Here is a 115,343-nt window from a genome sequence, read left to right as displayed (position 1 = left end):
CGGGGTGTGACAGCCTGAATCCATGCCCCCTTCTCCGGCCACCGTCACGCGCCTGCGCCCGTTCTCCGCCACGATCTTCGCCGAGATGTCGGCACTGGCACTGCGTCACGACGCGGTGAACCTGGGTCAGGGTTTCCCGGACACCGACGGACCCGAGGCGATGCTCGAGGCGGCCCGGGTCGCCATCTCGACCGGCCAGAACCAGTACCCGCCGGGGATCGGGGTGCCGAGCCTGCGCCACGCCGTGGCCGGCCACCAGCGCGATCATTACGGCCTCGACTACGACCCCGACACCGAGGTCCTGATCACCGTCGGCGCCACCGAGGCCATCGCGGGCGCGGTCGTCGGTCTCACCGAACCCGGCCGCGAGGTGATCATGATCGAGCCGTACTACGACTCGTATGCCGCGACCGTCGCGATGGCCGGCGGTGTGCGCCGCACCGTGCCGTTGATCCCCGACGGCGACGGGTTCCGCCTCGACCGCGACGGGCTGGCCGCCGCGTTCGGACCCGACACCGCCCTGATCCTGGTGAACTCGCCGCACAATCCCACCGGGACCGTGCTCTCCGACGGCGACCTCGCCGAGATCGCGCGCCTATGCGTCGAGCACGACGTGATCGCGGTGACCGACGAGGTGTACGAACATCTGCTGTTCGACGGACGCACCCACACGCCACTGGCCACACTGCCCGGGATGCGCGAGCGCACCCTCCGAATATCGAGTGCGGCAAAGACATTCAACTGCACCGGCTGGAAGGTCGGCTGGATCAGCGGTCCGAGCGAACTGGTCGCCGCCGCGCGTGCGGCCAAACAGTTCATGACCTACGTGGGTTCGGGACCATTCCAGCCGGCCGTCGCGGTGGCACTCGAGCAGGAGATGGCATGGGTCGCCCGCAGCGCCGCCGAACTCCAGAACAAACGGGACCTGTTGTCCCGGGCGCTCTCCGATGCCGGGTTCGGCGTGCACCGCAGCGAGGCAACCTATTTCGTGTGCGCCGATCCGCGCCCGCTCGGATACGCCGACGGCGAGGACTTCTGCCGGTCGCTGCCCGAACGGATCGGGGTGGCCGCCGTGCCGGTCAGCGTGTTCGCCGACCACAAGGACCCGTGGAATCACATGGTGCGCTTCGCCTTCGCCAAACGCGACGACGTGATCGCCGAGGCCGCCGACCGGTTACGGCGTCTCTGAACACATCTCAGACACGCACGACCATCTTGCCGATGTTCTCCCCGCGCATCATGCCGAGGAAGGCGTCGACGGCGTGGTCCACCCCGTCCACCACGGTCTCGTCGAAGACGATGTCGCCGCCCGCATACCACTGCGACATCTTCTCGTTGAACTCCGCGGCGAAGCCGAGGTAATGCCCGAGGGTGAAACCTCGCAGGGTGAGTCCGCGGGTGATGATGTTGCTCATGTTGCGGGGGCCGGGCTGCGCCTCGGTGGCGTTGTAGGCCGAGATCGCGCCGCACAGGGCCGCGCGCCCACCGTCGTTGAAGACGTCGAGCGCGGCCTCGAGGTGCTCGCCGCCCACATTGTCGAAGTACACGTCGATACCGTCGGTGGCCAGCTCCCGCAACTGCTTTCGCACCGGACCGGCCTTGTAGTCCAGCGCCGAATCGTATCCGTAGCGGGAGGTCAGCAGATCCACCTTGGCCGGCCCGCCCGCGGAACCGATCACGGCCTTCGCGCCGAGGAGTCGGGCGATCTGTCCGGCGGCGGTACCTACCGCGCCCGCGGCGCCCGAGATGAACACCACGTCACCGTCTTTCAGCTTCGCGATCTCGGCGAGCCCGACGTATGCGGTGAGTCCGGTCAACCCGAAGATGCCAAGATACGCCGAGGAGGCCACACCATCGGGCGGCTCCGGCAACCGGGTGAAAGCCGTTGCGGGGCCTTGTGCCACGTCGCGCCACCCCAGTTGGTGGCTGACCAATGTGCCGACCGGGAGGTCGTCGGCGCGCGACTGCATCACCCGGCCGACCGCACCGCCGGTCATCGTCTCCCCCAGCGCGAAGGGCGGGATGTAGCTTCGGGTGTCGATCATCCGGCCGCGCATGTACGGATCGACGCTGACGAACTCGTTGGCGACGCGCACCTCACCCGCGGCGAGGTCGTCGAGTTCGATTGTCGCCACACGGAAGTCGTCGGCGGTGGGCCAGCCGACGGGTCGCGACACGAGTTGAACCTGCGTGCTGGTGACGGTCATGAAATCCTCCTTGATTCAGCGGAAATGATGTCAGTTCACCGGTGAGAGAAGCGCGATACTCAGGGCGACCACCGCGATCAGCGGAAGCGCCGACTGGGTGATGGCTGCCCGCGCCTTGTCCGGCGAGGAGATCAGCAGCACGAGACCCGCGGCGAGCATCGATCCGGCCCCGGCGTAGATCAACGCGGCGCCGACGGCCTCGTCGACGAACCAGGTCACCGCACCGATCCCGGCGATCAACGCCAGGAAGAGGTTGTAGAAGCCCTGATTGAAGGCCATCTCGCGGGTCGCGACCGCCTCGTCGGCGGTGGTGCCGAATGTGGCGCGGGTCGACGGGTGAGTCCAGCGCCACGACTCCAGCACCCAGATGTAGACGTGCAGGGCGGCCGCCAGAGCGGCGAACACGATGGCGACGATACCCACGGCAACTCCTTTGTGAACCGAACGTTCCAGTACTATACTAGAATGATCGTTGCACAAATTGTCAACAGGGAATCGAGGAGGCCATGGGCCGCGCAGTGACCCACGATCGCGGCAGGCTTGTCAGCGACGCGCGTGACCTATTCTGGCGCAAAGGTTTCGACGCCGTATCCGTGGCCGACGTGGAGGCGGCCACCGGGGTCGGACGATCCAGCATCTACCACGCGTTCGGCAACATGCGCGGCCTGTTCGACGCCGCGGTGACCGACTATCTCGACACCATCGTGCGCCCCCGGCTGCGACCGATGACCGTCGAGAAGGTCGACGGTGACGCCGTGATCGACTACCTGCGCGGCCTGGGCGATGCGATCGCCGTCATCGACCGCGACGGCGCGGCACCGGCCGGTTGCCTCCTGCTCACCACCGCGGCCGGCAACATCGGCGGCGATGACGCCGTCGCGCAGGTCGTCGCCGCCTATCACCGGGAATTGTCGACGGCGATCGCACGTGGCGTGCAGGCTCATCTGCCCGACGCCGACGCCACCACGTGGGATCGCCTGACCCGGGTGACGGTGGCGGCGAGCATCGCCGCGCTCTCACTGGCCCGCGTCGACGCCGATGCGGCTTGCGCCACCATCGACGCGGCGATCGCGACACTGAGCGCGGCACCGACCGAGGTGCGTCGCCGATGAATCCGCGGCAGGATCAGAAGTGTTGCGCCCCACCATCGACGGAGATCGATTCGGCGGTGATGAACTTCGATTCATCGGAGGCCAGGAACGCCACCGCGTTCGAGATCTCCTCCGCCTCGGCCACGAACTGATTGACAAAGGTCATGCCCATGCCCGCCAGCCGCGGGTTGGCCGCATTGGTCTGCTCGATGCGCGCGACCATCTGACCCGAACCCATCGGGGTGGCGACCGCCCCCGGGTGCACCGTGTTGACCCGGATGTCGTGGGCGCCTTCACTCGCCAGCCGAACCGCATGCGCACGTCCCTGACCGCGCGCCACACCGGTGATGAAGGCGACCTTGCCGCTCAAACGTCCCACGATGCACATCCTTTCCCCGCGGCGTCGTCGCCACGGACCAACACTATCGGCCGCGATCGAGCGGCAGTCCTTGTTCCAGTAGATCGATGGCGTCGAGCAGGGTGCCCAGCACGTCGCCGTCGCGCGGATCGACGACGGACTCGGCGATGTGGAACATCACCCCACTGGTGGCGGCGATGAACACCCGCAGGCACGGATCGTCCACCGGCACATCCAGATACGCGGCGAAGTACTCGGCGCCCTGGGAGATCGACGCATCCGCCTCGATCCGATAAGCCGTCCGCAGCGCCGGTTCGGACCGGATGAGCTGCAACCGTTGTGGATTCGATGCCCACGGATCCTCGAGGGCGATCCGACCCTGCGTGGTGACCAGCGCACGAAGCAGATCGAAGTGCCCGAGCCCCTTCGGAATGGCCGCCGCGGCGGCGTGCCGTTCGTCGTCGAGCCCGTCGGAGATCACCACCTGCTCCTTGGAGGCGAAGTACCGGAAGAAGGTGGTGTGGGACACCTGCGCCTCGCGCGCGATCTGCTCGACGGTCGTCTGCGCGTACCCCTGCGTGGCGAACAGCCGCATGGCCGCATCCCGGATCGCCTGCCGGGTGCGCTGTTTGTTCTTCTCGCGCAGCCCGGCAGGACGAACCGTGGGCGTCACCGTATCCGGCAGGTCGGTCATGACGCCGGCGTCAGGGCCTTGTCGTCCTCGGCGGAGGGCACGCCCCGATCGCGGACGGCCCCGCCCTCGATGTCGAAGTCGAACACCAGCTTGTCCAACCACTTCGGCAGACTCCAGGCACGATCGCCGAGCATCGCGATCACCGCGGGCACCACGGTCATCCGGATGATGAAGGCGTCGAAGAACACCGCGATGGCCAGCGCGAATCCGAGCATCTTGGAGGTGGTGTCCGGGGCGAGCATGAAGGAGGCGAAGACGCTGATCATGATGATCGCGGCGGACGTCACCACGCGCGCACCGTGCCGGTAGCCGGCGATGATCGCGTCCTTGGCACTCATGCCGTGGACGTACTCCTCGCGCATCCGGGTCACCAGGAACACCTGGTAATCCATCGCGAGACCGAAGACCACGCCGATCAGGAAGATCGGCAGGAACGACAGTGTCGGGCGGGTGTCGGAGATGATCCCGAGGTAACCCTCCTGGAAGATCGCGACGGTGACACCGAAGGTCGCCAGCACCGAGAAGATGAACCCGACGGTGCCCACCAGCGGCACCCAGATCGACCGGAAGACACCGATCATGATCAGGAATGCCAGCCCCACCACCACGATGAGATACGGGATGAGCGCCTTGTCGAGCTTGGCCGAGAGGTCCGACATGATCGCGGTCTGCCCGCCGACGTGCATCTCGACGCCGGCCTTGTCGACCTGCGGCCCATAGTCACGGATCGTCTCCATCAGGTCGTGCGTCGCCTGATCCGACGGCGCACTGGTGGGCGTGACCATGATCAACGCCGTGTTGGCACCGACGTTCGGGTTGGCACCGGCGCCGTTGCCCGTCCAGGCCAGCGACGCCGCGTTGGCCACGCCGGGCAGCGTCTTGATGTGTGCGACGGCCTCGTCGGCGGCGGTGGCGACCTGCCCGTCGTCGTCGTGCAGGATCACCAGCAACGGCCCGTTGATGCCCTCGCCGAAGCCCTTCTGCAGCAACGCCGATGCGCGCGCCTCGTCGGCGTTGGACAGGTCCATGCCGAGCTCGAGCTTGCCCACCGGGATCGCCGCGAGGACCAGGACGGCGAGTCCGGCGATGATGAACGGCAGCGGCCGCTTGACCACCTGTTTGCCGAAGCGCACACCGTTGGTCTCGGCGGTCATCGATTCCTCGGCATGCTTGATCCACGGGATCTTCGGGGTGAAGGCGAACCGTCCGGTGGCTCCGAGCAGGGCCGGGATCAGGGTGAGCGCCGCGATGACCGCGATGATCACCGCGACCGCCGCACCGGCACCCATCTGGGTGATCAGGGGGATGCCGACGACGGTCAGTGCCACCACCGCGATCACCACGGTCAGACCGGCGAAGACCACCGCGGTGCCGGCCGTGCCCACCGCACGTCCGGCGGCATCGGCCGGGTCACCACCGCGGTGCCGTTCGGTCCGGTACCGCGACACGATGAACAGCGCGTAGTCGATGGAGACCGCGATACCCAGCATCGTGACGATGCCGGTGGCGGTCTGGTTGACGGTCATGAACTCCGCCGACAGCGTCACCAGCATCATCGTCAACGCGACGCCGACGATGCCGGTGACCAGTGGGATGAAGGCCGCCACCAGGGCCCCGAAGGCCACGATCATCACCACGAAGGCCACGGCGAAGCCGATGAGTTCGGCGGTGCCGCCCTGTTCCATCACCTGCATGAGCGACCCGGTGGCCTCGACCTGCAGTCCGCCGCCCCGGTTCTGTTCGAGTACGTCGATCAGCTGTTGTTTCTGGTCGACCGTCAGGTCCTGGATGTTGGTGGTCACCTGTACCGAGATGAGGCCGACGTGACCGTTGTCGCCGATCACCGACGCGGCCATCTCCGGTTTCGCCTGGGCCACCGCGAGCGGGCTGACCACGGCCTGCGGGTCGGCGATGTCGGAGAGCCCACGCAGGTCGGTGGCAAGCTTCTGCAGCTGTTCGGCATGCGCGTCGAGACCGTCGGCGGCGTACACCACGACCGTCGCCGATCCCTGCGACTGCTGCTCCATGACCTTCGGGAAGTACTCCTGCAGCTGGCTGGTCGCCGTCCCGGAGTCGGTTCCCGGCAGATCGAAATCCTGCGCGAACTTCGGCTTGAGCAGGCCGACCGACCCGATGACCACGACGAGCAGGATCAGCCAGGTGGCGATCACCCACCACTTGTGCCGGAAGGAGAACCGGCCGAGCCGGAAGAGTATGGATGCCATCAGGGAGTCCTCGAAAGACGGGCGAACGGGCGGTGTGTGCGGACGAATCTGGGCCGCCGGGGAGTTCTCCGCGGCATCCCGCCACCCACAAAAGTGTGAGTGACTAACACTTGACAATGTTTACTCCACTTTCGTCGCGACAGCCAGATCGGATCGCGATTGTGGGCGAACCCACTCACGCCGGCGTCGGCCCGCCGGCATCACACCGCGGCCTATCTAGAACATTCTTTCGATCGACGCTAGGCTGGGCGGATGACCGTCGGCATGCAGGGTTCGATCTTCGACCTCACCGAGACCACGCCGGAGATCGGGGCCGTGGCCACCGGAGTGACCCGCCGCGAACTCACCGACGGCGCGTGGGTGGACGTGCGCCCCGGCTGGATCACCGGTTCGGAACTCCTGTTCGACGCACTGCGGGAGAAGGCCGCCTGGCGCGCCGAGCGACGTCGGATGTATGACCGGGTGGTCGACGTCCCACGCCTGCTGGCCACCTACCAGGCCGACGAACCGCTCCCCGATCCTCTTCTCGCCCAATGTCGTTCGATGTTGACCGGCCACTACCGCGACGAACTCCCGGAGGGCTTCGCCACCGCCGGACTGTGCCTGTACCGCGACGGTTCGGATTCGGTTGCCTGGCACGGTGATCGGATCGGACGCGGCGCCACCCACGACACGATGGTGGCGATCCTCTCGCTGGGCTCACCGCGCGCACTGACCCTGCGTCCGCGCGGCGGCGGCGCATCGTTGCGTTTCGTGATGGGTTCCGGTGACCTGCTCGTCATGGGCGGCAGTTGCCAACGGACGTGGGAACACGCGGTCCCCAAGAGCCCGGGCGCCGGAGCACGCATCAGTGTGCAGTTCCGGCCGCCCGGGGTCTGGTGACGGCGTGGTCACGTTCTTCGGCGCGGCGCCCTCAGATCCCGAAGGTGACCCCGGTGAGCTTCTCCGACGCGGCCCAGAGCCCGTCCCGGATGGCCCGATCGTTCGCGCGCCCGGAGTATGACGACACCCCCGGCGCCCCACGCATCCCGAAGAGCGCCGTCGGACCGTAGAAGGTGCCGTTCACCACGTCGGGCGAGGTGGCGGCGTACAGGGTCGGCAGGGCTCCCGACGCCGCCGACTGCGCGAACAGATTGCCCACCTTCATCACCTGATCCATCAGCGATTCGGTGTGCCCCTGCAGTTCGGTCGCGGCGTATCCGGGGTGGGCGATCAGCGACAGTCGGCCGTCGTCGGCGGCGTCGAAACGGTCGGCGAGGTCCATCCCGAACATCAGATTGGCCATCTTCGAATCGCCGTACGCCTGCCACCGCTTGTACCGGCGCGACCGCCAGTCCAGATCGCCGAGGTCGATGCGCCCGAGTTGATGCAGGCCCGACGACAACGTCACCACCCGCTCGGAGATCTTCGGCAACAGCAGCCCGGTCAGCGCGAAGTGCCCGAGATGGTTGGTGCCCATCTGCATCTCGAAACCGTCGGCGGTGCGCCGTAACGGCAGCGCCATCACACCGGCGTTGTTGATCAGCACGTCGGCGGCGGGCGCCGAGTCGGCGAAGGCCCGCACCGACGCGAGGTCGGCGAGGTCCAGGGACGCGACGCGCACGCGGTCCCCGAGTCCGGCGGCGATCGCATCGGCCTTGTCGGTGTTGCGGCACGCCATGACGACGCTCGCGCCGGCGGCCACGAGGGCCTTGGTGGTCTCGGCGCCGAGTCCACTGTTGGCGCCGGTGACGATGTAGGTCTTGCCGGACTGATCCGGGATGTCTGCGGTTGACCATCCGCTCATGTGCGAGTCCCTTCGTGGACGAACGTGACGTTCGTCGCCCAGCGTAGGCGTCGGACGGGCCGGGGCGGGTCAGCGCAGGCGCAATAGTCCGGCCGATCCCAGCCATTTGGTCGGACGCAAGAAACCCGACAGCATCTCACCCATCGACGGCGCGTTCCGGGCGACCAGGTCGGCGGGCGCGAAGATCTCGGTGGGTTCGTTGCGGCCGCGCATCACGCGCCGGTCCAGCAGCGTCCACTTCTGCGTTTCGTCGCCCGCGGCGGTGACCGCGGGCCCGCTGGCCAGCACCGGTACCCGACTGGTCTTGGCCATCTCGGACAGTCGGGCGCATTCGTTGACCGGGTCGCCGATGACGGTGTACTCGTAACGGCGTTCGGCGCCGATGTTGCCGGCGAACACCATCCCGAACGACACCCCGATCCCCCACCGAACATCGAGTGCTTCGGTCAGCCCCGCTGCGAGGTCGCAGGCGGCGGCCAGCGCCGCGCCCGCCGGATTGTCGATGGCGACGGGAGCGCCGAACACGGCCAGGGCCGCGTCACCCTCGAACTTGTTGACGAAGCCGGCGTGATGGTCGACGACCTGCGCGACGATCTCGAAGAACTCGTTGAGCAGCGCCGCGGTGTCCTGCGGACAGCGTTCCTGGGCGATCGTGGTGGAGCCGATGATGTCGACGAGCAGCACCCCGACCTCGGTGTTGGTGCCGTGCAGACCCATCCCGTTCTCGATGGCCAGTTCGGCCACCGTGTCACCCACGTGCCGGGCGAACAGCTCCCGCATGCGCTCACGTTCATCGAGCCCGGCCACCATCTCGTTGAATCCGTGCTGCAGCACCCCGAGCTCCGAGGAGTCGTAGACGTCGACGTGGACATCGAAATCGCCCTGATCGACCTTCTCGACCGCGTCGCGCAACTCGGTGAGCGGATCGATCAACGACTGCCCGACGAGCGCGATGATCCGGGCTCCGGCGGCCAGGCCCACGATCGCCAGCACCACCGACGCCCAGTCGACATCCCCGACCACGGCGGGCAGCAGATGTATCCGCCGGCCGATGTTGAGAATGATCAGGCCGATCATCGGGACCGCCGAGCTGATCGCCCACACCGCGAACATCCGCTCCCGGACACCGTGCACCACACGCGAGGTGGGGTCAGAGGCCAGCGCGACCATCATCAGCGGGCGGGCCGCCCGTTCGGCGAACAGGTACGTCAGACATGCACTCGACATGCCGGCGAGGAAGAAGGCGACGGTGACCCCGACGAGCGTCGACACGGTGAGCGTACGCGCCGCCAGGAGCACGTAACACAGCAGCGAGGCTGCCCACGCGACGCTCGTCCCGATCACCTGCATCATCGGGATACGTTGCACGGCAAGGCGTCTGGCGTGGTCGGCGACCTCTCCGCCGACAAACCAGACGATCTGCGGGCGGAGCAGTACGACACCCAGAACCACATTCACCACGATCGACACCGCGATCGCGGCCACGATCGCCGGGAAGTTGGGCGCACCGATCGTGGCGTCCACGGTCAGCAGTCCACCGTTGTAGGCGAGTTGGACGAGAAGGAAGGTCTCCAGACCGATCAGTGCGTTGCTGCCGACGATCGCGGCCACCGAGACGGCCACCGCCCGGCGGGCCAGGCGCCGGCGTCCGTCGATCCCCAATTGCTCCCACTCGGCCGCGGTCGGCTCGCCGGCCACACCCCAGACCCGGGCGGCGTATCGGCGTCGCGCATTCGACCACCGCAAGCCGTCGAGAGGGGGCCGCATATGCGGTTGCCCGTCGGCGGAACTCGGTGATGGGGTCATGCGCCTTCCCTGCCGATCGATGTCACACGTGAGATTACCGAATGACACCGCTCACAAAAGGGCCCGATGGTCCCGCGGGGGCCGGGATCGCCGTCATTCGGTGGGCGTCGTGCGGCCCGGCCCACCGCGCCGGGCGCGTTATCGTCGCACCGTCACTCACCCCGACACGCCGACACCCGCGGAGGTTTCATGAGCCAGAGCACCCCGCCGAGCAGACGAGAGGCGGTATTCGAACGGTGGCTCGGCCAATTGGATCGCTACCCCGTCACCGACCGCGTCGTGACGATGAGCGAGGTCCATCTGCAGCGGTTCGACGGCGTCGTTCCGGAGTTCCTCATCAGGATCTGGCGTCGCTTCGGGTTCGCCGGGCTCTTCGACGGGGCGATCTGGTTCACCGACCCCCTCGAGTGGGCCGACGTCGCCGCCGAGATGTTGCGCGGTGTGACCGTGCCGGGTTGGCCCGCCGGTTCGCTGGTACTCCCGTTGGCGCGCAGCGCATTCGGAGAGTTCTGGTTCTACAGTCCGGGGAACTCGGGCTGGCTGGGTGTGCATCCGGGCACCGGCCACATGAACGCGGACGGCACCGCGAAGTACGACGGTGAACCCGACGCGGACATCATGTCGTGGTTCAACCGGATCAACGACTACCCCAGCCTGATCGAACCGGAGTTCACGCTGCTCGACGAGGTGTGCGGGACCCTCGCCTACGACGAGTGCTACGCCTACACGCCGGCGCTCACCGCGGGCGGAAAGGCCCGCGACACCCATGCCTCGCTGGTCTTGATGCGCGACCACCTGCACCTGCTGGACAACCTTCGACGGCGGCCGAGCGCGACACTGAGTGCCGACTACGGGATGTTTGACCCCGACGGTGAGCTGATCTACCGACTCGAGTCGTACGGACCAAACGAGCGACCCGCCAATCCCTACGCGTCGGGCCGCCCCGATGAGGAGATCATTGCCGATATCGTGACCGCTCTGCGCGTCGTCGCCGACGAGACACTGCCCGACTGGCGATGCGTCGTGCTGGGGCTGGCACGGGTCGGCCGAAAGTCATATCAGTCCGCGGTGATCGCCTACAGCGCCGACGAGGGCAGGCTGTCGCGGTCCGGTCATTGGTCACGTGAGATGCGGCGCAATGTCACCGCACTGCTGACTCCCATGCCCTGGGAGCAGAAGGGACTGAAGCTGATCGTGTATCGGGCCGGCCGGACCCGGATCGAACGGACCGAGGACGCCGCACAGGCCGTATCGTGGACAGCCCGCGGACTCGGATCTCCGCCCGTCGACGTCCTCGTCGAGGCGATGCGACCCAGGATGCTGTGACTCTCGTCGGCACCTGCGGTGCCCCCAGTAGGGCTCGAACCTACGACCTGCGGATTAAAAGTCCGTAGCTCTACCAACTGAGCTATAGGGGCAGTCCTTCGTCGAACGAAGGCGGATGCGAGTTTACCCGGTCGCATCCGACGCCGGTGCGGACGGTGTGCGCTGTGCGTGTCATCGTTGAGAAACCCGTCCTGACATGGCGATTTGTGTTTTCTCCGCGCGGTGTCCTAATCTAAGTCGGCTCCCAACGGAGCGCCTCCGAACGGAGAACCGGCCCCCTTCGTCTAGCGGCCTAGGACGCCGCCCTTTCAAGGCGGTAGCGCGGGTTCGAATCCCGTAGGGGGTACGCTGCGGGTTTCGACCGGCAGATAACTGAACATGGCCCTGTGGCGCAGTTGGTTAGCGCGCCGCCCTGTCACGGCGGAGGTCGCGGGTTCGAGTCCCGTCAGGGTCGCCAAAGGTTTCGGTATGTACCGGACCTTCCGGCCAGGTAGCTCAGTTGGTACGAGCGTCCGCCTGAAAAGCGGAAGGTCGCCGGTTCGATCCCGGCCCTGGCCACAGACATTGCCCCGACTTCGGTCGGGGCTTTTTCTGTTGGTGCTTCTTCCGCAACAAGTCAGTTGATGTGGCGTTTTCTTGACATCTGACATATACGAATCCGATGTGACGTTTTCTTGACATCAGCATCCATGGCCCATAATGTGGCGATATGTCAACATCCGAGGGTATCGACGATGTGCGGGTCCGATCCGCTTCCGCACTGGGCCGAGTCCTCCGGGCCGCACGTCAGTCACGCGGCATGACCCAATCCGATCTCGCCGAGATCTCGCGCACCAACCGTTACACCTTGGCCCAGATGGAGGACGGCGACGCCACCAAGGCCGTCGACCGGCTCTTCGATGTGCTCGCCGCACTGGAACTCGAACTCGCGGTCCGTCCTCGCCGACGACGCCCGGCCGGCGAATGACCGAGCTGGACATCTGGCTCGACGGCGCGATCGTTGCGACGGCCGCGATGACATCTCGAGGCCGCAAGGTCGCGGTGACCTACACGGATGCCGCGACCGAAGCCAACGAGCAAGGCGACCCGATCCTGTCGTGCTCGCTGCCCGCGCTACCGGGAGCAAACCCGCCCGCCGCCTCACGCGCCTTTCTCGAGGGCCTGCTGCCAGAAGGACGGGCGTTGCAGATCGCGGCCGCACATCTGCACGGCGTGGGCCTGGATTCGTCGGGCGCACCCGAAACCGCCGCCGACTCGATCCGACTGTTGGCAGAGTACGGAAGGGACTGCGCGGGAGCCGTGTCCGTCCTCCCGGCCGGCGAGCCGCCTTCGGCGAATGCCCGACCATCCGCACCGTTGACCGACGAAGAACTCGGTTCGCTCATCGTCGATCTTCCGGTCCGGCCCCTGGGCGCGGACCCGGGCAAGGGGATTCGCATGTCCCTCGGCGGAGCGCAAGACAAGCTACTGCTCACCCGGGTGGGCGACGACTGGTGCACACCACTGGACGGCTATCCGTCCACCCACATCCTCAAACCCGCGACCGTCTGGAGTCACAGCGCCGAGAACGAGGCGTTGGTGATGACACTTGCGAGGACATGCACATTGTCCGACACCGACGTCTGGGTCGAATCAATCGGCGGCAGAAGCACATTCGTGACCACACGATACGACCGGATGGTCGGCGAGGACGGGACGATCACCCGCATCCACCAGGAGGACATGTGCCAGGCACTCGGGATACGACCGAAGGACAAGTACCACGTGGGTCGCCCCGCGGAGCGCATGGCGCGGATCCTGCGTGAGTTCGCCGATTCACCAGGGCACGAGGTGCTCAGACTCTTTCGCCAAGTGGCATTCCGGGCCTTGGTGGGCGATGAGGATGGCCACGGAAAGAACTACTCCCTGCTGCTGCGCGGCGGCTCCGCCACCGTCGCCCCCATCTATGACTCGCTGTGCACCCTCTACTACCCCGAACTGTCCGCACGGATGGCACTGCCCATCGGCACCCAGACTTCGTTGGCAAAGGTCGACCGCGCCGCACTGATCGCCGAGGCGAGGGCAATGCTCTTGCGGGAGGCCGATGCTCAAGCGGCCATCGATGACCTGATCGCCGGAGTCCGCGCTGGGCTGGAATCGCTGCCCGACGAGGTGACCTCCGGTTGGCCGTCGCATCGTCTGATCACCACCATCACCGACCGGGCCCGACGCCTGGAATCGGGTCAACCTCTGGGCGGCAACGGTTCCCGTTCACGGAGGCCCACTCTCGACGAGGCCACTGCGCGTCGGCACACACCGTGACCGACCGGCGACCGCAGGCCCGTGACCGGCCCAGGTCACCGATCGGGCGACGCGGCGCCGAACGCCGAGATACCCTCGCGGGCAGCATCACCGGCAATCACCCGGAGCTGATTGTCGGTCTCGGCGCGCAGCGCGCCGGCCAGATCGTGCTCCCAGGTCTGGTTGAGCAACGCCTTGGTGCCGGCGAGGGCCTGACCCGAATACCCGGCCAGGCGACCGGCGATCCCGGACCCCACGGTGATCAGATCGCCGGCAGCGACCACCCGGTTGATCATTCCCATCGCCAATGCCTCCGCCGCCGGGATCTTCTCGCCGAGCAGGCACAGTTCCCGCGTCCGTCGCTCCCCCACCAGTCTCGGCAGTAGCCAACTCGCACCGCTGTCCAGCGACAGGCCACGATGGATGAACAGTTGCGCGAACTGCGCGCGATCGGAGGCGTAGACGAGGTCGCAGGCGAGCGCGAGGTTCACTCCCGAGCCGGCGGCGATGCCGTCGACGAGCGCGATGGTGGGCATCGCCAACTGCCGCATCGCCAGTACACACCGATTGGACACGTCGATCCGGTCCGGCAGGGACTCCGGATCATCGAGCAGCCCAGCGACATCCGATCCGCCACAGAAGGCGCCACCGGCGCCGGTGATCACCAGCACCCTGTCCGTGCCGCCGACGTCGAGGGAACCGATGTGCGCGGCGAACATCGCCCACATCTCGTCGGTCATCGCGTTGCGTTTCTGCGGTCGATCGAGCGTGATGGTCACAACTCCGTCAACCCGTTCCAGCCGTACGGTCATCGTGGAATCACCGTGGAATCACCGTGCGGTCCAGCCACCGTCGACGGCCAGGGTCTGCCCGGTCAGGAAGGTGCTCGTCGGTGATGCGAGCAGCAGAAGCGCGCCGTCGAGTTCGTCGAGGCGGCCGGGCCGGCCCATCGGGGTGTTGCGCCGAATCCAGGCCATGGCCCGCTCGTCGGCGAACATGTCGTCGGTCTGCTCGCTCGGAAACCAGCCCGGCGCAATCGCATTCACCCGGATACCGTCCTTGGCCCACTCCGCGCCGAGTTGACGGGTCAGGTTGACCACGCCGCCCTTGGCCGCGCAGTAGGCGGCCTGGTTGATGGGCCAGGCACCGACCAGCCCGAGGATGGAGGCGATGTTGATGATCGCCCCACCGCCCGGCATGGCGTTTCCGGCCGCCTGTGCCACCGCGAAGGTGGCGGTGAGGTCGACGTCGATGGTCCGCCGGAACTCGTCCATCGGGACGTCCTTGGCCGGGTGATCATCACCGAATCCCGCGGCGTTGACCACGATGTCGGGGCCGCCCAGTGCGACGGCGGCGTCGATCAGCGCGGCCACGTCGGGAGCGGCACCGACGTCGCACCCCACCGCGACGGCCGCGTCACCGGCCGCGACGAGGGCGTCGAGACGGTCCTTGCGGCGTGCCGCGGCGACAACGGTGGCGCCGTTGCGGGTCAGCACCGAGCAGAAGTGCGCACCGATGCCACTCGACGCCCCGGTGACCACCGCGACCAGTCCGCTCAGATCGGCGCTGAGGGTCATGAGCGCGCTTCCGAGAGCAACAGGTCCAGGCATCCGGCCCGCACCGCCGCGTCGCGCAGGCGGGCGGGAATACCGCCGAGCGCACCGGTCGCGCGGGCTCGCCGGAAGTAGAGATGCGCGTCGTGTTCCCAGGTGAATCCGATCCCGCCGGACACCTGGATCAGGGCGTCGGAGGCCGCGGCCTGCGCGTCGGCGCTCTCGGCTCGCGCCAACAGGGTGAACTGGGTTGCCGCGGTGTCGTTTCCGCGGTCGATCTCCTCCGCGGCCGCGGCCACCAACGCCCGGGCCGCCGCGATCGACACCGCGGTGCGGGCACAGCGGTGCGAGATCGCCTGATACGTGCCGATGCGTACGCCGAATTGTTCACGGACGGAGGCATATTCGACCATCTGTTTCAGACATCCCTGGGCGAGGCCGACCTGCTCGGCGGCGAGCAGGAGCATCTGCGCGTTCCGGAAACGTTGCAGGCCCACCATATTCCCGGGTGCGACGAGCACGATCGCGGGGACGTCGACGACCGTGACGTCCGCCAATGGCGTCGCCAGATCGATGGTCGGTACCGCACTGCGTTCGACGGACCCGCCGGCGCTCACCGCGACGGCGGCGATCGCCGGACCGTCCGCGGTCTGCACGGGGGTCACGATCACCTCGGCCACGTCACCATGGGTGCACGCGCCGATCCGTCCGGTCACCCCGCCGACCCGGAACTCGGGAACCGCCGACCCATCACCCGGGTCACTCGCCCCGACGATCGCGGTGCCCGCCAGCGCATCCTCGAGGCCTGCACGTACCGGCGGCGCCACGTCGTCGGGTTCGATGCCGCCGAGCATCCGGGCCAACAGCGTCGCCGCGCGTACCGGCCCGGGATACAGTGCGGCACCGCACTCCTCGACGGCGGCGACCGCGTACGGGACGCCGAGACCGAGCCCACCCCAGGAGACCGGGGCGGTCATCGACGTCAGGCCGACCTGCTGCGCCAGTCGTCGCCAGCCGGCACGGTCGACACCACCGGTCACGGCGTGGGGGTGATCCCGGTTGCGGCGCACCTCGTCGAGACCACTCCCATCGGCGAAGTAATCACGCAGCGCCGCGCGGACCTCGTCGGCGGAGATCTCCTCCGACGAATCACTCTCCGCCGTCACTGCACCCACGACCGCTCCCCCAGCCAGGTGGTGATGGTGTCGACGGCCTCCTTCAGATACGGCAGCTGCGCCCGACCCGAATAGTAGTGGGTGGCACCGGAAATGGTGTGCAGGGTCTTGTCCGGATGTCCGACGGCGTCGAAGAGCCGTTGGGTGTGGCTCGGCGTGCAGGCGTTGTCCGCCGAGTTGCCGATCACCAGGGTGGGTATCTCCAGATCGGCGGCACATCGCGGCCCGTCGCCGTTGGCATCGTCATAGCTCCACTGCGACAGCCAACTTCGCAGTGTGGTGAACCGCGCGAGGCCGACCGGCCCCATGTTGACGATGCGCGGATCCCCGAGGTAGCAGCCGAGCGCACGATCATTGGGATCGAGGGTGAGGTCGAGCCACCGCGGGTCGGCCATCGTGCCGTGCACCACGAACCCTTTCTCCATCAACGGTTCTTCCCGCCCACGCAGGTCGTCGAGTTGCTCCTTGACCCACGCGGTGATGCGGCGATTGCGGTCGATCTGGGCGCCGCGATACCGCTGGACGAACTCCTCGGAGTAGGGTGCCTGATTCGGATTGTTCGGGTTGTACAGGTCGAGTTCCGGATCCCGTTTCTCCGGATCGGTCTCGTCGAGGATGGACGCGTCCATCCATTCGGTCAGGGTCCCATGGCGACTGACGTGCGCGGCCAGCAACATCATCCCGTCGGCCGCGGGCAGATCGAGCTCGGTGAGGTCGGGGCCCTCCCCGGCGGGGGTGGCGGTGACCGTCGCGTGTTGGGCCTGCTGTTGGTAGTAGAGCGAGAGCGCACCGCCGCCGCTCCACCCGGCCAGGATGACCGTCGTATAGCCGAGGCGTTCGCGCGCATCCTTGACGCAGGCGCCGAGGTCCTGGACCACCTTCTCCATGATGAGGGCGCTGTCCACGCCGCGGTACCGACTGTTGCAGTAGATGACGTGATGTCCGGCGCGGGGCAGGGCGTTGGTCATCGGCAGGTAGGCGCCGCCGCCGATCGGGTGCATGAAGATGATGACGGTGTCGGAGGGCTTTCCGGTGGGCCGCAACAGGTAGCTCTCCAACACCACCGACTCGGTGACCCCGCCGTAGGTGTCCCGATAGGCCGAGGTGTCGTCGAAGACCACCAGGTACGGGATGCGTTCGTAGTCGAATCGTTCGTCGCTCATACCTGAACCTCCTGCGCGACCTCGACCGGAGCCGAGGCGAACATCGCCGGTGTCGGGGTGAGCCGACGATGGGTGTCGATGGCGATGACCTGCCATTCGACGCGTTGATCCTTCTCGAAGCGACGACGCGCACGTTCCCGCGCACGTTCCGGGATGCCGTGGTGAATCCCCTGTGGCGCATGGGAGATCAGCCCCGCCGGCATGTCGACGCCGAAGACGCTGCCGCCGTGGTAGAAGGCGATCTCGTCGAAATCGGTGTTGCGGTGATACCAGGGCAGACGTTCGGTGCCCGGGCGGCCCTCGACCGGCCGCGGCAGGAAGTTCATCACGTACACACCGGTGGCCTGCATGAACAGATGCACCGTCGGCGGCAGATGCACTGTCTCCGAGGTGATCACGTCGTAGTCCTCGATGTTGAAGGTGAAGGCGAAGTTGTCGCCCTTCCAGCCTTCCACGTCGAGCGGGTTGAACGGGTAGAAGATCGAGGTCTTGCCCTCCCGCTGCCGGAAGCGGACCTCGTACTCCTCGCGGCCGTCGTCGGGGAACACCTCGGCCACCGGGACGGTGACCAGTGACGAGTCGAACGGGAAGAACCGTCCCAGCACCCCGGCCTCCGGTACCCGGAACTCCTCGACCGCCTCGATGATGAGGAACACGCAGCGGTCGTCGGGAACCTGCCGATACGTCGTGCCCTTCGGGATGTAGACGTAATCGCCGGGGCGGTAGGCCAATCGGCCGAACTCGGTTTCGAACTCCCCGGTGCCGGCGTGGACGAAGATGAGTTCGTCACCGTCGACGTTGCGCGTGTAGAAGGGAGCCACCTCGCCGCGGCGACTCAGGGAGATCCGCACGTCGTCGTTGTAGAACATGACCAGTGGCTCACCGGCGGCGTCGATCTGGTCGGTCGGGGTGAGTTCGAATGTCTGCCGATCCAGTCCGGCGTGATCGCCGACGGCCCGGAACGCGGTGGGATCGTTGCGGCGATAGAGGTGGGCGGTGCGACCGGTGAAGCCGTAACGCCCGAGTTCGTCGTCCTTGAGGTCCTCGACGTCTCGGTGCACCTGCCGCGGGGTGCGTCCGCTGCGGTGATGGATGAACGATTCCATGTCTCACATCTCCTGTAGGGGGTGAATCGGATTGCCGGTCAACGGATATGAGTGGCACCGGCTTGGCGTGGTCACTTGCGTGGCAGGCCCAGCCCGCGCTGGGCGATGATGTTGTACTGGATCTCGTCGGTGCCACCGGCGATGTGCAGTGCCGGAACACCGAGGATGAATTCCGACCACGCGAAGGAGTCCTTCGCACCGAGGTCGATGAACGCCGCGTCGCCGAGGACCGCGGCCGCCAGGGTGGCGATCTCGTCGGCCGCGGCGGCCATCAGCATCTTGCTCACCGACCCGGACACCGGTGCCATGGTGTGCGACCAGGATCCGGGGGTGAGATCGGCGGCGGCTCGCATCGCGGTCACCGCGGCGACGGTTCGCGCGATCTGCGGTCGGTGGATCGGGTCGGCCTCGGCGCCGAGCCGACGGACCAGTGCCACAACGCGTTCCATCACATACGGGGTGAGCGGTCCGGCGGCGCCGCTCATGGTGGCGCGTTCGTTGCCGAGACTGGTTGCGGCGACCCGCCAGCCCTGCCCGACATCACCGATCCGATGGGTGTCGGGTACCCGAACCCCGTCGAGGAAGACCTCGTTGAAGGCGGCGCCACCGGTCATCTGGCGGATCGGGCGCACCGTGACACCCGGGGCGTGCATGTCGACACAGAACATGGTGAGGCCGGCGTGTTTGGGGGCCTGCGGATCGGTGCGGACGAGTGCCTCACCGACATCGGCGAGGTGACCCATCGACGTCCACACCTTCTGCCCGGAGAGAATCCAGTCGTCGCCGTCGCGGACCGCCCGGGTGTTCACGCCGGCCAGATCCGATCCCGCGTCCGGTTCGGAGAACAGTTGGCACCCGATGAGCTCGCCGCGGAACAATCCGGTCACCACCCGCTCCCGCAACTCCGGCGGGGCGTGGTGCACCAGCGCCGGAGCGACGATGTTGAGTCCGACGAACAACGCCTCCCGGGATGGGAATCCCAACTCGTCGAGCACCGTGTCGAGCACCTGGTCGTGTGCGGCGGTCAAGCCGAGCCCCCCGAGGTCCACCGGCCCACTGGGCCAGGCGATTCCGGCGGTGAACAACGCACCCTGCAGGGCCCGGACCCGTGCGACGATCTCCTCGTGACCCTCGCGCAGTTCTTCGACGGCCGCGATGCGGTCACCGGAACCGTCGTCGTGGCCGTCGCCGCTCTGCGTGAACTCGCCGACCAGCGAGGCCAACCGCTCGCGCAGGAAAACCGCGAACTCCGAGATACCCTGTGGCGCTATGCCTGTCGTCGTCACCGACGTCACCGTCAGGCCAGTCCCGCGAGTTCGAGCGCGAGCCGTTTGGCCTTGTCCATGTCGTAATGCTTGCGGGCGACGAGCCGCTGGGCGTAAAGCCCACCGCCGGACTGGATCATGGTGACCAACTGCCAACCACCGTAGGCGTCGGCGGTGAAGTCGCGGATCGCATGGAAGAGCCGCGTCCGGTACTCCCCCGAGATACCGTCCTTGGTGGCCATGTACTTCTCGATGAACGGGCCCACCTCGTCGTTACGCAGGTCGGCGACCGACGGTGCGGTGAGGATCGAGCCACCCCCGATGTCGTGCAGGTGGCGCACCATCAGGCTGTATTGCTCGGCGGCGTAATGCTTTGCGGCGTTGGTGTAGAGCTCGCTCGGGAAGTACCAGCCCTCCGGGCTGGGTTCGGCGTTGGCGATCGCCGCCTCCAGCCCGGAGCGCGTCATCGTCGCGTAAATGACCATCTCGGCGATCTTCTCGCGGATGTGATTGATCCGTTCGGTGCCGTTGGCCTCGGCGATGAGCTGGGCCAGACCCACCAGCTGGTCCGCGAATTCGGCCATGTGGGCGGTTCCGCCGAGCCGTTCCCACAACCCGAGGGCGTGGGCGAAGGTGGCCGAATGGCCGGTCTCGCCGGCCAGGAAGACGCGTTCGTTGGGCACGAACACGTCGTCGAAGATGATGAATCCCTCCGGCATGTTGTGCTTTGAGCTGACCGGGAAGTCCTCTTCCCGTTCGCGCGGTGCGTAATTGGTGTTGACGATGCGGACGCCGGGTGCGTTCACGGGCACCGCGCAGGCGACGGCGTAGTCCTCCTCACCGGGCTTCATGTTCTTCGTCGGCATGACCACCAGCTCGTGGCAGACCGCCGCTGAGGAGATGTGCAGCTTGGCGCCCCGGATCACGATGCCGTCGGGACGGCGCGCCACGATGCGTGTGTATACATCCGGGTCGGTCTGCGCACCCGGTGCCAGCCGCCGATCACCCTTGGCGTCGGTGATGGCCTGCACACACCGCAGATCGTTGCGTTTGCAGTACTCGAAGTAGTCCTCGATCCGCGTGGCCAGCTCCGGGTGATCGGCGCGCATCCGGGCCGCCGCGGTGAGCAACGCGAGCAGTCCCTGGCTGGTGGTCACCGTGACCATGTCCCAGCCGAGCAGCTGCTCCAGGATGACCTTGAGATCGTCTTTGCTCTCCGGCACCGCGAAGTACGGTCCACTGGCGTCATCACCGGGGACGTGGTGCTGTTGGTATCCGTCGCCGATCAGTGCGATGGCCGTGGCGAACTGCGGGTGTTCGGCAAGTTGTTTGACCTCTTCACCCTCGGCGAAGATCCGCCTGCCGTCATCGAGCGACGCGATGTAGTCGTCCCTGGTCATCATCGCCATGCGCATTCTCCTTCGGTGGTCACCCGCATTGTTTTCTGATGCTAGATTCAGTTTCAGGAAATCACAAGGAGTCGGCGTCGGACGCGACGAACTCGCCGACACATTCGGCGAACATGCATACTCACAACCACAGGTCGGGGCGCCGACCACGACGAGACGAGGAAGCGGGGTCACGTGCCACCCACCACGAAGGGCCGTCGAACCGAGGCCGCCTTCCTCGACGCGGCGCGTCAGGTGTTCTCCGAGAAGGGATATCTGAACGCGAAGATCTCCGACATCGCCGCCGCGGCCGGCCGATCCACCGGATCGTTCTACAACTACTACGAGAACAAGGAACAACTCCTCGAGGCATTGCTCGAGGAGTTCGGCAGCGAGGTGGTGGCGGGTTCACTGTCGAGCAAACACGCCGATCCGGAGGCCGGGATTCGTGCCGCGGTGACCGCCTACTGGACCACCTACAAGAAGTACCTCCCCGAGATCATCGGCCTGTTCCAGATGTCGATGCTCGACGAGACCTTCCGGCAGCGCTGGCGCAGCAACCGGGCCTCGGGCATCGAACAGATCCTCAGCGGCCTGCAGGGCGCCGAGCGGGCCGGCTACCGCATCGGCCTGCCGCTCGACGCACTCGCCTCCGCCCTGGTCACCACCCTTGAGTCCTATTGCTACACATGGCTTGCCACCGATGGAGACATCGGCGTGGCACGCCCCGACGACGACACCGCCATCGAGATCCTGACCGCGATCTGGTACCGCACGGTGTACGGGCCCGGCACCGGGTAACCCCGGCGGACGCTCAGCGCCACCGCTGCTGCAATTGCGGATCGGCCTGCCACCACAGGCCGGGTGACGCGCTCGGCACGTCCTCGCCGTCATCGGCGGCATCGAGGACGGCGTCCACCGCGTCGGCGCTCTCACGCTCGTCGAGTCGGAATCGGTGAAACAGGACCAGCAGGAACGGCAGGCCGACGAGATCACCGAATATCCAGAAGACTCCCGCGCCGATCGTCTGGTCGGTGCGCAGCGACGGCCCCCACGTCCGGTGCACGGATGCGTAATAAGCTGCAGCAATCAACGGCCCCTGCCACATCACCACGCCGAGTACGCCGTCACCCAACGTCTCGACGATGGTGATCAGCAGCGACAGACTCGGCGAGTACCGTCGCGGCACCGGGTCGAGTTGCAGGCGCGCATAGAAGTAGCCGAAACCGCAGAGCACCAGCAGGATTCGGGTGAGCACATCCATGGCGTCGGAGCGCAGCACGAGCGGATACCAGCCGGTCAGGTAGATCAGCCAGGGCGTGAGCACCACGCCCGCCGATGTCACCACCGGCGATGCGAGGACGCGAACGACCCTCGAGGCGAGCGCATCGTCGACGAGTGATGCGCGATCGGGTCCGAGGGCCCGACACAGGACCGATACCGGCCGGCCGAGGGCCAGACAGAATGGCACGGCGAGCAACACCACGACGAACTGCAACGACCGCACCCAGAACAGGGTGTCGGCGTACACGCCGATGAAGCTGCACGCTCCGATGACCCACAGCACGACACCCGCCGCGAACGCACCGGCCGGCCGCCACCCGATCCCGGCGCGGCGCGCACCCCACGAGTAGGTGAGCGCTATCGCCACGACGAGGAGCAGCGTCGGCAGGTCGGCCCGCCACGAGGCGAACGCCGTGGTGAGTGTCAGTGGGGCAAGCGTCGATGACACGCGACCAGTATGCGCACACCGGGGACCAGGTAATCGACTCGTAAAGTGCAGGACTGCAACCGGATTCGGTTGGCTCAGACATTGCGGGGAAGATGGGGGATCGATTGCCACAGATGACGCCGCAGGCGATCACCGGTGAAATAGGGTGGACCCCACGGATCGTCGACGCGGAGGTCGGAACATGGGCAAGAAGAAGCACAAGCACGACAAGCGCCACGAACCGGCGGCGATTCCGCCGGCTCCGCCATCATCCGACCGTGAACCCATGTCCAACAAGGAGTTTCGCAAGCTCATCAAACCCCTGCACGCCGAGCTCGTGGCCCTGCAGGAATGGGTGAAGTCCACCGGGGCCAAGATCTGCATCGTCTTCGAGGGCCGGGACACCGCCGGTAAGGGCGGGGTGATCAAGGCGCTCACCGAGCGGGTCAGCCCACGCGTCTTCCGCGTCGTGGCGCTGCCCGCCCCCACCGAACGCGAGAAGTCGCAGATGTACATCCAGCGGTACGTGCCGCATCTGCCGGCGGCCGGCGAGGTGGTGATCTTCGACCGCAGTTGGTACAACCGTGCCGGCGTCGAACGCGTGATGGGATTCTGCACCGAGGAGCAGAGCACGCAGTTCCTGGCCGACACTCCCGGCTTCGAGAAGGCCGTGGTCGCCTCCGGGATCATCCTGCTCAAGTACTGGCTCGAGGTTAGTGAGGAACAGCAGACACTGCGGCTGCAGGGGCGGATCGATGACCCGCGCAAGTACTGGAAGCTCTCCCCGATGGACCTGAAGTCCTACACACATTGGGATGACTACAGCCGGGCGCGTGACGAGATGTTCCGCACCACCGACACCGGGTGGGCGCCGTGGTACGTCGCCAACACCGACGACAAGAAACGCGGACGCCTCAACGTCATCCACCATCTGCTCGAGCAGATTCCCTACACGCCGCTCGAAACCCTCGACATCACACTGCCGGAACGGACGGTCGGCGAGTATCGCGCCGCCGACCTTCCACTGCGCCGGATCGCGACGCCGTACTGACGGACCGGCATGGTCACCGAGGGGCGTGGTCAACTGAACGGGTGACCCATCCCGATCGAGACACCCTGACCGCACGCCTGGACGCCTTCGACCGCCGCGGTACCGAGCTCCCCGGTACCGCCGCCGCGGTGGCGGTGGTCATCACCGAGCGCGAGGGCACCCTCGGCATCTGGCTGATGAAACGTCCGGCGACGATGCGTCGGCACGCGGCGCAGTTCGCCCTTCCGGGTGGCCGGTGCGACGCCGGCGAGGACGCCCCGACGGCCGCGTTGCGCGAACTGCACGAGGAGATCGGCATCGCACTCGACGACGACGCCGTCGTCGGCCTCCTCGACGACTACCCCACCCGCTCGGGATTCGTGATCACCCCGGTCGTCTGCTGGGCGGGGGCAACCGAGGACCCCACGCCCAACCCGGCCGAGGTGGCACAACTGTTCTTCGTGCCTCTCGACGACGTCCTGGTCACTCCGCGGTTCCTGTCGATCCCCGAGTCCCCGCGCCCGGTCATCCAGTTGCCGATCGTCGGCGCCCTGGTCCACGCGCCGACGGCCGCGGTCATCCATCAGTTCGCCGAGGTGTGCCTGCGCGGTCGCCACACGCGCGTCGACGGATACGAGCAACCGGTTTTCGCCTGGTCATAGGCCCACGGAAAAAAGATTCGCGAATCCGGGAATGAAATCGGACCGCGGTCCGCTTATACTCGGCGATGGGTCACGACGGCCCAGAGACCACCAAGCATCACCAACCGAGCGTAGGAGCCACCATGAGCACCCCCACCGTCACCGCACCGATCGCCGCCGGCACCTGGACCATCGACCCGACCCACTCGACCGTCGGCTTCTCCGTGAAGCACCTGATGGTCAGCAAGGTCCGCGGCAAGTTCGACACCTTCAGCGGCACCATCACCGTCGCCGAAGACGGCACCCCGTCGGTGCAGGCCGAGATCGACGTCACCTCCATCACCACCGGAAACGCCCAGCGTGACGGCCACATCAAGTCGGCCGACTTCTTCGACGCCGAGAAGTTCCCGACCGCCACCTTCGTCTCCACCGACGTCCGACCCTCCGGCGACGACTACAAGCTCGTCGGCGACTTCACCCTCAAGGGCGTGACCAAGCAGGTCGAGCTCGATCTCGAGTTCAACGGCCAGAACCCGGGCATGGGACACGGCGCCGTCGCCGGCTTCGAGGCCAACACCGTCATCAACCGCAAGGACTTCGGCATCGACATCGAGATGCCGCTCGAGGGCGGCGGCGTGGTCGTGGGCGACAAGATCACCATCACCCTCGAAATCGAGGCCGTTCAGCCTTCCTGAAATCGCAGGCCACTTGATATTCTGAAACTCCCTTCTCACAGGGAGCGGTGACGAACCGATCGGCGTCATCGCACACGAGACCGATACCGCGACCCCCGACTGCGGTATCGGTCTCGTCGTATGTGGGGGATCGTGGCGATGCCTGGCCATAGCTCTTGGCGCCGGACCGATGAGCGTGTGTCGCCGAATGACGACGACGGATGTGTGCCGCCGGCCGATGGTGCTGTTGCGGTGTCGGTCAGATGATGAGGGACAGCCCAACGCGGTAGGCGAAGGTTTCGACGGCGGGGCGCAGGGCCAGGTGGTTGAGGGGTTCGTTGAGGTCTGGCCGGTCGGGCAGTGCGTCGGCACCGCGTTCCCAGAGTGCGATGGAGCGGTTGGCCGGTTTGTTCGAGGTGGTGTAGATCAGACCGTCGACCGCACCGGCGCCGGTGTAGTGGTCGTAGATCGCGGAGGCCCACCGGCGGGCCGTGTCGCGGCGGCCACCGGAGATGGCGGCATTGGCACCGGCGATGGTCACCCAGTCACTGTCGGCGAGATCCAGCAGCCGCAGCGGCCGCGTCGGCGTGAAGAGGACGAGGTGTGGGAGATCTGTGGATGCGTCGACGGTGCCGGTGTCGCGGAAGCATTCCACGAGCGCGGTTTCCAGGACGGACATCGTGTACCGGCTGTCGGTGAGGGCGGGTGCGAGGTACATGATGGCGCGGCCGGTGTGTACGCGTGCCGGCGGTTGGTGATGGTCGAAACGCGACCCTGTCGGGCCGAACCACCGGAAGTCGTCCCACACTGCCGGGAACGGGCCGCCGGCGAAGTAGATGCGGCCGACCGGCACGCCGGGCCTGATGAGCTGCACGTGCTCGTCGGCGAGAACGGGGAACCGGGTCGGGTCCGGCGGCGGGAGGTATTCGGTCACGAAGCGTGCACAGCGAACGCGGTCGTGATGAGGTCGACGACGCGGTCGATGTCTCCGCCGCCGGCCAGCCACTGGCTGGGCGACAGGGATTCACCGGCGGCGGTGAGATCAGGATGTGGGGTCTGCATGAACCAGGCGACGGCGGTCGGGTGCGCGGTGGAGGGAAAGGCCGGCGCGACCCGATCCCATCCGGGGAGTTCACCGTCATCGGTGAACTGGAAGGCCGGAAGCCGATGTGCGGCACCGACCTTCACCGCAAGGAGGGTGCGATTCGACAGTCGTTGACGTACTCGTCCCGCAGTGACCCCCAGTCTGACGGCGGCCTCGTCGGTGCTCAGCGCGGTCGCGAGTAGGTCACCGGTGCGGTGCAGGGCGGTCGTCGACGCCCGTTCCTCCAGGGGTGGCATCTCGTCGACGAACGATCCCGCGGCCCGCAACGCCGCTTCCTGATCGGCGGTCATCATCCGCGACACCGACGTTGACGGAGCGGCTGCGAGGTTGTCTGCGAGGACCCGGAGAACGTCGACCATCGGTACGCCGAGGGACTGTTCGATCTCGTGCAGACTCGTCACGATCGCGCCGAGCTCGCCGGGTTGCGAAGGCCCGGTCATCGCCGGGCGCACGATCGAGTCGAGATCCCGCATCCCCCGACTGACCAGGGCGTCGCGGTGGGCGCGTGCCGGAGTACCCATCACACCCCTTTCCTATCGCGAATGCGTCAATGATCGCGCGCGATAGAACGGGGAAGGCCCTGGTGAAGAGACGAGTAATTGCACATCGGCGCCGGCCGCGCGGGAAGTCCGACCGCCGACTCAGGGCAGGATGAGCCGCGGCGGTGTGCTCACATTGGCCGCGCTCACAACCGCGTCGACCGCATTGAGGAACTGCGGGACGAATTTGTCGGCGCCGAGAACACAGCAGGCGTGCCCGCCGTCGACGTCGAAACGTTGCGCGCCGGGGATGCCATCGACGAGGAGCTGCTGACGTTCGGGCGATACGGTCTTGTCGCGGGTCGAGACGACCACGGCGGTGGGAACGTCGATCGTCTGCAGCCACTCACGAGAATCGAAGCGGCCCAAGCCTTCCCCGAAGTCGCCGGTGTGCGACAGCGGCGTGGACAAGAACTGGCGCATCCCCCACACCATGGTGTTGGAGGTCGGCTTGTCCAGGGTCTGCCCCGTCGGCCGCGGGATCACCTTGTAGACGGGCTTGAGCATGCGGCCGGTGCGATTGGCCTGTTCACGCAGCCGTGGATCGTTCGTACTGAAGAACGGACCGGTCGAGCACAGCACCAGGCCGGCGACGCGATCGGCATGCCGGCGCCACGCCAGCTGCGAGATGCCACCACCCATCGAGAACCCGGCTGCGACAAAGCGTTCGACGCCCAGGACATCGGCCAGTGCCGCCACGTCGTCGGCGCAGTCGAGCAGGTTGAACTCGGTGGACCGGATACCCCGGCCGTGCCAGCGGTGGTCGAGCGTGATCACCCGGTACCGCTGATTCAATTCGGGGATGGTCGGGTACCAGCACAACAGGCCGGTCGTCATCACCGAGTGCTGCAGGATGATCACCGGGGCGTCGGCCGGACCGGAATCGGTGACGAAGGTGGCACCCCGACCCGGGAGTTCGACCATGCGGCCGGCCGGCAGATCACGGACCCGCGGGTAGGGCGACTGCCCCAACGGCAAGGCTCGTGCCACCCGATCCACCACTGACGTACTCACCGGTACGACGGTACGCGAGGATCCTTCCCGGGACCTGTGGACAGGCGCGTCCTAACCCACCGGCACGCAGAACAGATGTTCCTGACGGGACCGCCCGTCCTCGGTGAGGGCGAGCGCGTCGGCCACCCGCTGATGGTCGTACTCGGTCCAGCGGTCGATGCGCTGACGCTGGTACTCCGACCACGAGCCGACGACGAACTGCTCGACGAATGCGTCGGCATCGGCTCCGTCGCGGAACAGATGCCAGTTGCGCGCGCCGGTCCGCCGCCGCGCCTTGGCCACGGCCGCCATCCGGTTCATGAACTCGTCGTGATGGTCGGCCGCGACTCGATAGAACGCGCTCACCTGCACCGGGCCGTCGTCGGGAGCGGGTTCGAAGATCAGCGTCGGTTCCGGCCATGCCGCCGAAACGGTGCGGTCGAGCGTCCCGGTCTCGGCGTGGATCGGCAGCGCCACCACGCTCACCGCGGTCACCACGAGGCCCACCGCGGCGATGATCAGAGCCCACCGCACGCTCAGTGCGCCGCCGACCGCGCCCCAGACGAGCGAGCCGACACCCTGCGATCCCATGAACACCAGCAGGTAGGCGGCCATACCGCGGGCGCGCACCCAGGTTGGCAGGGTCAACTGCATCTCGGCGTTGAGAGTGGACAGCGTCGCAATCCAGGCGATGCCGGTGGGGATGAACACGATGACCGCCACGATCGCCGGGGCGACGGCGGCGGCCAGGGTGCCACCGGCGAACACCACCGCCGAGGACGCGAGGATCACGTTGGGCGGCAGGTGATCGCGCATCCAGGGCAGCGCGAAAACACCGATGATGGCGCCGGCACCCAGAACGCCCAACACGATCCCGTAGCCGGTCGATCCCCACCCGAACGAGTCGGAGACCACCACCGGCAGCAACGCCCACAACGCCGACGCCGGAAACGCGAAAAGCCCGGAACGCACCAGGATGCGCCGAACGATCGGTGCGGCGATCACGTACCGCACGCCGACCACCAGCGATGTCCCGAGGTGCTCGGGTTCCAGTTGCGCAGTGGCCGCCGGACGCCGCCACGTCAGCAGCGCCGCCACCACCGCCACGTAGGAGAGCGCATTGATCGCGAACACGACCCCGGCACCGCCGACGGAGAACAACACACCGGCCAACGCCGGTCCGACGGCGCGGGCCACGTTGATCGACATGCTTCCCAGGGATGCCGCGTCGGCGATCTGCTCGCGGGGCACGAGATCGGGATTGACCGCCTGAAAGGCCGGCGCCGCCAGCGCCGACCCCGCTCCCAGCAAGAACGTCAGGATGAGCAGGGTCACCGGATCGAGCAGATCGGCCCAGGCCAACACCGCCATGACCGCGGCGACCACCGTTGCATACGCACTCATCACGACCAGCAGCCACTTGCGATCCAGGATGTCGGCCAGCACCCCGGCGAGCAGGGATAACAGCACCGTGGGGATCAGGCTCGCCGTTTGGACCAGTGAGATCACCGTCGGGCCGGCGTGCGCGTCGACGAGGAACCACTGTGCGCCGACGGTCTGCATCCAGAGGCCGATGTTGGACACCATCTGGGCGATGAAGAGGTTGCGGAACACCCTGTTGCGCAGTGGCGCCATTCCCCATGACATACAAACCCCATTTCGTTCGCCGGGCGAATTGTTCTCCACAGTGCCCTATTCGCGTTCATCGGGACACCGACCGTCGACCCGCCTTCCCCGACGCGACCCCACAGTGCGATCCTGATCACATGATGGAAATCGACCGCCCGAAGATCGAGGGTTCGGTGGCCGTCGACGCCGGACGACGCCGTATCGGGTTTGCCGAGTTCGGCTCGGCCACCGGCCGCGCCGTGATCTGGCTGCACGGTACGCCGGGTGCACGCAGGCAGATCCCGACCGAGGCGCGCGCCTACGCCGCCGAGAACCACATCCGCCTGATCGGCCTCGACCGGCCCGGTGTCGGCAGTTCCACCGCCCACCGCTACCAGCGGGTCGCCGACTTCCCCGCCGACCTCGACCCGGTCCTCGAGGCACTGGGCATCGAGAAGTTCGTGGTGATCGGCATGTCCGGCGGCGGCCCATACGCCCTGGCCTCCGCCTACGCCTTCCCCGACCGGGTGGTGGCCGCCGGGATCGTCGGCGGCGTCGCACCGACCGTCGGCCCCGAGGCCATCGGCGGCGGGGCGATGCGACTGGGGACACTCGCCGCACCGATCGTCGGTGTGGCAGGTGCGCCGGTGGGCAAGATCATCAGCTCGTTCCTGGGAGTGGCCCGGCCGATCGCCGATCCCGCGATCCGTCTCTACGGGCAACTATCTCCGCGAGCCGACCGCGAACTCCTCGCCCGCCCGGAGTTCCGGGCGATGTTCCTCGACGACCTGCTCCACGGCGGGAGCCGCCGGATGGACGCGCCGTTCGCCGATATCCTGGCGTTCTCCCGCGACTGGGGTTTCCGCGTCGCAGACATCTCCACCCCGGTACGGTGGTGGCACGGCGACCACGACCACATCATCCCGTATGCTCATGGGACACATATGGTTTCGCTGTTGAGTGATGCCAAGCTGTACGAGCTTCCCGGTGAGAGTCACCTCAGTGCGCTGGGTGCCTCCACCCAGATCCTCGCCGAACTGATGGCCCTATGGGATTCCGCTGACGCCGCCGAGGAACCCGCCGGACTTCTCATCGAACCCTGACCGAGGGGTCGGCCCGCCATGACCGCAGACTCCATGTTCCCCAACGACTTTCCGGGCGTCCGGATACGCGAACTGAGTTCCACCGACGACCTCGATGCGCTCACCCGGGTGTTCGACGATGTGTGGCACCCGGATCCGACGAATCGTCCGGTGAGCGTCGACATGCTCAAGGCGTTGTCGCATGCCGGCAACTACGTCGTCGGAGCATATGTCGACGGCGAACTGGCCGGCGGGACCGTCGCCTTCTTCGGCGCCCCGGTCGGTGAAGTTCTGCACAGTCACATGACCGGGGTGTCGCGCCGCGGCATCGGACGTCGGGTCGGATTCGCGCTCAAACTGCATCAGCGCGACTGGGCGCGCGCGCAGGAACTGGCGCGCATCACCTGGACCTTCGATCCGCTGGTGGCACGCAACGCCTACTTCAACATCGCCAAACTCGGTGCCGTACCGGTGGCCTATCATCGTGACTTCTATGGCGCGATCGGCGACGAACTCGGCGGCGCCGACGAATCCGACCGGATGGTGATGAGCTGGGCGATCGATGGACCGGACACGGTGGGCCGCAACGGCATCGCCACGGTGGACAGCCTGCGTGCCGCCGGTGCGGTCGTCGCGATCGACACCACCGACCCCGCACATCCCGTACAGTCCCTCGAGGAGCCACGACCGGACGACACCGTGCTGGTGGAGATCCCGCGGGACATCGAGGCGATGCGTCGAGCACATCCCAGAGAGGCGTCGCGCTGGCGGCAGGTGACGCGAGACGCGTTGTCGCCGTTGCTATCCGATGGGCCGTTTCGTCCGGTGAGCTTCCTGAGATCGGGGTGTTATGTCTTCGGTCCGGCAACCGAGCGCGAACTCGACCCGATGAACGGAGCGTCGTGAAGATCACCGGAGTCGAGTTGCGGCGGGTGGAACTCCCGCTGGTGTCACCATTTCGGACATCCTTCGCCGTCGAGCACAGCCGCAACGCCCTTCTCGTGCGGGTGGTCACCCCGGGCGCGGAGGGGTGGGGTGAATGCGTCAGCATCGACGAGCCGGTGTATTCGTCGGAATACACCGACGGAGCGATCGACGTCCTGCGGCGCTTCCTGATTCCGGCAGTGACCAACGGCGACGACGTCACCGCGGTTGCGGTGGCGCCACGCCTGGCCCACATCAAGGGACACCGCATGGCCAAGGCGGCGTTGGAGGCAGCGGTACTCGACGCCGAATTACGTTCGGCGGGGATGTCATTGGCGTCCCGACTGGGCGGCACCGCGACGTCGGTGCCGGTCGGGGTGAGCGTCGGCATCAAGGACGACATCGGCGCCCTGCTCGATGAGGTCTCCGGATACCTCGAATCCGGTTACGGCCGAATCAAACTGAAGATCCAGCCCGGATGGGATGTGGAGCCGGTCGCGGCCGTGCGGGACCGCTGGGGTCCACGCCTCCCATTGCAGGTCGACGCCAACACCGCCTACACCCCGGCCGATCTGCGTCATCTGACCCGCCTCGACGAGTACGACCTCCTGCTCATCGAGCAGCCGTTCGACGAGGAGGACATCGCCAGTCACGCACGGCTGCGCCAGATCTCGACGACACCGGTGTGCCTGGACGAATCCATCCTGTCGGCCGCGGGCGCGGCCGACGCGATCACCCGCGGGGCCGTCGACATCGTCAACATCAAACCGGGCCGCGTGGGCGGATACCTCGAGGCTGCCCGCATCCACGATGTCTGCGCCGCGCACGTAATCCCGGTGTGGTGCGGCGGCATGCTCGAGACCGGGATCGGTCGCGCCGCCAACCTCGCACTGGCCTCACTGCCCGGCTTCACCCTGCCCGGCGACATCTCGTCGTCGGCACGCTACTTCCACACCGACATCACCGAACCCTTTGTGGCACAGGACGGTCGGATGACCGTACCCACCGGACCGGGTATCGGCGTCACACCACTGACCGATGCCCTGGCGGCCCTGACCACCTGGAGTGAGTGGATCACCGGGCCGTGAGCGTTTCGGCCACTGCGACCAGCGATCTCACCGCCGCTCGACCGCGCCGCCACCCCCGCCGGTCGAGTGCGCCGCGCGAGCGAAGCGAGCTCGTCGCGTATCGAGACCTCGCAAGCCGAAAGCCCGACGCACCCCACAGCTTCCGCTTGCACAGATGCCGTTACGGCGCGTCGTCGGCGTCGAGTTCGGCGAGGATGGCGTCGGTGTGCTCACCGAGGGCGGGGACCGCACCCATCGACAGTTCGACGTCCTCAAAGGTGATGGGCGGCAACAGTGCTCGGATCGGGCCGATCTCCGTGTCGACGGTGCGCCACCGATCGCGGGCGGAGAGCTGCGGATGTTCCACCAGGCCGGCGACGTCGCGGATCTGTGCGGCCGGGATGCCGGCCTTCGCCAGCCGCTCATCGAGGTCTCCGCTGGAGAAGTCGCAGGTGCAGTCGGCGACGAGTCCGTCGACCTCGGCGCGGCGGGCGACCCTCTCGATGTTGGTGGCGTAGCGCGGGTCATCGGCGAGTTCGGGGCGACCGAACACGTCGGTCACCAGAGTGCGCCAACCGCGGTCGTTCTGAACGCCGATGAGGATCTCACCGTCACGCGTCGGGTACGCGTCGTAGGGAACGATCGCGGCGTGCCCCACCCCGCAGCGTGGGATCTGCCGATCCTCGTACATCTGGATGTACATGGCGTGGCCCATCCACTCGACGGTGGCGTCGAACATCGACACCGAGATGCTCGCGCCGCGTCCGGTCACCCCGCGACGCACCAGCGCCGACAGGATCGAGGTGAGCGCATACATCCCGGCGGCGATGTCGGAGGTCGGTACGCCGGTCTTGGTGGCGTGCTCGGCGGTACCGGTCACCGAGATCAGCCCGGCCTCGGCCTGCACCAGCATGTCGTAGGCCTTGCGGTCACGCATCGGGCCGGCGGTGCCGTAGCCGCTCATGTCGACCACGATGAGTTCGGGATGACCGGCCCGCAGTGTGCCCGCATCCAACCCGAGACGGGTCGCGGCGCCCGGCGCCAGATTCTGCAGGAAGACATCGGCGCGGTCGATGAGGCGGCGCACCTGCAGCTTACCCAGCTCGGACTTGAGGTCGACCGCGAAGGACTCCTTACCGCGGTTCAGCCACACGAAATGCGACGCCAGCCCCTCGACGGCGGCGTCGTAGTTGCGGGCGAAATCCCCCTCACCGACACGCTCCACCTTGATGACGCGCGCTCCGAGGTCTGCCAGGTGCCGGGTGGCCAGCGGCGCGGCAACCGCTTGCTCGACGGCCACGACGGTGAGGCCGGCGAGCGGCAACCCGTCTTCGGTGCCAGAGTCACCGGCGCCGGAATCACCGGCGGGGTCAGCAGCGGTCGCATCATCGAAGCCCACTGCGCCACCCTGACCGTCGCACTGTCGGCGTGTCAACGTCCGAGCACATCTGTGACACATAGGGTTTACCTCACGATGCATGAGCCCAGAAATGGTTGCCCGATGCACCTATCCCGTGATCGTATGGATCGATGAGCACTGCATCGGATACCGAGCCGACGGGCTTGTCGGTGGTGGTCACCGGCCACCGACAGCGCGAGGCCTGGGCCGAGAAGGTTCTCCCACCGGTCGAAGAGGTCCGCCCCGGCCTGTTCTCCATCCCGGTGCCGATGCCGGGCAATCCGCTGCGCTACATCCTGGTGTACGCGCTGGTCACCGCCGATGGCGGACTGGCTCTCATCGACACCGGCTGGAACACCGACGAGTCGTGGGACACCCTGGTCGCGGGGATTCATGCCACCGGGCACGACCTCTCCGACATCACCGATGTCTTCATCACCCACCTGCACCCCGACCACTTCGGCCTGGTCCCCCGCCTGCTCGAGCACACCGATCCGCGGCTGGGTATGCACCGCAACGACGCCCGGTTCCTGCGTCATCACGACGAGGAGGAGGTGGCCCGTCAGGTCGCCGACGCCCAACTCGATCTCCTGGAGCTGGGCGCCCCCACCGAGATCGTCGACGCCGGAATCCGTGAGATCGTGCGTCTGCCGAAGGGCCGCACGATGGACGTCGAACTGGACGGCGGCGGGCCCCTGGACATCCCCGGCTGGAACCTGCGTGCGATCTGGACCCCCGGTCACACGGCCGGCCACCTGTGTTTCGCCGACGACGACGCCGGGGTGATCTTCACCGGCGATCATCTGCTCCCCCGGATCAGTCCGAACGTGTCGACCAACCCGTTCCAGGGCCGGAGTCCACTGGCCGACTACCTGACCTCACTGGCCAATACCGAGCACCTCGGTGATCTCGAGGCGATGCCGTCACACGAGTACCGATTCCGCGGCCTGTCCGACCGCGTCACCGATCTGCTGTCCCATCACGAGGAGCGGCTGACCGAGATCGCCGAGACCATCACCGACGCACCGGGATCCACCGCCTGGGAGATCACCCGGTCGGTCACCTGGTCGCGGCCGTTCGAGCAGCTGTCACTGCCCCTGAGCCGGATGGCGTTGCGCGAGACCAATGCCCACCTGGTGGTATTGGCCGAACGCGGACTCATCAGGGGCGTCGGCACCGAACCCATCGGGTGGTTCCCGACCGCCCCGACCTCGACTGAACCCCATCCCCCTGCTCGAGAGGACATTCCCCGATGAGTCCGGTCACCACCGAATTCGCCGACGGCGTCGCCGTTTTCACCATCAATCGGCCCGAGGCACGCAACGCGGTCAACCGTGAGGTCGCCGAACTCCTCGCCGCTGCCATGGACGAGTTCGATTCCCGCGACGACATCACCGTCGGCATCCTCACCGGAGCGGGTGGAACCTTCTGCGCCGGAATGGACCTGAAGGCCTTCACCCGCGGTGAGGTTCCGAGCGTTCCCGGTCGCGGCTTCGGCGGCATCACCGAGAAGCCGCCGAGCAAGCCGTTGATCGCCGCGGTCGAGGGCTGGGCCCTGGCCGGCGGTTGCGAGCTGGCCCTGTCCGCGGATCTGATCGTCGCCGCCGACAACGCGAAATTCGGTCTGCCGGAGGTGAAGCGCGGACTCGCCGCCGCTGCCGGTGGACTGCTGCGGCTGCCGAAGATCCTCCCCTATCAGCTGGCCATGGAGATCGCCCTCACCGGAGACCCGATCACCGCGCAGCGTGCGCACGATGCCGGCCTGGTCAACGTCCTCACCGCCCCCGGCGGGGCGCTCGACGGTGCGCGGGAACTCGGCGCACGCATCGCCGCCAACGGCCCACTCGCGGTCCGCGCCACCAAGGAGGTGGTCGGCATGGCGATCCGCTACACCGATCCCGACCTCGTCACCGCACAGCGCAGTGTCCTCGACCCGATCTTCGCCTCCGCCGACGCACAAGAAGGCGCGTTGGCCTTCGCCGAGAAACGTGCGCCGAAGTGGACCGGGAGTTGAGTACTCTGCTCCCATGAGCACCCCGGCGCCGCACCATCCGAGCGTGTCCCGCAGACAGCTCCTCACCGGCGCCGGGCTCGGTGCCGCTGCACTGGCAGTTGGAGCGCTGGGCACCGCCAAAGCACCTGCCGCGCCCGCAGATTCATCCTTCGCCTCCCCGACACCGGTAGCCGGATGGACCGAAGGCTTCCACTTCGGTGCCGCCAGTTCGGGTTTCCAATGCGAGGGATTCAACCCGGACTCCAACTGGCGACGCTACACCGACCGGGCGGCGAAGGCCGGCACCGTCGATCCGGTGCGCAACGCCGCCGACTTCCGGCACCGCTACGCCGAGGACCTGGAACTGGCGAAGGGGATGGGACTCAACACGTTCCGGATCGGCATCGAATGGGCCCGCGTCGAACCCCGGCGCGGCCACCATGACCCCGCCGCACTCGCCTACTACGACTCGGTGATCGCGACAATCCGGTCGCTGGGCATGAGCCCCATGATCACCCTGGTGCACTACGTGTACCCGGGCTGGGTGGCCGATCAGGGCGGTTTCCTCGCCGCGGCGACCCTACGCGACTTCGAGCGGTACGCCCGCATGATCACCGCCCGCTACGCAGACGCGTGCACGATGTGGATCAGTTTCAACGAGCCGTTGGTGTTCTACGGCCACGAGACGGAGATCGGCGCGATCACCACCGCCGACCTGCCGCGCTTCCTCGACGCCATCGCCGATGGGCATCGCATCGCCCACCGGGTGGCGCATGAGGCCAATCCGGATGCGCGGGTGGCCGTCAACGAGGCATTCCTGCCGGCGGTGACGCCGGTGACCGACGCGATGTTCTTCGATCGGGTCGTCGATGTCCTCGACTTCGTCGGCATCGACTACTACTACGGCGCCGCGCTCAGCAATCTCACCACCATCTACGGCGCCACCAGCGAATTCGCCCGCATCACACCACAACCCGACGACATCTATCAGGCCTGCCACCATTACGCGCACGCGTTCCCCGGGAAACCGCTGTACATCGTCGAGAACGGGATGCCCACCGACAACGGCCAACCGCGACCCGACGGCTACACCCGCGGAAACTTCATCCGCGACACGATGTTCTGGTTACAGCGGGCCCGCGGCGAAGGCCTGCCCGTCGTCGGATACAACCACTGGGCGATCACCGACAACTACGAATGGGGTACCTACGATTCACGTTTCGGTCTGTACCAGGTCGACGTACTGACCGATCCGAGCCTGACCCGGAAGCCGACGACCGGCGTCGACGCATATCGGGAGATGACCGCGCAGTCCGGTCCACGCGCCGGATACCGCCCCGTGATGGCCCCGGCCACCGGGTCCTTCGCCCGCATACCGCAGTCCTGGACGTCGCCCTCGGTGGTGGCCGGGCCGCGGGCGCGGCTGGCCTAGGATTATCGGGTGGACCTGCATCTCGCCACCTACTTCGTCGCGGTCATCGACCACGGGGGCATCACCAAGGCGGCGCAGGCTCTCTACATCTCCCAGCCGTCGCTGTCGCAGGCCATCCGCACTCTGGAACGTCGCCTCGGGGTCACCCTGTTCGACCGCACCGGACGCCGCCTCGAACTCACCGACGCCGGACGCCGGGTGGAGGTGGCCGCGCGACGCATCCTGGCCGACGTCGACCGCGCCAAGGCCAAGGTCGCCGCGGTCCGCGAATTGCGTTCGGGACGTGTGGACATCGTCGCCGACGCCTCCTTCGCGATCGATCCGCTGGTGTCGCTGGTACGGGCCTTCCGCACCCGGTTCGATCACGTCCTGGTGCGGATCACCGCCGCCGACGGCCCGGCCGGCATCCTCACCGCACTGCGCAGCGGCGACGCCGAGATCGGGGTGATGGATTCCGACGCCGACCACGCGAGTTTCACCGCGCTGCCGCTGGGGACGCAAGAGCTGGTGTTGGTCGCCGCGCCGGGTATCGTCGACGACGACCTACCCGACGCCGACGGCACACTGTCACACGCGCGCGTTCGTGACCTGCCGTTGATCGTCGATCTGTCCGATCAGGCCAGTGCTGCGGTTCTCGCCGGGATCGTCGCCGACGGCGCCCGCAATGTGGTCGTGGATTCGGCGCATCCCAACGTGACGTGGGATCTGGTGTCACGCGGGGTCGGTGCGACCATCGCGCCGCGGGCGGTGGCCGCCGACGAGGCACCGGCATTGCCCGTCTACGAGTTGCGGCCGCCGCTGCGACGCCACTACGGCCTGGTCCTGCGGTCCGGTCAACCCTCGCCCGCCGCGGCGGCGTTCATCGCCACCGCGCGCGGTGTGCTCGGTTCGCCGTCGGCACCCGGCTCGGAACCCGGTCCACTCGACGACGTGGCGGTGTGGTGAGCCATGGAGTTACGTCAGATCGAGTACTTCCTCGCGGTCGTCGAACACGGCGGCATCGGCGGCGCGTCGACCGCGTTGGGCGTCACCCAACCGACTGTGTCCCAGGCACTTCGGGCTCTGGAACGGGCACTCGGGGTGCAACTGTTCCACCGCATCGGACGCGGTATGGTGCCGAGTTCCGCCGGCCGCGCCCTGGTGGGCAGCTCACGGCAGATCATCCGCGACGTCGGCGCCGTCGACGATGCACTGTCGGCTGCCGGCGGCGAGGTGACCGGCCGGGTGGAGATCCTGGCCTCGCCCTTCGTCGAGGGACAAGCCGTCACCGACCTGATCCAGCGCTTTCGGCTCGACCATCCCAGTGCCACCGTTCATCTCGGCGACCTTCGCGACGAGGAGCTGGCCGCGACCATGCTCGAGGAGGGTCGCTGCGAGTTCGTGATCACCCACTTGTCCACGGTGTCCGACGATCTCGACGCCATCGTGCTCGGTGAGCACGAGTACTGGCTGGTCTGCCCACCGGGCACCGAGCTTCCCGACGGTCCGGTGGCGGTGGCCGACATGCCGCTCATCCCGATGATCTTCGTCCCGCGGGGCGGTTCGGTGGCCGACGAGATCGAAAGCGCCATACGCGAATCCGGGGTTCGGCTACCCCTCGCGGTGATCTCCGCGCATCGGCAGGAACGCTTGCCGATGGTGCTCGCCGGGATCGGCGGCAGCCTCCTCGAACGGCAGATCGCCGAATCGGTCGCCGACCGCGCCGTCGTGCGCCCGATGAGTCCGCGTTTCGCGCGGACCTTTGCGCTCGTCTTCGATCCGGGCGCTCTGTCGTTGGCGGGTCAGGCGTTTGCCGATACCGCGCGGGCGATGGTCGGCGGCTGACGAGCCGTATCCGCCGGGCCGAGCTTCTCGAGGTCGAGGCCACTGCTGGTGGGTCGAAGCGGTTGCTTGCGTGACGCTCTCGTCTTGCGGAAGTGGCCTCGATACGCCCCTCGTTCCTCGGGGCTACTCGACCAGCGGGTGAGGCGCACCCAACCAGCAGGTGGGGCTGAATCGACCAGCGGGTGGGCCACTTCGGTGACTGGGCGCCGGTGCGTGCGTGGGGTCAGTGGTCGACGTCGTCGCCGGCATCGGCGGTCGCCATCGTCGCCTTCGCGCGACGACGTTTGGCCAGGAAGGTCACCGACCCACCGACCGCACCGCCCACAACGCCACCGACGATGGTCCAGACGACCAGACCCGATGAACCGTCGTCGGGCACCACAGCGCCCCATACGGCGAGGCCCATCGACACCGAACACGCCCCGACCAGCACACTGAGCAGGACCATACGCGTGCGCGCCGCGCGCGCATACGCGAGTGCCTGGGCGTCGACACCGCGCGCCTTCGCGAAGCGTTGCCACTCCCACGCGGGCACCACCAGCACCAGCCACAGCGCGATGGTCACCCAGATCGGGATGAACCAGGCCGCCACTGCCCCCAGCACCCAGAGCGCGATAGATCCCAGGATGTAGATATACGCGTAGCCGTCCAGCAGGACCGATCGCTCCCGCTCGTCGCCCCATGACCCGTCATCCGGACCCAGCAGCAGTTCCGGCACAGTCATTTTCGTCGAACCCATCTCACTTACCCCGTTCGTGAATCGTCATTCGTCGTCGGACAACGGAAACAGTTCCTCCACGGTCGCACCGAGAGCTCGTGCGATCCGCAACGCCAAGTACACCGACGGCGCGTAATCGCCACGCTCCAGCGACACGATCGTCTGCCTGCTCACCCCGACCGCCGATGCCAGATCGGCCTGTCGCATGGCGTTCCGGGTCCGCGCCACCCGTACCGGTGACTCCCCATCCGCCATGCCACGAGTAAAGCCCGCTTGACATGACATGTCAAGCGGGCTTTACACAGAACGCGTGGCTACAGGTGCCAGCTCACCCGCTCGAACACCGCGGCCAGGCCCTGACCACCGCCGATACACATCGTCTCGAGACCGTAGCGGGCTTCGCGCCGGTGCAGTTCCCGAGCGAGGGAGGCGAGCATGCGGCCGCCGGTCGCACCGACCGGATGTCCCAGTGAGATACCGGAGCCGTGGACATTCGTGCGCGCGAAATCGGCACTGCCGGTGGAGAACCGGCCGAAACCCCATTCCCGGGTGACCGCGAGGGCCTGCGCCGCGAATGCCTCGTTCAGTTCGATGACGTCGATGTCCGACAACGCCAAACCCGCTTTGGCCAGGGCCTTCTCGGTGGCCGGGACCGGTCCGATACCCATCGTGCGGGGCGGCACTCCCGCCAGCCCCCAGGACACCAGCCGCACCAGCGGTCGCAGCCCACGCTTCTCGGCGACATCGGGGGTGGTGACGATGCACATCGACGCGGCATCGTTCTGGCCGCTGGCATTGCCCGCGGTCACCGTGGCGTCGGGGTCGGTCTTGCCCATGATCGGCCGCAGACCCGACAGGGCCTCGAGTGAGATGTCGGCGCGCGGATGTTCGTCGGTGTCGATGACGTTCTCGCTCTTCCGGTTCCGTACGGTGACCGGGACGATCTCCTCGGCCAGGATGCCGTCCTTCTGTGCGCGGACGGCCCGCTGATGGGATTCGACGGCGAGTTCGTCCTGCTCGGCGCGGGAGATGTCGTACTGCTCACGCAGGTTCTCGGCGGTCTCGATCATCCCGCCGGGCACCGGGTAGTTCTTGCCACCGGCGGTCGAACGCGCGCGAACGAGACTGTCGTGCATGGTGATTCCGGTGCGTGCGCCACCCCAGCGCATGTCGACGGAGTAGAACGAGGCGTTGCTCATCGATTCGGTGCCGCCGGCGATCACCAGATCGTTGTCACCGGCGGCCACCTGATAGCCGGCCTGGATGACGGCCTGCAGCCCGGAGCCGCAGCGACGGTCGATGTGCATGCCGGGTACCGACGTCGGCAGTCCGGCGTCCAGCGCCACCACCCGGCCGATGGCCGGCGCCTCGCTGTTGCCGTTGCAGTGTCCGAGGATCACATCCTCGACTACGTCAGGCGCGATACCGGTGCGCTCGAGCAGGCCGGACAGTGCGCTCACCCCCAGCTCGACGGCGGTCAACGCCTGAAACATGCCGCCGTAGCGGCCGATCGGGGTGCGAACCGGTTCACAGATGACCACGTCGCGCATGGGGTCTGCCCTTCTCCTTCGTGAACGATCAAAAGAATGTCGTGATTCAGCATGCCGCGAGCTGGGCCCGCAACGCCACCTTCTGGATTTTGCCCGCCGCCGACGTCGGCAGGGCGTCGACGACGATGACGTCGCGGATCTTCTTGTACGGCAGCACCTGTTCGGCGACGAAGCCGATGACGGCATCGGGGTCGACGTGATGACCGCCCTCGGCCACCACGAATGCCACCGGCTCCTGCCCCTTGGCGCCGACCTCCCGCGCCACCACCGCGGCACTGGAGATGTCGGGGTGGGTCACCAGGATCTCCTCGAGCTCACGCGGATACACGTTGTACCCCTTGTAGATCAGCATGTCCTTGGCGCGGTCGCAGATGTAGAGGTGACCGTCGTCGTCGAGGTAGGCGATGTCGCCGGTGTCGAGCCACCCGTCGACGTACTGCGCGGCGGTGACATCGGGATGATTCAGGTAGCCGGCGGTCACCTGCGGGCCGCGCACCCAGAGCCCGCCACGCTCGCCCGGTGCGAGCACCGTCGCCTGATCGTCGAGCGAGCGGATCTGCACCTGGGTGTCGAAGGTCGGCAATCCCACACTGCCGAAACGGTAGTCACCGATCCCCGATGCACCGGCGGTCAGTGGTGCCGACGACACCAGGCAGGTGGCCTCGGTCAGACCGTAACCCTCCACCACCGAGCCGTGCGGGAACGCGGCGGCCAGCCGCTCGAGGGTGACGTGATCGATCGGTGCGGCCCCCGACGAGACCACCCGCACCGACGACAGGTCCCGGGTCGCGACGTCCGGATGCGCGGCCAGCGCATGCCACATCGTCGGGCTCCCGGTGATGTAGGTGGCGCGGTGGGTCTCGATGAGCTCGAGCATCCGCGCCGGATCGAACCGCTGCGCGCCGGTCACCGCCAGCACATGGGTGGCGCCACACAACAGCAGGAAGGACATGTTGATCAGGGCGTGGGCATGGAACAGCGGTGAGACCACCACGGTCGCAGCAGCTCCCGGCACCACGCCGCGATTCGAGTCTTCTCGAGCCACCAGCGTGAAGCCACCGTCGGCGTCCTCGGTCACGGCGTGTCCCGCCCGCCAGGCGATCATCTGCGTGGCGTTGGCGATCACGTTGCGGTGCAACACCTGCACGCCCTTGGACACCCCGGTGGTGCCGCCGGTGAAGGCGAGGTGCGCGACGTCGTCCCCGGTGATCGTGAGCTCGGGAACCCCGGTGGCGTCGGCGGTCAGTTCGGCGAGGGTGATCACCCCGGCCGGGGCCGCCTCGCCGTCGACGAGGATCACCGCCCGCAACGCGGAATCGGCTGCGGCCAACAGGGTGTCGAGTTGCTGTGCTCCGGTGAACACCGCCACGGCGGCGGTCTCGACGAGTTGGCCCCGCAGACCCGCAACCGGTTGCGCCGGATTGATCAGCGTGACCGCGGCACCAGCGCGCAACGCACCGTAATAGGCGACGACGAACTCGACGCTGTTGGTGAGATGCAGTGCCACCACATCTCGTTCGGCCACCCCGACCGCCCGCAGCCCGGCGGCCACCGCGGCGGTACGCACGTCGAGGTCGTCGTAGGTCAGGACGGTGTCACCGTCGACGACCGCCGCACATCCCGGGTAGAGGTGCGCCATGCCGGCCGGGAGATCGGCGAGAGTGAGTGCCGGGTAATGGAGTTCGCTCATCGCGGCGCCATCCGGATGGCGCCGTCGAGCCGGATGGTCTCGCCGTTGAGGTAGCTGTTCTCCAGGATCGACACGGCCAGCTGACCGAATTCCGACGGCTTGCCCAGCCGCGACGGATTGGGGATGCTCGCGGCCAGCGACGCCCGGACATCGTCCCGCAGACGCGCCAGCAGCGGCGTGTCCATGGTGCCGGGGGCGATGGTGTTGACCCGGATGAGTTTGCTCGCCAGGTCACGCGCGGCCACCAGGGTCATGCCGACGATGCCGGCTTTGGAAGCGCTGTAATTGATCTGACCGATCTGGCCCTCGAAGGCGGCGACCGACGCGGTCATGATGATGGCGCCGCGTTCACCGTCGATGTCGTCGAGGCGGGCCATCCGTTCGGCCCCCAGCGAGAGGGCGTGGAAGGAGCCGATCAGGTTGAGGCGGAGGACGAACTCGAAGTCGTCGGCCGACCCGGCCTTACCTTCGCGGTCGAGGATGCGCATGCGTCGGCCCGCACCGGCGCAGTGCACCAGCGCCCGAAGCCCACCCCGATTGTCGGCGACGTCGAGGGCGGCCGCGAACTGTTCGGCGTCGGTGATGTCGGCGGCGGCGAAAGCTGCTGCCGGGCCGAGTGATTCGGCGACCGCGGCTCCGTCGGAGGTGGGCAGGTCGATGAGGGTGACCTGCCCGCCGGCATCGATGATGCGTTGTGCGGTGGCGAGCCCGAGACCGGATGCGCCGCCGGTGACGGCGGTCGAGAGACCTTTGAGTTCCATGAATTCTCCTGGGGATTGAGGCGAGTGCTCAGCCGAGCAGTTCGTAGATGGTGGCGTTGGCCATGCCACCCGCCTCGCACATCGTCTGCAGGCCGTGGCCGATACCGTTGTTGCGCATGTGGTGGACCAGCCGGGTGGCGAGGATGGCCCCCGAACCGCCGAGGGGATGGCCGACGGCGATGGCCCCACCGAGCGGGTTGAGGGCCTTCTCGTCGGCACCGGTCTCGATCTGCCACGCCAGCGGCACCGGCGCGAATGCCTCGTTCACCTCGAAGGCGCCGATGTCGCCGATCGAGAGTCCGGATCGCGCAAGGGCTTTGGCGGTGGCCGGGATCGGTCCGGTCAGCATGACCACCGGGTCGTCGCCGGTGACGACGGTGGTGTGGATGCGGACCAGCGGCGTCAGGCCGCGGGCGGCGGCCTGAGCACTCGACATGATCAGCAGCGCGCCGGAACCGTCGGAGATCTGGGAGGCGTTGCCCGCGTGGATCACTCCGTTCTCGTCGAAGACCGTGCGCAGCTTGGCCATCGATTCCAGCGAGCCGCCGCGCCGGATTCCCTCGTCGCCCTCGAGCACCCCGGGTAGCGGGGCGAGTTGCCCGTCGAAGGCTCCGGCGTCGGAGGCGGCCGCGGCGAGTTCGTGTGAGCGCAGCGAGTATTCGTCGAGTCGGGTGCGGGAGAGGCCCCAGCGGCGTGCCATCGTCTCGGCGCCGAGGCCCTGACTGAAGCGGTCCACACCGTAGCGGTCGAGGACGGTCGACGGTTGGTGTTCCCCGTTGGGGGCGGCGCTGCCCATCGGGACGCGACTCATCGATTCCACCCCGCCGGCGACGACCACGTCGAGTTGACCGGAGATGACCGCGGCGGCCGCCATCGCGATGGCCTGCTGACTCGAGCCGCAGGCGCGGGTGATGGTGGTGCCGGGAACACTCTCCGGCCAGCCGGCGGCCAGGATCGCGGTACGCGCGATGTTGCCGGCCTGCTCGGCATGCTGACTGACGCATCCCCACATGACGTCGTCGATGTCGGCCGGATCGATGCCGGTGCGTCCCACGAGCGCCTCGAGGACGTGGGCGGAGAGGTCGGCCGGGTGGATTCCCGACAACGCTCCCCCGCGTCGTCCGATCGGTGTGCGGACCGCGTCGACGATCACTGCGTCGGTCATGGTCGTGTCCTTCCCTTGCTGCCGGTCCTTCGAATCCACCATGACCGGTGTTGCTTCACAAGTAGATTCACGTTCATGCGGTCATAGCCGTGGCCTATGGTCGCCTCACGCATCGGCGTACACCGTGGTCCGGATCGCCCTCTTGTCGCGGTCGGGATCGACGAAGATCAGCGCCAGCACCGCGGTCACCGCGGCGACGAGACCGAGGATCTGGAAGGCGGTGGCATAGCCCGCGGCCTTGCTCGAGGCGGCGTCGACAATCAGCCCGGTGGCGTACGGCGCGATGAGTCCGCCGATGGCCATCACCGCGAGAAACGCGCCCAGGGTGCCGGCCATCTGGCGCGGCGGGCAGATCTCCGAGATCGCCGAGTTCAGCAGCGGGAAGACGATCGCGGCGAATCCGTACCCGACGGAGACCACCATCACGGCGACGATCGGGGTGCCGATCGACGGCAGCAGCGCCAGCATCGCACCGCAGAACAGGACCCCGGCCGCGGGCACGATCACCCGGACCTTGCGTGACGACGACCCGGCCGCGAGCATCCGATCGCCCACCGACGTCGACACCAGCATCAGGATCAGACCGACGATCGAGGGCAGCGCGAACATCGATCCGGCCTGCACGCGGCTGTAGCCGAGGCCGACCTCGAAGTACGACGGCAGCCAGGTCAGCACGACGGTGACCAGCGCGTACACACTCATCACCAGCAGCGCCCCGAAGACGAAGGTGCGTGAGGTGACGATCCGGCGCCACGGCACCGTCGGTTCCTCGGCCACCTCGGTGGCACCAGTGTCGTCCGACGCCTTCTTCACACCACCCTTGGTGTACGGACCCTCACGCCACGTACCCAGCCAGACCACGCACCAGACCACCCCGGCCACCGACAGGCAGATCAGTGCGGCGCGCCAGCCGAGGCTGACGGTGACGACGGCCAGGACGGGGGCGATGGCGATCTTGGCGATCGATGCCGCGCCCGCGAGCAACGCCGACGGCACACCACGCCGGGCGGGCGGATGCCACGAGTAGGCGGCCGTGTGCAGCAGCGCCGAACTCGGTCCCTCGGCCAGGCCGAGCAGCAACCTGCTGACGATGAGCACACCGAACGACGCGACCGCCACCAGCGGCAGCATCGCCACCCCCCAACACAGCGCGATCAGGATCAACGCCCATTTCAGGGTGAGCCAGCGGTTGAGCAGTCCGGCGAAGAAGCCGCCGATGGTGAAGGTCAGGAAGAACAGGCTGCCCACCAAACCGATTTGCGCCGAACTCAATCCGATCTCGTCGGCGAGTGGCTGGGCGATGATGCCGAGGACAGCCTTGTCGGCGTAGTTGACGACGTAGAGCGCCACCAGGAGGCCGGTGAGTCCCCACGCGGTGCGACGCGATTCGCCGAAACCACCGGCCGAGCCACCCGCGGGGGTGGCGGCCGGGATGTCAGTGGTGGACGGGGCCGTGGCGAGCGTGGTCGTCGGTTCGGGAGTGCCGTCGGGGGCGGCGAGGGTCATGGGGTCCTCCGGGGGTTCTGGCGGCGGGGATGAGATCCGGGAGCGAGTGTGGCGGCGCCACCCGATGCTCGAATGAGTGCGCTGGATCACAGCCGCAGTCCCATCAGAACCGACGGTCCGTTTTGCCGACAATGCCCAAGTTGGCGATGGAGCCGGAAGGCCGAACCTATATGCGCAGGTCGGGCGCCGAATCCCGGTGGTTTCCGGGTCATCCATTGTCTGGCCCTATCGGAGCGTTAGCCGGAGACCACGTTCCTGATACCTGCCTCGCGGGGCATGCTGTGACCATGGCCCGCCTCGCCCAGACCCTGGGACTCACCGATATCCAGACCGAGATCGTCGCCAACGTGCGCCGGTTCGTCGACACCCAGATCATCCCGAACGCGCAGGAGCTCGAGCACACCGACACCTACCCGCAGGAGATCGTCGACGGCATGCGGGAGATGGGGCTGTTCGGCCTGATGATCCCAGAGGAGTACGGCGGTCTCGGCGAGTCGCTGCTGACCTACGCCCTGTGTGTCGAGGAACTGGCACGCGGCTGGATGAGCGTGTCCGGGGTGATCAACACCCACTTCATCGTCGCCTACATGGTGCGTCAGCACGGGACCGAGGAGCAGAAGCAGCGTTTGCTCCCGCGGATGGCGACCGGCGAGGTGCGTGGCGCCTTCTCGATGAGTGAGCCCGATCTGGGTTCGGACGTCGCAGCCATCAAGACCTCCGCCAAACGCGACACCGAGGGTGGATACACCATCAACGGCGCGAAGATGTGGCTGACCAACGGCGCGTCGTCGACGCTCGTCGCCGCACTGGTCCGCACCGACGAGGGCGCCGAGAAGCCCCACCACAACCTGACGACCTTCCTGATCGAGAAGCCCGCCGGATTCGGCGAAGTGGTTGCGGGACTGACCATTCCCCGCAAGATCGAGAAGATGGGCTACAAGGGCATCGACACCACCGAGCTGATCTTCGACGGGTACCAGACGTCCGCGGACAACATTCTCGGCGGCGTTCCCGGCCGTGGCTTCGCCCAGATGATGGACGGCGTGGAGGTGGGCCGGGTGAACGTGTCGGCCCGCGCATGCGGTGTGGCACAACGCGCTTTCGAGTTGGCGATCGACTACGCCCAGCAGCGACGCACCTTCGGCAAGCCGATCGCCGAGCATCAGGCGGTCGCGTTCAGTCTGGCCGAGATGGCCACCAAGGTGGAGGCCGCCCATCTGATGATGGTGAATGCCGCGCGGCTCAAGGATTCCGGCGAACGCAACGACGTGGCCGCCGGGATGAGCAAGTACCTGTGCAGCGAATACTGCGCCGAGGTCACCCAGGCAAGCTTCCGCATCCACGGCGGATACGGGTACTCCAAGGAGTTCGAGATCGAGCGACTGATGCGCGAGGCGCCCTTCCTGCTGATCGGTGAGGGTACCAGCGAGATCCAGAAGCAGATCATCTCCAAGGGACTCCTCCGCGAGTACCGGACCAACTGAGAGGCGAAAGAACATGCAGCGCACCGTTTTCAACGAGGATCACGACGCCTTCCGCAAGACCATCCGGGACTTCATCGCCAAGGAGGTGGTGCCGGTCCATCACGAGTGGGAGAAGCAGGGGCATCCGCCCCGCGAGTTCTACAACAAGCTCGGCGAACTCGGCGTGCTCGGCATCGAGGCACCCGAGGAGTACGGCGGCGGCGGCGAACACGACTTCACCTACTCCCTGGTGATCAGTGAGGAATGCGCCGCGGCCGGGGTGACCTTCGGCAGCTATTCGGTGCACGCCAACCTGATCCTGCCGTACCTGATGGAGTACGCCACCGACGAGCAGAAGCAGCGGTGGCTGCCCGGATTCTGCTCCGGCGACCTGATGTTCGCGATCGCCATGACCGAACCGGGTACCGGATCCGATCTCGCCAACATCTCGACGACGGCCAAGCTCACCGAGGACGGCACGCACTACATCCTCGACGGCGCCAAGACCTTCATCACCGGCGGCGCCCTCGCCGACCGCATCCTCGTGGTCTGCCGCACCTCGCCCTTCGATCCCGACAACCGTCGTGCCGGACTGACGATCCTGGTGGTCGACACCACCTCCGAGGGTTTTGCCGTCGGCCGCAAGCTGGAGAAGATCGGCCTCAAGGCCTCCGACACCGCCGAGTTGTCGTTCAGCTCCGTGAAGGTCCCGGTGGCGGATCGACTCGGCGACGAGGGCGCCGGATTCCGTTACCTCACACACAATCTCGCGCAGGAGCGGCTGACGATCGCGATCGGTTCGTCGGCGACGGCCGCGGCGGCACTGCAGCATGCGCTGGCCTACACCCGCGAACGCGACGTCTTCGGACGGCCGGTCGCATCGTTCCAGAACACCAAGTTCGTCCTCGCCGAATGCTCGGCCGAGGTGGAGGCGATCCAGCACTTCGTCGACCGCGCACTGACCCTGCACAACGCCGGCGAGCTATCCGTCGCCGACGCCGCACGCGCCAAACTGTTCGCCACCGACACCGCGGGCAAGGTCATCGACAAGTGTCTGCAGTTGCACGGCGGCTACGGCTACATCACCGAATTCCCCATCGCCCGTCTGTACGCCGACACCCGCGTCTCCCGGATCTACGGCGGCACAAGCGAAGTGATGAAGACGATCATCGCCAAGGATCTGGGGCTCTGAGGCATGTCTCCCGAGCCGCGGCCGAGGCCCGCTACGGCGCCGGGGTCTCCAAGCGCCCGATGACCGCGAGCAACCGGTAGCACCGTTGCGTCATCTGCGCCGCGGTCTGATCCGGATGACGCAACCACCACTGCACCATCGCGGTGACCACGGCGATCCAGATCTCCGAGAGCACGGCGAGATCGTCGACGTCGAGTTCGCCGGTGACCGAGTCCGGCACCGAGGCGGCCAACGCCGCGACACCACGGGCACCCTGGCCGGTGATCCGGTGACGTTGGTCCCGCGCGGCGTCGTGGGCGGCGGAGCCGCGCTCCACGGTGCGATCGTGCAGCACCGTCCAATCGTGCGGCCGCGCCTGCAGCCCGGCGAAGATGGCGGCGAGCGTGTCGGCGGCCATGGACAGTGACGGCGCGTCGGTGGCGAGTACGGGCTCGATGCGCGTCGCGAGGTTCTCCCCCGCCCGCGTGACGCACGCGATGTAGAGATCCTCCTTGGAACCGAAGTACCGCATGACCAGTGGCTTGGACACGTCGGCCGCGTCGGCGATCGATGACACGGTGGCGCCCGCATAACCGCTCGCACCGAACTCGCGGACCGCCGCGTCCAGGATGAGTGCCTCCCGCTCGGCGCGCGGCATTCCGCGAGTACCGGTGGCGCTCATACCGACTCGACCGCCGCGGCCTTGTCGGCCACCATCGTCGACGGGGTCTGCGCCTCGCTCTGCCGCAACCGTTTGGGCTGCCATCCGGGAGGTGCGAACACGTAGCCGAGACGTTCGGACCAGGACTGCGCCGATCGCAGGTCGCGGGCGATGTTCGCGTACTCGAAGTACTCGAGTTTGAACGGGTTGTAGGTGGTCACCGGCTTGGTCAGCCCGTACTTCGGGGTGTGGAGTTCGGGCTGGAAGGTGCCGAACATGCGATCCCAGATGATGAAGATCCCGCCGTAGTTCTTGTCCAGGTACTCGGCGTCGCTGGCGTGGTGGACCCGATGATGCGACGGCGTGTTCATCACGAACTCGATCGGCCGCGGCAGCCTGCCGATGGTCTCGGTGTGGCTGAAGAACTGGTAGATCAGGTTGAAGGCGAATGCCACGTAGATCGTCCACGGCGTGAAACCCAACAGCGGCAGCGGCAACCAGAAGATGGCCTCCGACCACGGATTCCACTTCTGCCGCAACGCGGTTCCGAGGTTGAAGTACTCACTGGAGTGATGCGCCTGATGGGCGGCCCAACCGATGCGCACACGGTGGGAGAACCGGTGATTGCAGTACCAGGTGAGATCGACGGCCACGAACAGCAGAATCCAGCTCCACCACGTCACCGGGATCTGCCACGGTGCGATGTAGGTCCAGATGAAGACGAACAGCACCAGGGTCAGCGATTTGAACACCAGCATCGCGATCAGTGCGCCGGAACCCATGAAGAGGCTTGTCCGGGTGTCCGCGGCCGAGTAGCCGGTCTTCGGCGTCCGCGCGGGCGCCGCACCGAGGACTCCGCCGTCGGTGCGCTCGGCGGCTTCCTTGGCCTCGCGACGCTCCTCGAGGACGAGCATCACCGCCTCCGCGATCAGCAAGGCGAAGAAGAACGGGATGGCGTACACCAGGGGATTCTCGATGTGCTCCCATATCGTGGCCAAGATCGACATCAGTACCTCCGTCTGCGTCCGGGTGGTTCGAACGTGAAGTGACCAGTTGGTCACTTCGGAAGTTACCAGATGGTCACTTACCTGACAACAGGCAATGTCACATCAGTGGCAGGAACGCGGCGCGGAACCGCGTCTCCGCAGGTCACCGAGAGCCGAGCTCGTCCAGCCAGGCCCGCGCCGACGCATCCGACGGTGACCGCCAATCGCCACGCGGCGACAGCGATCCACCCGAACCGATCTTCGGCCCGTTGGGCATGGCGGTGCGCTTGAACTGATTGCCCATGAATCGCTTGCAGAACACCGACAGCCACTTCTCGATCGTCTCGTCGTCGTAGACGTTGTGCGCGTCGACCGATTCCCGATCCCACTGCGCGCCACGGTCGAGTGAACCCCACGCCTGCCGCGCGAGGAAGGCGATCTTGCTGGGGCGGTAGCCGAAACGGGTCAGGTGATACAGGAAGAAGTCGTGGAGTTCATACGGTCCCACCGCGTCCTCGGTGGACTGGATGGCACCGTCCTCGCCGGGCGGCACCAGCTCGGGTGAGATCACGTCGGCGAGGATCTCGGTGAGCGCACCGGTGGTCTCGGTGGAGTAGTCGCCATTGCCGATCATCCATCGGATCAGATGCTGGACAAGGGTTTTGGGCACCGAGGAGTTCACGTTGTAGTGCGACATCTGATCGCCGACGCCGTACGTGCACCAGCCCAGCGCCAGTTCGGACAGATCGCCCGTCCCGAGCACGATCCCGCCGTTGTGGTTCGCCAGCCGGAACAGATGCGACGTGCGTTCGCCGGCCTGCACGTTCTCGAAGGTGACGTCGAAAACCTTCTCGCCCTTGACAAACGGATGACCGAGATCGGCCAGCATCTGCTCACACGACGGCCGGATGTCGATCTCGGAACCACTCACCCCCAGCGAATCCATCAACACGTGTGCCCGGCGCAAGGTGGCGTCGCCGGTGGCGAATCCCGGCATCGTGTACGCGAGAATGTTGGTGCGCGGCAGGCCGAGTCGATCGAAGGTGTCGACGGCCACCAGCAAGGCCAGCGTGGAGTCGAGGCCACCGGAGACGCCGATGACGATCTTCTCCAGTCCCGTCGCCCGCAGTCGCGCGGCGAGCCCCTGCACCTGGATGTTGCCCACCTCGCGGCAACGTTCGTCGAGATCCGCGGTACCGCTGGGCACGAACGGAAAGCGCGGGATCGGGCGTCGCAGCATGTCCGCGGCGGAACCGGAAGCGATGTCGCCGAACGCAAATGACACGCGCCGCACGCCTTTGAGAGCTTCCCGATGGTCCCCGACCTGGTCCCGCACACTGGTCATCCGCATGCGTTCCTGCCGCAGGCGGTCCAGATCGATGTCGGCACTGATGATCTGGGCGCCCATCTCGAACTGCCGGCTGCGCGTCAGCAGTGACCCGTTCTCGGTGATCAACGCGTCACCATCCCAGGCGAGATCGGTGGTCGACTCGCCGAACCCGGCCGCCACATACAGGTGCGCGGCGATGCACCGCGCGGAATGGCTGGTGCTCAACAGCTTTCGATACGATTCCTTGCCCACGGTGACCGGCGAGCCGGACAGATTGGCCAGCACGGTGGCACCGGCCAACGACGCCCACACGCTCGGCGGGATCGGCACCCAGCCGTCCTCGCAGATCTCCACATGTACCGCGAAGCCGGGCACATCGTCGGCGACGAAGATCAGGTCGGCACCGAACGGCACATCAGCGCCGAAGAGCCGCACCGAGTCGGTCGGCGCATCACGCGCGGCACTGTAGTAGCGCTTGTCGTAGAACTCCCGATAGTTGGCCAGATACGACTTCGGCACGACGCCGAGGATCTGCCCGTCGCGGATCACGACACCGCAGTTGTACAGCCCGTCGCCGACCACCAGCGGCGCCCCGACCACCACCAGTGCCGGACACCCCGCACTGGCGTCGACGACGGATGCCAACGCCTGCAGGCACCCGTCGAGGACGGCATCTTGCTGGACGAGGTCGTCGATGCTGTAGCCGCACAGCCCCATCTCGGGGAAGACGATCAACGCGGAGCCGTCGGCAGCGGCGTCGGCCATCAGCTCGATGGTGGCCTCGGCGTTGGCGCGGGGGTCGGCGATACGGACCACCGGAACGGCTCCGGCGACGCGTGCGAAGCCATGGTCATAGACGGACACGCGATAAGCGTATCGGTCAGTCGTCGCACGCCTCGATCAATGCCTTGAGCTGATGTTCGAAGGCCTCGGCGATCTCGTCGACGTCGGGTACCTCATCGGGACAGGTGAGGATGCCGACGTTGAGGTGACCGTCGACGGAGAAGACCGTCACGTTGAGCGCCAACCCGTGGAAGATCGGCCCGAGCGGGTACACCGCAGTGACCTTGGCGCCGCAGAAGTACATCGAGAAATCCGGTCCGGCGACGTTGGAGACGGTCACGTTGTACACCGGCGGGTGATTCATCGACAGTTTGCGGTCGCCGTAGAACTTCATCAGCGTCGACATCGTGGTGCCGGGCGCGAACTGCGCCCAGGCCCGCAGGATGTTCGCGTCGATGTCGGCGTGATGTTCCTTGGCACGCCGGGACAGTTCGCCGGCACGTTCCAGCCGGGCGACGGGATCGGCGACGTCCGACGGCAGTTCGGTGAACATCCCGGTGACCTTGTTGGTGCCGTTGACCACGAGGTCACGTTCGTCGGCGCCGTGCACCGAGACCGGTACCAGCGCCACCAACGGTTGATCCGGCAGATCGTCGTGACGGTCGAGGTACTCGCGCAGCGCGCCGCCCACCATGGCGAGCACGACGTCGTTGACCTTCACCCCGAAACGGTTCTTGACCCGTTTGACGTCGTCGAGGGACAGCTGGGTCGTCGCGATGCTGCGATGCGGCGAGATCGGGCCGTTGAACACCGTGCGCGGGGCCGCGAACGGTGCCGGCATGCTGGTGTGCGAGCGGGATCGGCGCAACCATTCGAACGGCACCGACACCGTCTGCGGTATCAGCTTCGCCATCGCGATCGGGCGGCCGACGAAGTAGTTGAGCGCACCGGAGACCACCATGCCGGTGCGATTGGGCCCGCCCGCGGTCTCCTGCAACTTCGCCGAATCGGCCTCGTCCTCGTCCGGGGTCAGGGTGCACAGTTGCCCGAGCACCTCGGCGGTGGTGACACCGTCGACGCTGGCGTGGTGCATGCGCAGGAAGGCGCACAGCGAACCGTCGGCACTGCCCTCGATGATCCACATCTCCCACAGCGGTTTTCCGCGATCGAGGGTCTGACCGGCCAGATGCCCGCACAGTTCGTGCAGTTCCCGCTTGCCGCCCGGTGCCGGCAACGCGACCCGATGCACGTGCCGGTCGATGTCGAAACGCTCGTCCTCCACCCACACCGGGTGATCGATGTTGAGGGTCGAGTTGTCGAGCTTGCGCCGCAGCATCGGCATTCCGGCGACCCGACGCGAGATCTGATTGCGCATCCGGATGAAGGAGTAGCCACCCGGAATCGTGGACGGGTCGAGTTCCATGATCCCGACGACGTGCATCAGCTGGGACCGGGTCTCCAGATAGAGGAACGACGCATCCAACCCACTCAACCGCTGCACTGCGGACCTCCGGTTCCAGCCCTCACGTCACCGAGCAGTCACTCGGCGATCACATCCATTCTGCTCTCCTGCGTCGTGGATCCCCACCACTTGTCGAGATTGGCGAATCGTCGTCGATACCCGGTCGAAAACTGGAACACGTTCTAGTGTGTGCCCCATGGGTGCCACCTTCACCGCCGCAGAACTCGACGACGCCTTCGCCTCGTTCCAGCGAACCGTCGCCGAGGTCGGCGTCAGCCGCGACTGGGATCGCTTCGCCGACATGTTCACCGTCGACGCCGACTACGTCGAGCACGCCCTGGGCGTCATGCACGGACGTGCGGAGATCCGCACCTGGATCTGGAAGACGATGACGGCCTTCCCCGGCAGTCACATGACGGGATTCCCCGCGCTCTGGCACGTCTGCGACCCGACGACGGCCCGGGTGATCTGCGAGGTCGACAATCCGATGCGCGATCCCGGCGATGGGACCCTGATCACTGCGACCAACATCACCATCCTCACCTATGCAGGTGAGGGCCTGTGGTCGGCCGAGGAAGACGTATACAACCCTCTCGAGTTCGGCGCGGCGGCCATGAAATGGTGCGAAAAGGCCGCCGACCTCGGTACTCTCGACGACAGCGCGGAGAAGTGGATGCGACGGATCGGGCCGGCGTTTGCCGCGCGACGATGACCTGCCGATCCCCTGTGAGTACGGGCCGCGGGGTGGACGGTCGGATTCGATCCACGCACGATGGTGAGTCGGAACCGGGCACGTAACGCCCGGCACCCCGACGACGACAACCCACACGGTTCGGTTACGCCCCCGTAGGTCGAGACTTGGGCCGACCCGGCCCGGTGCCGTAGCCTGGTCCCTTGACCTACGCGCGTGCGCACCGAACCCACAACGCATGCGACCACCGTTCGGAGGAATCTTTATGGCACGTGCACTGACTCAGCTGGAGCTCCTACAGGAACTCGCTCCGGTTGCCGAAGAGAACGTGAACCGTCACCTCAAGACCGCGCGTGACTGGAATCCGCACGACTACATCCCGTGGGATGAGGGACGTAATTACGCAGCACTCGGCGGCAGCGACTACGACCCGGAGCAGTCGCAGCTCAACGAGGTCGCCAAGGCCGCGATGATCACCAACCTCCTCACCGAGGACAACCTGCCCTCGTATCACCGCGTCATCGCCGACAACTTCTCCATGGACTCCGCGTGGGGCCACTGGGTCGGCCGCTGGACCGCCGAAGAGAACCGGCACGGCATCGTGATGCGCGACTACCTCGTGGTCACCCGCGGCGTCGACCCGGTCGCCCTCGAGGCCGATCGCATGGTCCACATGACCAACGGCTACGACCCGATGCTGGCGACCGCCGGGCGCGTGGACGAGTTGGAGGAGCACGCCGACGAACTGGGCATTCTGCACTCGGTCGCCTACGTGACCTTCCAGGAACTCGCGACCCGCGTGAGCCATCGCAACACCGGCAAGGCCTGCAACGACCCGATCGCCGATCGGATGCTGCAGCGCATCGCCGCCGACGAGAACCTGCACATGATCTTCTACCGCAACATCTGCGGGGCGGGTATGGACCTCGCCCCGGATCAGACGCTGCGCGCGGTCACCGACATCGTCACCAACTTCCAGATGCCCGGCGCCGGCATGCCCAACTTCCGTCGCCACGGCGTGCTGATGGCCAAGCACGGCATCTACGACCTGCGTCAGCACCTCGAAGAGGTCGTGCAGCCGGTGCTGCGCAAGTGGAATGTCTTCGAGCGCGAGGACTTCAGCGCCGAGGGCGAGAAGACCCGTGAGGAGCTCGCCGCCTTCCTCGAGCAGCTCGAGAAGGACACCATCCGCTTCGAGGAGATGCGCGACCGCGCACTCGCCCGTGAGGCCAAGAAGCGGGAACGGCAGGCGTCCTGAGCACCACCACGCACCCGATCACCGCGCCGGCGCCCTCCATCTCCACCGAGGGCGCCGGTGCGCTGTCGTCTGCCACCCGCGCGACGCCGCTGCGTATCGGGTCCATCGAACTCGCCAGCCCCGTCGTGCTGGCCCCGATGGCCGGCGTCACCAACGTGGCGTTCCGGACGTTGTGCCGCGAGCTCGAGCTGGCCCGCACCGGGACCGTGTCGGGACTCTATGTGTGCGAGATGGTCACCGCCCGCGCCCTGGTCGAACGGCACCCGGTCACGATGCACATGACCACGTTCGGCCCGGACGAGAACCCGCGGTCGATGCAGCTCTACACGGTCGACCCGCGCTACACCTACGAGGCCGCGAAGATGATCGTCGACCAGGGTCTCGCCGACCACATCGACATGAACTTCGGCTGTCCCGTCCCCAAGGTCACCCGCAAAGGCGGCGGATCGGCCATCCCGTTCAAGCGGGTGCTGTTCCAGAAAATCGTCGCCGCCGCCGTCCGCGCGGTCGAGGGCACCGATATCCCGGTCACCGTCAAGTTCCGCATCGGTATCGACGACGAGCATCACACCCACCTCGACGCCGGGCGTATCGCGGCCGCAGAGGGAGCGAAAGCCGTTGCGCTGCATGCGCGTACCGCATCCCAGCGGTACTCCGGTGAGGCCGACTGGGGCGAGATCGCCCGGCTGAAGGACCACGTGACCGAGGTTCCCGTCCTCGGCAACGGCGACATCTTCGAACCGGCCGACGCGGTGGCGATGATGAACCAGACCGGCTGCGACGGCGTCGTCATCGGACGTGGCTGCCTGGGCCGGCCGTGGCTGTTCGCCGAACTCGCCGCCGAACTCAACGGTCTGCCGGCACCGGCGCAACCGACACTCGGCGACGTCGCCGCGATCATCGTCCGCCACGGCCAACTCCTCGCCGATCATCACGGTGAGGACAAGGGGATGCGCGAGATCCGCAAGCACGTGGCCTGGTACCTACGTGGCTTTCCCGCGGGTTCGGATCTGCGGCAACGCCTTTCACTGGTGACCACGCTCGACGAGCTACGTGAACTCGTCGCGTCACTGCCGGCCGATGCCCCCTTCCCCGAGGACGGCCACGGCCCACGCGGCCGGCAGGGATCACCCGCGAAGGTCGCCCTCCCCGAGGGATGGCTCGACGACCCGTACGAGGACGTCGTCCCCGAGGGCGCCGAAGTCATGCACTCCGGCGGCTGAGCGGTCGCTCCCCCGCCGCGTTGACAGCGCTCTCCTCATCACTGACAGCGCCCTGTCCCGCGTTGACAGCGCTCTTCCCTGCGTTGACAGCGCTTGCCACGTCGTTCACAGCGCTTTCCTCATCACTGACAGCGCTCTGCACGTCGTTCACCGCGCTCATGTGCCCTACATCTGAACGAGTCGGCGTCGAACAAAGCGCTGTCGGTGACAGAAAGAGCGCTCTCAACTCCCGAGAGAGCGCTGTCGACGGCACGCAAAGCGCCGTCAGTGATAGCGAGAGCGCCGTCGGTGACTCGGAAAGCGCCGTCAGTGATGGCGAGAGCGCTGTCAACGCCGGAGAAGGGCACCCCACATCACACGAGCCGTGAGCTGAGGATGCCTCTCAGCCTCGACCAAGTACGATGTCGCAAGGCCCTGCCGCGGCAGGTTCCACCAGAGGTACGTGCCGCAGGCGTCAACCCCCGACGCCGTGGTTCACCAAGTAGCGGGGGATGAGGATCTGTCAGTTGAGTCGTTGGACGCGTAACAGGGGCGGCGCATCGGGCGACGACGAGCCCACCGCCGGGCGCGAAACCGCCGGCGGGCGACGCCGTCGCGAGAACCGCGGCGGCTCCGGCGACGACCTCGGTTCGATGTTCTCCGCACCACCGGCCGGCGAGACCCCCGAATCCGACCGCCTGCGCGAACCACGCTCCGCCGACCGCTTCGTCCGCGGCCGCAACCGCATCACCGTGCGCGAGCTGATGGAACAGATGAACGCCGCCGGCGAGCATCCCGACGGCAATCGCGCCCACCAGGGTGGTCCCGCCGACGAATCGCCGACGCAGGCCATCCCGACCGCCCGCTCACGCTTCCGTCCCGCCCGCAGCAATCATCAGCCGGCCCCGCCCCGCCCCGAGCAACACCGCCCCGAGCCGACCCGGCCCGAGCCACCCCGACCTGACGCCCCCACCACGGCGCTGCCGCCGATACCGCGCGTCGAGGGCAATGACGTCACGCAGAAGATCCCGCCGGTCAGTGCCGACGGCCCGGGCCCCGACCTGTCCGATCGTGCGACGACGCGCCGGGCCATCGAGGAGTCCCGCGCCCAGGGCGGACAACCGGTCGGTGGCCCCGTCGCGCCCGAGGAGACCGCCGCCGGCGAATCCTCCGCAGGAAACCAGGACGCCCCCGCCGACAACACGCCAACCGAGGCCGTCGCCGCGTCCGCAGCCCCCACCGACGACGACGCCTTCACGCCCGTCGCCCCGGCTCCGCACACCGCGTCACCCGAGACGGTCGCCGCTGCACCGATGGAGCGCACCCCGGACCTGACCAAGGTCGCCCGGTCCCGACCGCGTCGACTCGCCGGACGGACCCGCAAACAATCGCTGAGCCGCAACGCCACCATGACCGGGCGCATCCTGGTCTCGGTCGCCTGCATCATGGCGCTGGTCGGCACCGGATTCGTGTGGGGCTATCTGAAGTCGTGGAACGGTAACTGGCGCAACATCATCGCCGTCGACCCGAACGACGGCAACATCCGCGACAAGAACGCCCAGTACGGCGACGAGAACTACCTGATCGTCGGCACCGACACCCGCAGCGGCCAGAACGGCGACGTCGGCGCCGGCACCACCGCCGACGCCGAGGGCGCCCGCTCGGACACCGTGATCCTGGTGAACATCCCGGCCGACCGCAGCCGCGTCGTGGCCGTCTCGTTCCCGCGTGACCTGCAGGTCGATCAGCCCGAATGCCAGCAGTGGGACAACGACAACGGCACCTACGGCGATCCGTTGCCCGCACAGACCGAGGTCAAGCTGAACAGCGTCTACGCCCTCGGCGGGCCGCAATGCCTGGTGCGTGTGATCACCCAGATGAGCGGTCTGAACATCAACCACTTCATCGCGATGGACTTCTACGGCTTCGAGAAGGTCGTCAACGCCGTCGGCGGTGTCGAGGTGTGCTCCACGCAGCCGCTCTACGACTACGAACTCGGTCAGATCCTGCGCAAGCCCGGCAAGCAGAAACTGACCGGCCGACGCGCACTGAACTACGTGCGGGCACGAACCGTGTCCACCGAGGGCAACGGTGACTACGGCCGCATCAAACGCCAGCAGCTGTTCATGTCGTCGCTGCTGCGATCGACACTGTCGGGCAATGTGCTGACCAATCCGAGCAAACTCAACTCGATCGTCAACACGTTCATCGACTACAGCTACGTCGACAACGTCAACACCGAGTCGTTGCTGAAGCTCGCCGAGTCGATGCAGGGCATCGAGGCCGGACGGGTCTCATTCATCACGATCCCGACGACCGGCACCGCCACCGACGGCAGCAACAACGAGCTACCCAACACCGAGGCCATCGACGCGATCTTCAACGCGATCATCGATGACCGACCACTGCCCGGCGAGCAGGCCGAACGGACGTCCAGCTCGAGCTCGTCGACGTCGACGACGACCACCACGGCCGCACCCACGAATGTGTCGGCGACCGCCCAGAACCCGGGCAACGTCGAGGTCCGGGTGCTCAACGGCACCGGACGCGACGGGATCGCCAGCGAGGTCTCCGATCAGCTCTACGGGCAGGGATTCAACGTGCAGGGCGTGGCCGACGCGTCGGAGAACCGCACCGACACGGTGATCCGCTACGGCACCGGTTCCCAGGACTCCGCGGCGACCCTGGCCGAGATGTTCCCGGGTGCCTCGATCCAACTCGATCGCACCGTCCGCTCCGGTGTCGAGGTGATCCTGGGATCGGAGTTCGACGGTACGGTCGGCACCGCGCCGTCGGTGGGCACCACGCTGTCGGTGTCATCGTTGCCGCCGGCCGCCAATACCGGCGACCTGCCCAACGATCTGGCGATCACCAACGCCGGCGACACCACGTGCTCCTGAGGCGTTCACTGGGAGTTCACCGCCCAGAAGAGGGCCTCGGCACCCCGTACCCAGTAGCCTTGATACATGCGTACCGCCTACCAGGAACAACTGCGCGTTCTGAACGCCATTCTGGGTGAGATGTGCGACCTCGCCGGCTCGGCGATGGAACGTGCCACCCAGTCCCTTCTCCAGGCCGATCTCGCGATCGCCGAGGATGTCATCAGTGAAGACGAGCGGATGAGTGAGCTCACCGCGCAGGCCGAGGAGCAGGCCTTCGCATTGCTGGCGCTGCAGAATCCGGTCGCGGGTGATCTGCGCGGTATCGTCAGCGCCCTGCAGATCGTCTCCGACGCCGACCGCATGTGCGCCCTGGCGCTGCACGTCGCCAAGGTGGCCCGGCGTCGCCATCCCGCCAAGGCCCTCCCCGAGGAGGTCGCCGGGTACTTCGCCGAGATGGGTCGCCTGGCGGTGATCCTCGCGCACAACGCCCGTGAGGCGCTGGAAACCCTCGATCCGCAGGCCGCCGCGCGCCTCGAAGAGGACGACGATTCGATGGACGATCTGCACCGTCACCTCTTCACGGTGATGATGGATCGCGAATGGAATCACGGCGTCGCCGCCGCCGTCGACATCACCCTGCTGGGGCGTTACTACGAGCGTTTCGCCGACCACGCCGTCCTCATCGGCCGGCGGGTGGTCTTCCAGGCGACCGGCAAGACCCTCGAGGACCTTGAGGTCTGAATCTCCGCGCGGTTCCTTCCGGCCGGTGATCGGCGTCGACGTCTCGTGCGTCGGCGCCGATCGCCGTCTGTGCCCCCTACCGTCTGCGCCCCACCGTCTGCGCCCACCGTGACCCAGACATTGTGACCCCGACCACTCATATGCCGCGTGTGGTACATCGTCTCAGAATGTGCGACGCACATCGGCGAGCGGTTAGGGTAACAGCCCATGGGCCTGCGCTACCCCGCCGAACCGGACTTCAATGCCGTGTCCGACGACGATGACTCCCGACACCATCACCTCGGTGCCCGACAGCTCGTCATCTACGGGGGCGTGATCGCGTCGCTGCTCGCACTGCTGGTGATCCTCTACCTCAACATGTGAGGAATCCCCGACCGCCGTGGGCGATCGGGGATTTCTGTGTCGTAGGGCCGCCGAAGGTGGGCGGTCCGGCCTATCCGAAACGGCCCGAGATGTAGTCCTCGGTCTCCCGCTTGGTGGGGTTGGAGAACATCGTCTCGGTGTCGTTGATCTCCACGAGCTGACCGGGCTTGCCGACGCCGTCGAGGTTGAAGAACGCGGTCTGGTCACTCACGCGGGCGGCCTGTTGCATGTTGTGGGTGACGATGACGATGGTGTAGTCCTTCTTGAGCTCACCCATCAGGTCCTCGATGGCCAGCGTCGAGATCGGGTCGAGCGCCGAGCACGGCTCGTCCATCAGCAACACGTCCGGCGACACCGCGATGGCGCGGGCGATGCACAGACGCTGCTGCTGACCACCGGACAGGCCGCCACCGGGCTTGTCGAGACGATCCTTGACCTCATCCCACAGATTCGCACCCTTGAGGCTGCGTTCGCACACCTCGGCCAGTTCGGACTTGTTGCGGATGCCCTGCAGTTTCAGGCCGGCCACCACGTTGTCGCGAATCGACATCGTGGGGAACGGATTCGGACGCTGGAACACCATGCCGATGGTGGTGCGCACCGCGGTCGGATTGACCTCTTTGGCGTAGATGTCCTCGCCGTCGAGGAGCACGCTGCCGACCGCGTAGGCGCCGGGAATCTCCTCGTGCATGCGGTTGAGGGTGCGCAGCACGGTGGACTTGCCGCAACCGGACGGTCCGATGAATGCGGTGATGCTGCGCGGCGGCACCGACAGCGTCACGTCCTTCACGGCGTGGAACTTGCCGTAGTAGATGTTCAGATCTTTGATGTCGAGGCGCTTGGCCATGGCACTACCTTTGGGAAGTCTGGATGAACTGGTGGATGAGACCCGGTGGGTGCGCGCCGGGCGGCGCGCACCGCGGGTCTATTTGGTCTTGGGCGCCAGGTACTTCGCCAGCAACGCGGCGATGACGTTGAGAACGGCGATGATGATGATCAGCGTCAGTGCCGCGCCCCAGTAGTAGAACGACGACGCCGGCTGGCTCGCCGACCACACGTCCTTGATGAACAGCGGCAGCGAATTCATGCCGCCCTCAAAGGGATTGGTCTTCACCAGCGAGCTGGCCGGCCCGGCGAGGATGAGCACCGGGGCGGTCTCACCCATGATGCGGGCGATCGCGAGGAAGATACCCGAGAGCATCCCCGACAGCGCCGTCGGAATAACCACGCGCACAATGGTTTTCCACTTGGGGATACCCAGGGCGTAGGACGCCTCACGCAATTCGTCGGGGACGAGTTTGAGCATCTCCTCGGTGGAGCGCACCACGATCGGGATCATCAGCAGGATCAGTGCCAGGCTCACCATGAAGGCGCTCTGCCCCATCGACAGTCCGATGACGAACACCGTGAAGATGAACAGCGTCGCGACGATCGACGGCACTCCGGCGAGGATGTCGACCATGAAACTGACCGGCTTGACGAGCTTCGACGTCGGGTACTCGACCAGCATGATGGCCGTGAGGACGGCGATGGGCACCGAGATGATGGCCGCGATCAACGCCTGGATGATCGACCCCACGATCGCCGGTGCCACACCTGCGCCGTACTGGGTGGTGGTGTCGATGCCGTAGGCATCGCCGAACCACCAGTTGGGATCGGTGATCGCCTGTGCGCCCTGCGAGATGACGGTCCACAGCAACCACACCAGCGGGATCACCCCGAGCGCGAAGCAGGCGATGAAGGCGATCTTGGCCGCATTGTTCTTGGCCTTGCGGCTCAGCGAGACCTCGCGGAATGCGCTGGGGGCCTGTTTGACGGGACCGCCACCGGAGGCCGCTTCGTCGGCTGTGATGGTCATCCGTTCACCTTTCCGCCGGCGACCGCACGGGCGACCGCGTTGACCACGAACGTGAGAACGAAGAGCACCAGGCCGGCGGCGATGTAGGCGCTCTGAGTGTCGCGACTGCCGACGAATTCGCCGACGTCGCGGGCGATCTTCGAGGCGAAGGTGTCGCCACCCTCGAACAGCGACCACTTGAGGCGTCCGACGGCCGCGCTCAAGATGATCATCACCGCGATCGTCTCGCCGAGCGCACGCCCGAGGGCCAGCATCGCGGCGGCGATCATGCCGGATCGGCCGTACGGGAACGAGGTCATCCGGATGACCTCCCACTTGGTGGCGCCGAGCGCCATGGCCGCTTCCTTCTGGCCACTCGGCGTCTGCCGCAACACCTCTCGGGTGATGGAGGCAATGATCGGCAGCATCATGATCGCCAGCACGATGCCGGCGGTGAAGATGGTGCCGCCACCGGCGATCGACGTGCTACCGGTCCCGAACAGGAAGAACCAGCCGAGACTGCTGTTCAGCCATTCGGCGAACGGTGCGATGAACGGCGCCAGGATGTAGATACCCCAGAGACCGAAGATGATCGAGGGCACCGCGGCCAGCAGGTCGATGACCGCACCGAGCGGACGGGAGATCCGGCGGGGCGCGTACTCGACGAGGAAGACCGCGATGCCGATCGCGATCGGGGTGGCGATGACGAGCGCGAAGAACGACGTCAGCACGGTGGCGCGGAACAGTTCCCACACACCGAATCTGACGGTGCCCTCGTCGAAGTTGCTCTGGGCGACATTCCATTCCGAGGAGAACAGGAAGGTCGTGGTGTTCGCCGCGATCGACGGGATCGCGTCGACGACGAGCGTGATGCCGATCCCCGCGATCAGCACGATCACGAAGAAACCGGTCCCACGAGCGAGGTAGGAGAAGACGCGGTCGCCGACCGCGCCCCGGTGGCTTTTCAGGCCGGGGTGGAGCTGTTCCTGCAGTTCCTGCTTTTGCTCGGGCGGTAACTGGTTGGGCTCGTCCGGCGTGGAGCCGGACTCCGACGGTTTGCCCGCCGAAGTCCGGCCCAGTCCGGTGGTGTCATCCACAGACATAACTCTTATCTCGCATCGTGGTGGTTGGTACTTGCTACTGGATCGCGTTGATCGATGCCTGCAGCTTCTGCTGGAACTCGGTCGGCAGCGGGATGTAGCCGGCGTTGACCAGTTCCTGTCCCTGGTTCTGCGGCGCGGCGGCCACCGACAGGAAGGTCTTCACACCCTGACCGACGGAGGCGTCAGAGTACTTGGAGCACACGATCGAATATGTTGCCAGAACGATCGGGTAAGCACCGGCCTGAGTGGGCTTGTAGAAGGACGAGGTGTCGATCACCATGTTGTGGTTGTCCGGACCGTTGGCCAGGGTCGCCGACTCGATGGTCTTGCCACCGGCCTCCGCGGTCAGGGCCACACCGGTGGGATCCTGATCGGTGATGATCTTGGCCATCGACAGCTGATTCGACTGGGCGTAGGCCCACTCGACGTAGGCGATCGAACCGGGGGTCGGCTTCACGGCCGAACCCACGCCCGGGTTGCCCTGCTTGCCCTCACCGACACCGCCGTTGAAGGTCTTGCCGGTGCCCTTGGTCCAGCCGCCGGCCGCGGTCAGGTACTTCTGGAAGTTGTCGGTGGTGCCCGAGGAGTCGGCGCGGTAGATCACGTTGATCGGGGTCGACGGGAGGGTGACGCCGGGGTTGTCGGCGGCGATCGCCGGATCGTTCCAGGTCTTGGCCTCACCACTGAAGATCTTCGACAGGGTCGCACCCGACAGCGCCAGGTTGTCGACACCCTCGACGTTGTAGGCGACCGCGATTGGGCCGAACACCAGCGGCAGCTGCCAGGCCTCGGAGCTGCAGCGCTGGGCCGCGGCCGAGATCTCGTCACCCTTCAGCGGGGAGTCGGAGCCACCGAAGTCGGTGAGGCCCTGGTTGAAGTCGGAGACGCCCTGGCCGGAGCCGCCGCCACCGTAGGAGAGTTCGTACCCCGGGCACGTCTTGGCGAACGAGGTGGAGAAGATCTTCATGGCGTTGGCCTGGGCGGTGGAGCCGCTGGCCTTCAGCGACTGCTTGCCCTGGCACTGGATGTCGGCCACGGCCGAGGCCGGCGCGGCGCTCGTGTCGTCCTTGTCGGCATTGCTGCTACACGCACCGAGGACGAGGGCGGAGCTGGCCGCCATCGCGGCGACGACTGCACCCGTACGACTCAATTTCACTTTCAGGTTCCTCCAGCATCAGAACACGACAACCCCCCGCGGGGCGCCCGGTCGGGACAACCCTAGGGTCCGCCGATGGACGGCCCGCGCACCGAAGGTGAACGGAAGATGAATTGGACATCCCCGACACGCGGATCCGGGTAGATGGCCATCGGGACTGTTGTCGCCGTCACGGCGAGACGGGTAGCGGGCAGCCGTCGAGCTTCACTTAGGTAAGCCTTGGTAAAGTCCTTCTGATTCTCATGGGCAGACCACGTTCCGACACCGACCGCGCGGCCATCCGCGCGTCGCCGATCGACCGGCACCACAGCCGTCGCCGATCGGCCCTGGTGTTCGGTCCGGTGGCGACGCCCGCGGTGCCCGACGCGGCCGATCGTCTCGCGGCGCTGGCCGCCCGCGGCGCGTGGTCCCGGATCGGCCTGCGACCTTCTCCGGAGTCGAGCAGGTGGCCCTTGGACCCCGCGGCCGAGGGTCACGTCGTGCGTACCGCGGTCGATCCCGGCGACGATCCGTTGCGCCTGCTCGACGAGGTGCGCACCCGCGGTGACGAACCGTTGCGGGTCGCGATCGGCGGCGATCACGTGGCCATCGACTTCGATCACGGGCTGGGCGATGCCCGACTCATGCACACCGTCGTCGATGTCGCTCTGGGCGTTGCCGATCCCACCGACGATCGACTGTGGCATCGCTATCGCCACCGGCTCCCTCCCCTCGCCGTGGCCTCGGCGCGGATCGCCGCCGATCCGAGACGTCTCGTCGCGCTCGCCCGGCTGACCCGCCGACCCGATCGCACACCGCCCAGACCGCTCTCGTCATCGACGAGAACTGTTGTGCAGCCGGATGTTTCCGTGTCGCGACGCCCCCGCGCCCACGCCCTGCGCATCCCGTCGGACACCGTCGCCGCGGTGCGGTCCGCACGGGACGAGCACCGCCCGGGGGTCACCCTGTATGCGCTGACCACCGCCGCCCTCGTCGACGTCCTCGACACCGCCGGGGTGGCACTCGATCCCGTCGTCACCGCACCGTTCGACGCCCGCGCCTACCTGCCGGAGGACCGGTCGACCCTGGCGAACTTCTCCGCGGGGCTCGCCTTCGAGGTTGCCCCCGGCACCGATCCGACTCGGCTGCATCACGAGCTCACCGAGGCCGCCCGGATCGGTCGTCCGGTGGCCAATCTCGTTGCCACCGAGGCGAAGACGCGGCTCGCGGCGATGTTTCCGAGCCACCGTCCCGCAGCCCCGACATCCCCGTCGTCGGTGCACCTGCTGCACTCGAGCGTCGGTCACATCCCCGGCTCGGAGGATCGGTGGCGGTGGCTCGACGACGAGCGCGCGCAGGTGCTCGCGGTCGCCGATCCACCGACGCCGTATGGAATCACCGTGACCACCGCCATGGTGGGTGGTGGGATGTCGGTCGCGACAGCATATTTCGACGCGGTCGTGCCCGGCGACGCTGTCGACACGGCGATGAACCTTCTTCCCCTGCGCATGCTCGAGCTGGCGTCGATGACCTGAGCACCGCGTCATCTCAACACTTTTCGCCCAAAACTCACGCCGACCGCGTGCCACGCCAGGAGGTTTCCACGCCATGTCCGCACCATCTCAACGCTGCCAGGTGGCCATCATCGGCGCCGGACCCGCGGGGCTCGCACTCGGTCAGATGCTCGCCCTCCAGGGCATCGACGCCGTGGTTCTCGAGGCTCGTTCCGAGGAGTACGTTCGCGCCCGCGTCCGGGCCGGCGTCATCGAGAACACCACCGTCGACATCCTCACCGAACTCGGTGTGGCCGATCGGCTGCATCGGGAGGCGCTGGTGCACAACGGATTCTATCTGCGTTTCGACCGCACCACCCATCGTCTCGACTTCCACCGCTTCGACGGCCGACATGCCTACGTCTACGGGCAGGCCGAGATCGTGGCCGACCTCATCGACGCCCGCAAGGCTGCGGGACTACCGCTGGTCTTCGAGGCGCAGGACGTCGAGGTCGACGGAATCGATTCGGCGACAAGCGAGATCACCTATGTCGTCGACGGCGAACCGCAACGCCTCGTCGCCGACATCGTCGCCGGCTGCGACGGCTTCCACGGCGTCACCCGCAGCTACCTTCCGGCAACCGTTCGCACCCTCGAACGGGTGTATCCGTTCGCCTGGCTCGGCATCCTGGCCCGCACCACGCCGGTGACCGAGGAGGGCATGTACTGTGCGCATCCCGACGGACTGTCGGTGCACAGCATGCGCGGCACACACATCACGCGGCAGTACCTCCAGGTACCGGCCGACACCGACCTCGCCGACTGGCCCGACGACCGCATCTGGTCGGAGTTGAAGCGGCGCAGCGCTTCCGACGATCATCCGGAACTCGAGACCGGCGAGATCTTCGATCGCAGCCTGGCGCCGCTGCGTAGCGTCGTCACCGAACGCATGCAGACCGGGTCGCTGTTCCTGCTCGGCGACGCCGCCCACATCGTGCCGCCGACCGGGGCGAAGGGACTCAATCTCGCGGTGTCGGATGCGTGCGTTCTCTCCCACGCCCTCGGACTGTTCTACCGCACCGGCGATCGGTCCGGGCTGGAGGCCTACACCGACACCGCCCTGCCGCGAATCTGGCAGGCACAGAACTTCTCCTGGACCCTGACCTCGATTCTGCACCGCTTCACCGACGACCCCTTCGACTGGGAGTTGCGTCGGGCACGACTGCAGCGATGGGCCGAGTCCGACGCCGAACAGCACGGCCTCGGTGAGGTCTACCTGGGCCTGCCGTTCCCTACGCCGTGGCGGGCCGAGTAGCGAAGTCCGCCACGCCCAGCGGCATCTCGGCCAGATCGACGCCGAAGTCGCGGAGACACGCCTGCCGCGCCGCGACCGGATCGAGGATCGACTCACTGCGGAGCTCACCGTCGGTGACGATCAGCCGAAAGCGCCCGGGCACGTCGGCGTCGGTGAGTGTCCGACGGCCGTCGCCGTCGGGCAGTGTGCAGATCACCGAGCGGGTGAACCGCGACCGTGGAGAGGTACTGTGCCACCACGCCATCGCCTCGAAATCGACGAGGGGACGAGGGTGGGATTCGAGTACATAGGCAGCGGAGCCGACGTCGACGCGGCGGTCGTGCGCGGATGTGAGATCGACGGGGCGGCAGACACGCTCGCCGCCGAAGCCCACATCGACCAGCAGGGTGAGGCCGTCGACGGCGACGATGACGGCCATATGGCCCAGGGGCGGACCCGGTTGCCCACCGGCGTCCACGCGTGCGCCGATCACCTGCGCCTCGAGGCCCAGCGCCCGCAAGGCCATGGCCAGCAGCCCGTTCAGCTCGTAGCAGATCCCGCCGCGCCGGCCGTCGACGAGTCGTGCCACGATCGCCGATTCCTCGGACTCGACGGGAATACCGCGGTGGATGTCGAGATTCTCGAAGGGGATTCGTGCGTGTTGTGCGGCGGCCACCTGCGCGACCAGTTCGGCACCGCGCGAGGCGGGTGCGTCGATTCCGATCCGGTCGAGATACGCGGGCAACGAGAAGACCGCGCGCGTTGTTTCGGGGCGCAAATGATCCACTCCAACAGGGTAGGCTACCCTCACTAACCATGGCTCCTGAGGTCTTCTGGTACATCAATCCGACCGACGGCGACGTGCCGTGGGAACCGGCGCTGCGCGTCGAGCCGACCCTCGAGGTGATCCGCCATCAGGCCCAGACCCTGGACCGCCTGGGCTTCTCCGGCGCCCTCACCACCGCCCGCGAACCGATCGCGCTGGTGCCCGGCACCGACAACCTGCGATTCCTCATCCCGGTGTACCCGGGTGTCAAGCCACCGGCGCAACTCGCCGAGGAGGCCCAGGTCTTCGACCAGTACTCCGGCGGGCGACGGATCTTCAACCAGGTCAACGGCGCCGACCCGGTGCTCGCGCGGTACGGACGCCGCGAGTCGAAGGCGGAGCGGTATCGGCTGTCGGCGGAGTACTGGCGGCAGGTCAAACGGCTCTACGCCGACGAGACCGAGGCCTACGACGGCGAGTTCTTCTCCTACGGCCCGCGGTACAAACCGGCCATCCCGGGTCCACGTCAGCCCGGCGGCATCGAGGTGTGGGGCACGGGCGCCTCCCCGGAGGGCATCTGGCACGCCGCGGAGGTGCTCGACGTCTACCTGTCGTTCATGGCTCCCCCGTCGGAGTTGACGGGACTGTTCGACCGGGTCCGGGCCGCCGCATCCGAGCGTGGCCGCACGCTGCGGTTCGGCGTGCTCGCCAGCGTCATCGTCCGGGAGACCGACGACGAGGCGTGGGAACGGTTCGAATCCCAGTTGAGCAGGACCCGACCCGAAACCGTCCTGGCCACCGCCGACCGCAACCTGCGCAGCTTCGGCTTCCCCGGGCTCGGCGAGATCTCCAGCGACGACCCACAGGTGCAGGGCCGCATTGACGCCCTGCGCGCCGGACGCATCCCCGGCCGAGAGCTCCTGGAGTACGCACCGAATATGGCTGCCGGTCTGACCACCTGGACCGCCGCCGAACCACCATTCGACATCGCGGGCAAGGGCACCGGAACCTACTTCGTCGGCAGCGCCGGGAACGTCGCGGCCACCATGAATTCACTCGCCGAACAAGCAGGGATCGACATCTGGATTCTGTCCGGCTGGCCGCTGGCCGCCGAGGCCGAGATCGCCGCCGACCTCCTGCTCCCGCTGTTGAGAAACCCGGCGACCACCGCGGTGGCCTGAGCGTCCCCGCCTGCCGGCCGAGCCACCCATTCGCCGGTCGAAGCGCGAGGAGCCCCCAGGGCGACGAGCCTCGAGACCACCGCAACCCGACAACCCAACCAGCCCAACACCTCCCAGCCCCACCCCACCAGGCCTCGACACGACCTCCGTTTCGACGGAGCTCAACGCGGCGGCTAACGCTCCGGTCGGCTCGACCAACAAAGTAACCTCACCGGCGCTTCGGCTCGACCAACGAAAAGCCCACCTCGATCAACGAAAAACGCTGCGAACCTGCGCAACCCGCCGATCGAGCCCTACCGCACCGTCGCCACCACACCGCGGTGATCGGAGCCCACCAAGGTCACCGTGTGCATGGACGTGGGTTGCAGACCGCCGCGCGTCAGCACGTGATCGATGGTCAGTAGCGGCGGAATCGCCTTGTCCGCCGGGTAGGTCGGCACAAAACCGGCACCCACCACCTCGGCGGCGTCGAGCAGATCCGGCGACGTGTCGGGTCCGTATCCGGCGAGCATCCTACGGAACGGCCGATGATCCCAGGTGGAGTTCATGTCAGCACCGACGATCGTCGGAAGTGCCTCGGCCGCAAGGATGTCGGATAGTCGACTCATCTCGAGATCCCATCGCCACGCGGCCTCCGGCCAGGGCGGCAGCGGATGCAGCGCGTACACCGCAGTGCGGCCGTGGCCGGGAAGGTCGGTTTCCGCGCGCACATTCCCGAGGCGGAAACCGTCGAGTACGCGCCCGTCGACGAGTGGATACTTCGAGAAGATCCCGACACCCCGGCCGTCGGGCAACGCATGGGTGAACGAATACGGCAGCGCCACAGCGAGATCCGACACTTCGATGCGATTCAACGCACCCTCGGTGAGTTCGACGATGGTCAGGAGGTCGACGTCCTCGGCCCGTACCGTCGAGGCCAGCGACACGATGTCGGCCTGACCGAGGTAGATATTCGCCTGCATGACAACCAGATCGGAGTCCGCCGCGGACGACGCTCCCACATAGAGCGGCGCCTGCGTCACCACGCCGGCCACCACCACGAGAGCCGCAATGCCCGCGACGATCCACCGCCGCGCGAGCAGCAGTACGACGAATCCGACGACGCCGACGATCACCAACACGGGAGTGAAGGCGGCGACGCGGCTCGCCGTCGAACTGACGAATCCGGAGTAGTGCGCGAACACCCCTGCCGCGCAGGCGAATACCGCCGACACCCCCACGACGGTGGCCGCAGCCCGCAGCAACCGCCGGCCCCGCGGTCCCGGAGTCCGCCGACCCGGCGGCGCACCATCGACACCCACGACCGGTTCAGCCATAGGCGACGTCGATGGCGTGCCGCGCGAATCCCAACCGCTCATAGGTGTGCAGGGCCGCGGTGTTGTCGCCCTCGACGTAGAGCATCACGTCGTCGATGCCCCGGTCGGCGAAGTAGTGCAGTCCGGCCAGCGTCAGCAACCGGCCCAGCCCACGACCCTGCGCGGCCGGATCGACACCGACGATGTACACCTCGCCGAGTGTCGGGCTCTGCGTCTTGGTCCAGTGAAATCCCAGAAGGGTGTCGGGAGCGGCGGTGTCGAACGCCAGGAACAGGCCGGCCGGGTCGAACCAGTCGGCCTGCACCCGCTCGGTGATCTGTTCGGGCGCCCAGCCGCCCTGTTCCGGATGCCAGGCGAAGGCGGCGTTGTTGACCCGCAGGATCTCCGGGTCGTCGGCCGGCCCGGCGTAGGTGCGCAGCTCGATATCGGCAGGCACGACGAGCGGATCAAGTCTCGAGGCGCCCGAGACATCCGGCCCGCTCACTCCGTACCCGGCGCCGCCGGTACGCAACAGTTGCAGCAGCTCACGGCGTCGGGAAAGACCCATGGCCTCGGCCAGCGCCTGCGCGCCGGGAAGATCGCCGTGGGCCCACGCCCGGGGTGCTCCGTCGGCATCGAGTTCGCGTGCCGCGGCGAACGCCACCTCGAGTAGCGCCCGACCGTGTCCCCGACGCCGGAGCTCCGGATCGATGACCGCCTCGATCATCGCGGGCTCGTCGTCGCGTCCGGGCGTGATGTTCGCGTACCCGGCCGCCGACACGACGTGGCGCACGCCGGGGGTGCCGTCGATCGCGTGCACAGCCTGTTCGGACAGCGGCGCCACCCCGTCGACCTCCGCTGCGGCGGCCACCAGACGACGCGCATGCGCCGCGACCTGCGGGGACACCACCTCGCTGACGGTCGGCTCATCCGGAATCGTCGTATCGCCGAACGGTGATGTCACTGGTGGTCAGCCTCCCGTGGCACTGATTTCCTCGTCTGCGGGTTCAACGGGTTCGTCCTCGAGCAGGTCCGGACCGAGGTCGTCGTCGAGGTCGTCGACCGTGGTGTCCGGGCCGCCGGCGCGTCCACGGCTGGGCCGCACCGCCTTGTAGCCGACGTTGCGGACGGTACCGATGAGCGATTCGTGGTCGCTGCCGAGCTTGGCCCGAAGCCGCCGCACGTGGACGTCGACGGTGCGGGTGCCGCCGAAGAAGTCATAACCCCACACCTCCTGCAACAGTTGCGCCCGGGTGAAGACCCGGCCCGCGTTCTGCGCGAGGTACTTCAGGAGTTCGAATTCCTTGTAGGTCAGATCCAGTGGCCGCCCACGCAGCCGCGCGGTGTAGGTGCCCTCATCGATCACCAGCTCACCCAGCGTCACCTTGCCCGACGCCTCTTCGGCGGTCACCCCGCGGGTGCGCATGACCAGCAATCGCAGTCGCGCGTCGAGTTCGGCCGGTCCGGTTGCCGGCAACAGGAACTCGTCGAGCCCCCAGTCGGCATTCACCGCCACCAGCCCACCCTCGGTCAGCACGGCCGCCACCGGCACCGCCGAACCGGTGCTGCCCAGCAGCCGGCACAGGCCCCGGGCCGCGGCCAGATCCGTCCTGGCATCCACGATGGCAACGTCGGCGTTGCTCGCCTCCATCAACGACGACACCTCTGTCGGAGCAACCCGTACCGTGTGCGCGAGCAGCGCCAACGACGGCAGAACCGACTCCGGATTGGGATCGGCGGTCAACAGTAGGAGATCCACGCAATACTCCGATCTTCCTCAGTCGCGCCCGAAGCACCTCTCGTCCCCGCGGCGAGTGACCCCGGGGGCATTCTCCCCCGTTCGGCCACCTCGACACTGAGGCGAACGATCGGTCGCGCCGACGGCTCGGCATGTTTACTCCGCCTTACCAACATGTGCGCGACAGGTGACAGAATAGCCGCAATGTCGCGCTCTGCTGTTAACAAGGCCGACGCGGACGCCGTGAACTCGGACGATTCGCCCGCCGGGACGCCGGCTCGTCGGCTGCGGCGCACCGTGATCGTCGCCGTCATCGTGGCGCTGGTGATCGTCGTCGGCGCCTTCGTCACCGACACCGTGGCCGCGAGCCGCGCCGAGCATCGGCTGTCGACGTCGCTGGCCACCGCACCGGGCATCGAGTACCGCCCCGAGGTCACCCTCGGCGGGTTCCCGTTCCTACGCCACGCCACCGACGGCGAGTTCACCGGCATCGTCATCACCGCACGCGGAGTACCCGTGTCCGGGTGCACGTATCCGCAGGCACCGGACTGTTTCGCCGAACTCGGCGCCACCCTCGGCCCGGTCACCGTCGACGACGGCTTCGACATCGGCCCGACCGAGGTGATGCGGACGTCGTCGGTGACCGCGTATTCGCTGCTGAACTCGGTGAACCTGGGCCGGATGCTGGGCATCCTCGACCTGAGCGTCAACACCCCCGCGACCCCCGACCGCGTCGGCGGGGGCGGTCCGCAGTTCGGGAATCTGGAACGCAGCACGGGCGTCGTGCTCACCGGCACGGTCGCGCTGCCGCCGTCGTCGGCACCCGAGCCCGGCGGCGTACCCGACCCGACGCGGGCCCCGTCGGCGTCGGAGTACCCCGGTGCGCACACCAGGGTCAGCGTCACCGTCGACCTGTCGGTCGTCGACGGCAGACTCCATCTGCAGGCCACCGGCTTCTACACCGGCCCCGAGGAACACGTGGTGTCCGCGGAACTGTCCGGCGATGGGGCACAACAGATGCGTGACGCCGTGCTCGACAGATTCACCCGGACCCTGCCGCCGCTGCCGATACCGTGGGATCTGCCCGCCACCGGCGCGCACAGCGCCGGCAGCGACATCATGCTCACCGCCGAGTCCGGCCCCCGTGACCTGCGGCCCGACCGGTTCTGATCACCGCGACCGCAGACCACCGACGCGATTGCGGTGCGGCCGGGGCGCTGTTGTACCCTCGTGGGCATGCAACAGCGCCGTGAGTTCTTGCTCACCCGCCGCCGGGCGATCGACTTCTGTCGCGTCGCCGACTGTTGCTGTCGCTGTACACGGTGATCGTGGCGCATCGCGCCGGCACGCTCACCTATCGATGACGGTCGGCACGGCGCACATTCTGTGAGCTCTGGGCGACCAACGCGCATCGAGCGTTGTGACCGTCATCGTCCGCCGAAGTCTTCGGCAATCCGACGCCGACGCCTTCATCTTCATTTCCCCTATCCCACACCCATGTATCCGGGAGGAAAATCCATGGCACGTTCCGACGTCCTGGTCAGCGCCGATTGGGCTGAGCAGAACCTGCACACCGACAAGGTCGTCTTCGTCGAGGTCGACGAGGACACCAGCGCCTACGACGGCGGCCACATCGAGGGCGCGGTCAAGATCGACTGGAAGACCGATCTGCAGGATCCGGTCCGTCGTGACTTCGTCGACCGCGAGCAGTTCTCCAAGCTGCTCTCCGAGCGCGGTATCGCGGGCGACGACACCGTCGTGCTCTACGGCGGCAACAACAACTGGTTCGCCGCCTACGCCTACTGGTACTTCAAGCTCTACGGCCACCAGGACGTGAAGCTGCTCGACGGAGGCCGCAAGAAGTGGGAACTCGACGGCCGTCCGCTGTCGACCGACGCCGTGAGCCGTCCGGTCACCGAGTACAAGGCCGCCGACCCGGACAACACCATCCGCGCCTTCCGCGACGAGGTCGTCGAGGCCATCGACGTGAAGAACCTGGTCGACGTCCGTAGCCCCGACGAGTTCTCCGGCAAGATCCTGGCGCCGGCCCACCTCCCGCAGGAGCAGAGCCAGCGTCCCGGCCACATCCCCGGCGCCATCAACGTGCCGTGGAGCAAGGCCGCCAACGAGGACGGCACCTTCCGCTCCGACGAGGACCTCGCCGCGCTGTATGCCGAGGCCGGCCTCGACGGCGAGAAGGAGACCATCGCCTACTGCCGCATCGGCGAGCGTTCCAGCCACACCTGGTTCGTGCTGCAGGAGCTGCTGGGCCATAAGAATGTGAAGAACTACGACGGCAGCTGGACCGAATACGGTTCGCTGGTCGGCGTTCCGGTTGAACTGGGAGAAGGAAAGTAAGTATGTGTGCTGCACCCAAGCAGGGACAGAAGCTGCCCGCGGGCGTCGACGTCGAGAAGGAGACCGTCCTGACCGGACAGGTCACCGACGGCTCCGGTAGCCCGGTGGCCGGCGCCTTCGTGCGGTTGCTGGATTCGACCGGCGAGTTCACCGCCGAGGTCGTCGCCAGCCCCACCGGCGATTTCCGTTTCTTCGCCGCCCCCGGCACCTGGACGCTGCGTGCGCTCAGCTCGGTCGGCAACGGCGACGTCACCGTGAGCCCGGAGGGTCCGGGCGTGCACAGCCACGACATCACCGTCGCCAAGTAAGGCTGTCCCGCAAGACAATCGAGGCCCGGTCACCCTGGTGGTGACCGGGCCTCCGTCGTTTCCGGGGGCCGTCGTCACCCGCCCCGCCGCCCGAGGAGAAAGTGGGGGAAGAGATCTCTTCCCCCACTTTCTGCTGTTTCCGGCAGAACTTTCTGGGGGAACATCGCGCACCCGGGGGAGGAAGATTCCTCCCCCACTTCTGGTGTCCCCCATTCGTGCGGCACCCGTTGGTCCGATCGGACGATTCTTGCGCCCGCCCCCACGTCCGCGGCCGCCAATTCCCCTTGCGCCCGTGTTAGCTTCACCTTCCATACGTGAAGAATCCGGCCGTTCGCCGGCACTGGAAGGTTATCGGTTCGATGGTACAACTCTGGCCGAATTCTGTTCGCACACACAATGATCCGACATCCGACCGGATCACCGGCCGACTCGCGACCCGCGCCCTGCGTCGAGTCGCGGCCGTCCTGGCCCTGGCATTCGCCGCGGCCGCAACACAGATCGCGCCGCCCGCGCACGCGGCACCACCGACCTTCGCGCAGTTCGCGAGCCGCGACGTCCTCGTCGGCACCTTCTTCTCCAGTGACGCCGACCTGACCGACACCATGTATTACTCCACCGATGGCAAGAAGTTCACGTACCTGTCGACGCCGTACCGTCGCGGTCAGAACCCGATGAGCGACCCGTCGATCATCTATCACAACGGCTACTTCTGGATGCTGTCGAACTGGCCGCGCAAGGACGGCCGCTTCTGGCCGATGATCGGGGTGTCGCGGGATGGCAAGAACTGGGCGAGACCCGAAGGGCGACAGTTCAACAACGGCCTCTACGCCGGCATTCCGCTGACCTCGGCGCCCGGCGGCCGCGACATCGTCGCACCGGATTGGTACCGCGCCGCCGACGGCAGCATCTACATCGTGTTCACCGCCGGATACTTCGGGCACTTCCGCGGCCAGGTCGGCGCCGACCGCATGACGCCGTATGTGGTGCGCGTCAACCAACTCGACGTCAACGCCGCCGGCCGCGGCCGTGGCGTTCCGCTTGGGAAGAACATCGTCTTCAACGCCGGGCCGGCCAATCGCATCGCCCTCAATCCGGGCGCCAAGGACCGGATCGACGGCTCGTTCTTCGAGCGCGGCGGCACCAAGTACCTGACGATCAAACGCGACGGCACCTGTAACGAGGTGTGGCGTTCGGGATCGTTCACCGGGCCGTGGCATCGCGACGTGGCGTGCGCGGCGAATGTGCAGGAGGGGCCGAGCATGACTCGCCTCGGCGGCACCTACTACCTCTACACCGACAAGATCTACGGTGGTCGCGCGATCTACTACTCGACGGCGCCGTCGCCGAGTGGGCCGTGGTCGAATCCGACGCCCATCACCACCGCGGGCGGCCCGGGCCGCACCCGGCACGGCACCGTCATCCGCCTCGACGACCGCAACGCCAAGTGCGCGGTCTACCGGATGGCGTACGGCCCCGGCTGCACGTTGACGACCGGCGTTCCCGGCATCGGTGGGCTGTTCGGCAGCTGACGGGTCGGCCGACGACGACATCGGACCGAGGAGAAAGTGGGGGAAGAGATCTCTTCCCCCACTTTCTGCTGTTTCCGGCAGAACTTTCTGGGGGAAGATCGCGCACCCGGGGGAGGAAGATTCCTCCCCCACTTCCGCACACACCCGACGCCACCCGCCGCGCACAAATCCGGCGAGTGATCCACGTTGCACTCGGTCGGTCCGAGGACGGTGCGCAACACCGCGAGAGGTAGACTCCGACCCGTGGTCCTCTTCTTCGAAATCCTCCTGGGTCTGGCCTCGCTGCTGATCGTCTGGTTCGCGCTGTACGTCATCTACCGCCTGGTCAACGACGAGTCGTGACCCTCCCTCCCGAGGAGTCACAGCCCGACGGCACCGGCGCCGACGCGCCTCGCCGGTCGGGTGACGAGGCGATCAGTCAGGCCGAGGCGCGGGCCGTCGAATCCGGCAGCCGCGAGCGCAACGTCCCCACCTGGGATGACCTGCCCCTGCCGATCGACACCTCCAACCTCCGCGCGGGCCCCGATCTGCATCCGGGTCTGCTCGGACTGCTGCCGCTGGTCGGCGTCTGGCGTGGGGAGGGCGAGGCCCGCAACCCGCACACCGGCGACGAGTACCACTTCTCACAGCAGATCGTCGTCAGCCACGACGGGCAGAACTTCCTCAACTGGGAATCACGCTCGTGGGTCATCGACGAGGACGCCCACTACGTGCGCCCCGACCTCCGGGAGACCGGTTACTGGCGGATCGGCGACGACGACACCATCGAACTCCTCCTGGCCCACGCCGAGGGCTGGGTCGAGGTCTTCTACGGTCAACCGCTCAATCAGACGTCGTGGAATCTGACCACCGACGTCGTCATCAAGTCGGCGACCGGACCGCATGCCGGCGGTGCACGCCGACTCTACGGTCTCGTCCCCGACGGTGACCTCGCCTACGTCGAGGAGCGCGTCGACGCCGACGGCGACTTCGTCCCGCGCCTGTCCGCCAAGTTGCGACGTCACGTCGGATAACCACCGACGATGGTCCGCGACCACACCGGCGCACCGCGATCCCTGCCCGTCTATCTGGCATTGATGTGGCTGCCGGTGCTCGCCGATCTCGTCTTCGGCGAGACCTCACCGACCCTGTTCGCATCGGTCGTGGCAGCGGTCGTCCTCGCCGGTGGCGCCCTGTCACCGCAGACCCGGCGGCTGATGGCCGTCGTCCTCGCCGCCCTGCGGGTGCGGCTGCAACGGATACCGGCACCCCTCGACGCCAATCAACCCCGACGACGTCGGGGCACCACCATCCCTCGGGAGCTGATTCTTGTTCTGCGCGTAGGCGATCCACGCGCACCGACGCTCGCGGCCTGATCCCCCGCCACCGTCGAACACCATCTAAAGGATCTTCCCCATGCTCTCCATTCGCGGAGCGCGCCGTTCACACGGCGCGCAAACCCTGTTCACCGACCTCGATCTCGACCTACCCGCCGGCCACTGCGCGGCGATCATCGGCCCCAACGGGTGCGGCAAATCCACCCTGTTGCGCTGCGTCATCGACGACGACCGGCTCGACGCCGGCACCATCGACATCGCCGGGATGCGCCCCGACGAACGGTCGCCCCGCTTCCGGGAACTCGTGTCCGCCGACACCGGTGAACAGGCGGCGTTCTTCGACGTCACCCTCACCGAACATCTCGAACTGCTGGCCCGCGCACATCGCCTCGAGGATGCCGACGTCGAGAACGCCCTCGCCGACGCCGGACTCGCCGACCTCGCCGATCGCTTTCCACACACGCTCTCCTCGGGTCAGCAGCAACGCTTCGCGCTGGCCGCGGCGCTGTTACGACCGGCGTCGCTGCTCGTCCTCGACGAACCGGAACGTGCACTCGACCTCGCCGGACAGGAGTGGGTGGCCGAGCGGATCGTCGAGGCGAAGAACGACGGGAAGGCCGTTCTGGTGGCCACCCACAGCCCGACCCTGGTGCAGCGGTGCGCCGACGACGTGGTGGACCTCGGCCGATGAGGATTCCCGACCTGCGCCTGGGGTGGATGCGCCGGTATGACTTCTCCTGGTTCGAGCTCATCTTCTGTCTGGCCGTACTCGGCGGTTTCGCGAGCTGGCTCCTGACCCCGGCACGAGTGTCCCACGTCGCGACCCTGACCGGCGTCGCAGCGACCCACCCGACCATCACCCTGTGCGTCATCGTCGCGGCGATCGCGGTGGGTGCCTACCGCTGGACGGTGGTGTGGGGTCCGGTCCGGGTCGAGGGTGCGATGGTGCGCTGGCATTTATCGGGGCCGGGGCCCCGCGGGCCCGAACTGGCCGGCCGGCTGGGCGGCATCGTCATCACCGTCGTCGCCGGATGTACCGCGGCGGGAGCGCTGCTCGGGCTGCTCGCACCCGATTCCCTGGTCACCGTGGTCGGCGTCGCGGCCGGACTCGGGCTCGTCGCGGCCATCGGCGCGTACGGCACCCAGGTCGTCGCCGACCGGCGCCACGGTTGCGCACCTCCCCCGATCTGGCAGTGGTCGCCGAATCGGTTGCACCGCAGCACGATCGCACCGGCCGACGGCTACGCCGGTGCGCTCGGACTGGCCGCGAGCATGATGGACTTCACCTGGATCACCGACGCCCGGATCGTGCGGTGGCAACGGGGTGCGACGTCGACGAGGACCCGGCGCCTGCACCGAAACCCCTATGTTGCTTTGGCGCAGATCGACTTTCGACGACTGCGACGTCACCCCGACGGCGTGCTGCGCGCGCTGATCTGCATCGCGGTGCTGGTCGTTGCGCCCCAGGTGGTGAGCATCGCGCACGCCGCGACCGCCGTCATCGCGGTGCTCATCTTCTGCGCGGGCAACGCGGTGGCAACAGGTCTGCGCAACGCCTCCGAGAGTGTCGCGACCCGGCGCGCACTGGCGCTGGATGACCGTGGAATCACACTGGCGCACATGGCCGTTCCCGGATCGGCGATACTCATCGCCGCCGCCGCGGCCGCCGTTGCCTGGTCACTGACACCGGCCTCGGCGGTGATCTGCTTCGTGGGATGCGGAGTCGCCGTCCTGCGGCGGGGCACCCGACCACCGCTGCCGTACGACGCGCCGGTGGTCACCGAGTCGGTGGTCACCGGCGCGGCGACGCAGCCGCTGCTGATCGCCGCCCAGGCGCGCGGGATGGTTGCGCTGATCGTCACGGCCGTCGCCGCATCGGTGGTGTGACTCCCTCCCGCAGCATGGGCGGCGGTCATTCGGCCAGACGACCCGGTCCACTGGCCGGGTCGGCACCGGCTGGGTAAGGTGTCGCCGATGACCGAATCGGGGAGTCACCACGCCAATCCGTACGCGCCGCCGTGGCCGCAGGCCGGGCAGTACCCGGCGAATCCTGCCCATCCCTACCCCGCCTACGGCGCCCCCGGTCCCTATCCGGGCCAACCGCCCTACGGACCGCCCGCCACCAAGCCACCACTACGGCATGTGGCACTGACCCGTTCGTTGGCCGGCGCATCGATCGTCGTCTACCTCATGATCGCGGTGTTCGGCTTCCTGACCTTCGCCACGGTGACCCGCAACGGTGAATCCGAGGGGTCGACGTTCAACGGGTGGGCGCACTGGACATCGCAGGGTGAGGGCCTCCCGCTCACCGACGGCTCCCATGCGGTCATCTTTCCGGGAGTCCTGTTGCCCCTACTGATCCTGTTCCCGACGGCGCTGTCGTCGATTCTGATCATGTGCAACGTCGGACGACGCCCCTTCGCGGCGGTCACCATCCTGTTCGGGGTGATCGCCACCGCGGTGGCCACCCTCGCCGTGGTCAACCCGTCGGTGGTCGTGGGGACATTCGACGACAGTTCGGCGACCTTCATCGACGCCAATTACAGCTTCTCCCCCGGACCGTCGGCGATCCTGGCCGTGGTGATCGGCATCGTGATCGTGATGCTGGCGATCGGCGTGATCGCCTTCGGGGGTAAGGCCCGCACCTGAGGGATGACGGTGCACATCCGGAAGGATGTTCGGCGACCGGCCCGTCGAGATCAGCGCCCGCCCACCAGGTGGATCACATCGACGACGACGGGTCGTCCGTGCCGCCGCGCCGCCTGCACATAGTGGATGCCCGGGCCCGGCGGCAGCGGGATCGACTCACCCGGATGGGCGACCACCAGGTCGTAGGCCCCGCCGAGTCCGGTCATCAGCACCGCGATGCGCCGGTCGCCACGATTGTGCACCACAGTGAGCCCGCCGGTGTGCGTGCACTCGACGCCGGCATCGGCGGCCTGCACCGGCTCGCCGACATCCCACTCCCCTGTCGCGGTCCCGTCCACGGCCGGCGATGTCCGGGGCGTCCAGAACTCGTCGACCCCGTGGATCACCGACCAGTCCACGTCACCCGGGGATGGCGAGTGCAGCAGGACGCACGGCTCGTCGTCGTCGATGATCTGCCCGACCAGCACCGGCCGGCCGTCGCGACGCTCACCCTGCAGGATGTGGAATTCGACGTCGGGCAACGCGGCGGAGGAACCGCTGGGCAGCATCGTGAATCGGGTGCCGGTGGTGCCGGCGAATCCCGGGGTCGAGAGCACCGCGAGATTGCGGCAGCCGCGGTTGTGCACGGTGAGGTGGGAGTCGCGGTTCGCGGGTTCGGCCACCGAGTAGCTCAATCCGCCGGCGTGGCCGGTGAGCCAGGTGCCGGCGCCGTCGTCGGTCCATTCACCGTCGTCGGGGGTGAGGAACCGCGACGTGGTGGTGCGTCGAGGCGGCTCCGTCAGCATCGTGGTCATGACCGGCCTCCTGTGTCGAGCGAAGAATGTGTGCATTCAGTGCACCGCGCCCCGGTCGGCGTGCACATGAGTAGCCGACTACCCGAAATGTCGGATCCACTTCCCCCGAACATGAAACGGCCCCCGCACCGCCCGAGTCGTCGGGTACCTCGAGCAGGACCTGCTCGGGTGCGGGGGCCGGGTGACCACCTGGTATTCGCCAGTGCGAGTGCGTGATCTGACGATCACATCAGCGGATATCAGATGGGACTCCGCGCTAGCGGATGGTCACCTCACATGTCCGTAAATCACTCAACGTCGGACCACCTCCTTCCTTGTGTACCGACGAACCTACGCCGGGTCTGCCGACGCGGCAACGCATTTACTCACACCGGCGCCGGATGCGCCGCGAAGAACCGCCAGATGGTGGCGGTGGCGTCGAGGGCATCGGACGGCGGGTCGGTGCCCAGGGTGCGTTCGAGTACCGGAGCGCCCGGCGCGCCCGGCCACTGATGACCGGCCCCGGCCACGCTGATCAGTTCGACGGCCCGCCCCGACGGACAGGCGGCGGTCTCGCGGGTCACCGGTCCCTCGACGGTCGACGTCGGCGCGGCACATCCGTCGATGCGGCGCCACGTCGCGCTGACCTCGGGTACCGGCGGACCGTCGACCCGCGCGGTCCCGTCGAGATTGAACGCCTCACCCGGCCCACCGGTGTACGGGACCCGACCGTCGGCGGTGCCATGGATCTGGAGCACCGATGTCGGTGCGGCCGAGCCGCATCCGGTCAGCAGGGTTCCGGCCACCGGCGCCACCGCCGCGAAGAGCGTTGTCTGACAGGCCAATCGGAGGGCCATCATCGCGCCATTGGACATTCCGGTGACGTAGATCCGGCGTGGATCGATCGGGCCGCGTCGGGTGATGTCGGCGACCACCGCACCGATGAAGGCGACATCGTCGACGTTGCGGGATTGTGCAGGCCCGCAGCAGCTTCCGGCGTTCCACGATCGGGCGACGCCGTCCGGGTAGGCGACGATGAACCCACCGCGATCGGCCTGGGCATCCCAACTGTAGCTGCGTTGTGCCTGTGCCGCGCTTCCGTAGCCGCCGTGCAACATGATCACCAACGGCATCGCCTGCCCGGTGGTGCCCGGTCGGTGGATGCGGTAATCGCGGGCGAGGCCACCGACGCTCAGCGACTGCGCAGAGTCGCCGATGGGGATCTCGTTCGACGGCGCCCCGGAGGCGTCGCCCGGACGGACCGCACACCCGGCGACGATCACCACCACCACGAGCAGCGACGCGACGATCCCCGCGGTTGCCGCTGCCGCCCGTGTGCGCACGCCCATGGGTACGAGTGTGGCCGACATCGACACAATTGACAAGCTTATTGACAAAATGCGGTTCGGTCCCCGGGGACGCCCCCGACGTTTGGCACACTCGGGCCATGCCCCCACCCGCCGCCGGTGTGACGCCCACGGTTCCGGCGCTCGTCCAGATCCTGTCCACATCCGCCGGCCCGCGGCTGACGCGGGCGTTCGCCGACGCCGGACTCGACAACCTCCGTCCGGGGCAGGCGCTGGCCCTGACCGCACTCGTCGGCGGTCCGGTACACGCCAGTGACATCGCCGGACGCCTCGGGATCAGCCGTCAGGCGGTGGCTCAGGCGGTCGCCGCCCTGGATCGGCATGGTTATCTGACCCGCAGTACCGACCCGGGCGACGCCCGCGCCAAACTCGTCACGCTGACCGACCGCGGATGGGCGGCACTGCGCGTGATGCGGTCGAGTGCACTGGCCCTCGAACAGCAGTGGCGTTCCCTACTCGGCGACGAACGCCTCGCCGACTTCGCCGACACCCTGACGACGCTGATCTCGCACAGCGGCCGCAGCGGATCCGACGGCAGCGGGTCAGACGGCAGCGAGATCCAGGACCAGTGAGGACGACGCCGCGGCGCGCTCCGGCAACTGATGGGTGATCACCACGACGGTGCGCCCGGGACCGAACATGCCCGAGGTGGGGTCGAGAATGCGGTCGAGGAGACGCTGCGCGTCGGTGGCATCGAGGTGTTCGGTGGGTTCGTCGAGGACGACGATCGGCGCACGGTGGATCAACGCCCGGGCCAGCAGCAGGCGCCGTCGCTGTCCTCCCGAGATCGACTCGGCCCCACCGGTCAGCATGGTGTCCAGCCCCTCCGGCAGCTCGGCGACCCAGTCGTCGAGGCCGACCTCGTCGAGTGCGGCGTGCATCTCCTCGACGGTGACATCGCCGCGCGCGACCCGCAGGTTCTCGGCCACCGACGTCGAGAACAGATGCGCCTCCTCGGCGAAATAGCATGTCGCCGAACGCACCTCGATCCCCTGCCCGGAGGCCTCGCGCGCGTCGACGTGGCCGCCCTGCGGCGCCAGGAGTCCGGTCATCGTCAGCGCCAACGTCGACTTGCCGATGCCACTCGGGCCGACGACGGCCATCCGCGATCCCGGGGTCAGCGTCACGGTGAGCCCGGCGTCGGGACCGAGCAGGGCCTCCGGCGACCAGCCCCAGCGCAGATCCTGCAGGTGCAGCGTCGCGGGTCCGTCGTGTACGGGCACGTCATCGATCTCCGAGTCGGCACCCGACGTACCCGACCGGGCGCCGTCGACGAGCGCCATCACCCGCGCGGCGCTCTGCCGGCTGCGTTCGAGCTGGATGCCGGCCTCGGTCAGGGGTGCCGTCGATTCGAATGCCGACAGCGGCAGCAGGATCAGCACGCCGAGCACCATCGGGGTCAGTTGCCCGGTGACGCTCGAGACGTCGGCGAACGATCCGGACACTCCGGACGCCAGCCCGATGCCGATGAGGCATGCGGCGAGCAGAGATGCCCCCAGCGACAGTGGGGTTGCGGCCGCGGCCGCGGCCTCGATCCGTTCGCCACGATCGGTGGCGACGATCGCGTCGGCGTCGGCGGCAGCCCCCGCCGCGAGCACCGCATCCCGGCGCCGTGCGACCACCAGTTCCGGTGCGTGCCACAGCGCGGTCGTCACCGCCTGTGCGGACCGGCCGGTGGCGTCGGCGCCGTCGGCGATCGCCCGAGTCGATCCGCGGGCGGCCAGCCATGGGGCGATCACCCCGGAGACGATCAGCGCGATCGCCAGGATCAGTGCCGCCCAGCCCGACACCATCGCCATGATCGCGACCGCCGCGACCGACGTGGTCAGACCCACCCCGATCGGGACCAGTCCGCGGATCAGCGCGTTGCCGATCTCGTCGACATCATCGCCGGTGCGGGTCAGCAGTTCCCCACGACGCAGGGTCACCGAGTAGGCCGGCGAGCCGGACGCCAACGCCACGTACAGGCGTTCGCGCGCCGTGGCCATCGCCCCCAGCGCCAGGTCGTGGGTTGCCAGCCGCTCGAGATAACGGAACAGGCCGCGCGAGATACCGAGGGCGCGGACCGCGGTGATGGCCAGCGACAGATAGAGCACCGGCGGCATCTGCCAGGCCCGGGTGATCAGCCACGCCGACAACGCCGCCAGCCCGAGGGCCGAGAGGGCGCCGGCGACCCCGAGCAGGACCGACCACAGCACCGGGCGCCACCGCAGACCGAGGAAACCCAGCGCCCGGATCAGCGGATCACCGCGCCATCCGGTCGGCGACGGTGTGGCGACGGGCTGCAGGGTTGACTCAACCGACACCGATGGCCTCCGGGAAGTCGATGACGGCCCCGGCGAACTCCCGGGCCACCGGGCGGTGGGCCACGACGATGACGGTGTCGCCGGCCGCCGCCCGGGCGGCCAACGCCGCCAGGACCCCACGTTCGGCGTCGGCATCCAGATGGGCGGTCGGCTCGTCGAGGATGAGCAGCGGTGAGGGTGAGGCCAGGACGCGGGTGAGGGCGAGCCGTTGACGCTGTCCGGCCGACAGACCCGTGCCCCCGGCACCCAGGACCGTCCGGTCGCCGTCCGGCAGCGACGCCACCACCGCATCGAATCCCGTTGTGGCGGAGGCATGTCGGAGCGCCACCGGATCGAGCGCACCGAACATCGCCAGGTTGTCGGCGACGGTGCCGGGAACCACCACCGGTTGTTGCGGCAGCCACGCCACCTGCTCGTGGAACGCGGTGGGTTCGAGTTCGGCCACGGGTACCGAACCGATCAGCACCGAGCCCTCGTCCGGCGACAGCAAACCGAGGATCACCGCGATCGTCGTGGTCTTCCCGGAGCCGTTGGGCCCCGAGAACACCGTCAGCGCACCGGGTTCGGCGGTCGCCGTCAGCTCGTAGGGTGCCCAGCCGTCCCGGCCGTGCACACCCACGTCGAGCAACCGGATCGGCGCGCCGGCCACGGTGACCGTGCGGGTGCGCGTCGAAGTGGTTGTCGCCGTTCCCGATTCGATGAGGTCGGCGACCTCTCCGGCGGCGGCGACCCCGTCGGCCGAGTTGTGGAACTGTGCGCCGACCTGCCGCAGCGGCAGATACGCCTCCGGTGCCAGGATCAGCGCCAGCACACCGGCATACAGGCTCATGTCGCCGTACACCAGACGCAATCCGATCCCGACCGCGACCAACGCCACACACAGGGTGGCGAGCAGTTCGAGCACCCCGCCGGAGAGGAAGGCGATCCGCAGCGACGACATGGTGCTGCGCCGATGCGACCGACCGAGTTCGGCGACCTGCCGGGCCGGGGTGCGGGCACGGCCGAGGGCCCGCAGCGTCGGCAACCCGGTGATCAGGTCGAGCAGCTGCGCCGACAACCGGCTCATCGTCGCGAGCTTGCGCTCGGTACGGTCCCGCGTCATCACCCCGATCAGGATCATGAACAGCGGGATCAGCGGCAGCGTCACCAGGATGATCACCGCAGACGGCCAGTCGACCACGGCGATGACCGCGACGACGGTCGGGGTCACCAGCACCGTGACGATCAGCGCGGGCAGATAGGCCGACAGATACGGCCGCAACGCGTCGAGTCCGCGGAGCAACACGGTGGTGGCATGTTCCCTGCGCTGCAACAGCTCTCGCGGCGACACCCGGTCCGGGTCGGTGAGCACCCCGAGCGCGCGGGCGCGCAGCTCGGCGATCGCGGTCGCCGACGCCCGGTGCGCATACCGGTCATGGGCGAACGAGGTGATCACCCGCACCGCCAGCGCCGCGACGAGCACCCACAGGTGCACCGCCTGCGCCCCGAGCGACCGCGCCGACGGGTCGGTGACGAGTTCGGCGAGGATCGACGCCGTCATCGCCGCGGTGACGATGACACTGATCACCGTGATCGCGGCCAGAACCGCGGTGACCACCACATAGACGCGGGTGGCGGGCGAATACCGCAGCAGGCGCGGGTCCAGCGGTGGCCGGGCCCGGCGCCGTGCCGCGGCCGGCTCGGCTACCGACACAACGTCACTGCCACGCCTTCAACGAGGGCAACCCGATCGGATCCGGGATCTCGTCGACGCTGATCCGCTTCCGGAACACCCAGTACGTCCAGGCCTGGTAGGCGATGACGATCGGCGTCATGATGAGCGCCGCGATGGTCATCACGGTCAGGGTGTAGTGGCTCGACGCGGTGTTGGCGATGGTCAGGCTGTAGTCCGCGTTGGTGCTCGACGGCAGGACATCCGGGAACAGCACCGAGAACAGCGTGGCCACGGTCCCGGCGATCGCGATCGATGTGGCCAGGAAGGCGATGCCCTCCCGATTGACCTGGGTGGCAGCGACCATCACCAGTGCGGCCACCGCGGCGATGAGGACCGGAATCCAGGTCCAGCCGTTGCCGTAGGCGAACTGCGTCCACAGCAGGAAGGCCGCGGCGACGACGAGCGTCGGAATGGCCAGTGTCTTCGCGTATTTCATCGCGTCCTGTTGCAGCACACCACCGGTCTTGAGGCCGAGGAAGACCGCACCGTGGGTGAGGAAGGCCAGCAGTGTGGTGACCCCACCGAGCAGGGCGTACGGGTTGAGGAGATTGAAGAATCCTCCGGTGTACTGCGCGTCGGCGTCGATCGGCAGACCACGGATCACGTTGGCGAAGGCCACACCCCACAGGAGCGCGGGAATCCAGGAACCGAGACCGATGCCGACGTCACACCAGGTGCGCCACTTGGGGTCGTTGATCTTGCCGCGCCACTCGATGGCGACGACGCGGGTGATCAACCCGATCAGGATCAGGAACAGCGGGAGGTAGAACGCGGTGAACATCGTTGCGTACCAACCACCGAACGCCGCGAACAGTGCGCCGCCGGCGGTGAGCAGCCACACCTCGTTGCCGTCCCACACGGGACCGATGGTGTTGAGCAGGGCGCGTCGGCGCTTGTCCGGGTCGGCGACGTCGGACTCGGGCGACACCTTGTCGTCGCCGCCGGTGTGGCTCGACCCGAGGAAGGGCATGAGCATGCCGACACCGAAGTCGAATCCCTCGAGGACGAAGTACCCGATGAACAGGACCGCGACGAGGATGAACCAGAGGTTTTCCAGAGACATCTACTTCACCCTTTCAGTACGCGAACGAGAGTTGTTTGGGTTCATCGGAATCGGAGTCGTCGGTCTCGACCTCCGGTGCGACGTTGTCGTGCGCGCCCGGCCCCTCGATGGCGTAGCGGCGTTGCAGCATGAACCACACCACACCGAGTCCGCCGTAGATGAGGGTGAACCCGATCATGGTGACCCACAGGATCGGCGGCGTGTGATTGGAGACGCCGTCCTGCACGAGCATGCTGATGTTGGTGGGGTCGAGATCGTCCACCCAGTTCGGGGCGACCACCCACGGCTGACGACCCATCTCGGTGAAGATCCAGCCGGAGGCGTTGGCCAGGAACGGGGTCGGGATCAACCAGAGCGCGAGTATGCCGAACCGTCTGGATTCGACCACCCGCTTTTTCCGCGTGAACCACAGGCCGCCCAGTGCGATGATGACCGAACCGAGCGCCCAGGTGATCATCGCGCGGAAGGCCCAGTAGGTGACGAACAGGTTCGGCGCGAAGTTCTGCCCCGGCATGTTCATCTTCTGCTGGTACTCCTGCTGAAGCTGATTGACGCCCTCGACCTCACTGGTGAAGCTGTGATCGGCCAGGAACGACAACATCTTCGGGATCTCGATGAGGTGATCGATGGAGCTGCAGTTGTTCTGCCGTCCCACGGCCAGCACGGAGAACCCGGCACCGTCCTCGGTGTTGCACAACGATTCCGCCGCGGCCATTTTCATCGGCTGCTGCTTGAACATGATCTGCGCCTGCAGATCTCCGGTGACGAAGAGCAGCAGACCCGACACGATCGTCACCCACAGCGCGAACCGGGTCACCGGCCGCCACAGGTCGCGGGCGTCACGCTCGAGATCCTCCGGCGTCGCGTCGATCTGACTGGGCGAGGTGGTCTTGGGCATACCGGAGGTGTCGCCGGTCTCGATGGCGTGCCGAAGCTTCTTGGCGCGCCACATGTTCCGGCTCATCCACCAGATGCCGATGCCGGCGACGAAGGTGCCCGCGGTGAGCCAGGCACCGGTGATCACGTGTGGGAACGCGACCAGGGTTGTGTTGTTGGTGATGACGGCCCAGAAGTTGTTCATCGCCGGACGCTCGCGGGCCTCATCCCACGCCACCCCGACCGGATGCTGCATGAACGAGTTGGCGGCGATGATGAAGTACGCCGACGCGGTCACACCGACCGCGGCCAGCCAGATGGTGGCCAGATGCACCCGCCGCGGCAGGCGCGACCAACCGAAGATCCACAGGCCCAGGAACGTCGACTCCAGGAAGAAGGCGATCAACCCCTCGAGGGCCAGCGGCGCGCCGAACACGTCGGCGACGAATCGGCTGTATTCGCTCCAGTTCATGCCGAACTGGAACTCCTGCACGATGCCGGTCGCGACACCCAGTGCGAAGTTGATCAGGAACAGCTTGCCGAAGAACTTCGTGGCCCGTAGCCACTGTTCGTTCCCGGTCTTGTGCCACACCGTCTGCATGATCGCGACCATCGGCGCGAGGCCGATGGTCAGCGGAACAAAGATGAAGTGGTAGACGGTGGTGATACCGAATTGCCACCGGGACAAATCCAGAGCGTTCAACGTCGCCTCGAATCGCGTAGCCGCGCTCGGGCTGCGAGACACGGACTGGAACGAAAGCCGAGTACTACCGGAAGTAGTACTCGTGGTGGTGACGTTACGCCTGGCCACACCCGTCGACAACCGACCAAGGTCCCGTCACCGAACATTCAGTTGTGGGCCGGGTCTCGTTTATGTTAGGGATCACCGGCCGCGAACGTTGCGGAATTTCCGATCCCGTGAATCAACTCTATTCTCGATCAACCGAAATCGCGCGGTCGACCAGATCGACGAATTTCTTCGCGTCCTCCGGCTCGGCCAGCGGATGCCCGTTGAGTTTGGTGACCCGGGCGGCCAGGGTCACACTGCTGATCAGCCAGACCGAATCGGCCTCGATGAGGTCCGCCGGGCGGAGCACCCGGGTCTCGGTGCGCCAGCCCTCCTCGGCCGCGAGCGCGAACGCCGCGACCTGCGTGGTTCCCGGCAGGATGCCGATCTCGGCCGGCGGGGTGACCAGTGTCTCTCCGATCACCGCGACGACCGTCGACCGCGGACCCTCGAGGACCGCGCCCTCGCTGCTGACGTAGATGACGTCGTCGTAGCCGAGTTCGGCGGCGTGCCGCAGCGCCGCCATGTTGGTGGCGTAGCTGAGGGTCTTGGCCCCCAGGAGTTGCCACGGCGCCGTCGCGGCCAGATCGATCGAATACCCGCGTTCGAGGGTGATCACCGAGACACCGTTCTCGCGGACCGCGGTCGCGCGTGCGGCGACCGGACCGACGGTCAGATACGCCGTCGGTTCCGGCTTCGGCCCGGCACTCTCCCGTCCCCGCGAATACACCAGGCGCACAAGCCCCTCGGTGCCCGAACCGTGCCGCTCCGACCAGGTCCGGGCGGCCACGTCGATCGCGTTGCACCACGCGTCGACGTCCGGCTCCGGCAGATCGAGCATGGCCGCGCTGCGGGCCAGGCGCTGCAGATGCAGTCCGACGGCGCGGGCGCGACCACCACGGATCAGCAGGGTCTCGAAGATTCCGTCCCCGCGCACGGCGGCGAGATCATCGGCGTAGAGGAACGGGGCGTCGGGATCGAGGACCGTTCCGTCGAGGGCAACCAGAAGCGACTGCGACATGCCGAACAGCTTAGGGCGCCGGGGGTCGGCAGCCGAGGGCGACGGTGGCCACACCGCCGACGGGTAGACTTGACGCGTGACCCGCTCACCCATCCTGACCAGGTATTCCGGCGACGGCGCAGTGGGCGCACCCGATGATTCATCGTCGGTCGCCTGGCATTACGGCGACCCGCTCGGCGAACAGCGCGCGGCCATCAGCGGGGCGATCATCGTCGACCGCAGCGACCGCACGGTCATCGAACTCCCCGGCCCGGAACGCCTGACGTGGCTCAACACCATCTGTTCGCAGCGTCTCGACGATCTCGGCGACCGGCGATCCGCCGAAGCACTGTCGCTCGACGCCAACGGACGCGTCGAGGATCACTTCGTCATCACCGATGTCGACGAGGTGACCTGGATCGACACCGAACCCGCACGCGGTGAGGCGCTGCTGACGTTCCTGACCCGGATGGTGTTCTGGGCCAAGGTCTCCCCCGCGGCCCGCCCCGACATGAAGGTGCTGACCCTCATCGGACCCGGCGCGGTCACCGGCCCGATCGCCGAACTTCTCGAGATCGACCCGGATGCGTCGCCCTATCAGGTGGGCGACCTGCCCGAGTCCCATCACGAGGACGAACCACTCGGCTTCTGGCGGATCATGCCACCGCTGTCCGAGGGGCCACATTCGACCACGATGCTGCCCGTCGTCGACCTCGTCGTGCCGGAATTCCTGCTGCCGACGTGGTGGGACGAACTCGTCGAGGCGGGCGCACGGATGGCCGGGAGCTGGGCGTACGACGCGCTGCGCGTCGCCGGGGTCCGCCCCCGGCTCGGTGTCGACACCGACGACCGCACCATCCCCCATGAGGCCGGCTGGATCGGCGGCCCCGAGCAGGCGGGAGCGGTGCACCTGGACAAGGGCTGCTACCGCGGGCAGGAGACGGTGGCCCGGGTGCACAACCTCGGCAAGTCACCCCGGCAACTGGTGCTGCTGCATCTGGACGGCAGCTCAGATCATCGACCGTCCGCCGGCGAGGCGATCACCGCGGGCGGCCGGGCCGTCGGACGCGTGGGCACCGTCGTCGACCACTTCGACCTCGGTCCCATCGCCCTCGGGCTGGTCAAACGGAGCATCGGCGCCGACGTCGATCTCACCGTGGGCGACGAGAACCCCGTCGCGGCACGCATCGATCCGGATTCGATCGCCTCCGACGATCACGTCCAGGCCGGCCGCGCGGCCGTCGACCGGCTCCGCGGCCGGGCATGACCGGCGGCCGGGCGTGACGGGCGTGACGGGCATGAGTGATCACGGCGTCGTGCTGGCGGTGTGTTCCGTGGTGGCCGACGTCGACCTCGGCAAGGCCGGGGTCAGCGCCATCGACAAACGGCCCCAGCAGGGCCGGATCGGTGTCGGCGAGTTGGGCCTGACCACCGACCACGTCTGCGACCGCAAACATCACGGCGGCCTGGATCAGGCGGTCTACGCCTACGACGATGCCGAGGCCGCCCGGTGGGCCGACGAACTCGACCGTGATCTGCCTTACGGCTGGTTCGGGGAGAACCTGCGTACCACCGGCATCGCGGTGACCGACGCGATCGTCGGCGAACGCTGGGCGATCGGCGGCGACGGCGTCGTCCTGGAGACCACGATCCCCCGCATCCCGTGCCGCACCTTCGCCGCCTGGGCCGAGGAGGACCGGTGGGTCAAACGCTTCATGCAACGCAGCGACAGCGGCTCCTACCTGCGGGTTGTCCACGGCGGGACCATCGGCGCGGGCGATGCCATCACCGTCGTCCATCGACCGGACCACGGTGTGCGGGTACGCGACCTGCTGACCGGCACCGACGCCGACGCACTGCAACGTCTCCTCGCCGAACCGGACCTGGCCCCCAAGGTCGCGCGGGAGGCCTCGCGGCACCTCGCCCGGTCCTGACGAGGGTGCCGAACCGCTGCTCGGCGTGGCGTGACCGGGGCAGTCCGCGTAATCGGAGAACGCGCGCTAAACTGGTCCCCACGACATACTCAACTACCTAGAGAACGGGGCCGCCACACGTTTGGCCGCCCCGTCATTGTGCGAGGGGGTCCCATATGGGCCGCGGCCGGGCTAAAGCAAAGCAGACGAAAGTTGCTCGTCAGCTGAAGTACTCCACTCCGAACACCGACTTCGAGAGCTTGCAGCGCGAGCTCTCGGGGACAACGGCGGACTCACCAGACCGCCCGGACCCGGTGGACGAGTGGGCCGAAGAAGACGAGTGGCGCCGCGCCTGAGCGCGCGGATTCCTCCTTCGTAGTTCTTATCTGACGTCACTGCCCAGACGTCGACTCGGTGACGTCCACCAGCCACCGATCTCACGAACCCCACCGTCGGGACCTCTCCAGGAGAATTCCGGCGGTGGGTTTCGTTGTACCTCGGCCCCGTCGAGTGGGCGCCCTTTCCCGTCGAGTGGGCGCCCTTTCCCGTCGAGTGGGCGCCCTTTCCCGTCGAGTGGGCGCCATATCCCGTCGAGTGGGCGCCATATCCCGTCGAGTGGGCGCCATATCCCGTCGAGTGGGCGTCCCTGCGCGTCAACACGGTCAGAACCGCGGGTGATCTCCCCGAAGCGTCGCAGCGCCGTGCGATTCGGAACTGCGCTTGATGGTGCCGAGCACCCAGTTGTCGACGTGGCGTGCGGTCAGCACCGCCTGCGCGCGATCGGTGTCCTCCGGGGCCACCACGGCGACCATGCCGACACCCATGTTGAAGGTGCGTTCCATCTCCAACTGCTCGACCCGACCGCGCTGGGCGATCATCGCGAAAATCGGTGCGGGACTCCAGGTATTGCGCTCGAGTTCGGCGACCAGACCCGCCGGGATGACGCGTGCCAGGTTCTCGGCGAGGCCACCACCGGTGATGTGGGCGAAGGTGCGCACGTCGGCCTCGGCGGCCAGCGCGAGGCAATCGCGGGCATAGATGCGGGTGGGTTCGAGCAGTTCCTCACCGAGCGTGCGGCCGAACTCCTCGACGTGCCCACCGAGATCCATGTGGCCGTAGTCCAGCAGGACCTTGCGGGCCAGTGAATAGCCGTTGGAATGCAAGCCGGACGACCCCATCGCGATCACCACGTCGCCGGCGCGGACCTTGTCCGGCGAGAGCACCTGATCGGCCTCGACGACGCCGACCGCGGTGGCCGACAGGTCGTAATGATCATCACGCATCAGTCCGGGGTGTTCGGCCGTCTCACCACCGAGCAACGCACATCCGGCGATGACGCAGCCGTCGGCGATGCCGCCCACGATCTCGGCGACGGTCTCGGGGACGACCTTGCCGATGGCGATGTAATCCTGCAGGAACAGCGGTTCGGCACCACAGACGACGAGGTCGTCGACACACATGGCGACGAGATCCTGACCGACGGTGTCATGCTTGCCGACCGCCTGTGCCACAGCGAGTTTGGTGCCGACGCCATCGCTGGCCGCGGCGAGTACCGGCTCACGGTAGTTGCCCTTGAGGGCGAAGAGTCCGGAAAAACCACCGAGGCCACCGAGGACCTCGGGCCGGGTCGCGCGCTTGGCGTGCGACCCGATCAGTTCGACGGCCCGTTCACCGGCGTCGATGTCGACCCCGGCCGCCGCGTAGGACAGTCCCTCGGAAGAGTTCGTATTCTCGGCAGCCGAATCAGCGTCACTCACGGATGACACGGTACCCGAGCACCTCAGGGACGCATCACGGCACTGACGTTGTCATTGGACGCGACCAGCGGATCCGTCCTGACATCGCCGGCGGCGTTGGCGAGCATCTGCTCGAGGACCGCCTTGCCCATCGAGGTCTCCTTGGGCAGTTCGATCGGATAGTTCCCGTCGAAGCAGGCCGCACACAGCGCAGATGCCGGCTGATGGGTGGCCGCGATCATCTCGTCGGTGCTGATGTACCCCAGTGAATCCGCGCCGATCGCCTGCCGCACACCGTCGACCATGTGCTCCTCGGACTCCATGCCGTTGGCGATGAGTTCGGCCGGCGACGCGAAGTCGATGCCGTAGAAGCAGGGCCAGCGCACCGGACTCGACGCGATCCGGACATGTACCTCGGCGGCACCGGCTTCGCGCAGCATCCGGATCAGTGCCCGCTGGGTGTTGCCACGAACGATCGAATCATCCACGACGACAAGCTTTTTGCCGCGGATGACCTCTTTGAGCGGGTTCAGCTTGAGCCGGATACCCAGTTGGCGGATCGTCTGCGACGGCTGGATGAAGGTGCGCCCGACGTAGGCGTTCTTCATCAGGCCCTGACCGTAGGGAATGCCCGATTCCTGCGCGAACCCGACGGCGGCCGGGGTGCCCGACTCGGGCACCGGGATCACCAGATCGCCCTCGGCCGGGTGCTCACGCGCCAGCCGACGGCCGATGTCGACGCGCGCGGAGTGCACGGACCGGCCGTGGATGACGCTGTCGGGGCGGGCGAGGTAGACGTATTCGAAGACACAGCCGCGCGGCGTCGCATCGGCGAATCGGGTGCTGCGCACCCCGTCGGCGTCGATGGCGAGGAGTTCACCGGGTTCGATGTCGCGGACGAAGGAGGCGCCGACGATGTCGAGGGCCGCGGTCTCCGAGGCGACGACCCACCCGCGGTCGAGGCGACCGAGTGACAGCGGCCGCACACCGTGCGGGTCACGCGCCGCGTACAGCGTGTGCTCGTCCATGAAGGTGAGGCAGAACGCACCGCGCAGCGTCGGCAGCAGTTCCATCGCCGCCTGCTCGAGGCTGCTGTCGGCGGCGCCGTGGGCCAGCAGCGCTCCGACGATGTCGGAGTCGGAGGTGGCCGCGGTGCTCTTGATGCCCAGTTCGCGGGCCCGGCTGGCGAGCTCGGCGGTGTTCACCAGGTTGCCGTTGTGGCCCAGCGCCACACCGGTCCCGGCGTCGGTGGTGCGGAAGATCGGCTGTGAGTTCTCCCACGTCGTCGATCCGGTGGTCGAGTACCGGCAGTGGCCGATCGCGACGTGGCCGACCATCGAGCCCAGCGTCTGCTCGTCGAAGACCTGACTGACCAGGCCGAGGTCCTTGAAGACCAGCACCTGCGAGCCGTCGCCGACGGCGATACCGGCGGCTTCCTGACCTCGGTGTTGGAGCGCATAGAGCCCGTAGTAGGAGAGCTTGGCGACGTCCTCACCGGGGGCCCAGACACCGAAAACGCCGCACTCCTCGCGCGGCTCGTTCTCCGGTTCGTCGACCGGTGCACCCGCTGCGCAGGCGTGCGGCGTGGGCGCCAGCAGATTTCTGCCGGCTATGGACTGCTCGGTCATCGACGAACTCCCTGGGGATGGGCGGGTCTACTCATCGGTCGGCATGCACGCGTCACGATGGACGACCACTGGACGATCCAACGCGACATCGGGCTGGGAGACCCTCACGAGTCTACCGGCCGGTAGACCCCGATTTCCAACCGTGCAGCGCCGCGTCGCCCGGCAGTATTCCCGGCTCGGATGCTCCCCGCTCGGATGCTCCAGGCTCAGATCCTCCCGGCTCAGATGCTCGAGGTGCGATGCCTCACAACCTCACCGCCGCCGATTCGCTCGACCACCGACAGCCCGGCCCCAGGACCGAACTGCACAGGACCGAACTGATCGACGGCTCGGCGCAGGCGGTCCGGTGAGAATGCCGAACCCCGAATCCGTACCCGATAGGGCAGGTCGGTGAGCACCTCGTCGGCCCGGATCGGCATCGGTCCCGTGGTGAGCACCGTGCCGGGATGCAGACTCAACCCGATCTCCACCACGTCCGATCGTTCATCCCGGGTGTAGACGACGGCCGCGACCGCCGACCATCGCACGGTGTGCCAGCGCATCGTGATCGCCTTGTCCGTCATCGCGAACAGCGTGCACATGTTGAGGGAGATCCAGATCCCGGCCATCACCGGGAGGGCGAGCACGGTGCCGGTGGCCCGCAGCGAGTCCGACTCCAGCGGGCCGACCGCCATCAGCACCGCATACAGCAACAGATAACCCGCAACCGCGGCCACCACCAGCCAGATCGCGCTGCTCCGCAAGGCGACGCGGTAACGCACCCGCGACATCGCCGCACGGGCGACGACCGCGAGCAGCCCACAGACGACCACCAGGACGACCAGGGCCAGCTGCGCCACCGGGGAGTTCGTCTTCGGATCCGCCACGAACAGGGCGGCGATGATCGCCCAGATCCCGGTGAACATCGCGCAGAACAGTGCGACCTTGGCCCACCGTTGAGCTGCAAGGTGGGCGGGCCGTCGAGCGGCGGGGGTCGTCACTCCTACTGGGCGCTGCTGGTACGACATCTCGTGACTGTGACACGTCCGCGCGTCGGAGTTCACATCCCGGTCATTCGGCCGACCGCGCGGCGGGTCACGGCTGCATCGGGATGAGCGGCAGCCACCCGGCCACCTCGGCGGCCCGACTTCCCGACGCACTCACCGCACCGGAGTCGACGAGGTCGTCGAAGGCGGCGTCACCGATCACCAGCAGCAGCCATGATCGCGGATCGGTCTCGACGACGTTGGGTGGGGTGCCGCGGGTATGCCGGGGTCCGGCGATGCATTGCACCGCGACGAACGGCGGCACCCGGACCTCGACGGAGTTTCCCGGCGCGATGTCCTCCAGGGTCCGCGCGGTGAGCCGGACGGCTGCGGCCAGATCGGCGCGTGCCGGGGTGGGCAGCGTCGTGTCGCGTAGCCACGGCGTCACGGCCACCACCGCGGCTCGCGCCGCGACGGGATCGATGGGTTTACGAGCGGGCACGCCTGACATGATGCCCCCTGCGCGTGGCGACGCCCGATTCGTCCCCGCCACGCCGCTCGCTCCGGCAGGATATTTGCCATGGGGACCGACGTCACCGCCCAACATTTCACCGGCGCGGATCGCGTGCGTTTCCGACGGCAGGTCAGCCGCGGGACCGAGGCGATCGCGCGCATGCTGTCCGACGGTCTGTTCACCGACCACGGGCAGCCACCGGAGCCGCTGCTGGGCATGGAGGTGGAACTCAATCTCGTCGACGACGAGATGAATCCGGCGATGGCCAATGCGGAGGTCCTCGACGCCATCGCCGACGAGGACTACCAGACCGAACTCGGCCAGTTCAATATCGAGATCAACGTCTCGCCACGGCCGTTCACCCACGACGACACCCTGTCGTTGGAGCAGGGACTGCGCAGTTCGCTCAATCGGGCCGAACAACAGGCGGCCCAGGTTTCCAGCCATCTGGTGATGGTCGGCATGCTGCCCACATTGCACACCGAACACTTTGCCCACCAATGGATTTCGGCGAACCCCCGGTATGATCTGCTCAATCAGCAGATCTTCGCCGCCCGCGGCGAGGACATCGAACTCGACATCACCGGCATCCCCGTCGCCGATCATCACAGCAGCGAACGCCTGCACCTGACCACCGATTCGATCCTGCCGGAGGCGGCGTGTACCTCGCTGCAGCTCCACTTACGGGTCGCGCCAGAGGATTTCGCCGCCCACTGGAACGCCGCGCAGGCGGTCGCCGGGGTTCAGGTCACACTCGCCGGCAACTCGCCGTTCCTCGCCGGGACCGCCCTGTGGCACGAGAGCCGCATCCCGGTCTTCGAGCAGGCCACCGACACCCGGCCGTTGGAGCTGAAGAATCAAGGCGTCCGCCCGCGGGTCTGGTTCGGCGAGCGCTGGATCAACACGATCTTCGACCTGTTCGAGGAGAACACCCGCTACTTCCCGGCGCTGCTGCCGGTCTCCACCGATGTCGACCCGCTCGCCGAACTCGACGCCGGCCGTATTCCCACGCTCGACGAACTGCGGCTGCACAACGGCACCGTCTACCGCTGGAACCGTCCCGTCTACGACGTCGTCGACGGTCAGGCGCATCTGCGCGTCGAGAACCGGGTGCTGCCGGCCGGCCCCACCGTCGTCGACACGATGGCGAATGCGGCGTTCTATTACGGCGTGGTGCGTGGCCTCGTCGAGGCCGACCGGCCGTTGTGGTCACAGATGTCGTTCAATGCTGCCGCGGAGAACCTGCATTCCGGCGCGCGCGCCGGACTCGATTCCCAGCTCTATTGGCCCGACGTGGGATGGGTTCGCCCCGCCGAGCTGACGCTGCGCAGGCTCCTCCCCCTCGCCGACGACGGGTTACGTGCGTTCGGCGTCTCCGGTCGCGCGCGCAACCGCTACCTGTCGGTGATCGAGGGCCGGTGCCTCACCGGCCAGACCGGGTCGGTGTGGCAGCGGCGCGCGGTGGCCGCCCGCGAGGATGCCGGCGAGAGCCGTTTCGACGCGCTACGCGGAATGCTGCGTGACTATGTCGCGCTCATGCACGAGGGCGAACCGGTGCATTCGTGGTCTGACTGATCACCGCATCGTTCGGGTTGGCGGGTCGCACCCGGTGACGGCCGTGCCCCTGCGCCACCACCCGGCGCTCGACGTGCATCGACGCGGCGGTGTAGACACGGCGACCGTCTCGATGACTCACCCAGGCGCTCAACGCAATCGGAGTATCGAGCGGCACCGGACGAATGTAGTCGACGTCGATTCCGCAGCGGTCGGCGACCAGCCCGAGTGGCATCAGCGCGGCGGTCACGAGTTCGTCGAGCAGGGACAGGACAGCACCGGCCGAAGCGAACCCGGCGGACGCCGCGGGAGAGTCGTGGAGCGCAACCCAGCCCCGCAGACCGCCGGGCACACGATCCATCGCAATGCCCGATGCCGTCCGGATGGCCGGTTGCGTAGCGCCCGCCGGCACGTCACCACGATGACGGTTCCCCGGTACCACCGGACACCGGAAGTCGAGGGTCTGCGCGACACCTTCTCGCACCGTGTGCGGCTGCTCGAGCACGCGATCGATCATGCCCTCACCTCTCCAGGGAATAGCGGCGCCACCGAGAATACGATGATTGCATTCCGCGTATTGGCGAAATGGCTTTTCCCGCCGGTCGAAATGGCATCGCGAAATCGGATTCCGGAAATCGCCCCGAGAATCCCGACCGTGTCATGTCAGGTCTCAGACGCCCGGCACCGCCGTCAGCCACACCGATTCGGTACGCCAGCACACGAAGGCCAGCAGCGCCAGGACCACCGCCCGCACCAGCGACGCACTCCGCGGCCCGAGATGTCCGGTGGCCGGCACCGCCACGGCGGCCAACCCGAGCGCGGTGGCGGCGTATCCGGCGAACACCCCCGGCCGCGCGGGAAGCTGATTACCGATGAGCCACAGGAACATTCCGCCGGCGATCCACGCCGTCACGGCCACCGCGACGATGGTGGTCACCGTGGGGCGCCACCGCAGGTGCGCAACGCCGGTGACGCCGAGGACCGACGCGACCGCGGCCAGTGCGCATGCGGCCGTGATGATCAGCGCCACCGAGGGATTCATCGCTGCGTGATGACCACTCAGACGCCGACCGGCTCGGCTGCGGAGCCGGCACCCGGGGTCTCCGGGCGATCGGTGCCCGCCGACCTGCGCGCGCGGGCGGCTAGCCGTCGACGACGGTTGGTGCGGTTGCGGATCTGCCAGGTGCTCAGGCCGGTCAGCAGCAACAGCAGCGGGGTGAGTCCGAAGCCGAACCACAGTGCGCGCCACCATCCGTTGACCGCATGCCCGTAATGCAGCATGGGTTGCGCCCACTGGTCGGCGATCCGGTTGGACAGACTCCGGGGCGCTCCGGAGAACTCCTTGATGATGGTCGGGTCGTGCCCGTCGATGCCGAGTTCGCGGTTGCCGTGGTAGGTCGGGTTGGCGGCCCACAGATCGGTGTCACCCGCGAGGACATCGATGGAGTAGTACTCGGCACCGTCGGAGGGCATTCCCACCCAGGTCGCATGCGATCCCGGATAGTGGGCCTGGGCGGCGGCGAGCGCGGTGTCGAGCGAGATGAGCGGGCCGGTGGCCTCCGAGGTCGGCATGTCGTAGGCGTCGTCGGCCGGTGCCACCCCACCGGTCGCCGAGTACCAGACCTTGCCGACGCCGGGGATCTCGAAGTTCATGCCGGTGAGTCCCCAGATCAGCAGTGGGATGGCGGCGACGATACCGATCACATCGTGCAGATCCGTGTCGCGGGCGAACCGGCCCTTCCCGATTCGGACACGGAATCCGTTGCGCCACTTGCGTAATCCGGGATACCAGATGACGATGCCGGAGATCGCGAGGAACACCAGCAAGAGACCCATGGCGCCCAGGATCACCGCACCCCAGGTCATGTCGGCGGTGAACCAGCCCCACTCGGCGATCACCGACGGCTGGGCGAGCCACGCGACGTACCCGGGATACCCCTCGCAGGTCAGCCCGCAGTCGTGGAGATTGACCATGAATCCCCAGAAACCGCCGTCGATGTCGCCGTGCCCGTTGACCTTTCCGGTGCCGGCGTCGACGAACCAGGTACCCGCACCCGCGTCGTCACCGGTCAGGAAGTACACGCCGCCCTTGGACGAGATGTAGGCGGCGTCGAAATCCGGGTCGGCGGCGTGCACGGCCGCGATGGCCTCGGTGAAACCCACCTCGTGGCCGGTGTCGGTGGTGGCGAACAGTTCCGAGTTGGCGGCGCGGACGAGTTCGGGCTGGTACACCAGGATGGCCCCGCTCGTACACACGATCACCAGCAGCAACCCCAGCACGATCGACGTCCACCGGTGCGTCACGATCAAAGCGCGGCGAACGGGCTTTCGCTTCACTCGACGCCGCACACGCTGCCGACGATTGGTCACTGCGGGCGACTCGACTAGCTGCTCCGTGGCCATGGCGCCTGAGGCTAGCATAACCAAACCACCGAAGCGACGAGCTTCGGTTATGTCCGATTAGACCGAAATGCGTTGTGGAGCAGGAGAATAGTGCTCCCCCACCTCACCTACCGGCAGGTGCCGAGGTGCGCGTCACCAGGCCGGCACCGGTGATCAGTGGCAGATCGAGTGCGGTGATCAACCCGGGCTCGGCGTCCACCACCGCCGCGACCGCATTGACCAGTCGCTGCGCGGTCACGATCATCCCGGAGACGTTGTGATCGCCGAACTCACCGTGATGGGTGAACTCGACCTCCATCGCGGGTTCCCCCGCGATCAGGATGCGGTACGCCCCATCGCCTTTGGCCGGGGTCGGCCAGTCCGGACACTGATCGGGATGGGTGCGTGTGTAATGCTCGAGAACGATCCGATCGATCCCATCGACCTGGCCGACCACCTCGAAATGCAGTGCGGCCATGGACCCTTCCGGAATCTCCACCGACACCGTCGAGTAGTCGCGATCGGCGGCAACGCGTTCGACGCGCTCGACGAGCGGTTCGTCGAGGTGCACGCCCAGACCGGCGGCGAGTTGTCGTACGACACTCCCCCACGCCATCGAGAGGACACCGGGTGCCAGCAGCAGCGGGGTGGAGTCCATCGGCTGTCCGAAGCCGAAGATGTCGCGCATCACCACCGGCTGGTAGTACGTCGAATAGTCGGCGATCTCCAGACACCGGACCTCGTCGATCCGCTGCGACAGACTCGTCATCGCCAGCGGCAGAGCATCATTGGCGAATCCGGGGTCGATGCCGTTCACGTGCAGACTGGCGCCACCGGCGCGCGCCGCGGACTCGATGTTCTCGACCATCTCCGGCGGGAGAATGCCGTGCGGGAACTGCAGGACCACCGGACCCGACGAGACGACGTTGATGCCGGCACGGACGAACTCGGTGAGGTCCCCGATCGCCTCGACCACCCGGTCGTCGGTCATGGCGGTGTGCACGATCGCGTCGGGTTGCAACGCGAGTAACGCGGCCCGGTCGTCGGTGGCGATCACGCCGAGCTCACGACCGAGACCGGCGAGGTCACCGGCGTCACGACCCACCTTCGCCGGATCGGACACCCACACCCCCACCAACTCGAGATCCGGATGCGCGTCGATGCCCGCGATCGCATGCCGTCCGACGGTTCCCGTCGACCACTCCACCACTCGCAATGCCATGAGAGTCAAACTAGAACACGTTGCAGTTCTGTGCCGGGCTTTCGTCGAGCCGGTGGGCGTAGAGTGCTCAAGCGATGTCCGCGTCAGCACCCATCGCCCTGCGCCGAGATGGCCACACCACCCGCCTGAAATGGCATCGTGCGCGTCGGCGGGCCAGTGATCCGCCCTTCACCGCGCGCCGGATCGTCGAGGGAATGCGGGCCGGGGCGAGCGTGGAGATCGACCTGGTGCTGAACGCGGACCGCGGCTGCACCGTCCTGCACGACCGCTTCTTGAACACCGCCACCACCGGAACCGGCGCCATCGCCGACACCCCCGCGACCACCCTGCGCACTCTCTGTCTCCGCGACAACGACGCAGGGGTCCTCGAGGACCAGCACGTGCTACTGCTCGATGACCTGGCCGGTCTGCTCACCGACATGCACCCCGATGCGATGCTGCAGTTGGACTTCAAGGAGTCCGCGGCCGATCTCGATGACGTCGCGGTGGCGGCCTTCGCCGAGGCCGTCACGCCGTTCGCCGGCAACGCGCTGCTGTCGTGTGGCGACGCCGAGGCCGTGCGCATCCTCACCGACGCGGTCCCGGCACTACACGTCGGCTACGACCCGTGCCACCACGGCGCGGTCGACCGCGTCCTGCGGTGGCGCACCTATCGACGGTTCGTCGACGCCGCGATCGAGGCGTCACCCCGCGCGGAGGTGATCTACCTCGATCGCCGACTCGTCTTCACCTGTGCGGACCGGGGATTCGACCTGATCGCCGCGTTCCACGCCCGCGACCGCGAGATCGACGTGTACACCTTCGGCCGAGCCGACGATCCCGACATCGACCGGGCCATCGAGTTACGCGCGGATCAGATCACCACCGATGACGCCGACGGCGTCATCGCGGCGCGGCGTTGAGCCACTTCGTCGTCGGCGGGATCAGCGCGAGCACGATGGTGACGATCGGGAAGATCAGAATGAAGAGCCCGACGATGCCCGCTCCCGCCGCATAGCCGGCGCCGTAGGCACCCCCGGCACCGATCCCGGCGCCCACGGTGACGATGACGTTGAGGATCTGGAACGCGACCACAAGTCCCGCGCCGATCACCACCAGCAACCGCCCGATCTTCTTCTGACGCAGGAGCAGGACGCCGCCGGTGAGCAGCAATGCCAGCACGGCGAGGTAGATGATGATGCCGATCGCCAACAACACAATGGTGGCATCCGTTTGGTAGTAGTCATCGGAGGCAAATACCCCGATGACAGTGACGAGTGACACCAGCATGTGCAGCGCGCCCAAGAACGCCAGCACCGACGCCGCGATTGCCGTTCCGCGGGACACCGGCTGGACGTAGGGATCACCGAACGGATTCTGCGGATACGCACCCGGGTAGGCCGCCGGCTGCTGCTGTCCCCACGCCGGTTGTTGACCGTACCCGGGCTGGCCGTAGGCGGGCTGGCCGTAGGCAGGTTGCTGACCATAGGGCGAGGCCGGCGGCTGCTGGCCGTATGCGCCCGGCGCGGGTGGTTGCTGCCCGTATCCCGGATACGACTGGGCACCCGGATAGGACTGGGCGCCCGGCTGACCGTAGGTGGTCGGCTGATCCCAGGGTGATTGCGCTCCCGAATCGCTTCCCGACGGAGGTGTTGTCATCTGTTGTGCCTCTCAGCGATGTCGTCAGGACTGTAGCCATCACGACAGTGCAGCCCCGGTTCATGTCGTCTCATCGAATCACACGGATCGGACAGCGTCACACTCCGCGCAACCACCGCCCCGTCGACGGCACCAGCGCCAAAGCGATCGTGGCGATGGGAAAGATCAGGAAGATCACGGGGAGTAGCAGCACGAAGACCACCGACTGGCCCGGCCACCCGATATCCGCCAGCAACGAGACGTCATGGACGAGGGAGCCGACTGTGACCAGGAGAACCACCGTGGCACCCGCGACAACCAGCCACCGTCCGATCGACCGGCGTGCCAGCAACAACGCGGCCCCGACCGCAATGATCACAAAAGTCAGGGCGGACAGCCCCACCGACAGCCACGGGCCCGCGTAGTGAATGGCAAGACTCCGAGCGAACGTCAGCGGGTAGATCTCAATCCCCCGAATCGGGAAGCCGGCAACGATCCCCGCAATCAGCAGACGAAGACAACCGAGAAACGCCAAGATCGCCGCACCGACCGCCGTGACCTTCGACGGCGACACCACCGGTGGTTGTCCGAACGGGTTCGGCGAGTACGGCGTCATCGGCGGTTGGCCCCACGCCGACGACTGCCCGAACTGACCCGACGCCGGGTATCCCCCGACGTACGGATGACCGCCCTCCGGATGTGGTCCACTCACGATTCCGTCCCCCTACGCATCGCTTCAGATTCGACCGAGCTTCCCGCTCACTCGTTTCCTTCCCGCGTAACGATATCGGTGCGCGGGAAGTAAATGAGTGCGCGGGAAGGGAACGTCGTCAGCCGAACAGCCCCGGCAGCGTGCCCTCGTAGACCTGGCGCAGTTCGTCGAGGGTGACCTCGAAGTGGTCCTGCACGCTCACCGCGTCGCTGCCCTGGTCGACGACGCCGATGCGGGTCCACGGCATGCCGCGGGCGTCGAGCATCGCCGAGAATCGCGACTCCTCGGTGCGCGGTACGGCGACGATGACACGTCCGGTCGACTCGGAGAACAGCCACACGAACGGATCCGCACCTTCGGGAAGCAGGATGCGGCAACCGGTTTCGCCGGCCAACGACGATTCGACGACGGCCTGGATGAGACCACCCTCGCTGAGGTCGTGGGCGGCGGAGATCAAGCCGTCACGCGAAGCCGCGGTGAGAATCGCCGACAGCAGCTTCTCGTGGTCGAGATCCACCGACGGCGCGGTTCCGCCGAGGTGATCGTGGGCGACCTGCGCCCAGATCGACCCGTCGAACTCGTCGCGCGTCGCACCGAGCAGGATCAGCGTCTCCCCCGGCTCTGTGCCGAATCCGGTCGGGATGCGGCGGGTGACATCGTCGATGACACCGAGCACGCCGACCACCGGGGTCGGCAGGATCGCGGTGGAACCGGTCTGGTTGTAGAAGCTGACGTTGCCTCCGGTCACCGGGATGCCGAGCTGCGCACAGCCGTCGGCGAGGCCACGGACGGCCTGCTGGAACTGCCACATCACGGCCGGGTCCTCCGGCGATCCGAAGTTGAGGCAGTTGGTGACGGCCTTGGGGCTCGCGCCCGACGCCGACACGTTGCGGTACGCCTCGGCCAGTGCCAGCTGCGCTCCGCGGTACGGGTCGAGGAAGGTGTAGCGGCCCGACGCGTCGGTGGCCAACGCGATTCCGCGGCCGGTCTTCTCGTCGATGCGGATGACCCCGGAGTCGGCGTTCTCGGCCAGCACGGTGTTGCCGCGGACGTAGCGGTCGTACTGCTCGGTGATGAACTTGCGGCTGCACAACGCCGGCGAGGCGAGCATCTGCAGCAGGGTTGCGCGCAGTTCGTCGTCGGTGGACGGCCGGGCCAGCGACGCCGTCGACGACGCCGTCACCTCGTCCTGCCAGTCCGGGCGGGCGACGGGACGCTCGTACACCGGACCCTCGTGGGCGACGGTGCGCGGCGGCACGTCCACCACGGTGTCGCCGTGCCAGGTGATGACGAGGTTGTCGCCGTCGGTGACCTCACCGATGACGGTGGCGAGCACATCCCACTTGCGGCACACCGCGAGGAAGGCGTCGACGTTCTCGGGGGTGACGACCGCGCACATGCGTTCCTGCGACTCGCTGGAGAGCACCTCGGCGGGGGTCATGCCGACCGCCCGCATCGGCACCTTCTCCAGCTCGATGTGCATGCCGCCGTCACCGGCGGACGCCAATTCCGATGTGGCACATGACAATCCGGCGCCGCCGAGATCCTGGATGCCCACCACGAGTCCGGCGTGGTAGAGCTCCAGGCAGCATTCGATGAGCACCTTCTCGGTGAACGGGTCGCCCACCTGCACGCTCGGCAGCTTCTTGCGGGAAGGTCGGCGCACCGCGGGATCATCGGACCCGCTCGCTTCGCTCCCGGCGTCCGCGTCGAAGGTCTCCGACGCCAGCACCGACACGCCGCCGATGCCGTCGAGGCCGGTGCGCGCACCGAACAGGATGATCTTGTTGCCGGTGCCCGACGCGAACGCCAACTGCAGGTCCTCGGTGCGCAGCACACCCGCGCACAGCGCGTTCACCAGCGGATTACCCGCATAGCTCGCGTCGAAGACGGTCTCGCCGCCGACGTTGGGCAGACCGAGGGAGTTGCCGTAACCGCCGACACCACGGACCACGCCGTCGAGGACCCGACGGGTGTCGGGGGCGTCGGCCGGACCGAAACGCAGCTGATCCATCACCGCGATCGGACGAGCACCCATCGCCATGATGTCGCGGACGATGCCGCCGACACCGGTCGCCGCACCCTGATAGGGCTCGACATAACTCGGATGATTGTGCGATTCGACCTTGAAGGTGACCGCCCAACCGTCGCCGACGTCGACGACGCCCGCGTTCTCACCGATGCCGGCCAGCATCCCGGCCTTCATCTCGTCGGTGGTGGTCTCGCCGAAGTAGCGCAGATGCACCTTCGACGACTTGTAGCTGCAGTGCTCCGACCACATCACCGAGTACATGGCCAGTTCGGCGTCGGTGGGGCGACGGCCGAGGATCTCGCGGATGCGCTCGTATTCGTCGTCCTTGAGGCCGAGCTCACGGAACGGCTGGGGCAGATCGGGGCTCTCGGAGGCGGTCGAAACGGTGTCCACGGGATGCGGCGCGGCGCCGGTCTGATCACTCACCAGGCCATTCTAGACAGTGCGCCAAACCGGCGCCGTTCACCGATAAGCTGTCCCGACACTGCGCGAGCAGACACGGGTGGGGGGATCGCATGGTCGACGTCGGCAGGGCACGGCAATTGTTCGAACTCGGCGTTCTGTCGCTGGGCATTCGGGTCGAGGGCACCGAGCCCGTCGACAATCCCGACCAGGCGGCCAAGGCGTTCGCGCGGGCCAGCGAATGGGATCCCCGGATGGCCGACGCGTGGATCGGTCGGCTGGCCTGTACCACCGGCACCCACAGCGACACCGCCGACGAGACACTGCTGGCCATCTACCGCCACCGCGACGCCATCGGCGTCGAGCAGCGGCGTCTGGGGCTGCCGCCCGGCACGCTCGTCGGCCGCTGGTACACCGGCATGTTCATCGACTATCCGCTCGTCGACGCCGCCCACGCCGCGTGCGCCTACGCCGCCACCCTGATCCGGGGCCGCGACCTGGCCGGGGCGTCCGACGTCCTCGACGCGATACCCGCCACCGCCCCGATCGTCGAGTTCATGCGCGGGGTGCTGCACTTCTCGGCGCAACGCTGGCCGGATGTGCTCACGGCGGTGTCGGGCGCCGAACGGTGGACCGATGAGTACCTGCGCACCGCCGCCGACTACATGGCCGGAAGCGCCTGCGTCCAACTGGGCATGTTCGGTGAGGGCGCACGCCGCCTCCAGCACGCCATCGAGGGGCCGATCCCCGCGTGCGCGACGCGCGCGCTCTATGCGCTCGGGCTCGCACTGCGGGAAACCGGCCAGGAGGACAAGGCCCGGTCGATGTTCGAGCAGGCCGTCGCCCGCGATCCCGGCTTCACCGCCGCGGCCACCGCGATGCGCAGTCCCGGCATCCGCGTCACCGTCACCACCGCCGACGAGATCGACGCCCGCAGCGATCGATGGGACCCGGCCTCCGCGCAGCAGTCAATCGCGCCCGATGACGAACATGGCAGCGCTGGTGAGGATCTCGTGGCCGATGCGCAACGCGAACTCGACGCCCAGATCGGCCTGGCCACGGTCAAGGAACAGGTCGCCAAGCTGAAATCGGCTGCGACACTGGCAAAGGTGCGTGCCGACCGCGGCCTGTCCACCTCCGCCCGAAGCCTGCACCTGGCGTTCACCGGACCTCCGGGCACCGGCAAGACCACCGTCGCCCGGGTGATCGCGAAACTGTATTGCGGACTGGGATTCATCGCCACCGACAAGGTCGTCGAGGCCACCCGTCGCGACCTCGTCGGCGAACATCTCGGCAGCACCGCCATCAAGACGTCGGCGCTCATCGACTCCGCGATGGACGGCGTGTTGTTCATCGACGAGGCGTATACCCTGATCCAGCAAGGACTTTCCGGCGGCGATGCGTTCGGTCGCGAGGCCGTCGACACCCTGCTGGCCCGGATGGAGGACGATCGCGATCGCCTGGTCGTGATCATCGCCGGGTATGACTCCGAGATCGACCGGTTCCTCGCCGCCAACGACGGCCTCGCCTCGCGGTTCGGCCGGCGCGTCCGCTTCGAGTCCTACACCCCCGCCGAGCTCGCGCAGATCGGCGAGTACCTGGCCGCACGTCGCGACTCGGTCCTCACCGCGGACGCCATGGCCGAGCTCGAGCTCGCTTGTACTCCCCTTTATCACGATGTGCAACAAAATCATTCGGGATTCCACCGGGCGACCGACCTGGCCGGTAATGGGCGCTTCATCCGCAATATCATCGAGGCCGCCGAGGAAGAACGTGAGTTTCGCCTGTCCGCGTCGGGCGATCTCGAGAATCTATCCCAAGATGATCTGATGCGTATCGAGACAACGGATCTCCGTGCGGCCATCGCATCGGTTCTCTCGGGTCTGCTACCCACGAGGAGTCAGGTGTGAAGCTTGCCCAACGAGTCTCGCCGGCGGTGGCCGCGGCGGTCATCATCGTCGCCGGGTTCGCCGCGTGCACCGTCGACGGCGATCCGGTCGCCGACCCCGACGCCACCAGCATCACCACCACCGACACGACGACCACCACCGACACGACGACCACCACCGATGATTGGGACGAAACAACGACGGAGACAACATCGTCCAGTTCAGAAGCGCCCATCAGTGACGTACCCGCACCGGCGAACGCGACGACGATGACCTGCCGGGAATTTGTCACACTGGATCGTTCGACGCAGGTCGCCGTGCTGCGAGCCAACGGTGCCACCGCCGACCCGTCCCGGCTCGGGGTCGTCGTCGACCTGATGTCGGCAAGCTGTCCGGCATTTCCCGACACCACGATCGCCGACATTCTCGCCGGCAACCTCCCGACGAACTGATCCCTCCCGCCGCATGCCCCCAGAAGTGGGGGCATGTGCCGACCCCCGGCCGCCCCTACCATCGAACTCGGGTCCGGGGAGGGAACCGATCAAGGGGTGGATGACACGGTGACGATGTCACGACAGTGGACCGGTGGGCGTCCTACGACGGATGGGCCGCGGATCATCCCGACCGGATGCGGCCCCTTCGGCGTGGCGATCGGTGCCGATGGCCGTGCGTACGTCACCGATCATCGTGACCACGCGGTCTCCGTGGTGGACACCACGTCCGGGAGCGTGTCGGCCACCATCTCGGTCGGCACCAATCCGACGGTCATCGCCATTGCCGGCAACTCGGGCTATGTGACCAACGCCGGTTCGGGCACCGTCTCCGTCATCGACATCGGATCGGCGAGGGTCGCCGACACCATCGTGCTCGGCGCTCATCCGCATTCGGTGACGGCCAGTCCCGGCGGCGAGGCAGTGGCGGTGAGCACCGACGCCGGCACCGTCATGGTCGTCGACACCGCGTCGGCAACGGTCCTTTCCACGATCGCCGTCGGCGCCAACCCGCGCGGCATGGCGATCGGCCACGACGGACACGCCTACATCGCCAACGCCGACTCGAACAGCGTCTCGGTGATCGACATCATGTCCGGCACCACCGATGACACCATTTCCGTTGGTGCGCACCCGTACTCGGTGGCGATCACCCCCGATGGCCGCACCGTCTTGGTCACCAATGCCGACTCTCGAACGGTCTCGGTCATCGACACGCGTCGGCACGTCGTGGTCGAGACCATCTTCGTCGACGTCGCTCCGTACTTCGTGGCAATCGCACCCGACGGTGCCACGGCCGTCGTCACCGATCCGAGCGCGGACACCGTCACGATCATCGACGTGGAATCGATGCGAGTGGACGACGCCGTGCGTGTCGGTGCCGGACCCACCGGTGTGACCATCGGATCGACGGGCGTCGCGCATGTCACCAACTACTGCGGGAACTCGCTGTCGTTGATCGACCTTGCCACCGGCCCGCGTCAGGTCAACCCTGTTGCCCGGGAAGGGTATCGGTGATCGGCGTGTTCTGGCCCGCCGCCACCCACCACTGCCCATCGCGTTCGGCGAGGACGTACATCGCCATTTCGGAGAACCCGCCGTCGACGGCGTGGCGTCCGATCTGGGCGATCACCACACCGGGGGCGGGAGCGAGCACCTGAGCCACCTCGAATCGTGACGACGGGGCGACGCGCGCGGGCATCATCGTCCGATGAATCCTGTTCAGATTCGCGAAACCTTGCAGCACCTGACCTTTGGGGGTTCCCCAGAGGATGTCGTCGGCGAACATGGCGTCGTAGGTGTCGGCCTCGGCGTCATCGAGTCCGCGCTGCAGATGGTCGAGCAACGCGTCGACCGCGTCGTCGATGCCCGCCTGCCCGTGATGCAGCGACGGTCGTGTCAGAGAACTGCGCGATGAGGTCATGAATCCCGACGGTAGAACCTCAACCGCGCTTGAGGTCAAGGCGGCAGCGACGGACTCGGGACGGGTATGCCCCCCAAAGAGGGGGCTTTCCGGACTCTCAGCCACATCTTAGGTTCACACCAAGGGCCGGCGACCACGCCGCCACGACGAGAGGATCGGCGATGACCCGCCATCGTGTCACCGGACGTGCACAGCGAACCCGCCGAGCCGCCGCCGGGGTCGGCATCGGAGCCGCCCTGCTCTTCGGCACACCCGCCCTGATCGACCTCGGAGCCGTCGCCTATGCCGACACCGATACCGGCACAACGCAACCCGACTCGACGGGATCGGCCGAGACCGGCACGTCCTCGGATGCCGCGAGCATCCCGGAGCCGACGAACAGCTCCGAACCAGCCACTGGCGCGGAGCCGGCACCTGCCGCCGAGGACTCCGTACCTGCCACCGAGTCCGCACCGACGACCGACTCCGCACCCGTCACGCCGTCCGCTCCCGAAACCCCTGAGGCCACTGAACCGACCCCGGAAACCTCAGCCGCCGAGGCCGACTCGTCAACAGCATCGTCGTCGGCCGCGATCATTCCGCCCGAGGCAACCCCATCGATCGAGACACCACCCGAACCGTCGGACACATCGCCGACAGTGCCGACAATGCCCGGCACCGACAGCGACGCCGACAACCCTGCCGCCGAAAGTGCTACCGAAACACCGACTCCCGCAGTCGCCGAACGCACCGCCGTGGCATTCGCGGCCACCTCGGCCGCCGACGTCACCGCAGTCACCGACACCGCACCCGTTGTCGCCACCGGCCCGGCGCCCTACACCGTCGACGAGGGCGGCAACCGCGTCGTCAACACCCCCACCGCCGTCGTCGCCGCCGTCCTCGGTCTGTTCGGCTGGAACCCCCTGGCCACCGGAGAGCCGAACACCCCCGCACCCACACCGACCCTCGGATTCCTCTGGGCCGCATGGCAGTCGGTCAACCGACGCTACCTCAACTCCCACCCCGCACTCGCACCCACCGGGCAGACCACCACCGACGGCATCACGACCGGCAGCCTCGGCGCCACCGACCCCGACGGCGACACCCTCACCTACACCCTGACCACCGCACCCACCCGCGGCACCGTCACCATCCACCCCGACGGCACCTACACCTACATCCCCGACGCGGTCTACACCCACGACCTCGCAGCCGACCCCACCCTGCCGGTCACCGACACCTTCACCATCACCGCCACCGACGGTGCCGATCAGCACTTGTTCTCCGCCACAACGCAATCCGGTTCCGTTGCCACCGTTACCGTGCACATCGGCGCGACCAACACCGCACCAACCACGACGGTCGAGGTCACGGGGATCTCCACCGGCAGCAACATCATCCTCCCGACCGGCGCCCACACCGTGGTGATGAACTCCGACGGCACCCGCGCCTACGTCACGACACCGACGACCAACAGTCTGCAGATCATCGACACCGCGACCGGCCAGGTCCTGATGACCGTGCCGGTGGGCACAACCCCGCAGAGCGTCATCCTCGCACCCGACGGCCTCACCGCCTACGCGGTCAACCAGGACTCGGACTCGGTGTCCGTGATCGACACGTCGAGCGGCACCCTCACCTCGGCCATCCCGGTCGGCGACGGCCCACTCGACATCGCATTGTCCGCCGACGGATCGTATGCCTATGTGACGAACCAGGGTTCGGGAACCGTCTCGGTCATCGACACCTCTGCGGCGACGGTGACCGACACAATCGTCGTCGGCGGGGCGCCCCGCCAGATTGCGGTGAGCGCCGACGGTTCGCGCGCCTACATCACGTCGTATGGGTCTTCTCGGATCACCGTGGTCGACACACTCACCAAGACGATCATCGGCACCACCGCCGTCGGCCCCCACCCGACCGATGTCGCCCTGAGCAGCGACGGATCGACCCTGTATGTGACCTCGAACAACGGGTACCTGACCACCATCGACACCGCCACGATGGGAATCGTCGACGCCAACGAACTGGGTGGATACTTACTGGGCGTCACCCTCAACCAGGATGGGTCGCGCGCCTTCGTGACCGACTACACCGGCGGCAAGGTCATCGTCGTCGACACCGCAACCGGGACCGTCGTCGGCGATCTCTTCACCTCGGCGAGACCGGTCACCTCCGCAGTCAGCCCGGATGGATCATCGGTGTACGTCGCCAACAGCGCCTCGAACGCGCTGTCGGTCCTCCGCCAGAATGTCGCCGGCACCGTTACCGGCTCCGATGCGGACGGCGACTCCCTCACCTACGCAATTACCACCGCCCCGACGCATGGCACCGCCACCGTCGACCCCGCCACCTGGACCTACACCAGCAACGACCCCCTCGCGATCACCGACGACACCTTCACCGTCACCGTCACCGACGGTCACGGCGGCACCACACCGCAGATCGTCACCATCAGCAACGACGCACCGGACGTCACCACCCACAGCGAAACCCAAGGCGCATCAACCACATACACACTCGCCGCCACCGACCCCGAAGGCGACACCACCACGACGACACTGACCACCGCACCCGCCCACGGCACCGTCACCCGCAACGGCGACACCTGGACCTACACCCCTAACACTGCCTACGCGCACGCCCTCGCCGCCGACCCCACCCTGCCGGGCACCGACACCTTTGTGCTGACCACCGCTGACGGACGCGGCGGCAGCACCGCCACCACCCTCACGCCGACCATTGCCGCGGTCAACAACGCACCGGTCGTCGCGGTCAGTTCGGGAGCCGCGTCCACGATGGACACCATCGCCGTCGGTAACAACCCCTTCGCGGTGGCCATCACCCCCGACGGCAGCACGGCCTACGTCACCAACTATTCCGCTGGCACGATCTCGGTCATCGACACTGCCACCGGCCAGGTCACCGACACCATCCCCGTAGGCGGCAATCCCGATGATGTGGTGATCAGCCCCGACGGCACCACCGCCTACGTCACCGACCCTCTCTCTGATGCCGTGATCGTCATCGACACCCGCACCAACCAGGTCATCCACACCCTCCCCGCCGGCACCTCGCCGGGCAGTGTCGTGATCAGCCCAGACGGCACCACCGCCTACGTCACCGACCGTCTCTCCGGCACCGTCACCGTCATCGACACCCGCACCA

General features: G+C 67.4%; 105 protein-coding genes, 4 tRNA genes and 1 pseudogene (1 of these 110 running past the window's edge). 51 read left to right on the top strand and 59 right to left on the bottom strand.

All coding sequences use genetic code 11. The annotated features are described in order from the left end of the window. The first annotated feature begins 22 nt into the window (after window positions 1-22). Window positions 23-1,189: a pyridoxal phosphate-dependent aminotransferase gene (locus tag ABLE94_RS11615; protein WP_348804833.1), complete on the top strand. Its 1,167-nt coding sequence runs from the start codon at window positions 23-25 to the stop codon at window positions 1,187-1,189. A gap of 7 nt (window positions 1,190-1,196) precedes the next feature. On the opposite strand, the gene ABLE94_RS11610 is transcribed toward ABLE94_RS11615, so the two are convergent. Both ABLE94_RS11610 and ABLE94_RS11605 read right to left on the bottom strand, forming a co-directional pair. Next, window positions 1,197-2,207 (bottom strand): NADP-dependent oxidoreductase, encoded by a 1,011-nt coding sequence (locus ABLE94_RS11610; RefSeq protein ID WP_348804832.1) that lies wholly within the window; start codon window positions 2,205-2,207, stop codon window positions 1,197-1,199. A 30-nt stretch (window positions 2,208-2,237) separates the two neighbouring features. Further along, window positions 2,238-2,630, bottom strand: a complete 393-nt coding sequence (locus tag ABLE94_RS11605; RefSeq protein WP_348804831.1) for a DUF1304 domain-containing protein — start codon at window positions 2,628-2,630, stop codon at window positions 2,238-2,240. Window positions 2,631-2,713: 83 nt separating this feature from the next. On the opposite strand from ABLE94_RS11605, the gene ABLE94_RS11600 reads away from it, so the two are divergent. Further along, window positions 2,714-3,319, top strand: a complete 606-nt coding sequence (locus ABLE94_RS11600; RefSeq protein ID WP_348808790.1) for a TetR/AcrR family transcriptional regulator — start codon at window positions 2,714-2,716, stop codon at window positions 3,317-3,319. Between the two features lie 13 nt (window positions 3,320-3,332). On the opposite strand, the pseudogene ABLE94_RS11595 reads toward ABLE94_RS11600, so the two are convergent. The 3 genes and pseudogenes from ABLE94_RS11595 to ABLE94_RS11585 form a co-directional block, all read right to left on the bottom strand. After that, window positions 3,333-3,629: pseudogene (locus tag ABLE94_RS11595) on the bottom strand (SDR family oxidoreductase); the annotation flags it as partial. Window positions 3,630-3,720: 91 nt separating this feature from the next. Further along, window positions 3,721-4,350 (bottom strand): TetR/AcrR family transcriptional regulator, encoded by a 630-nt coding sequence (locus ABLE94_RS11590; RefSeq protein ID WP_348804828.1) that lies wholly within the window; start codon window positions 4,348-4,350, stop codon window positions 3,721-3,723. Further along, complete coding sequence (locus ABLE94_RS11585) at window positions 4,347-6,575, bottom strand: MMPL family transporter (RefSeq protein ID WP_348804827.1); 2,229 nt, start codon at window positions 6,573-6,575, stop codon at window positions 4,347-4,349. The genes ABLE94_RS11590 and ABLE94_RS11585 overlap by 4 nt, the downstream gene beginning before the upstream one ends. 252 nt (window positions 6,576-6,827) lie before the next feature. Here ABLE94_RS11585 and ABLE94_RS11580 point away from each other — a divergent pair, with 252 nt between their 5' ends. Beyond that, entirely contained in the window at window positions 6,828-7,457 is a 630-nt protein-coding gene (locus ABLE94_RS11580; RefSeq protein WP_348804826.1) for an alpha-ketoglutarate-dependent dioxygenase AlkB, read from the top strand. 31 nt (window positions 7,458-7,488) lie between these two features. Here the strand turns inward: ABLE94_RS11580 and ABLE94_RS11575 are convergent, their stop codons facing one another. Together ABLE94_RS11575 and ABLE94_RS11570 are read right to left on the bottom strand one after the other, a co-directional pair. After that, the gene (locus ABLE94_RS11575) at window positions 7,489-8,361 is read right to left on the bottom strand and encodes an oxidoreductase (protein WP_348804825.1); all 873 of its coding nucleotides are present in this window, start codon (window positions 8,359-8,361) and stop codon (window positions 7,489-7,491) included. A gap of 69 nt (window positions 8,362-8,430) precedes the next feature. Continuing rightward, complete coding sequence (locus ABLE94_RS11570) at window positions 8,431-10,128, bottom strand: adenylate/guanylate cyclase domain-containing protein (RefSeq protein ID WP_348804888.1); 1,698 nt, start codon at window positions 10,126-10,128, stop codon at window positions 8,431-8,433. A gap of 228 nt (window positions 10,129-10,356) precedes the next feature. Between ABLE94_RS11570 and ABLE94_RS11565 the strand changes: the two genes are divergently transcribed. Beyond that, on the top strand, window positions 10,357-11,493 hold the full coding sequence (locus ABLE94_RS11565; protein WP_348804824.1) for a GAD-like domain-containing protein: 1,137 nt from the start codon (window positions 10,357-10,359) through the stop codon (window positions 11,491-11,493). A gap of 19 nt (window positions 11,494-11,512) precedes the next feature. Here the strand turns inward: ABLE94_RS11565 and ABLE94_RS11560 are convergent. Then, window positions 11,513-11,585: transfer RNA gene (locus ABLE94_RS11560), tRNA-Lys, on the bottom strand. Window positions 11,586-11,766: 181 nt separating this feature from the next. Here ABLE94_RS11560 and ABLE94_RS11555 point away from each other — a divergent pair. From ABLE94_RS11555 to ABLE94_RS11535, 5 genes are all read left to right on the top strand, one after another. Next, window positions 11,767-11,839, top strand: a tRNA-Glu gene (locus ABLE94_RS11555). A gap of 34 nt (window positions 11,840-11,873) precedes the next feature. Then, window positions 11,874-11,950 (top strand) — tRNA-Asp (locus ABLE94_RS11550). 27 nt (window positions 11,951-11,977) lie between these two features. Beyond that, window positions 11,978-12,051 (top strand) — tRNA-Phe (locus ABLE94_RS11545). Between the two features lie 151 nt (window positions 12,052-12,202). Continuing rightward, window positions 12,203-12,460, top strand: a complete 258-nt coding sequence (locus ABLE94_RS11540) for a helix-turn-helix domain-containing protein (protein ID WP_348804823.1) — start codon at window positions 12,203-12,205, stop codon at window positions 12,458-12,460. Next, window positions 12,457-13,794 carry a HipA domain-containing protein gene (locus ABLE94_RS11535; protein WP_348804822.1) on the top strand — a complete coding sequence of 446 codons (1,338 nt, stop codon included), beginning with the start codon at window positions 12,457-12,459 and terminating at the stop codon, window positions 13,792-13,794. The genes ABLE94_RS11540 and ABLE94_RS11535 overlap by 4 nt, the downstream gene beginning before the upstream one ends. 35 nt (window positions 13,795-13,829) lie before the next feature. On the opposite strand, the gene ABLE94_RS11530 is transcribed toward ABLE94_RS11535, so the two are convergent. The 7 genes from ABLE94_RS11530 to ABLE94_RS11500 all read right to left on the bottom strand — a co-directional run bounded on the left by ABLE94_RS11530 (window position 13,830) and on the right by ABLE94_RS11500 (window position 21,444). After that, window positions 13,830-14,585 carry an enoyl-CoA hydratase/isomerase family protein gene (locus tag ABLE94_RS11530; protein WP_348808789.1) on the bottom strand — a complete coding sequence of 252 codons (756 nt, stop codon included), beginning with the start codon at window positions 14,583-14,585 and terminating at the stop codon, window positions 13,830-13,832. Window positions 14,586-14,603: 18 nt separating this feature from the next. After that, entirely contained in the window at window positions 14,604-15,350 is a 747-nt protein-coding gene (locus tag ABLE94_RS11525; protein ID WP_348804820.1) for an SDR family NAD(P)-dependent oxidoreductase, read from the bottom strand. Next, window positions 15,347-16,501, bottom strand: coding sequence for an acyl-CoA dehydrogenase family protein (locus ABLE94_RS11520; RefSeq protein WP_348808788.1), 1,155 nt, complete (start codon window positions 16,499-16,501; stop codon window positions 15,347-15,349). The genes ABLE94_RS11525 and ABLE94_RS11520 overlap by 4 nt, the downstream gene beginning before the upstream one ends. Next, on the bottom strand, window positions 16,489-17,664 hold the full coding sequence (locus ABLE94_RS11515) for an alpha/beta hydrolase family protein (RefSeq protein ID WP_348808787.1): 1,176 nt from the start codon (window positions 17,662-17,664) through the stop codon (window positions 16,489-16,491). The genes ABLE94_RS11520 and ABLE94_RS11515 overlap by 13 nt, the downstream gene beginning before the upstream one ends. Continuing rightward, window positions 17,661-18,770, bottom strand: a complete 1,110-nt coding sequence (locus ABLE94_RS11510) for a homogentisate 1,2-dioxygenase (RefSeq protein WP_348804816.1) — start codon at window positions 18,768-18,770, stop codon at window positions 17,661-17,663. Before ABLE94_RS11510 ends, ABLE94_RS11515 begins: the two co-directional genes overlap by 4 nt. A 71-nt stretch (window positions 18,771-18,841) precedes the next feature. Further along, window positions 18,842-20,056 (bottom strand): acyl-CoA dehydrogenase family protein, encoded by a 1,215-nt coding sequence (locus ABLE94_RS11505; RefSeq protein WP_348804815.1) that lies wholly within the window; start codon window positions 20,054-20,056, stop codon window positions 18,842-18,844. 11 nt (window positions 20,057-20,067) lie between these two features. Further along, window positions 20,068-21,444 carry a 4-hydroxyphenylacetate 3-hydroxylase N-terminal domain-containing protein gene (locus ABLE94_RS11500; protein WP_348804814.1) on the bottom strand — a complete coding sequence of 459 codons (1,377 nt, stop codon included), beginning with the start codon at window positions 21,442-21,444 and terminating at the stop codon, window positions 20,068-20,070. Between the two features lie 174 nt (window positions 21,445-21,618). Between ABLE94_RS11500 and ABLE94_RS11495 the strand changes: the two genes are divergently transcribed. Continuing rightward, the gene (locus tag ABLE94_RS11495; RefSeq protein WP_348804813.1) at window positions 21,619-22,224 is read left to right on the top strand and encodes a TetR/AcrR family transcriptional regulator; all 606 of its coding nucleotides are present in this window, start codon (window positions 21,619-21,621) and stop codon (window positions 22,222-22,224) included. A 13-nt stretch (window positions 22,225-22,237) separates the two neighbouring features. Here the strand turns inward: ABLE94_RS11495 and ABLE94_RS11490 are convergent, their stop codons facing one another. Continuing rightward, entirely contained in the window at window positions 22,238-23,155 is a 918-nt protein-coding gene (locus tag ABLE94_RS11490; RefSeq protein ID WP_348804812.1) for a cytochrome c oxidase assembly protein, read from the bottom strand. A gap of 181 nt (window positions 23,156-23,336) precedes the next feature. Between ABLE94_RS11490 and ppk2 the strand changes: the two genes are divergently transcribed. The 3 genes from ppk2 (at window position 23,337) to ABLE94_RS11475 (ending at window position 25,500) form a co-directional block, all read left to right on the top strand. Further along, entirely contained in the window at window positions 23,337-24,185 is an 849-nt protein-coding gene (ppk2, locus tag ABLE94_RS11485; protein ID WP_348808786.1) for a polyphosphate kinase 2, read from the top strand. A 41-nt stretch (window positions 24,186-24,226) separates the two neighbouring features. After that, window positions 24,227-24,826, top strand: a complete 600-nt coding sequence (locus ABLE94_RS11480; RefSeq protein ID WP_348804810.1) for an NUDIX hydrolase — start codon at window positions 24,227-24,229, stop codon at window positions 24,824-24,826. Between the two features lie 122 nt (window positions 24,827-24,948). Next, on the top strand, window positions 24,949-25,500 hold the full coding sequence (locus ABLE94_RS11475) for a YceI family protein (protein WP_348804809.1): 552 nt from the start codon (window positions 24,949-24,951) through the stop codon (window positions 25,498-25,500). Window positions 25,501-25,738: 238 nt separating this feature from the next. Here ABLE94_RS11475 and ABLE94_RS11470 read toward each other — a convergent pair whose 3' ends face one another. The 4 genes from ABLE94_RS11470 to ABLE94_RS11455 form a co-directional block, all read right to left on the bottom strand. Further along, a complete protein-coding gene (locus ABLE94_RS11470) occupies window positions 25,739-26,413 on the bottom strand; it encodes an RES family NAD+ phosphorylase (protein WP_348804808.1) in 675 nt (224 codons plus the stop codon). Then, on the bottom strand, window positions 26,410-27,105 hold the full coding sequence (locus tag ABLE94_RS11465) for a MerR family transcriptional regulator (RefSeq protein WP_348804807.1): 696 nt from the start codon (window positions 27,103-27,105) through the stop codon (window positions 26,410-26,412). Before ABLE94_RS11465 ends, ABLE94_RS11470 begins: the two co-directional genes overlap by 4 nt. Window positions 27,106-27,225: 120 nt before the next feature. Then, a complete protein-coding gene (locus ABLE94_RS11460; RefSeq protein WP_348804806.1) occupies window positions 27,226-28,137 on the bottom strand; it encodes an alpha/beta fold hydrolase in 912 nt (303 codons plus the stop codon). 51 nt (window positions 28,138-28,188) lie between these two features. Further along, window positions 28,189-29,763 (bottom strand): MFS transporter, encoded by a 1,575-nt coding sequence (locus tag ABLE94_RS11455; RefSeq protein ID WP_348804805.1) that lies wholly within the window; start codon window positions 29,761-29,763, stop codon window positions 28,189-28,191. 119 nt (window positions 29,764-29,882) lie between these two features. Between ABLE94_RS11455 and ABLE94_RS11450 the strand changes: the two genes are divergently transcribed. The 3 genes from ABLE94_RS11450 to menC are packed head-to-tail and all read left to right on the top strand — an operon-like array spanning window position 29,883 to window position 32,818. Next, window positions 29,883-30,827, top strand: coding sequence for an alpha/beta fold hydrolase (locus tag ABLE94_RS11450; RefSeq protein WP_348804804.1), 945 nt, complete (start codon window positions 29,883-29,885; stop codon window positions 30,825-30,827). Between the two features lie 18 nt (window positions 30,828-30,845). Continuing rightward, the gene (locus ABLE94_RS11445; protein WP_348804803.1) at window positions 30,846-31,712 is read left to right on the top strand and encodes a GNAT family N-acetyltransferase; all 867 of its coding nucleotides are present in this window, start codon (window positions 30,846-30,848) and stop codon (window positions 31,710-31,712) included. Then, window positions 31,709-32,818 carry an o-succinylbenzoate synthase gene (gene menC, locus ABLE94_RS11440; protein WP_348808785.1) on the top strand — a complete coding sequence of 370 codons (1,110 nt, stop codon included), beginning with the start codon at window positions 31,709-31,711 and terminating at the stop codon, window positions 32,816-32,818. The genes ABLE94_RS11445 and menC overlap by 4 nt, the downstream gene beginning before the upstream one ends. 160 nt (window positions 32,819-32,978) lie before the next feature. Here menC and ABLE94_RS11435 read toward each other — a convergent pair whose 3' ends face one another. Continuing rightward, window positions 32,979-34,196 (bottom strand): CaiB/BaiF CoA transferase family protein, encoded by a 1,218-nt coding sequence (locus ABLE94_RS11435; RefSeq protein ID WP_348804801.1) that lies wholly within the window; start codon window positions 34,194-34,196, stop codon window positions 32,979-32,981. A 131-nt stretch (window positions 34,197-34,327) separates the two neighbouring features. Between ABLE94_RS11435 and ABLE94_RS11430 the strand changes: the two genes are divergently transcribed. From ABLE94_RS11430 to ABLE94_RS11410, 5 genes are read left to right on the top strand one after another with little or no spacing between them, the layout of a single operon-like run. Then, the gene (locus ABLE94_RS11430; protein WP_348804800.1) at window positions 34,328-35,452 is read left to right on the top strand and encodes an MBL fold metallo-hydrolase; all 1,125 of its coding nucleotides are present in this window, start codon (window positions 34,328-34,330) and stop codon (window positions 35,450-35,452) included. Next, window positions 35,449-36,210, top strand: a complete 762-nt coding sequence (locus ABLE94_RS11425) for a crotonase/enoyl-CoA hydratase family protein (protein WP_348804799.1) — start codon at window positions 35,449-35,451, stop codon at window positions 36,208-36,210. Before ABLE94_RS11430 ends, ABLE94_RS11425 begins: the two co-directional genes overlap by 4 nt. A 13-nt stretch (window positions 36,211-36,223) precedes the next feature. Then, window positions 36,224-37,621 carry a family 1 glycosylhydrolase gene (locus tag ABLE94_RS11420; RefSeq protein ID WP_348808784.1) on the top strand — a complete coding sequence of 466 codons (1,398 nt, stop codon included), beginning with the start codon at window positions 36,224-36,226 and terminating at the stop codon, window positions 37,619-37,621. 9 nt (window positions 37,622-37,630) lie between these two features. Continuing rightward, on the top strand, window positions 37,631-38,566 hold the full coding sequence (locus ABLE94_RS11415) for a LysR family transcriptional regulator (protein WP_348808783.1): 936 nt from the start codon (window positions 37,631-37,633) through the stop codon (window positions 38,564-38,566). A gap of 3 nt (window positions 38,567-38,569) precedes the next feature. Next, on the top strand, window positions 38,570-39,445 hold the full coding sequence (locus ABLE94_RS11410; RefSeq protein WP_348808782.1) for a LysR family transcriptional regulator: 876 nt from the start codon (window positions 38,570-38,572) through the stop codon (window positions 39,443-39,445). 223 nt (window positions 39,446-39,668) lie between these two features. On the opposite strand, the gene ABLE94_RS11405 is transcribed toward ABLE94_RS11410, so the two are convergent. The 7 genes from ABLE94_RS11405 to ABLE94_RS11375 all read right to left on the bottom strand — a co-directional run bounded on the left by ABLE94_RS11405 (window position 39,669) and on the right by ABLE94_RS11375 (window position 46,835). Then, window positions 39,669-40,169, bottom strand: coding sequence for a hypothetical protein (locus ABLE94_RS11405; RefSeq protein WP_348804795.1), 501 nt, complete (start codon window positions 40,167-40,169; stop codon window positions 39,669-39,671). A gap of 39 nt (window positions 40,170-40,208) precedes the next feature. Next, window positions 40,209-40,418 carry a helix-turn-helix transcriptional regulator gene (locus ABLE94_RS11400; RefSeq protein WP_348808781.1) on the bottom strand — a complete coding sequence of 70 codons (210 nt, stop codon included), beginning with the start codon at window positions 40,416-40,418 and terminating at the stop codon, window positions 40,209-40,211. A 59-nt stretch (window positions 40,419-40,477) separates the two neighbouring features. Beyond that, window positions 40,478-41,713, bottom strand: a complete 1,236-nt coding sequence (locus tag ABLE94_RS11395) for an acetyl-CoA C-acetyltransferase (RefSeq protein ID WP_348808780.1) — start codon at window positions 41,711-41,713, stop codon at window positions 40,478-40,480. A 46-nt stretch (window positions 41,714-41,759) separates the two neighbouring features. Further along, window positions 41,760-43,403 (bottom strand): class I adenylate-forming enzyme family protein, encoded by a 1,644-nt coding sequence (locus tag ABLE94_RS11390; protein ID WP_348808779.1) that lies wholly within the window; start codon window positions 43,401-43,403, stop codon window positions 41,760-41,762. After that, window positions 43,400-44,164 carry an SDR family NAD(P)-dependent oxidoreductase gene (locus ABLE94_RS11385; protein ID WP_348808778.1) on the bottom strand — a complete coding sequence of 255 codons (765 nt, stop codon included), beginning with the start codon at window positions 44,162-44,164 and terminating at the stop codon, window positions 43,400-43,402. The genes ABLE94_RS11390 and ABLE94_RS11385 overlap by 4 nt, the downstream gene beginning before the upstream one ends. Before the next feature lie 28 nt (window positions 44,165-44,192). Beyond that, entirely contained in the window at window positions 44,193-45,329 is a 1,137-nt protein-coding gene (locus ABLE94_RS11380) for a thiolase family protein (RefSeq protein WP_348808777.1), read from the bottom strand. 105 nt (window positions 45,330-45,434) lie between these two features. Next, complete coding sequence (locus tag ABLE94_RS11375; protein ID WP_348808776.1) at window positions 45,435-46,835, bottom strand: MFS transporter; 1,401 nt, start codon at window positions 46,833-46,835, stop codon at window positions 45,435-45,437. A gap of 287 nt (window positions 46,836-47,122) precedes the next feature. Between ABLE94_RS11375 and ABLE94_RS11370 the strand changes: the two genes are divergently transcribed. Then, window positions 47,123-48,319, top strand: a complete 1,197-nt coding sequence (locus ABLE94_RS11370; protein ID WP_348804791.1) for an acyl-CoA dehydrogenase family protein — start codon at window positions 47,123-47,125, stop codon at window positions 48,317-48,319. 13 nt (window positions 48,320-48,332) lie between these two features. Then, complete coding sequence (locus tag ABLE94_RS11365; RefSeq protein WP_348804790.1) at window positions 48,333-49,490, top strand: acyl-CoA dehydrogenase family protein; 1,158 nt, start codon at window positions 48,333-48,335, stop codon at window positions 49,488-49,490. 31 nt (window positions 49,491-49,521) lie between these two features. Here the strand turns inward: ABLE94_RS11365 and ABLE94_RS11360 are convergent, their stop codons facing one another. The 4 genes from ABLE94_RS11360 to ABLE94_RS11345 form a co-directional block, all read right to left on the bottom strand. Beyond that, window positions 49,522-50,151 carry a TetR/AcrR family transcriptional regulator gene (locus tag ABLE94_RS11360; protein ID WP_348804789.1) on the bottom strand — a complete coding sequence of 210 codons (630 nt, stop codon included), beginning with the start codon at window positions 50,149-50,151 and terminating at the stop codon, window positions 49,522-49,524. Next, the gene (locus ABLE94_RS11355) at window positions 50,148-51,137 is read right to left on the bottom strand and encodes a sterol desaturase family protein (protein WP_348808775.1); all 990 of its coding nucleotides are present in this window, start codon (window positions 51,135-51,137) and stop codon (window positions 50,148-50,150) included. Before ABLE94_RS11355 ends, ABLE94_RS11360 begins: the two co-directional genes overlap by 4 nt. A 142-nt stretch (window positions 51,138-51,279) precedes the next feature. Further along, window positions 51,280-53,310 (bottom strand): NAD(+) synthase, encoded by a 2,031-nt coding sequence (locus ABLE94_RS11350; protein WP_348808774.1) that lies wholly within the window; start codon window positions 53,308-53,310, stop codon window positions 51,280-51,282. A gap of 16 nt (window positions 53,311-53,326) precedes the next feature. Beyond that, the gene (locus ABLE94_RS11345; protein WP_348804786.1) at window positions 53,327-54,730 is read right to left on the bottom strand and encodes a WS/DGAT/MGAT family O-acyltransferase; all 1,404 of its coding nucleotides are present in this window, start codon (window positions 54,728-54,730) and stop codon (window positions 53,327-53,329) included. A 157-nt stretch (window positions 54,731-54,887) separates the two neighbouring features. Here ABLE94_RS11345 and ABLE94_RS11340 point away from each other — a divergent pair, with 157 nt between their 5' ends. The 6 genes from ABLE94_RS11340 (at window position 54,888) to ABLE94_RS11315 (ending at window position 61,828) form a co-directional block, all read left to right on the top strand. Further along, entirely contained in the window at window positions 54,888-55,403 is a 516-nt protein-coding gene (locus tag ABLE94_RS11340; protein WP_348804785.1) for a nuclear transport factor 2 family protein, read from the top strand. A gap of 244 nt (window positions 55,404-55,647) precedes the next feature. Further along, a complete protein-coding gene (locus ABLE94_RS11335) occupies window positions 55,648-56,640 on the top strand; it encodes an acyl-ACP desaturase (protein WP_348808773.1) in 993 nt (330 codons plus the stop codon). Between the two features lie 38 nt (window positions 56,641-56,678). Continuing rightward, window positions 56,679-57,863, top strand: coding sequence for a tRNA dihydrouridine synthase DusB (dusB, locus tag ABLE94_RS11330; protein ID WP_348804887.1), 1,185 nt, complete (start codon window positions 56,679-56,681; stop codon window positions 57,861-57,863). A 506-nt stretch (window positions 57,864-58,369) separates the two neighbouring features. After that, on the top strand, window positions 58,370-60,742 hold the full coding sequence (locus tag ABLE94_RS11325; protein WP_348808772.1) for an LCP family glycopolymer transferase: 2,373 nt from the start codon (window positions 58,370-58,372) through the stop codon (window positions 60,740-60,742). 66 nt (window positions 60,743-60,808) lie between these two features. Continuing rightward, window positions 60,809-61,465, top strand: a complete 657-nt coding sequence (gene phoU / locus ABLE94_RS11320) for a phosphate signaling complex protein PhoU (protein ID WP_348808771.1) — start codon at window positions 60,809-60,811, stop codon at window positions 61,463-61,465. A 207-nt stretch (window positions 61,466-61,672) separates the two neighbouring features. After that, complete coding sequence (locus ABLE94_RS11315; RefSeq protein WP_348808770.1) at window positions 61,673-61,828, top strand: hypothetical protein; 156 nt, start codon at window positions 61,673-61,675, stop codon at window positions 61,826-61,828. 70 nt (window positions 61,829-61,898) lie between these two features. Here ABLE94_RS11315 and pstB read toward each other — a convergent pair whose 3' ends face one another. The 4 genes from pstB to pstS form a co-directional block, all read right to left on the bottom strand. Next, entirely contained in the window at window positions 61,899-62,675 is a 777-nt protein-coding gene (gene pstB / locus ABLE94_RS11310; protein ID WP_348808769.1) for a phosphate ABC transporter ATP-binding protein PstB, read from the bottom strand. A 78-nt stretch (window positions 62,676-62,753) separates the two neighbouring features. Further along, the gene (pstA, locus tag ABLE94_RS11305) at window positions 62,754-63,686 is read right to left on the bottom strand and encodes a phosphate ABC transporter permease PstA (RefSeq protein ID WP_348808768.1); all 933 of its coding nucleotides are present in this window, start codon (window positions 63,684-63,686) and stop codon (window positions 62,754-62,756) included. After that, on the bottom strand, window positions 63,683-64,768 hold the full coding sequence (pstC, locus tag ABLE94_RS11300) for a phosphate ABC transporter permease subunit PstC (protein ID WP_348808767.1): 1,086 nt from the start codon (window positions 64,766-64,768) through the stop codon (window positions 63,683-63,685). Before pstC ends, pstA begins: the two co-directional genes overlap by 4 nt. Window positions 64,769-64,802: 34 nt before the next feature. Next, window positions 64,803-65,924, bottom strand: coding sequence for a phosphate ABC transporter substrate-binding protein PstS (gene pstS, locus ABLE94_RS11295; RefSeq protein WP_348808766.1), 1,122 nt, complete (start codon window positions 65,922-65,924; stop codon window positions 64,803-64,805). A 242-nt stretch (window positions 65,925-66,166) separates the two neighbouring features. Between pstS and ABLE94_RS11290 the strand changes: the two genes are divergently transcribed. Continuing rightward, a complete protein-coding gene (locus ABLE94_RS11290) occupies window positions 66,167-67,438 on the top strand; it encodes a hypothetical protein (RefSeq protein WP_348808765.1) in 1,272 nt (423 codons plus the stop codon). A gap of 73 nt (window positions 67,439-67,511) precedes the next feature. Continuing rightward, complete coding sequence (locus ABLE94_RS11285) at window positions 67,512-68,711, top strand: 4-hydroxybenzoate 3-monooxygenase (protein ID WP_348808764.1); 1,200 nt, start codon at window positions 67,512-67,514, stop codon at window positions 68,709-68,711. On the opposite strand, the gene ABLE94_RS11280 is transcribed toward ABLE94_RS11285, so the two are convergent. Further along, window positions 68,689-69,477 (bottom strand): arylamine N-acetyltransferase family protein, encoded by a 789-nt coding sequence (locus tag ABLE94_RS11280; protein WP_348808763.1) that lies wholly within the window; start codon window positions 69,475-69,477, stop codon window positions 68,689-68,691. The genes ABLE94_RS11285 and ABLE94_RS11280 overlap by 23 nt on opposite strands. 29 nt (window positions 69,478-69,506) lie before the next feature. Here ABLE94_RS11280 and ABLE94_RS11275 point away from each other — a divergent pair, with 29 nt between their 5' ends. Beyond that, on the top strand, window positions 69,507-70,637 hold the full coding sequence (locus tag ABLE94_RS11275) for an LLM class flavin-dependent oxidoreductase (RefSeq protein ID WP_348808762.1): 1,131 nt from the start codon (window positions 69,507-69,509) through the stop codon (window positions 70,635-70,637). Window positions 70,638-70,930: 293 nt separating this feature from the next. Here the strand turns inward: ABLE94_RS11275 and ABLE94_RS11270 are convergent, their stop codons facing one another. The 3 genes from ABLE94_RS11270 to ABLE94_RS11260 are packed head-to-tail and all read right to left on the bottom strand — an operon-like array spanning window position 70,931 to window position 73,691. Beyond that, window positions 70,931-71,953, bottom strand: a complete 1,023-nt coding sequence (locus ABLE94_RS11270; RefSeq protein ID WP_348808761.1) for an endonuclease/exonuclease/phosphatase family protein — start codon at window positions 71,951-71,953, stop codon at window positions 70,931-70,933. Further along, window positions 71,946-72,896 carry a mycothiol synthase gene (gene mshD / locus ABLE94_RS11265; RefSeq protein WP_348808760.1) on the bottom strand — a complete coding sequence of 317 codons (951 nt, stop codon included), beginning with the start codon at window positions 72,894-72,896 and terminating at the stop codon, window positions 71,946-71,948. The genes ABLE94_RS11270 and mshD overlap by 8 nt, the downstream gene beginning before the upstream one ends. A gap of 6 nt (window positions 72,897-72,902) precedes the next feature. Further along, complete coding sequence (locus ABLE94_RS11260; protein ID WP_348804771.1) at window positions 72,903-73,691, bottom strand: winged helix-turn-helix transcriptional regulator; 789 nt, start codon at window positions 73,689-73,691, stop codon at window positions 72,903-72,905. Window positions 73,692-73,874: 183 nt separating this feature from the next. On the opposite strand from ABLE94_RS11260, the gene ABLE94_RS11255 reads away from it, so the two are divergent. The 9 genes from ABLE94_RS11255 (at window position 73,875) to ABLE94_RS11215 (ending at window position 81,830) form a co-directional block, all read left to right on the top strand. Further along, a complete protein-coding gene (locus tag ABLE94_RS11255; protein WP_348808759.1) occupies window positions 73,875-74,840 on the top strand; it encodes an LmeA family phospholipid-binding protein in 966 nt (321 codons plus the stop codon). A 348-nt stretch (window positions 74,841-75,188) separates the two neighbouring features. Next, on the top strand, window positions 75,189-76,028 hold the full coding sequence (locus ABLE94_RS11250) for a sulfurtransferase (RefSeq protein ID WP_348808758.1): 840 nt from the start codon (window positions 75,189-75,191) through the stop codon (window positions 76,026-76,028). Between the two features lie 2 nt (window positions 76,029-76,030). After that, entirely contained in the window at window positions 76,031-76,336 is a 306-nt protein-coding gene (locus tag ABLE94_RS11245) for a DUF1416 domain-containing protein (RefSeq protein ID WP_348804768.1), read from the top strand. Window positions 76,337-76,695: 359 nt separating this feature from the next. After that, window positions 76,696-77,865, top strand: coding sequence for a hypothetical protein (locus tag ABLE94_RS11240; RefSeq protein WP_348808757.1), 1,170 nt, complete (start codon window positions 76,696-76,698; stop codon window positions 77,863-77,865). A 338-nt stretch (window positions 77,866-78,203) separates the two neighbouring features. Beyond that, window positions 78,204-78,878: a heme-binding beta-barrel domain-containing protein gene (locus ABLE94_RS11235; protein WP_348804766.1), complete on the top strand. Its 675-nt coding sequence runs from the start codon at window positions 78,204-78,206 to the stop codon at window positions 78,876-78,878. A 9-nt stretch (window positions 78,879-78,887) separates the two neighbouring features. Next, the gene (locus ABLE94_RS11230; protein ID WP_348804765.1) at window positions 78,888-79,220 is read left to right on the top strand and encodes a hypothetical protein; all 333 of its coding nucleotides are present in this window, start codon (window positions 78,888-78,890) and stop codon (window positions 79,218-79,220) included. Between the two features lie 40 nt (window positions 79,221-79,260). Beyond that, window positions 79,261-79,872, top strand: a complete 612-nt coding sequence (locus ABLE94_RS11225) for an ABC transporter ATP-binding protein (RefSeq protein ID WP_348808756.1) — start codon at window positions 79,261-79,263, stop codon at window positions 79,870-79,872. Continuing rightward, a complete protein-coding gene (locus ABLE94_RS11220; protein WP_348804763.1) occupies window positions 79,869-81,068 on the top strand; it encodes a DUF6297 family protein in 1,200 nt (399 codons plus the stop codon). Before ABLE94_RS11225 ends, ABLE94_RS11220 begins: the two co-directional genes overlap by 4 nt. An 87-nt stretch (window positions 81,069-81,155) precedes the next feature. Beyond that, window positions 81,156-81,830, top strand: a complete 675-nt coding sequence (locus ABLE94_RS11215; protein WP_348808755.1) for a hypothetical protein — start codon at window positions 81,156-81,158, stop codon at window positions 81,828-81,830. Window positions 81,831-81,880: 50 nt separating this feature from the next. Here ABLE94_RS11215 and ABLE94_RS11210 read toward each other — a convergent pair whose 3' ends face one another. Then, window positions 81,881-82,624 carry a hypothetical protein gene (locus ABLE94_RS11210; RefSeq protein WP_348808754.1) on the bottom strand — a complete coding sequence of 248 codons (744 nt, stop codon included), beginning with the start codon at window positions 82,622-82,624 and terminating at the stop codon, window positions 81,881-81,883. 365 nt (window positions 82,625-82,989) lie between these two features. Further along, entirely contained in the window at window positions 82,990-83,952 is a 963-nt protein-coding gene (locus ABLE94_RS11205) for a CE1 family esterase (protein WP_348804760.1), read from the bottom strand. A 98-nt stretch (window positions 83,953-84,050) separates the two neighbouring features. On the opposite strand from ABLE94_RS11205, the gene ABLE94_RS11200 reads away from it, so the two are divergent. Further along, window positions 84,051-84,542, top strand: coding sequence for a MarR family winged helix-turn-helix transcriptional regulator (locus tag ABLE94_RS11200; RefSeq protein ID WP_348808753.1), 492 nt, complete (start codon window positions 84,051-84,053; stop codon window positions 84,540-84,542). On the opposite strand, the gene cydC is transcribed toward ABLE94_RS11200, so the two are convergent. The 5 genes from cydC to ABLE94_RS11175 all read right to left on the bottom strand — a co-directional run bounded on the left by cydC (window position 84,513) and on the right by ABLE94_RS11175 (window position 91,737). Then, complete coding sequence (gene cydC, locus ABLE94_RS11195) at window positions 84,513-86,210, bottom strand: thiol reductant ABC exporter subunit CydC (protein WP_348804886.1); 1,698 nt, start codon at window positions 86,208-86,210, stop codon at window positions 84,513-84,515. The genes ABLE94_RS11200 and cydC overlap by 30 nt on opposite strands. Before the next feature lie 55 nt (window positions 86,211-86,265). Continuing rightward, window positions 86,266-87,969 carry a thiol reductant ABC exporter subunit CydD gene (gene cydD / locus ABLE94_RS11190; RefSeq protein ID WP_348808752.1) on the bottom strand — a complete coding sequence of 568 codons (1,704 nt, stop codon included), beginning with the start codon at window positions 87,967-87,969 and terminating at the stop codon, window positions 86,266-86,268. 4 nt (window positions 87,970-87,973) lie between these two features. Continuing rightward, the gene (gene cydB / locus ABLE94_RS11185) at window positions 87,974-89,053 is read right to left on the bottom strand and encodes a cytochrome d ubiquinol oxidase subunit II (RefSeq protein ID WP_348804757.1); all 1,080 of its coding nucleotides are present in this window, start codon (window positions 89,051-89,053) and stop codon (window positions 87,974-87,976) included. Window positions 89,054-89,066: 13 nt separating this feature from the next. Then, window positions 89,067-90,632 carry a cytochrome ubiquinol oxidase subunit I gene (locus ABLE94_RS11180; RefSeq protein ID WP_348804756.1) on the bottom strand — a complete coding sequence of 522 codons (1,566 nt, stop codon included), beginning with the start codon at window positions 90,630-90,632 and terminating at the stop codon, window positions 89,067-89,069. 226 nt (window positions 90,633-90,858) lie between these two features. Continuing rightward, window positions 90,859-91,737, bottom strand: coding sequence for an aminodeoxychorismate lyase (locus ABLE94_RS11175; protein WP_348808751.1), 879 nt, complete (start codon window positions 91,735-91,737; stop codon window positions 90,859-90,861). Window positions 91,738-91,813: 76 nt separating this feature from the next. Between ABLE94_RS11175 and ygfZ the strand changes: the two genes are divergently transcribed. From ygfZ to ABLE94_RS11160, 3 genes are all read left to right on the top strand, one after another. Next, on the top strand, window positions 91,814-92,983 hold the full coding sequence (gene ygfZ, locus ABLE94_RS11170) for a CAF17-like 4Fe-4S cluster assembly/insertion protein YgfZ (RefSeq protein WP_348808750.1): 1,170 nt from the start codon (window positions 91,814-91,816) through the stop codon (window positions 92,981-92,983). A 31-nt stretch (window positions 92,984-93,014) separates the two neighbouring features. Beyond that, window positions 93,015-93,650: an MOSC domain-containing protein gene (locus ABLE94_RS11165; protein ID WP_348808749.1), complete on the top strand. Its 636-nt coding sequence runs from the start codon at window positions 93,015-93,017 to the stop codon at window positions 93,648-93,650. Between the two features lie 155 nt (window positions 93,651-93,805). Then, the gene (locus ABLE94_RS11160; protein ID WP_348804752.1) at window positions 93,806-93,985 is read left to right on the top strand and encodes a DUF3073 domain-containing protein; all 180 of its coding nucleotides are present in this window, start codon (window positions 93,806-93,808) and stop codon (window positions 93,983-93,985) included. A gap of 306 nt (window positions 93,986-94,291) precedes the next feature. Here the strand turns inward: ABLE94_RS11160 and purM are convergent, their stop codons facing one another. The 4 genes from purM to ABLE94_RS11140 all read right to left on the bottom strand — a co-directional run bounded on the left by purM (window position 94,292) and on the right by ABLE94_RS11140 (window position 98,460). Beyond that, on the bottom strand, window positions 94,292-95,386 hold the full coding sequence (purM, locus tag ABLE94_RS11155; RefSeq protein WP_348804751.1) for a phosphoribosylformylglycinamidine cyclo-ligase: 1,095 nt from the start codon (window positions 95,384-95,386) through the stop codon (window positions 94,292-94,294). 23 nt (window positions 95,387-95,409) lie between these two features. After that, window positions 95,410-96,993, bottom strand: a complete 1,584-nt coding sequence (purF, locus tag ABLE94_RS11150) for an amidophosphoribosyltransferase (RefSeq protein WP_348804750.1) — start codon at window positions 96,991-96,993, stop codon at window positions 95,410-95,412. 221 nt (window positions 96,994-97,214) lie between these two features. Then, a complete protein-coding gene (locus ABLE94_RS11145; protein WP_348808748.1) occupies window positions 97,215-98,000 on the bottom strand; it encodes a hypothetical protein in 786 nt (261 codons plus the stop codon). A 67-nt stretch (window positions 98,001-98,067) separates the two neighbouring features. Beyond that, complete coding sequence (locus tag ABLE94_RS11140) at window positions 98,068-98,460, bottom strand: sterol carrier family protein (RefSeq protein WP_348804748.1); 393 nt, start codon at window positions 98,458-98,460, stop codon at window positions 98,068-98,070. 78 nt (window positions 98,461-98,538) lie between these two features. Here ABLE94_RS11140 and ABLE94_RS11135 point away from each other — a divergent pair, with 78 nt between their 5' ends. Continuing rightward, a complete protein-coding gene (locus ABLE94_RS11135; protein ID WP_348808747.1) occupies window positions 98,539-100,047 on the top strand; it encodes a glutamate-cysteine ligase family protein in 1,509 nt (502 codons plus the stop codon). Here ABLE94_RS11135 and ABLE94_RS11130 read toward each other — a convergent pair. The 4 genes from ABLE94_RS11130 to ABLE94_RS11115 form a co-directional block, all read right to left on the bottom strand. Further along, window positions 100,007-100,543 (bottom strand): hotdog domain-containing protein, encoded by a 537-nt coding sequence (locus ABLE94_RS11130; protein ID WP_348804746.1) that lies wholly within the window; start codon window positions 100,541-100,543, stop codon window positions 100,007-100,009. The genes ABLE94_RS11135 and ABLE94_RS11130 overlap by 41 nt on opposite strands. Before the next feature lie 153 nt (window positions 100,544-100,696). Next, entirely contained in the window at window positions 100,697-101,068 is a 372-nt protein-coding gene (locus ABLE94_RS11125; protein WP_348804745.1) for a hypothetical protein, read from the bottom strand. Between the two features lie 17 nt (window positions 101,069-101,085). After that, window positions 101,086-102,330: a PepSY-associated TM helix domain-containing protein gene (locus tag ABLE94_RS11120; RefSeq protein ID WP_348808746.1), complete on the bottom strand. Its 1,245-nt coding sequence runs from the start codon at window positions 102,328-102,330 to the stop codon at window positions 101,086-101,088. A 202-nt stretch (window positions 102,331-102,532) separates the two neighbouring features. Then, window positions 102,533-103,630 (bottom strand): NAD(P)H-dependent amine dehydrogenase family protein, encoded by a 1,098-nt coding sequence (locus ABLE94_RS11115; protein ID WP_348804743.1) that lies wholly within the window; start codon window positions 103,628-103,630, stop codon window positions 102,533-102,535. Window positions 103,631-103,704: 74 nt separating this feature from the next. Here ABLE94_RS11115 and ABLE94_RS11110 point away from each other — a divergent pair, with 74 nt between their 5' ends. Continuing rightward, entirely contained in the window at window positions 103,705-104,532 is an 828-nt protein-coding gene (locus ABLE94_RS11110; RefSeq protein WP_348804742.1) for a glycerophosphodiester phosphodiesterase, read from the top strand. Here the strand turns inward: ABLE94_RS11110 and ABLE94_RS11105 are convergent. The 3 genes from ABLE94_RS11105 to purL form a co-directional block, all read right to left on the bottom strand. Continuing rightward, window positions 104,513-105,268, bottom strand: a complete 756-nt coding sequence (locus ABLE94_RS11105) for a hypothetical protein (RefSeq protein WP_348808745.1) — start codon at window positions 105,266-105,268, stop codon at window positions 104,513-104,515. The genes ABLE94_RS11110 and ABLE94_RS11105 overlap by 20 nt on opposite strands. A gap of 97 nt (window positions 105,269-105,365) precedes the next feature. Next, a complete protein-coding gene (locus tag ABLE94_RS11100) occupies window positions 105,366-105,959 on the bottom strand; it encodes a hypothetical protein (protein ID WP_348804740.1) in 594 nt (197 codons plus the stop codon). A 118-nt stretch (window positions 105,960-106,077) separates the two neighbouring features. Then, on the bottom strand, window positions 106,078-108,417 hold the full coding sequence (gene purL / locus ABLE94_RS11095) for a phosphoribosylformylglycinamidine synthase subunit PurL (protein ID WP_348804739.1): 2,340 nt from the start codon (window positions 108,415-108,417) through the stop codon (window positions 106,078-106,080). An 89-nt stretch (window positions 108,418-108,506) separates the two neighbouring features. On the opposite strand from purL, the gene eccA reads away from it, so the two are divergent. The 3 genes from eccA (at window position 108,507) to ABLE94_RS11080 (ending at window position 111,790) form a co-directional block, all read left to right on the top strand. Next, a complete protein-coding gene (eccA, locus tag ABLE94_RS11090; RefSeq protein ID WP_348804738.1) occupies window positions 108,507-110,303 on the top strand; it encodes a type VII secretion AAA-ATPase EccA in 1,797 nt (598 codons plus the stop codon). Beyond that, window positions 110,300-110,734: a hypothetical protein gene (locus ABLE94_RS11085; protein ID WP_348804737.1), complete on the top strand. Its 435-nt coding sequence runs from the start codon at window positions 110,300-110,302 to the stop codon at window positions 110,732-110,734. The genes eccA and ABLE94_RS11085 overlap by 4 nt, the downstream gene beginning before the upstream one ends. Before the next feature lie 114 nt (window positions 110,735-110,848). Then, window positions 110,849-111,790 (top strand): YVTN family beta-propeller repeat protein, encoded by a 942-nt coding sequence (locus ABLE94_RS11080; RefSeq protein WP_348808811.1) that lies wholly within the window; start codon window positions 110,849-110,851, stop codon window positions 111,788-111,790. Here ABLE94_RS11080 and ABLE94_RS11075 read toward each other — a convergent pair. Continuing rightward, a complete protein-coding gene (locus ABLE94_RS11075; RefSeq protein ID WP_348804736.1) occupies window positions 111,759-112,196 on the bottom strand; it encodes an SgcJ/EcaC family oxidoreductase in 438 nt (145 codons plus the stop codon). The two genes, ABLE94_RS11080 and ABLE94_RS11075, sit on opposite strands and share 32 nt — an antisense overlap. Before the next feature lie 161 nt (window positions 112,197-112,357). On the opposite strand from ABLE94_RS11075, the gene ABLE94_RS11070 reads away from it, so the two are divergent. Continuing rightward, a protein-coding gene (locus ABLE94_RS11070) for a cadherin-like domain-containing protein (protein ID WP_348808744.1) crosses the window boundary here: on the top strand, window positions 112,358-115,343 show its 5' portion. It continues 737 nt past the right edge of the window; the window shows 2,986 of its 3,723 coding nt (coding positions 1-2,986); its start codon is at window positions 112,358-112,360; the stop codon falls past the right edge of the window.

Origin of the sequence: Gordonia sp. VNK1 (assembly GCF_040049135.1) — a bacterium.
Lineage (GTDB): Bacteria > Actinomycetota > Actinomycetes > Mycobacteriales > Mycobacteriaceae > Gordonia > Gordonia oleivorans.
This window is presented reverse-complemented; position numbering and strand designations above follow the sequence as displayed.

What these genes read in the sequence shown, in the direction of transcription:
- ABLE94_RS11615 (WP_348804833.1), top strand. Translation starts at nt 23, where the DNA reads ATGCCCCCTTCTCCGGCCACCGTCACGCGCCTGCGCCCGTTCTCCGCC.
- ABLE94_RS11610 (WP_348804832.1), bottom strand. Translation starts at nt 2,207, where the DNA reads ATGACCGTCACCAGCACGCAGGTTCAACTCGTGTCGCGACCCGTCGGC.
- ABLE94_RS11600 (WP_348808790.1), top strand. Translation starts at nt 2,714, where the DNA reads ATGGGCCGCGCAGTGACCCACGATCGCGGCAGGCTTGTCAGCGACGCG.
- ABLE94_RS11590 (WP_348804828.1), bottom strand. Translation starts at nt 4,350, where the DNA reads ATGACCGACCTGCCGGATACGGTGACGCCCACGGTTCGTCCTGCCGGG.
- ABLE94_RS11585 (WP_348804827.1), bottom strand. Translation starts at nt 6,575, where the DNA reads ATGGCATCCATACTCTTCCGGCTCGGCCGGTTCTCCTTCCGGCACAAG.
- ABLE94_RS11580 (WP_348804826.1), top strand. Translation starts at nt 6,828, where the DNA reads ATGACCGTCGGCATGCAGGGTTCGATCTTCGACCTCACCGAGACCACG.
- ABLE94_RS11575 (WP_348804825.1), bottom strand. Translation starts at nt 8,361, where the DNA reads ATGAGCGGATGGTCAACCGCAGACATCCCGGATCAGTCCGGCAAGACC.
- ABLE94_RS11570 (WP_348804888.1), bottom strand. Translation starts at nt 10,128, where the DNA reads ATGCGGCCCCCTCTCGACGGCTTGCGGTGGTCGAATGCGCGACGCCGA.
- ABLE94_RS11565 (WP_348804824.1), top strand. Translation starts at nt 10,357, where the DNA reads ATGAGCCAGAGCACCCCGCCGAGCAGACGAGAGGCGGTATTCGAACGG.
- ABLE94_RS11540 (WP_348804823.1), top strand. Translation starts at nt 12,203, where the DNA reads ATGTCAACATCCGAGGGTATCGACGATGTGCGGGTCCGATCCGCTTCC.
- ABLE94_RS11535 (WP_348804822.1), top strand. Translation starts at nt 12,457, where the DNA reads ATGACCGAGCTGGACATCTGGCTCGACGGCGCGATCGTTGCGACGGCC.
- ABLE94_RS11530 (WP_348808789.1), bottom strand. Translation starts at nt 14,585, where the DNA reads ATGACCGTACGGCTGGAACGGGTTGACGGAGTTGTGACCATCACGCTC.
- ABLE94_RS11525 (WP_348804820.1), bottom strand. Translation starts at nt 15,350, where the DNA reads ATGACCCTCAGCGCCGATCTGAGCGGACTGGTCGCGGTGGTCACCGGG.
- ABLE94_RS11515 (WP_348808787.1), bottom strand. Translation starts at nt 17,664, where the DNA reads ATGAGCGACGAACGATTCGACTACGAACGCATCCCGTACCTGGTGGTC.
- ABLE94_RS11510 (WP_348804816.1), bottom strand. Translation starts at nt 18,770, where the DNA reads ATGGAATCGTTCATCCATCACCGCAGCGGACGCACCCCGCGGCAGGTG.
- ABLE94_RS11500 (WP_348804814.1), bottom strand. Translation starts at nt 21,444, where the DNA reads ATGGCGATGATGACCAGGGACGACTACATCGCGTCGCTCGATGACGGC.
- ppk2 (WP_348808786.1), top strand. Translation starts at nt 23,337, where the DNA reads ATGGGCAAGAAGAAGCACAAGCACGACAAGCGCCACGAACCGGCGGCG.
- ABLE94_RS11475 (WP_348804809.1), top strand. Translation starts at nt 24,949, where the DNA reads ATGAGCACCCCCACCGTCACCGCACCGATCGCCGCCGGCACCTGGACC.
- ABLE94_RS11465 (WP_348804807.1), bottom strand. Translation starts at nt 27,105, where the DNA reads ATGGGTACTCCGGCACGCGCCCACCGCGACGCCCTGGTCAGTCGGGGG.
- ABLE94_RS11455 (WP_348804805.1), bottom strand. Translation starts at nt 29,763, where the DNA reads ATGTCATGGGGAATGGCGCCACTGCGCAACAGGGTGTTCCGCAACCTC.
- ABLE94_RS11450 (WP_348804804.1), top strand. Translation starts at nt 29,883, where the DNA reads ATGATGGAAATCGACCGCCCGAAGATCGAGGGTTCGGTGGCCGTCGAC.
- ABLE94_RS11445 (WP_348804803.1), top strand. Translation starts at nt 30,846, where the DNA reads ATGACCGCAGACTCCATGTTCCCCAACGACTTTCCGGGCGTCCGGATA.
- ABLE94_RS11430 (WP_348804800.1), top strand. Translation starts at nt 34,328, where the DNA reads ATGAGCACTGCATCGGATACCGAGCCGACGGGCTTGTCGGTGGTGGTC.
- ABLE94_RS11425 (WP_348804799.1), top strand. Translation starts at nt 35,449, where the DNA reads ATGAGTCCGGTCACCACCGAATTCGCCGACGGCGTCGCCGTTTTCACC.
- ABLE94_RS11420 (WP_348808784.1), top strand. Translation starts at nt 36,224, where the DNA reads ATGAGCACCCCGGCGCCGCACCATCCGAGCGTGTCCCGCAGACAGCTC.
- ABLE94_RS11410 (WP_348808782.1), top strand. Translation starts at nt 38,570, where the DNA reads ATGGAGTTACGTCAGATCGAGTACTTCCTCGCGGTCGTCGAACACGGC.
- ABLE94_RS11405 (WP_348804795.1), bottom strand. Translation starts at nt 40,169, where the DNA reads ATGACTGTGCCGGAACTGCTGCTGGGTCCGGATGACGGGTCATGGGGC.
- ABLE94_RS11400 (WP_348808781.1), bottom strand. Translation starts at nt 40,418, where the DNA reads ATGGCGGATGGGGAGTCACCGGTACGGGTGGCGCGGACCCGGAACGCC.
- ABLE94_RS11395 (WP_348808780.1), bottom strand. Translation starts at nt 41,713, where the DNA reads ATGCGCGACGTGGTCATCTGTGAACCGGTTCGCACCCCGATCGGCCGC.
- ABLE94_RS11390 (WP_348808779.1), bottom strand. Translation starts at nt 43,403, where the DNA reads ATGAGCGAACTCCATTACCCGGCACTCACTCTCGCCGATCTCCCGGCC.
- ABLE94_RS11385 (WP_348808778.1), bottom strand. Translation starts at nt 44,164, where the DNA reads ATGGAACTCAAAGGTCTCTCGACCGCCGTCACCGGCGGCGCATCCGGT.
- ABLE94_RS11380 (WP_348808777.1), bottom strand. Translation starts at nt 45,329, where the DNA reads ATGACCGACGCAGTGATCGTCGACGCGGTCCGCACACCGATCGGACGA.
- ABLE94_RS11375 (WP_348808776.1), bottom strand. Translation starts at nt 46,835, where the DNA reads ATGACCCTCGCCGCCCCCGACGGCACTCCCGAACCGACGACCACGCTC.
- ABLE94_RS11370 (WP_348804791.1), top strand. Translation starts at nt 47,123, where the DNA reads ATGGCCCGCCTCGCCCAGACCCTGGGACTCACCGATATCCAGACCGAG.
- ABLE94_RS11365 (WP_348804790.1), top strand. Translation starts at nt 48,333, where the DNA reads ATGCAGCGCACCGTTTTCAACGAGGATCACGACGCCTTCCGCAAGACC.
- ABLE94_RS11360 (WP_348804789.1), bottom strand. Translation starts at nt 50,151, where the DNA reads ATGAGCGCCACCGGTACTCGCGGAATGCCGCGCGCCGAGCGGGAGGCA.
- ABLE94_RS11355 (WP_348808775.1), bottom strand. Translation starts at nt 51,137, where the DNA reads ATGTCGATCTTGGCCACGATATGGGAGCACATCGAGAATCCCCTGGTG.
- ABLE94_RS11340 (WP_348804785.1), top strand. Translation starts at nt 54,888, where the DNA reads ATGGGTGCCACCTTCACCGCCGCAGAACTCGACGACGCCTTCGCCTCG.
- ABLE94_RS11335 (WP_348808773.1), top strand. Translation starts at nt 55,648, where the DNA reads ATGGCACGTGCACTGACTCAGCTGGAGCTCCTACAGGAACTCGCTCCG.
- phoU (WP_348808771.1), top strand. Translation starts at nt 60,809, where the DNA reads ATGCGTACCGCCTACCAGGAACAACTGCGCGTTCTGAACGCCATTCTG.
- ABLE94_RS11315 (WP_348808770.1), top strand. Translation starts at nt 61,673, where the DNA reads ATGGGCCTGCGCTACCCCGCCGAACCGGACTTCAATGCCGTGTCCGAC.
- pstB (WP_348808769.1), bottom strand. Translation starts at nt 62,675, where the DNA reads ATGGCCAAGCGCCTCGACATCAAAGATCTGAACATCTACTACGGCAAG.
- pstA (WP_348808768.1), bottom strand. Translation starts at nt 63,686, where the DNA reads ATGACCATCACAGCCGACGAAGCGGCCTCCGGTGGCGGTCCCGTCAAA.
- pstC (WP_348808767.1), bottom strand. Translation starts at nt 64,768, where the DNA reads ATGTCTGTGGATGACACCACCGGACTGGGCCGGACTTCGGCGGGCAAA.
- ABLE94_RS11290 (WP_348808765.1), top strand. Translation starts at nt 66,167, where the DNA reads ATGGGCAGACCACGTTCCGACACCGACCGCGCGGCCATCCGCGCGTCG.
- ABLE94_RS11285 (WP_348808764.1), top strand. Translation starts at nt 67,512, where the DNA reads ATGTCCGCACCATCTCAACGCTGCCAGGTGGCCATCATCGGCGCCGGA.
- ABLE94_RS11275 (WP_348808762.1), top strand. Translation starts at nt 69,507, where the DNA reads ATGGCTCCTGAGGTCTTCTGGTACATCAATCCGACCGACGGCGACGTG.
- ABLE94_RS11270 (WP_348808761.1), bottom strand. Translation starts at nt 71,953, where the DNA reads ATGGCTGAACCGGTCGTGGGTGTCGATGGTGCGCCGCCGGGTCGGCGG.
- ABLE94_RS11255 (WP_348808759.1), top strand. Translation starts at nt 73,875, where the DNA reads ATGTCGCGCTCTGCTGTTAACAAGGCCGACGCGGACGCCGTGAACTCG.
- ABLE94_RS11250 (WP_348808758.1), top strand. Translation starts at nt 75,189, where the DNA reads ATGGCACGTTCCGACGTCCTGGTCAGCGCCGATTGGGCTGAGCAGAAC.
- ABLE94_RS11245 (WP_348804768.1), top strand. Translation starts at nt 76,031, where the DNA reads ATGTGTGCTGCACCCAAGCAGGGACAGAAGCTGCCCGCGGGCGTCGAC.
- ABLE94_RS11240 (WP_348808757.1), top strand. Translation starts at nt 76,696, where the DNA reads ATGGTACAACTCTGGCCGAATTCTGTTCGCACACACAATGATCCGACA.
- ABLE94_RS11230 (WP_348804765.1), top strand. Translation starts at nt 78,888, where the DNA reads ATGGTCCGCGACCACACCGGCGCACCGCGATCCCTGCCCGTCTATCTG.
- ABLE94_RS11225 (WP_348808756.1), top strand. Translation starts at nt 79,261, where the DNA reads ATGCTCTCCATTCGCGGAGCGCGCCGTTCACACGGCGCGCAAACCCTG.
- ABLE94_RS11220 (WP_348804763.1), top strand. Translation starts at nt 79,869, where the DNA reads ATGAGGATTCCCGACCTGCGCCTGGGGTGGATGCGCCGGTATGACTTC.
- ABLE94_RS11215 (WP_348808755.1), top strand. Translation starts at nt 81,156, where the DNA reads ATGACCGAATCGGGGAGTCACCACGCCAATCCGTACGCGCCGCCGTGG.
- ABLE94_RS11210 (WP_348808754.1), bottom strand. Translation starts at nt 82,624, where the DNA reads ATGACCACGATGCTGACGGAGCCGCCTCGACGCACCACCACGTCGCGG.
- ABLE94_RS11205 (WP_348804760.1), bottom strand. Translation starts at nt 83,952, where the DNA reads ATGGGCGTGCGCACACGGGCGGCAGCGGCAACCGCGGGGATCGTCGCG.
- ABLE94_RS11200 (WP_348808753.1), top strand. Translation starts at nt 84,051, where the DNA reads ATGCCCCCACCCGCCGCCGGTGTGACGCCCACGGTTCCGGCGCTCGTC.
- cydB (WP_348804757.1), bottom strand. Translation starts at nt 89,053, where the DNA reads ATGTCTCTGGAAAACCTCTGGTTCATCCTCGTCGCGGTCCTGTTCATC.
- ABLE94_RS11175 (WP_348808751.1), bottom strand. Translation starts at nt 91,737, where the DNA reads ATGTCGCAGTCGCTTCTGGTTGCCCTCGACGGAACGGTCCTCGATCCC.
- ABLE94_RS11165 (WP_348808749.1), top strand. Translation starts at nt 93,015, where the DNA reads ATGAGTGATCACGGCGTCGTGCTGGCGGTGTGTTCCGTGGTGGCCGAC.
- ABLE94_RS11160 (WP_348804752.1), top strand. Translation starts at nt 93,806, where the DNA reads ATGGGCCGCGGCCGGGCTAAAGCAAAGCAGACGAAAGTTGCTCGTCAG.
- purF (WP_348804750.1), bottom strand. Translation starts at nt 96,993, where the DNA reads ATGACCGAGCAGTCCATAGCCGGCAGAAATCTGCTGGCGCCCACGCCG.
- ABLE94_RS11145 (WP_348808748.1), bottom strand. Translation starts at nt 98,000, where the DNA reads ATGTCGTACCAGCAGCGCCCAGTAGGAGTGACGACCCCCGCCGCTCGA.
- ABLE94_RS11135 (WP_348808747.1), top strand. Translation starts at nt 98,539, where the DNA reads ATGGGGACCGACGTCACCGCCCAACATTTCACCGGCGCGGATCGCGTG.
- ABLE94_RS11130 (WP_348804746.1), bottom strand. Translation starts at nt 100,543, where the DNA reads ATGATCGATCGCGTGCTCGAGCAGCCGCACACGGTGCGAGAAGGTGTC.
- ABLE94_RS11125 (WP_348804745.1), bottom strand. Translation starts at nt 101,068, where the DNA reads ATGAATCCCTCGGTGGCGCTGATCATCACGGCCGCATGCGCACTGGCC.
- ABLE94_RS11115 (WP_348804743.1), bottom strand. Translation starts at nt 103,630, where the DNA reads ATGGCATTGCGAGTGGTGGAGTGGTCGACGGGAACCGTCGGACGGCAT.
- ABLE94_RS11110 (WP_348804742.1), top strand. Translation starts at nt 103,705, where the DNA reads ATGTCCGCGTCAGCACCCATCGCCCTGCGCCGAGATGGCCACACCACC.
- ABLE94_RS11105 (WP_348808745.1), bottom strand. Translation starts at nt 105,268, where the DNA reads ATGACAACACCTCCGTCGGGAAGCGATTCGGGAGCGCAATCACCCTGG.
- eccA (WP_348804738.1), top strand. Translation starts at nt 108,507, where the DNA reads ATGGTCGACGTCGGCAGGGCACGGCAATTGTTCGAACTCGGCGTTCTG.
- ABLE94_RS11080 (WP_348808811.1), top strand. Translation starts at nt 110,849, where the DNA reads ATGTCACGACAGTGGACCGGTGGGCGTCCTACGACGGATGGGCCGCGG.
- ABLE94_RS11075 (WP_348804736.1), bottom strand. Translation starts at nt 112,196, where the DNA reads ATGACCTCATCGCGCAGTTCTCTGACACGACCGTCGCTGCATCACGGG.